The organism is Chelatococcus sp. KU-N122 (assembly GCF_055391085.1).
In genome coordinates this window covers 3,534,651-3,646,616 of record NZ_AP043981.1, presented here as the reverse complement: position 1 = coordinate 3,646,616, position 111,966 = coordinate 3,534,651, and the positions used below count along the sequence as shown (strand labels likewise).

Here is a 111,966-nt window from a genome sequence, read left to right as displayed (position 1 = left end):
GCGGTTGGCTTGGAACCCGGTCGCAAGGACGATCGCGTCGACCGGATGCGCCACGCCGTCGCCGTCGACGATCTCGCCTGCGGAGATGCTTGCCACCTCGGCGTTCACCAGCTCGACGTTCGCCCGCTTCAGCAGCTGGTACCAGTTGTTGTCGCGCAGCATCCGCTTGCCGTACGGAGGATAGGAGGGCGTCACCTTCTCGATCAGGTCCGGACGGTCGTGCAGCTCGCTGCGGATGTGCGCCATGAGCGTCTGCCGCATCTTCTCGTTTTCGGCGTTGAGCGAAACGCCCGGGCTTGCCCAATCCGGATCGACCTGCAGGGACGCATGCAGCACGTCGCCGGTGGCCCAGGACAGCAGATACCTGTGCCACTTGGCGTAGAAGGGAACATGGGCCATGGCCCATTTCATTCCCGCCGAAACGGGCAGCAGATAGTTCGGGTTGCGCGCCACCCAGCACGGAGAGCGCTGGAATATCAAAAGCTTCTCGACGCTGTCGACGATCGCAGGCCCCACTTGCATGCTGCTCGCGCCGGTGCCGACCAGCGCCACGCGCTTGCCGGACAGATCCAGCGTGTGATCCCACTCGGCCGTGTGGAAGACCGGCCCGGCGAAGCGCTCCATGCCGTCGATCGCCGGGATCTTGGGCCGGTTCAGCTGACCCACGGCGCAGATGAAGAACGTCGCCGTCTCGGTGCCGGCACCGTCCGGGCCGTCGGTGTCCAGCCGCCAGGATCGCGCCGTTTCGTCGTACGCGGCCCGCTTCACCTCCGTGCCGAACCGAATGTCGGCCATGATCCCGTATTTTTCCGCGCAGTGCCGAAGATAGGCCCATAGCTCGTCGCGCTTTGCGAAGTGGTGCGACCAATCGGGCTTGGGCTCGAAGGAGAACGAATAGTAATGGCTCGGCACGTCCACCCCCGCACCGGGATAGGAGTTCTCGAACCATGTGCCGCCCACGGCGCTGTTCTTCTCGTAGATGGCGAATGGAATGCCGGCTTCCTTCAGCTTGATCGCCATGCAGATGCCGGACATGCCGGCGCCGACAATGGCGACCGTATAGTCCTGTAAAATTCCCGCGCTCACAGTCGGAAAGTCCACGGATCGCGGGTCGCGGCCGCCACGCGCGAGTTCCTCCACCATCATCGGCACGTATTCGTCGGGAATGTCGCGTCCGATGCCGACGCTCATGATCGATTTGAGGCGCTCGCAGGAGATATGGCCATCCCAGGCGCGACCGCCGCGGGCATAGGCGTCGATCGTCGCCGCGAGGTTCCGGCTGATGCGGTGGCAGAGCTCCGGCGGAATGCTCTGCATGTAGCTCCAGCCGCCCGAGATGAAGGGCGCCGCCTCCGCCAGCAGCGTATCGTCACCGGAAAGCTGTGCGTGAACGAGCAGCTGAGGAACGATGTCCGCATCGGGCAGGACCTGCGCCAGCTCGTCGCGGCGGCCGGCCAGCTCGGCGAACTCCGCCGCGGTGATCGAGGCAAGCGAAATAGTCTGATCCGCAACGAGCATTTCGCCGATCCTATCCAATCGAGACCATCGGCACATGTGTATTATCGCTGCGCCTGTTGCCGCCGAAGATGACCTCGCCGCGATCGAGCAGCAAATAACGGTTTCTAATAAGCACATAACCGAGTCTGATGGGGCGCGGCCCGGCTCTCGGTCCGCGATATGGCGACATCAGCATTTATGATTTGCTGGCCACGACAGGCTCTCGATACTTGATGCCCTCGCGTCGCCACGGACAAGGAGCAACGAAAATGGATAACGCAGCCCGCATTGCGCCCGGCCGACTGGCCGGCCGCGTCGCCATCGTCACCGGCGCCGCCCAGGGGCTCGGTGAGAGCTTCGCGAAGGCGCTTGCGGCGGAGGGGGCGGCCGTCGTCGTCGGCGACCTGCTCGACGCAGAGCCGGTCGCCGCGGAGATCAATCGACGCGGCGGCCGAGCCTGCGCCGTGCGCCTCGACGTCACCGATCCGGCCTCGACCGAGGCCATCGCGCGCGAGGCCGTCTCCCGGTTCGGCGGCCTTCACATCCTCATCAACAACGCCGCGCTGTCCGGCACGCTGGCGCGCAAGCCGCTTCTCGAGATCGAGCCCGACGAGTGGGATCGGGTGATGGCGGTGAACACGAAGGGCGTCTTTCTCTGCACCAAGGCCGTCGTGCCGCAGATGAAGCAGCAGAACTACGGCAAGATCATCAACATCGCCTCGGGAACCGCCTTCAAGGGCTTTCCCTTCTTCCTCCACTACATCGCGTCGAAGGGCGCGATCCTGTCGATGACCAAGTCCATGGCGCGGGAGCTCGGGGATTTCGGCATACGGGTCAACGCCATCAGCCCCGGCCTGACGCTCAGCGAAAACATGAAATCCATGGGCGTCTGGACCCCGGAGCTGCGGCAGGCGAATGTCGACAGCAGGGCCATCAAGAAGGAGGCGGAGCCCGAGGACCTGCTGCCGCCCATGGTCTTCCTGGCCTCGGCCGACAGCGACTTCATTACCGGAGAGACGCTGGTCGTCGATGGCGGGTCGGTCATGCGCTGACCCCGCCCCGCTCCATCTGCGCTACGGCCGGCGCGCGGGCGCCGGCCTTACGCGCGATCGTCGAGGGGCAATTCAAGCGCGCCCCTTTTGCGCGCACCCGGGAGGAGCCTGGGCCCGCTCCGCTTGCCGTGCGGCCGGCGACGGTGCTCTGCCAGACGGCCCCGCAACGGCGACCGATCGTTCAGTTCTGGACGGCTTTCCCCAGAACGATGTCCGCGGTCTTCAGATCCTCGGGCGAGACGACGGCGTTCTTGCCGTTCTGGATCTGGGTGACGAGCAGGCGGCTGCGGTCGTTCTGCCCATTGGCCGCGAACTTGATCGGGCCATAGAAGGTCTCGAACGCCGTATCGCCCAGGGCCTTGCGCACCTCGTCGGCCTTGACGGTCCCCGCCTTCTCGATCGACTGGGCGAGAACCTCGCAGGCGGCGCTCGCCGCCGCCTCCAGGTAGGTCGGCTCCTTCTTGTACTTCGCCCGGAACTTCGCGGCGTAGTCCAAGGCCGACCCGAACATGAACTTGTCTTCGTATTTGGCGCCGCCGATCCACCAGGTGTTGGAGGTCACCCCCTCCGCCAGGGCCTTCAGATTGTCGGCATATTCGGCAAACACCGGCCCCGCCGTCATGGTGACGATCGGAGCGTCGAGCTTCAGCTCCGCCATCTGCCGCCGCGCCAGGATGAGCTCCTGAGTATAGCCATAGACGTAGATCCAGTCCGGCTTGGCGTATTTGATATCGGTCAGCGGGTTCATCAGGTCGGCCGCCCCCGGAGCGAACAGCCCGTCGTAGACGATCTCGTACCCGGCCTTGACCGCGGCCTGCTTCATGCTGGCCGCATTGGTCTTGGGGAACAGGCTATTCATCGCCAGGATGGCCATGCGCTTGCCGCCGGGCAGCGCCTGCTTGTAGAAGGCGGTCTCGGTGTCGACGATGATCTGGTTGGGCGACAGAATGCCGAACAGGTTCTTGAAGCCCTGGTCGAAGACGGATTCGGACGCGGCCGACCACGCGATCATCGGCACGCCGTAGCGCTCGGCGATCACCGCGGTTGCCTTGGTGTCGCCGGAGCCGTAGGGCCCGAGCAGGAACGAGACCTTGTCGTTGGTCACCAGGCGCTGGATCATTTGAACGGCGCGATTGGTCTCGCTCTGATAATCGTACTTGACTAGGCTGAACCGGTAGGTCTTGCCGTCCGCCTTCACGCCGCCGCGCTCGTCGATCGCATCGACGCACATCTGAAAGCCCTGCTCGGACTTTTCGCCAGCGTCGGCGAGGCTTCCGGTCAGCGACAGCGGCGCCCCGAGCTTGATGATCTCATCGGCCCGGGCGGCCGCAGACGTCATGCCCAGACTTGCGATCGTCAGCCAGCAGGCGGTCCAACACATCGATAGTCCATCTCTGCGGCTCATCTTTTGATCCCTCTAGCTTGGCATGATCTAACGATGCTTTCATGGGCGAGCGCAGAGCTACAATTCAAATATTCTGAAGGCGCTATCAGTTTGGGTGATTGCGTCGGCAGGTTGAAGGCAAAGCCTTTCGCACCTGCGGACGACGTGAAACCTGACCAGGCGCAGGGGGCGAGCCTCAGCGGCGGGCGGCGAGAGCCACGCCCTGGCCGAGCATCGAGCGGCGCCGGGACACGACGACGAGCTCTTCCTCCAGCATCTTGATGAAGCGCACGGCGGCGACGCTGAGCGGGCGGCGCTGATCGTAGACGAGATGGATGGTGAAGGGGATGGCCGGGTTCGCCACCGGATAGACGAAGAGGTCGTTGTACCATTCGTTGCCGACGGTGATGAAGGGGCAGAGCAGCGCCCAATCGGAGCTTCGCACCAGGCTGATCGCTCCGACCTGGCCATCGATCTCGACAATCGCTTTCGGCTTGATGACCCCGGCATCGACGTAGTTGCGTACGAAGCGCGCGAAGCTATGCTTGGACGACGGCAATATGAGATTGATGCCCTCGCGCTTCTCCAGGTCCACGGACGTAAAGTTGCGGCCGAACAGCGCCGTTCCAGTGAGAAGGACGGTTATGTCCTTGAAGATCGCGCGCTGGATGAAGCCCGTCTCCTTCGGCGGCGAGACGCCGAGCGCAAAATCGACGTCACCCGACGCCACCCCTTCGACCACGGTCCCGCTGTAGGCCTCCATCACCGATACGCCGACGTTGGGATAGCTCTCGAAATACCTGAGCAGGGTCGGAATGAGCACGCTGCTGCTCAGCGCAGGGGTCAACCCGATGCGGATCTTCCCCGAGGTCGGCGATATGTCCTTCGCGCCGATCAGCGCTTCCTTGGCGAGGGCGATATCGCGCGTGATCGACATGCAGTAGCCGTAGAGCTGCTCGCCCGCGGCGGTCGGCCTGACACCGGCCAGTTCGCGCTCGAACAGCTTGACGGCCAGCTCCTCTTCGAGGCGCTTGATCTGCATGCTCAGCGCAGGCTGAACCACGTTGGCCTTCCTTGCCGCCGCGCTGAAGCTGCCCTCCTCGTAGACCCAGGTGAAATAGGTAATCTGCTTCAGATCCAAATCCGTCCCCCGGCAGCGTAACCACCATTATGCAAGGCATGGACCATTTGGGAAATGGCTGTCACGTCGCCCCGGCAAACGATGGGGTCTCCCCCCAAAGTCGTGGTCCGCGACCGCGGCTGGGGGCGTGATAGCACCGACAAGGAGCGCTATACCCGTCTCAAGCCAAGCGCGACGACCAACGCGACTGACAACAAGGTGATGCTCGATCAGGAGGGCCCGCATGAGGAAGCGCAGCAGTGTGCATCGGAAGGAGCGGCGTGCGTCGCGCGAAGGGGCGCCGGTCCTGCTGGCGCTCGGCGTGCTGCTCGCCAGCGCGACCGCGTCGCTGGCGCAGATCTCCAACGACGTCGTCAGGATCGGCGTGCTGACCGATCTCTCCGGCCCCTACGCCGACCTCTCCGGGAAGGGCTCCGTGGTGGCGGCGGAGCTGGCGGCGGCCGATGCCGGCGGCAAGGTGCTCGGCAAGCCCATCGAGATCGTCTCGGCCGACCATCAGAACAAGCCGGACATCGCCTCGGCCGTCGCGCGCCGCTGGTACGACGTCGACGGCGTCGATGCGATCGTCGATCTGCCGGTCACCGCCGTCGCCTTTGCCGTCCAGACGGTGGCGCGCGAGAAGATGCGGACGGTGATGATCACCGCCGCCGCCACCTCGGACTTCACATCCAAGACCTGCTCTCCCGTGAGCACCCATTGGGCCGACGACACCCACACCCTGACCGCCGGCACGGCCCGGGCGGTGATGCAGCGCGGCGGGCGCTCCTGGTACTTCATCACCGTCGACCACGCCTTCGGCGCCGCCCTCCAGGCCGAGGCCACCAAGGTCATCGAGGCCGACGGCGGCCACGTGGTCGGCACGTCGCGGCATCCCATCGGCGCGGCCGACTATTCGTCCTTCATCGTGCAGGCCCGCGCCTCCGGAGCGGAGGTCGTGGCGCTGGCGAGCGTCGGCAACGACTTCATCACCGCCGTCAAGCAGGCGCACGAGTTCGGCCTGGGCACCGGCAACCCGACGTTGACCGGTTTCCTGACCTATATCACCGACATCAACGCGCTCGGCCTCGAGGTCGCGAAGAACCTGACGTTCACGTCGAGCTTCTATTGGGACCAGAGCGACGCCGCGCGCGCCTTCGCCCGCCGCTTCAAGGAGAAGGTCGGCACCATGCCGACCAAGGACCAGGCGGCCGTCTACGCCGCCGTGAGGCAGTTCCTGCGCGGCGTCGAGGCGGCCGGAACCGACGAGGCCGTCGCGGCCAACAAAGCCATGCGCGCCGCGCCCTTCGACTTCTTCGGCCGGCCCGCGTCGATCAGGGCCGACGGGCGCGTGCTGTTCGATGCGACGCTCTACCGGGTGAAGACGCCGGAGGAGAGCAAGGCGCCGTGGGACTACTACGAGGCCGTGCGGACGATCCCGCAGGCCGAGGCCTTCCTGCCGATGAACCCGGCCTGCGCCGCGCCATAGCGACGGGCGGAGCAGGGACCTCTCCTCGAGTCATCACCCTCCAAGTCTTTGTCTTGAGCATGATCTTGTCCAGGAACCGGTGTCCACTTTTGGGGATCATGCTCTAATCGCTCGCCGTCGACGGTGAGACCTGCGCGCCGAGCGGCGGATTGAGCAGTTCCTTCAGCTTGGCCAGGTCGGCGGGAGCGACGTCGGAGACGGCGGAATAGGCGATGCCGTCCCGGGTCCACGAGACGAAGTTGTAGCCCTGCCGCCGCGTCTCGGCGGCCGGCTGCTGCTTGTCGTCCGGCCACATGAAGACGTCGATCCAATGCAGGTTGCGCCGGTAGACAGCCACGGCCACGCGGCGGCCATCAACGTAGTCGACGCGCCCACCGACGAGCGGAAAGCCCTGCGCCGTCAAGTCGTTGGCGCTCGGTGCGAACTCGACCCGGCCGGCAAACCAGGGCTTCACCACGTGCTGGTTGGACGAGGCGACCTGGATCGGGCGCTCCTGCAGCAGAGCCCGCACATGAGCCGTCAGAAGATCGTGACCGACCGTCCGATCGGCCGCGGCCTGCTGCATGACGGCAAAGGTGGCGCCGGAGGACAGCACGCTCGCCACCGCCACGGCGGCCGCCAATCGCCAGCCCGCGCCGTGGCCGCCGCCGACGAGGCGCTCGGCCGGCGCCTCGTCGCGCAGGGCCCGCCGCACGCGGGCGACGAGCTCCGGGTCTGCCGTCTCGCTGCCCTCGGCCCGCAGCTCGTCGCCGATCCGACGCGTCGTCGCCGCAAGGGCCGCGCAGCTCAGGCACGACGCCAGGTGCTCGGCGACCTGCCGGTGCAGGTCGTCGGTCAGCTCACCGTCAAGGTGCTGCTCGACCAGAGCTCTCGCCGTTTCGCAATCCATTCCGTCACTCATCTCAAGAGCCATTGGAAATCCGCCCCGCATCGGAGCGTCGCGCCAGCTCCGTCCGCAGATGGGACCGGGCGCGCGCCAGCCTGGACATCACCGTGCCGACCGGCACGTTGGCGACGCCGGCGATCTCGCGATAGGACAACCCCTCGATCTCACGCATCACGAGGACCTCCCGGAACAGCGGCGGCAGCGCCTCAAGCGCCGCGACCACGAGCGAGCGCTCACCCTGGGCGATCAGCCGCTCCTCGGCGCTGGGCTCGTCCGACGCCGGCTCCGCCACGCCGCCGTGCCCGTCCCCGTGGAACGCGTCGTCGAGCGATACGACGTTCGAGCCCCGCGTGCGCTCGCTGATCCAACGATAGGCAACGTTGCGGACGATCTTCAGCAGCCACGGGCGAATATCGTCACCGCGAAAGCCGTCGTAGGAGCGGAACGCCCGCAGATAGGCATCCTGCACGATATCCTCGGCAGCGCTGCGGTCACGCACCAGCCAGCGGGCGAGCGTCAGGGCCGCGTCCATGTGGGGCAGCGCCTGGCGCTCGAAGGCGCGCACGCCCCTCATCGCGGGCGCCCGCTCCACAATCGTCCGACGGACCAGGGCCCGGGTCCATGCACCGCCAGCAGCAGGAAGCCGCCGCCGATGGCGAGGTCCTTCCACAGCTGCAGCATCTGCTCGGGATCGCGCGGCATCCAATGGAAGATCAGCGCGACGACGATGCAGAAGGCCGCGAGCGCCAGTGCCGCCCAGCGCGTCAGAAGGCCGGCCGCGACGGCGAGGCCGCCCCCGAGCTCGACGACGATGGCCCCTGCCACGAGCACGCCCGGCACCCCGAACGCCTCCATATAGGCCATCGTGCCGCTGATGTTGGTCAGCTTAGCCCAGCCCTCGATGATGAACAGGGCGGCCAGGAGCAAGCGGCCGGCGAGGGCCGCCGCGGCGGCCGCCTGCCCGCCGGCGAGCGCCGCGGATACGGACAGCCCGGCCGGCTGCGATCGAGGCGAAGGCGATGGTGATGTCTCGGTCATGGCGTGCCTCGCATCTGTCGCCGCCGCTCACGACTTGGCGGCGATGGCCTTTTCCAGGTCCTCGCGCTCCTCGCAGCCCGAGGGGCACAGCCGCTTGAGCACGGTGAGCTGCTCGTTGGCCTTGGCCAGATCGCCGCTGAGCACATAGAGCTCACCCAGGTATTCGCGAGCCGCCCGATGATCGGGATCGAAGTCGAGCGCCTTGTTATAGAAGGTGAGCGACGTCCTGTAGTCGCCGAGCTGGCGGGTGACGTAGCCCATCAGGTTGTAAACGTCGGCTTGCTCGACGCCGCTGTCGATCAGCTTGCCGAGCGCCGCCTTGGCGCCGCTCCAGTTCCGCGCGGCGATCATGGCGCGGGGCCCCGCGAGGTCCGGCGCATCTTTCGAGGTGAGCGTGTCGACGGCGAACGCCGGCGCCGTGAACAGGACGGCGAGCAACCCGGCGGCCAACGGCTTGAGATGGCGGTTCATGGCGATCTCCCCTGCTCAGACCTTGGCGGACACGTAGGCGTAGGTGTTGCCGTCCCTGCTGATGTAAGCCGGTCCGGGGAACGGGAAGTGGGCGCCGGTCATCATCACCCGGTCGGCCACCACCTGGTCCATGAGCCGGCGCCGCGACGCCTCGGCCAGGGGGCCGTCCTCGTCATAGGCGCCGTGCCATTCGGGATGGGGCACGACGAGTGCCGGCACGTAGCAGGTATCGTTGGAGAGCATCAGCCGATCGCTGCCGGAGGCGAGCAGGAAGGCGACGTGGCCGGGCGTGTGGCCCGGCGTGGAAACGATGCGCACGCCCGGCGCCACCTCGATCTCACCCTCGACCTGACGGATATTCGTCCAGCCGGGGAAGACGTCCTGGATGCGCTGGCCGAGCGCCTTGCGGGCCTCCGGCAGCTTGCCGACGCGGCCCGGCTCCAGCCACCATTTGTACTCGGGGGCGGTGACGATGATCTCGGCCTTGGGATAGACGGGGGCGCTGCTGCCCTTCTGCATCAGGCCGTAGATGTGGTCGGGGTGGAAGTGCGAGACCAGGATCGTGTCGATCCTCGCAGGGTCGATGCCGGCGGCGGCCATGTTGGCGGCGAGCTGCCCGGCGGTCGGCACCCATTGGGCGCCGGAGCCGGAGTCCACCATGATCAGGCGGTCGCCGATCTTCAGCACCGAAACGGTGAGCGGAATGGAAACGAAATCGACGGGCAGCCCCGCGGCGACCATGGCCTCGCGCACGTCGGCGACGGAGGCGTTCTTGATGAAGGCGGGGTCGTGCGGCTTCTCCCAGATGCCGTCGTAGACGGCCGTCACCTCGACCTCGCCCACCTTGTACTTGTGAAAGCCGGGCGACGGTGCCGGAGTTGCTTGCGCCTGCGCCTCGTCGATGAAGGCGAGCGGCTTGTCGAGGCCGAAAGCGGCGCTGGCGGCCGCGGCGGACAGAACGAGCGTGCGTCGGGACAGAAACATGGCGGCCCTCCGAGCCGTGGCGGATCGGGATGGCCGATCGGCGATGGGCCTCCCTATCGCGTTGACTCGGAAGACGACGGCTTTATTCCCGCCCGCAGCGCACGCCCGCCCATTTGAGCAGGAGCGAACGACGGTGAATCGACCGACATGAGGGCCCACCTGGCGGAGGCCTTGCGCTGGTCGACCGAGGCCGAGTTCACGGCCATGGACGCCGCGCTGGCCGCCCTCGCCATGGCCGCACCGGTGCTCGTGGGCGCCGTCACCGGCCATCTGCCGGCGGGATTGGTGGCGACGGTCGGCGCCATGGGCACCACCGCCACCGTCGAGGGCTCGGCGCGGGCCCGGCGGACGGCCGCCGTCATGGCCTTCGCGTCCGTCGTCGGGGGCGCGGCCGCCGCTTGTCTCATGGCCGGCGGGGGCGTGCTCGCTGCCACCGCCACGGTCGCGCTGGCCGCAACAGCGGCGCTGGTCGGCGGCCTCAGCCGTCCGCTGGCCATCGCCACGACGCGGTTCATTCTGTTCATGGTCCTGGTCGGCGCAACGGTGAGCACGGGCCATGCCGGCCCGACCGATCTGCTGCCGCTGGTCGCCGCGGGCGCCGCCTGGGGCGCGGCGAGCGGGCTCCTCGTCGGCGCCGGCCTGCGGCGATGGTCCGCTGTGCCGGAGGCGCCGATCGCAGAGGCGCCCGCCACACCCGCGGGGGCGGCGCGGATCGGCAGCTGGCGCCGCTCGCTCGGCCAGTTGTCCGGATGGCAGTATCCACTGCGGCTGGTCATCGGCCTGACCACCGCCGAGGCGCTCGGCGCCATCTGGCCTTCCCATCATCCCCATTGGCTGGCGATCACCGTCGTCATCCTGATCGAGCGCCAGCTCGAACGCGTCCCGCTCAGGACCACGCAGCGGGCGCTGGGCGCCGTCGTCGGCGTCGCGATCGCCGCCGTGCTGCTGGTGTATCAGCCGCCGGCCTGGGCGCTGGTCGCCTGCGTCGCCGTGCTTGCCGCGGCCAGGCCCCTGCTGCGGGCCCGCAATTACCTCGCCTATACGGCCGCGATGACGCCGCTGATCATGCTGATGCTGGACGCCGGCCACTCGCCCGGCGCGGCGACGCTGGCCGATCGCCTGGTGGCAACCTTTGCCGGCGCGGTCTTGGTGCTGGCGACGAACCGGATCGTCTCCAGGCTCGGCGCCGCCGCGCCTTGAGGCGCCCCGAGCCGCCTTGACCCCTCCTGGCGAAATAGTTACCCCTCGGTCACATAAACGCCGGCTGGCGACAACAACCGGAGGGGAGGCTCATGCACGTTACCGATCTGTTCTATATCGGTGCCCAGAACGCGCCCAACAGCGTCGCTCTCGCAGGAAACGGCGGCGAGTTCACCTACGCCGCGATGCGCACCATCGTGAACCGCCTCGCTCGCCAGATGCTGGCCGAGGGCTTCTCCGTCGGCACGCGCTTCGCCGTGTTCAGCCCCAATTGCGGACAGGCGCTGATCACCATGATCGGCGCGCTGCGGGCCGGCGCCGCCTGGTGCAACCTCAACCTGCGCAACGCCATCGACGACAACGTCCACATCCTGAGCGCCGGCGGCTGCGAGGTGCTGTTCTACCACTCGTCGGCGGCCGCCCAGGCGAAGGAGCTGAAGGCGCGGGTGCCGAGCCTCAAGCGCGTCGTCGCCATCGACCAGGCCGACGCGGAAGGGGTGTTCCTGGACGACTGGATCGCCGGGCAGCCCGACGAGCGCCCGGACTTCCGCGTGCCCGACGACGGCCTCGGCATGCAGGGCGCCACCGGCGGCACCACCGGCCGGCCCAAGCTGACGCAGGCCGACAACAAATGGCTGCTGATGTCGGTGCTGGCCTGGTCGACCTGCCTGCATTTCGATGCGCCGCCCGTCAACCTGGCAGTGACGCCGATCACCCACGCGGCGGGCATGGTGGCGATCGCCAACCTGCAGTTCTCCGGCAAGACGGTGATGCTCGGCGCGCCCGACCTCGATGCGGTGCTGCGCCTGATCGAGGAGCACCGGGTCACCACGCTGTTCCTGCCGCCGACCCTGATCTACGCCCTGCTGGCACACCCGAAGCTCGCCGCGACGGACCTGTCGTCGCTGCGCTACGTCATTTCGGCGGCCGCCCCCATCGCCCCCGACAAGATCGCGGAGGGTGTCGAGCGCATCGGCCCGGTGATGTGCCAATCCTATGGCCAGACCGAATGCGGCTTTCCGCTGACCTTCATCTCGCCGCAGGAAACGGCGGAGGCGGTGCGCGATCCGGCCAGGCGCCACCGGCTGCTGTCCTGCGGACGCCAGTGCCTGACGGTGGAGGCGATGGAGGTGATGAGCGACGACGGCCGGCTGCTGGCCACCGGCGAGGTCGGCGAGATCGTCATGCGCGGCCCCACCGCCATGGCGCGCTACCTCAACGACGCGGCCGCCACGGCGGAGATCCAGACCTTCGGCTGGCATCACACCGGCGACATCGGCTACCGCGACGCCGACGGCTTCTTCTTCATCACCGACCGCAAGCGCGACATGATCGTCTCCGGCGGCTTCAACATCTTCCCCTTCGAGATCGAGACGGTGCTGTTCGAGCACCCGGCGGTGCAGGACTGTGCCGTCATCGGCGTGCCGGACCCTAAGTGGGGCGAGGCGGTGAAGGGCGTGGTGCAGCTGAAGCCCGGCGCCAGTGCCAGCGCCGACGAACTCATCGCCTATTGCAAGGACAAGCTCGGCTCGCTGAAGGCGCCCAAGAGCATCGACTTCAGCGACAGCCTGCCGCGCAGCCCCGTGGGCAAGGTGCTGAAGCGCGAGATCCGCAAGCCGTACTGGGAGGGCCAGGAGCGGGGGGTGAACTGAAGGCGGCCAAGCCGTACCGCGCGAAGCGTGGAGCGCATGACCGGCGCAAGTCACCACTATGCGGGTTCAGCGTCCCGGAACGGAAAGGAGTCGAAGACGGCGGCGGCGAGCGCGGCGATCGTCACGAAATCGAAAGCACGTCCAAGCTTGGGAACCCAATAGCGGCCATGTGTTAGAGCGTTTCGCGATTGAGTAGAATCACCCAATCGCAAAGAAAGTCCCTGACTTTAAAAGATTATGATCATTTCGTAATACAGAATACGTGCGCGTCAGCCTGAGATTACCTCATCAATGGCACTACGGAAGGAGATAAAGCTGGGAGAACTAGACTCTTCGATTCGATAGTTTCGGCCGACTTCCTTAGCCAGCTCAACTTTTCGAAGGCCTTCCGAAAAGTAACCCGCCCGCCGAAGGATTCTTTCGAGCGCCTCCCATGTTCCTCCCGATATATCGTCGCATTTGCGGATACGCCGCCTGCTGCGGTATATTAAGCGGGACTCTAGGGTACGCTCTATGTACGGCGTCCCATTCTCCAAAGTACCAAGCTTCCAGTTCCTCAATAGCGATTCTATTCACAACATTCCAGCCCGGCCCGGCGGTGATGCTCCGCGTTCGAAGACCGGCGGTCTTGGCTGCAAGCTCCAGACGCGCTTTTAATTTAAAGCAATCGTCATCATCTCTGTCAACTATAACTATTACTCTTGCATTTTCCGGAAGCCATTTTGCATAGCTGCGAAGCTTCGCCTGCAGCTTTCCCATTAGATCAAGTTTTCCCTGATGAACATGGATATTGTATGTTGCGTTCGATCCAACCATATCCGGCAAAATTGCGTCGAGAAACGTTTCCATCGAAGGCTCCTCAACCAGAAACTCCAGATGGGGCGCGTCCATGCCTATGACCTGCCCAGCAGAGACGGACCGCCTTGGTTCCGCAATGGGTCGCCTAAGCCGAAATGACCTTCCATCCAGAGATTTCCCAGAAGGGCTCCTTCCGACATGAACTCGGCAACCCCCGGTATCTCGGACACGACCTTGACTTGTGTGTACCCATCCTCATCGCGGTAGAGAACTCTGACCTGCCTGGGCTTTAGCGCGTTAAGGAAAAAAGGCGAATGCGTTGTGACAAGAAGCTGCCCTCTCTCAGAGGCCTTGCTGCATTCTTCTGCCAAGCCAAATAAAAGACGTGGGTGCAAGAAATTTTCAGGCTCTTCAATCCCAATAAATGGCGGCGGAAATGGATCATATAACAGAACCAGGTAGGCCAGCATTTTGAGGGTTCCGTCAGACGCAAATCGAGCCAAGACGGGACTCTCAAAAGGCGCGTCTTTTATAGTAAGAAGAAGCCGTCCGTCAGGCATCGGCTCCGCCATCACCTTCTCAATACGAGGCACGCGAGAACTAAGAACCTGAAAAATACGACTCAACCGATCAGGATGCTGCTCACTAAGGAATTGTATGACATTGGCGAGATTATCGCCCGTACGAGAAAGCCGCTCTTGCGGCCCAGCTTCTGGCTGACCTCTTGTATTTTCAACAGAGAAATATGACACATACCAGCTAGTAATAAAGTCACGAAGAGCTGCGACACGCGGGTGCTCGGCGAACTGACCCAACGCATTCACGGCAATCAAGTCGGGGGCCTTCAGCGGGATATCGATGCGGGTATCCTCGCTGTCCGGCGCCTCCCCCCGAACAGCTCGTCCGATTCCTTCTTTATAGTCCAGGAACTTGAAGGGCTGGCCGTGGCTTCCACGCTTCCATCTCAACCACTCCTCGGCTACAACCGGCGATCCATTTCTCTCGTCTACCGCTAGATGGTATGTTATGACCGGAAATTTAGGCTCACTATACTTAATTTCAATTACGATAGGCCCATCGCTCCCGCGAGTCTTTAGCTCCTTGGCTCTGCCGCGACGGTCCCAGGCTCGGCGCAAGCCCGATTCGAAGCACTCAGAAAGGAATGCAAACACGTCAAATATCGTTGATTTACCACTCCCGTTCGGGCCGAGCAGCACGGTGAGAGGCGAAATATCCTTTAGCTCTATTTTTCGGAGTGCTCTAAAATTTTCAACACGCAAATAAGTAATGCGCGCGGACCTTCGCGGGCGATCGTCATCGCTAATTTCATTTTGTCGATGCACCATCTGTCGAGCTCTGCAAGCGCTGGTCGTCATCCTCAAACATGTGGAAGCGTATGTCGAGCATTGACAAAGAAAGCAAGCTATAGCTCTGCAATTTTCGATCGGGCTCACCACTCCGCCGCGATCGGCACGCCCTCGGTGATCTCGGCCAGCCGCGCCCGCGTCGACGGCGTGGTTCCCTCGGGCAAAGCGCCGAGCGCAAAAAAGCCGGTCTCGGCGATCTCGCGGTCAGGGGCGCGAGGCGCCGTCTGCTCGAAGGCACGCACGACATAGAGCACCACGTGGTCGCGCCGCGACGCCTTGCTGTTGAGGAACAGCCCGTGCAGGCGGGGCTCGCCGGTGAGCACGATGTTGCCCTCCTCCACGAGCTCGCGCTTGAGCGACGTCAGCACGTCCTCGCCGACCTCGACGCCGCCGCCGGGCATGTACCAGCCGCGCACATAGGTGTGGCGCACGAGGAAGACACGACCCTCCGCATCGAAGACGGCGCCGCGCACGCCGAGCGTCAGGCCGCGGGCAAAGCGAAAATACGTGTGCAGCGTCCGGCGGACGATGCGCTCGGCCAAGCGGTCTGACATCGGCACGATCACTCCCCGATGCAGCGCTATAGCACATGCCGAAGGCTTGGCAGGCGCTGTCCGCGCGGCGGTCGGCTGCTGCGGCAGGCCACACCTCCCCTTCCATACCCAGACGCAAAAGGACGCAGCCGCGGGCGCCTCGATTCTGTAGCGCATAAATTAGAATAATTCTAATTTATGCGCGTGTCGTGCCACCCCAGAGAAGTCGCCCCATGAAAGCCCTGTCCGAACTTACCGAGGCCGAGGTGCTGGCCCTGGCCATCGCCATGGAAGAGGAGGATTCCCGCATCTACATCGCGTTCGCGGACCGGCTGCGGCCCGACTACGCGGCGTCGGCGCAGGTCTTCGAGGACATGGCCGAGGTCGAGCGCAGCCACGCGCAGACGCTGCTCGACATGTTCCGCGCCAAGTTCGGCCAGCACCTGCCGCCGATCGGACGCCGGGACGTGCGCGGCTTCCTGCGCCGCCGGCCGTTCTGGTGGCGCAGCCTCCTCGGCCTTGACGCCGTGCGCCGCGAGGCCGAGGTGATGGAGCTGGAAGCCGTCAAGTTCTACGAGCGGGCGGCGGAAGCTGCCACGGACGGGTCGATCCGCGCGCTCTATCTCCGGCTGGCGGAGGTGGAGCGCACCCACGAGGCCAAGGCGGCGTCGCTCGGCACCGAGAATCTGACCGAGACGGCCGTGGCCCGCGAAGAGGGCGTGCGCAGGCGGCTCTTCGTCCTGCAATACGTGCAGCCGGGCCTGGCCGGCCTGATCGACGGCTCGGTATCGACGCTGGCGCCGGTGTTCGCGGCAGCCTTCGCCACCCACAACAACAACCAGACGTTCCTGGTCGGCCTCGCCGCGTCTATCGGCGCCGGCATCAGCATGGGCTTCACCGAGGCGCTGTCCGACGACGGCTCGATCACCGGGCGCGGCTCGCCCTGGCTGCGGGGCGTGGTCTGCGGCCTGATGACGGCCATAGGTGGGCTCGGCCACACCCTGCCGTATCTCGTGTCCGACAGCCTGCCCAACGCCTTCTTCATCGCCACGGCGATCGCGGCCGTGGTCGTCGCCATCGAACTGCTGGTGATCTCCTGGATCCGCACCCGCTATATGGATACACCCTTCCTGCGTGCGGCCTTCCAGGTCATCGTGGGCGGCGTCCTGGTGCTGATCGCCGGCATCTTCATCGGCAACGCCTGACGCGCGCCGCCGGTCCAACGACGGGTGGGAGTGGTTGGCGGCCGGATGATGTCATCCGACCGCCATCGCTCCAGCTTCAAGACGTTGGAGCACGTCTATCCGACCGGATGACCTCATCCGATCGGGGAATGCCCGAAAGCGCTTCGCGATCGGATGGAATCACGCAACCGCAGAAGAAGCGCTACCGATTCAAAGAGTTATGAGCATTTCCATGCCATTGGACGATCCCCTCCAATGGCGAAATGCTCTAGGACAGCCGGATGGTATCGATCGCCCACCTTTCCGACGCGCATCTCGGCCCGCTGCCGCGGCCGAGGCTCGTCGAGCTGGCCAGCAAGCGGCTCACCGGCTACGTCAACTGGCGGCGCGGCCGCCACATCACCCATGACATGGGGGTGCTCGGCGCTATCGTAGCCGATATCGCCGCCCACAAGCCCGACCACATCGCCTTCACCGGCGACGTCGCCAACATCGGGCTCGCCGCCGAATTTCCGGCCGCGCGCCGATTCCTGGAGCGTCTTGGGCCGCCCGCGACGGTGAGCTTCGTGCCGGGCAACCACGACAATTACGTGCGCAGCTCGGCCGCGCCGCTCTATCGGGCGCTGGGCCCGTGGATGGCCGGCGATGATGCCACCGCAACCGGCGAGGCGGCGTTTCCCTACCTGCGCCGACGCGACGGCATCGCCCTGATCGGCGCCAACTCGGCCGTGCCGACGCTGCCGTTCCTGGCCAGCGGCAGGCTCGGGCCGCGCCAGCTGGCTGAGCTCGCCGACCTGCTCGGCGATCTCAGGCGCGAGGGCCTGTGCCGCGTCGTCATGATCCATCATGCGCCTTATCGCACCGCCACCAGCCCGGCGCGTCAGTTGATCGATGCCGCGGCCTTCGAGCGTGTCCTCGCCCAGGCAGGGGCCGAGCTCATCCTGCACGGCCACAATCACCGCATCCAGCTCACGCATCTCGCCGGGCCCGAGCGGCCGGTGCCGGTGCTCGGCGCCCCGTCCGCCTCGGCCTACGCCGGCTCGCGCCAGCATCGGGCCGGCTATCACCTCGTCGACATCACGCCGGACGGCGCGCGCTCGTCGATCGTCGTCCGCAGCCGCGGACTCAAGCCCGGGGGGCAGATCGCCGACCTGACGGCGCTCGGCGAGATATCGACGGCGTAACGCCGCACTCAGACGCCCGCGCGCCGCCGCAGCAGGAGCACGATCGGCTGCTCGAACCGCCGATGGACCAGCAGCGCCGCAATCACCGCGGCGATGAGACCGACCGCGATGAAAACGGCGGCTGGAACCTGGGACGCCACGGCGGTCGCGGCCAGCACCTGGCTGACCAGCCGGATGGCGAAGGGGTGGACGAGGTAGAGGGCGTAGGATGCGTCGCCCAGCGTCGCCAGCGCCGTCTCGAAGCGCGGCGGCTTGTGCGGCGCGGGGCCGAACACCGTAGCCGCCACCAGCAGGGCGCCGGGGATGCCATAGCCGACGACGTTGCCGAAGGCGCCGAACGCGCCGGTCTGCGGCACGTCCGCGGACAGCACCACAAGGGCCATGACGCCGAGGCCCACGCGAACGGTCAGGGGCAGCCGCAAGCCGCGCGCGCGCAGCAGCCCGAGCCCCATGCCGAGCACGAACTCCAGCACGATCGGCTGCGTCCAATAGGCCAGCGGCTCCGGCAGCGGCGCCACCACGGTCCCCGCCGCAACCGCCAGCGCCAGGAATGCTGCCACCGCCGCCACGGCCAGATGGCGCGGCAGCGCGATCGCGGCGGCGAACAGCAGGTAGAACAGCATCTCGTAGTTCAGCGTCCAGCCGAGCGAATAGACCGGTTGCACGAGGCCGTCCGGCCGCGTGTAGGGGATGAACAGCAGCGAGGCGACGACCTGCCAGCCTTCCGGGTGCGGGCTGTTCAGCGCGCGCGGCGTCAGCAGCGCCACGGCCAGGAACAGCCCGGTCGCCGCCCAGTAGAGCGGCACGACGCGGATCAGCCGCCGGATCAGGAAGACCCGGGACGCGCCCGGGCGGGCGAACAGCCGGGCCGAGCTGTGCACCATGATGAAGCCGGAGATGACGAAGAAGACGTCGACGCCCGCAAGCCACGGCAGCGCGTGCGAGCCGCTGAACGACCGCCCGGCCTGCTCGGCGAGCAGCGCCGCTTCGTTCTGGACGTGGTGGACGGCGACAGCGAGGGCAGCCAGGGCGCGCAGCACCTGCAGGCCGAGCAGCGTCGGCTGTCCGCCGGGGGCAGTTGCTGCGGCACTGGACGATGGTGGAGAGGACAGCTCGGTCACGGCGTATTCGAACGGGGCCGGCGGCCCGGAGAGCCGCGCAATGGACTAGACGGCGGCGGCTGGCAAGGGCGCGCCGCCGTGACGAATTGCGGAACACCGGGCGCACGGCCCTCGTTTGCTGTGGAGAGCCAGGCGCCCGTCGCGCCGGCCAAGAGCGTCTCACGTCCCCTCCCCGGGCGACCCGCCGACCATGCGGCTCCGGCAGCGGCGGGCATGAGACCGACGACCCATCGACTCGATCCGGAGAAAACCCATGCCCCAGATCAATCAGGCACGCATTCTCATTTTGGCGACGCACGGCTTTGAGCAGGCGGAGCTGACGGTGCCCTTGCAGGAACTGAAGAAGAAGGGCGCGACGGTGAAGGTCGCCTCACCGGAGAAGGGCCCGATCCGGGCCTGGAACCACACCGACTGGGGCGAGAGCATGCCCGTCGACCTGACGCTGGACCAGGTCGATCCCGCCGCCTACGACGCCATCCTGCTGCCGGGCGGCCAGATCAACCCCGACCTGCTGCGCATCAACCCGGCGGCGCTGAAGCTCATTCGCTCCTTCCTCGACAGCGGCAAGACCGTCGCCGCGATCTGCCATGCGCCATGGCTGCTGGTGGAGCTCGATGCGGTCCGCGGCCGCAACGTGACGTCCTACATCTCGATCAGGACCGACGTCATCAATGCCGGCGGCAAGTGGGCCGACAAGGAGGTCGTCGTCGACGAGGGCATCATCACCAGCCGCAATCCCAAGGACCTGCCCGCCTTCGTCGCCAAGATCATCGAGGAAGTCCAGGAAGGCCGCCACCAGCGCCACGCCGCCTGAGCCGGATCGCCGCGCGGGCGATCGCTCTGTGTCCGCAGCGCCTACACCAGCTTGAGGTCGGCCGGCCGCACGTCGGCGAAGACGCGCTGCAGGCTGGAGCCATCGAGGCCGTAGAGGCGCTGGAACAGGCCGGCCAGCAGGGCGCGGTAGTCGGTCAGCACGGGATAGTCCCGGTTCTGGAACAGGTTTGCTTCGTCGAGCCGCACCTGCGGCCCGGCGATGCGGCCGCCACGGACACCGCCGCCGATCACCCAGTAGGCGCTGCCGTGGCCGTGATCGGTTCCGCGGTTGCCGTTCTCCCGAAAGGTCCGACCGAACTCGGAGAGGACCACCACGACGGTGTCGCTCCAGCCGGGACCGATCTCCTCGGCGAAGCCCGCCAGGCCGCGGCCGATCTCGCCCAGCCGATCGGCCAGGTATCCGGTCGCCGCCCCCTGGTTGACGTGGGTGTCCCAGCCGCCGACGTCGACGAAGCTGAGGTTGAACTGGTCGCGCATGAGGCGGCCGATGCGCCGGGCCGCCAGCTCGAAGCCACGCGGCGAGACCGCCCCTCGGTCGGCCTGGGCCTGATGCTCCGATATGGCGTGGTAGACCTCGTCGCGCACGCGAAAGCCCTCCGCGACGGCGCCTTCCAGCGGCGTGCCCTGGTACATGGCCGCGATCAGCGCCGCCTGACGGTCGTCGATACCGGGCTTGCCCACCTGGTTGATGGAGACGTTGGGCACGATCTCGACGCCGCGAAAGATCAACGGCATCTGGTCGGTGAAGGCGATCGGGCGCACGCGCGTCAGCTCTGCGGCCAGGCGCGCCATGAACCCGGACTGGTAATTGCGCGCGCCGTGCACGTTCTGGCCGAGCTCGATGGTGTCCTGGGTGCCGAAGTGGCTGCGGCTCAGATCGTCGGTCCCGGCGAACGGGACGAAGGCCGCCTGGCCCTTGGCGTAGAGCGGCAGGATGGTGTCGCGCAGGGCCGGATGCAGGCCCCAGTCGGCGTCGAGCGGCAGCGCCGCGGCGGGGTTGGCCGGGTCCGGCCTGGCGACCGCGAGCCGGGGACGCGACTGATAGTAGAAGTCGCTGCCGATCGGGATCACCACGTTGGCGGCATCGTAGGCGCCGCGCAGGAACACGACGAGCAGGCGGACGTCTGTCTTCGGCGCCGCCCAGGCCCGGCCAGCGACGGTGCCCGACCCGGCGACGCCGGCCAAGCCCGCGATCAGCGCGCGACGGCTCATCACGGAACGATCCATGATTCCCCCTTCCTCTTCAGCCCCGCCGGCCGAAGACAATCAGGATGTCCTCGCCTCTCCTCGCTCAATGCATGAACTCTGGAGATGCCAGGAACAGCGCGTTCCAGTCCTGAGGCGAGACGGCGCGGGCCAGCGCCCCCCGCGTCTGCTCGCCCAGCGTACCGGCCAGGACCGCGAAATAGAGCCGGTTCTGGAGCAGCGGAAAGGCGGGCTCGGCCGCGCTTTCCGGCGTCGGCTTGAACAGGCTGCCCGGTCCCGAGCCGATCTGCCGCGCGACTTCGAAGCGCGTCATCAGCTGGCCGGGCCCGGTCCAGGCCGCCGACGTCAGCGGATAGCCGTCGGGGGTGGAGCGCAGGAACACGCCCTCGCCCAGGCGTGTGAGCCAGCTCTGCACGCTGCCGGGGTTGAGGATGACGCGGGTGTCGTAGGCGAGCCGCAGCGCCGAGAAGACGAAGCGCATGGGGTCCTTGAAGCGGCCGCCGGCCGCGGCGGCGGCGAAGGCCGGCGTATGGAACAGCTCGTCGAGCACGGCAGCGATGTCGCCGTCGGTCCGTGTGAACGTGGCCGAGAGCCTCTGCAGCAGCGCCTCGGGCGGCGCGTCGCCGACGAAATAGGTGGCGAGCGCGCGGCTGACATTGCGGGCGGTAGCGGGATGGCGGCTCAGGATGTCCAGCGCCTCGTCCACCTCGGCCAGGCCGCGGCCCTGGATGGCGTGCCCCAGCAGCACCTTGGGGCCGTAGTCGTGCCGGGCCGGATTGAACTCGAACAGGCCGTCGCGGACGAGATCGCCCTGAAGCTGGGGCTTCAGCCGGGGCGGCTCGGGCCGACTGCTGATGCCGACGCCAGTCAGGATGCGCGCCAGCTGCTCGACGTCGGCCTGGGTATAGCCGGAGCCGGCGCCCATGGTGTGGCGCTCCATCAGCTCGCGGGCGTAGTTCTCGTTGACGTGGCCCACGGCGTTGTCGGCATTGTCGAGGTAGCGCAGCATCGCCGGATGCCGCAGCGTGGCCGCCAGAAGATCGCGGAAGCTGCCGAGCGCGTGCGGCCGCAGCGCGGTATCGACGTAGTCGCCGACCGTGGCGCGCAGGTTCGCCTTGCCGATGAAGACGTTGAAGCGGTTGAGCCAGAACCAGGTCATGCGCTCGCGCAGCTGCGCCGGCGCATAGAGCGCGTGCAGGATCATCTGGTTGGTGGCTGCCCGGCCGGCCTCGGACAACGCCGCCTGGTAGGCGACGCGCGCCGCCTCCTGCTGAGCCGGCTCGGCTTGCGCGCCGGCGGCCTTGGCCTGGGCGTCGAAGGCGGCGACCCGATCGAACAGGGAGCCTGCGGGCTGCAGCCTGGCGACTTCGGCCGCGACCGCCTCCGGCAAGGCTTCGCCGGCGCCGGGCCGCAACTGATCCCGCAGCCATGCCTCGCGGCCCATCGCCGCCAACCGGTCGAAGCTCGACGGGCTCGCGCCCCACGTCACCGCATCGAGGAGAGCCAGATCCTTGTGCGCCGCCGCGTCGTCGCGTGCCACCGCGACACCTGCGCCCGCTGCCAACGGGCCGACCAGGACGGCGGCGAGGATGAGGCGGCACCACCGCCACCGCTTGCAGTTCACCATACACAGGACCAGAACGAGGTCGACGCGGCGACCCTGGCGGCCAAACAGGGCCGCAGCATGACGGCGGGCAGGGAACGCCCGCTCAGCCGTCGACGATGGCCACCGCCCGGGTCCAACCGGCCGAGGCGGCCCGGATCTTCACGGGAAAGCACGACACGGTGAAGCCGGTCGATGGCAGCTGCTCCAGGCTGTGGAGCTTCTCCAGGTGGCAATAACCGATGTGGCGGCCCGCCTTGTGGCCTTCCCAGATCAGGCTCGCGTCACCGGTCTCGGCAAACTTGCGGGCGGTGTGAGAGAACGGCGCGTCCCAGCTCCAGCCATCGGTGCCGGTGACGCGCACGCCACGCTCGAGCAGGTACATGGTCGCCGCATAGCCCATGCCGCAGCCCGAATCGACGTAATCGGCCTCGCCGTAGCGCTCGCCGGCGCGCGTGTTGACCAGCACGATCTCGAGCGGCTTCAGCGCGTGGCCGATGCGCGCAAGCTCCGCCTCCACGTCGGCCGGGGTGGCCACGTAGCCGTCCGGCAGGTGGCGGAAATCGAGCTTCACGCCCGGCTGCAGGCACCAGTCGAGCGGCACCTCGTCGATGGTGATGGCGCGCTCGCCGCGGTTCATGGTGGAGTGGAAGTGGTAGGGGGCGTCGAGATGGGTGCCGTTGTGCGTGGAGATCTCGGCCCGCTCCACCGCCCAGCCCTCCCCGTCCGGCAGGTCCTCCGGCTTCAGACCCGGGAACAGCGAGGCGACCAGCGGCGCCGACTGCCGGTGATCGGTGTAGTGCAGCCTGGGCGTCTGGATCGGCGGATCGGCCGGGACGTCGTTCTCGAGGGGGACGGATATGTCGATCAGCCGCCGTGCCATGCGCTTGCCTCCCGTGCTGGAGCATTTCGCCAATGGATGGGGTCATCCAATGGCCCAGAAATGCTCCTAACGTTTTGAATCTGAGCCGCTTCTCTTGCGGTTGGGTGAGCCCACCCAACCGCCGAGCGCTCCTGTGCCGACGACAGCGCTGACGGGCGCCCGCTCGACGCCGATCATCGATCGGCGGCGCCACTGCCGGCAAGCCCGAGCCGCGCGGCACGCGCGGAGCTCTCGGACCCCGTTATGCAGCGCAGCGACTTGATGTTGCAGCTGCGATCACGGAGATGGAAGGATAAGCGGCCTTATGCCGATCGATCGCATGCGTGCAGGATATCCATGACCGTCAACATCCCCGAAGGCTTCATTCGGCTGCCCCAGGCCGGCGGGCCCTTCTTCGCCGTCAACGGCCCGCTCTACGCCAAGTACGACGCCGGACGCCTGCTCGTCGGCTTCCGCGTGGAGGAGCGCCACTGCAATCCTTTGCAGATGGCCCATGGGGGCATGCTCATGTCCTTCGCCGACATGCTGATGCCGATGAGCGCCAATTTCGCCGAGGGGCTGCACCAGTTCCTGCCGACGGTGGGCATGACCATGGACTTCGTCGGGCCGGCCCGCCTGGGCAGCTGGGTGGAGGGCACCACCGACATCCTGCGGGTGACCCGCAACCTGGTGTTCACCCAGGCCCTGGTCACCGCCGACGGCGAGGTGGTGATGCGCACCAGCGGCACCTTCAAGCGCGGCCAGCAGATGGAGGGCTTCAACCTGCGCAAGGTGCTGGGGCAGGAGCGCGAGCTGGCGGACGAAACGCTGGCCGAATAGACGCGGGCCTCAGCGGCCGATGTGCCGGGCCACTTCGCTGGCCAGGGCCTCGACCTCCAGCGCCCCGGTGCTGCCCGGCAGGGTCTCGCCGACCGCCCGCCCCTGCCCCATGCTGGCCGGGAAGGCGACGCGATTGCCCAGTTGCGCCTCCGCCACCAGGTGGCCGAGGCGGCCGACCTCCGCCAGCACCTGGGCGGTCAGGGCGGCACGGCGCACCACGCGGTTGGCGACGAGGATCGACCGGCTGCCCTCCTTGGCGATCATCGCCAGGGTCGGGTCGACCGCCCACAGATCGATATGCGTCGGCTGGATCGGCACCGCCACCAGGTCCGCCGCCTCAATGGCCGGCCGCGTCTCCAGGTCGGACTTGGGCGGCGTGTCGATCACCACCAGCTGATAGTCGCGGGCAAGGCTGCGGGCTTCGCGCCGGGCGCCCCAGCCGCTGGCCGTGCGGAAGACGAGGCCCGTCTTCGCCTCACCCAGCGTCTGCTCGCGCATCTCGAACCATTGCCCGAGGCTGCCCTGCGGATCGACGTCGAGCACCGCCACCGGCGCGTCGGGCCGGGTGAAGGCGATGGCCAGATGCGCCGCCAGCGTGGTCTTGCCGGAGCCGCCCTTCTGTTGCGACACGGTGATGATCTTGCCCGTCATGAACCGCTCCGCGGCAGGAGGTCGTCACCCGGGAGCTTAGAGCATGATCAGCGCCGATGGGGCACCGGTTTTGCGGCAGACGGGGCGCCACGGTGACGCAAAGATGGTCAGCGCGGCCGGCAGCGTTTGGACGGTTGCCGCAGCGGGCGCAGCGTTACCGACGACCCAGCGTCGGCGCTGGCCCGGGACATAGGCCGCGACGCGCGAGTTGCCGGCTCTAAGAATATTTGTGAAATTATCTTATCGCGCTATCTTCTCGTGAATAGGGGACGCCATGGCGACGATGACGATTTCTTTGCCCGATCCCATGAAGGATTGGATCGAAGCCCGGATCAAACAGGGGGACTATGCGAGCGTGAGCGACTACGTGCGCGATCTCGTGCGGCGCGACCGGGAGCGCCGGGCGCCTTCCCAGTTGACGCTCGACGACCTGCGTCGGATCGTCGATGAAGCACGCGCGAGCGGGACGAGCGACAAGTCGGTTGCCGACATCCTCGACGCGGCCAAGCTGAAGGCCAAGGCGAGCGGCTTGCTGAATGAGTGACTACGGCCTGACGAAACAGGCCGAAGCGGACCTCTTCGACATCTTCCTTTACGGCTATGAGCACTTCGGAGCGCAGGAGGCGGAAGCCTATGCCGCCGGGCTGGAGCGCACATTTCAGCTTTTAGCCGACAATCCCTTGATGGGGCGCCGAGCAGAGGCAATCGCCCCCGGGGTACGACGGCACGAGCACGGTGCTCACGTCGTTCTCTACGAGAAAGCTCACGGCGGCGTCCTCATTCTGGCGGTCATTCATGCCGGCAGCGTGAGGCAGCTCAGGATCACGAAATAGCCGGCATGGCGAACCATGCCGGCCCTTCTTGGCATTCAACGTTGCGGCGCGGCGGCCTCAGCCGGCCTGCTGAATCGCCGACAGCACCCAGGGGCCACGGTTGTCGCGGCGGAACGTCCACAGCTCCACCGCCTCGGTCGGGGCGTTCGGATCACCGCCCACGACGCGGCCGGTGGCGCGCTCGATGGTCGCATCCTTGATCGAGAAGCGCATGGCGACGGTGGCGTAGTCCGTCGGCCCTTCGCGCCAGGCCTCGGCCAGGTCGCCCTGCAGCAGCCGCGGCTCGGTCACGGTGTTGACCACGCCGCGGCGGGCATTCTCGGCCAGCTCCTCGCCCAGGTAGCCGAACATCTCCGGCGTGGTGATGCGGCGCAGGGCATTGGCGTCCTCGCGGCCGTAGGACGTCTGCAGCTCACCCAGCAGACGCTCGAAGGCGCCGTAGTCGTCAGGGCCGATGCCCACGGTGTCGCTGCGCGCCGGGGCAGGCCCGGGCTGTGCCGGGCCGGGGCGGCCCATACCGCCAAGACCCGTGCCGCCAAGACCCGTGCCGCCAAGACCCGCGCCGCCCAGGCCGCCGAGGCCGCTCAGGCCGGTGGGGCCCATGCCCTGGCGCATGTTGGGCCCAGCCCCTGCAAGGGCGGGCTCGGAGCGGCGTCGGAAGAAGCGTAGCGCCAGCATGACCAGGCCGACGATCAGGCCGACCTGCAGCAGCAGGCCCAGGAACGAGGCGATGCCGGCCAGACCGCCGAACAGGCCATGACCCGCGAGCAGGCCGAACAGGCCGGCGCCGAGCAGGCCGGCCATCAAGCCGGTGCCCAGGCCGAAGCGCGGACGCTGCGCCTGCTGGGCCGCACCCGCCATGCCGCCGCTCTGGACGCCGGGCTGGGTCTGCGAGCGCTGCATGGGCTGCACGCCGCTGGGCGCCGTTTGCGTGGACGGCGGAGCCGAATAGGTTTTGGAGCCGCGGCTGCCGAAGCTGCCGCCCGAGGACGGCCGGGCGTCGGCGACGCTGACGGCGAGACTGGCTGCCAGGGCGGACGCCAATACGATGCGGCCCGCACGAGACATGAAAGACGACATTTCAGGTTCCCCTCCCGCGGATCGGTGTCATGGTCCGGGACGGCCACCGAGCGACCCGGCGCCCCCGAATCGGAGGTGCCCTGTCGCAACCGGCGTATGCTGTCCAGACATGCTAGGTCCGCGCACCCATCATATGGGATGACTGCGGCCGGGCGGAAGGGGCCGGAGGCCGACGATCGACACGGTGCGCGCGGAGTTGCGGCCGGAATCTGCTCCCCGGCGCGGCCGATCACGCGCGCCGGCCGCTGTCCACAACACAATCGTGACAATCGCGGCTCAAGGCTTGCAATGCTGCGCTCGATCCCGTAATGGACGCGCCTTGATCACGCGGGCCCTGCGGCCCGCCGTTGGCGCCCGTAGCTCAGCTGGATAGAGCACCAGACTACGAATCTGGGGGTCAGAGGTTCGAATCCTTTCGGGCGCGCCATTCCTCAGCTCTCTCCGAGCTCAGGTTTCTACAGCCTCTCTTAAGAATGCTCATGACAGCTGGCCGTTCCAGGCGCCGATTGCGTCGGTGATCGCTGTTGGCTGACCGCCGGCCCCTTGTCGCACGGCCTCGACGCGTTCCCCCGGGTCAATTGTCGCCTTACCGTTACGCACCTTGAGGCAAAGTCGGCAGCCATGAGCAGGACCAAATCCTTTCCGGCGCGACGGCTCGACGACAAGGGGCGATGCTGCGAGCGCACGCCCAAGAAATTACTTCGCCCGATCAAACTGTTCTGCCCCCGCTGCTGCTGCGAGTTCGACGTGGACGGCGCGCAGCGCCCGAACTGGGCATGGGCCGAGACGAAGGCGGGCCGGTTCGTCCCCACGCAACCCCAGGCGGAGTACGCCATGCACGGCCGCCCGCTGCCGACGCATGGCATCGTCTCCCGCTTGCGGCTGACAATACGCGGCGTGCCGACCAGCAAGATGCGGGTGCCGTTCCAGCGCGGCGGCAGTCTTCCGGGTCCGCGCGCCGACGTGTGAGATCGAGGGGGGTGGAACGTCGCACCGACCGCGGTGGGCGTTGTGTCGTCGGCTACGGTGAGGCGGCTCGCCGGCTCGACGTCTGCGCGGCGTGCAGGATGTGATAGCGTCCGTCCTTGCGCGCCAGTAGCTCGGCGTGGCTGCCCTGCTCGACGATCCTTGCTCCCTCGACCACGAGGATCCGATCGGCATTGACGATGGTGGCGAGCCGGTGGGCGATGACCAGCGTCGTGCGCCCTTCCGCAAGTTCGGCAAGCGATTGCTGGATGGCGCGCTCGGTCTCCGTGTCGAGCGCCGAGGTCGCCTCGTCGAGGATCAGGATCGGCGGGTTCTTGAGGAAGATTCGGGCGATGGCGAGACGCTGCTTCTGCCCGCCCGAGAGCTTGACGCCTCGCTCGCCGATGATGGTGTCGAGCCCCGAGGGCAGGTCGGCGATCATCGAACCGAGGCGGGCGCGCCGCGCCGCCTCGACGATCTCGGCCTCGCCGGCATCGAGCCGACCATAGGCGATGTTCTCGCGGATCGTGCCGGCGAAGAGGAAGACGTCTTGCTGCACGATGCCGATCTGCCGACGCAGCGAAGCCAGCGTGAACTTGCGGATATCGATGCCGTCGATGGTGATCGCGCCCGAATCGACTTGGTAGAAGCGCGGCAGCAGCGAGAGCAGCGTGGTCTTGCCCGCCCCTGACGGGCCGACGATCGCGACGGTCTCGCCCGCCGCGATCGAGAGGTCGATCCCCGACAGCACCGGCCGCTGCCTCGAATAGCCGAAGCCGACCTTCTCGAAACGGATATCGCCCTTCAGCGCCGGCGCCTCGACAGCGTCGGGCGCATCCGCGATCTCGGGCTCGGTCGCCAGCAGCTCCCGGTAGCGGCGAAAGCCCGCGATGCCCTTCGGATAGGTCTCGATCACGGCGGCGATCTTGTCGAGCGGCCGATAGAATACGCCGAGCAGCAGCAGGAAGCCGACGAAGCCGCCGATGCTCAGGCTGCCCTGCACCACATACCAGGTGCCGGCCAGCATCACCGCGAGCTGGACGAGGCGCATGCCGAGATAGTTCAGCGCCTGGCTCGCCGCCATGATGCGGTAGGCTTCGAGCTTGGTCGTGCGGTAGCGGCTGTTGTCGCCGGCGAACAGGCGACGCTCATGGGCCTCGTTGGCGAAGGCCTGCACGACGCGCATGCCGCCGATATTCTCTTCCAGGCGGGCGTTGAAGGCGCCGACGCGGCCATACTGCGTCTGCCAGTTGCGCGTCATCCGGCCGCCGTAGCGAGCGACGACGAAGCCCGCCAGCGGCACGATCAGCGCGGTCAGCAGGGCGAGGTGCACATGCACGCTCAGCATCAGCACGAAGGCACCGAGGAAGGTCATCACGGCGATGAAGAGATCCTCCGGCCCGTGATGGGCGACCTCGCCGATCTCCTCAAGGTCCTTGGTGACGCGGGCGACGAGATGGCCGGTCTTCTGATTGTCGTAGAAGCGGAAGGAGAGCGTCTGGAGATGGTCGAAGGCGCGCCGGCGCATCTCGGTCTCGATATTGATTCCGAGGCGGTGGCCCCAATAGGTCACGATCGCCATCAGGCCGGTATTGAGCGCATAGATCGCCAGCAGCGCCGCCCCCGCCAGCATGATCAGCGGCCAGTCGCCGCGCGGCAGCAGCAGGTCGACAAAGGCCTTCATCGCCATCGGGAAGCCGAGCTCGAGCAGGCCCGACAGCACGGCGCAGCCGAAATCGACCAGGAACAGCGTCCGATGCGGACGGTAGTAGGCGAAGAACTCTTTCAGCATGGCACGCTCATAACAGGTTCGCGACCGTGTAGTGCAGGCTTGAACCTCTGGGTGCACATGCTCACCGGGACGGCCCGCGCCGCTGCGGCGCAGGACGGGGCCGAGGTCGTCGCCGGCGCCGGCAAGTGCTGACGTCCCGGCCGCCGATGGGTACACTGGTCGTGGCCGCCGCCGTGGCGGCGATAACACATCCAGGGAGAGACCGGTCAGCATGAGTACCCCCGCCGCCGAATCCATAGCCCGCCCTCCGGTTCAGCGTGCCGACTTCGGTCGCGTGTCGGTCTTCCTCGGAGAGAAGAACGGGAAATATCCCGACGGCAACCAGGTCATGGTGCGCGGCTCCGATACACTGACGGCCTTCGACACGCCGATCGCCGCCAACTACATCGGCCCCGAGTTCGACGCCGCCGAGCTGGTGATCATGAGCCACGTGCACGAGGACCACATGGCCGGCCTGCATCGCCTGCCGAACGCGGCCGTGCACGTGCACGAGGCCGACCTGCCGGCGGCGCGCACCTGGGAGGGGTTGGCCACAGCCTACGGCACCAACGAAGCCGCCCGGCCGCAGATGCTGGCCAAGTTCGAGCGTGAGTTCTTCTATGCGCCGCGGCCCGACGCCGTGGGCTACGTCGACGGCCAGGTCTGGGATCTGGGACACGGGCGGGTGCGGGCCTTCCACATGCCCGGCCACACCGCCGGTCACGCGGTGCTCCTGGTCGAGCCGGACGGCGTGGCCTTCATCGGCGACATCGACCTGAGCGGCTTCGGGCCCTACTATGGCGACGCGTCCTCGAGCCTCGCCGACTTCCGCCGGTCGATTGCGCGGCTGCCGGACATCCCGGCGCAGGTGTGGATCACCTTTCACCACCGCGGCGTGTACACCGACCGCGAACGCTTCCTGAACGATCTGGCCGCCTACGGCGCCAAGCTCGACGAGCGCGACCAGCGCCTGCTGGAGCTGTTGCGCGCGTCTCCCAAGACCCTCGAGCAGCTGGTCGAATGCCGCCTGCTGTACCCACAAGACTACAACGAACTATGGGTCGTCGACTGCGAGACCCGCAGCATCTCGCAGCACCTGGACGAGCTCGTCGCCGACGGGCGCGCGCGGGTGGACGAAGAGGGCGTGTACCGCCCCGGCTGATGCCAAGAGCATGTCCTGATCAGATGAACTCATCTGATCGGGTCGACATGCTCCAAGTCTTTATCATCCTCCAAGTCTTTTCATCTGGAGCGTTTCTCTCCGATCGGGTGGTTCCACCCGATCGGAGAGAAACGCTCTAATGGGCGCGCGCATAGGCAGTCATCGCCGCAACCAGATGATCGAACACGGCACGCATGCGCGGCATGCCGCGCAGATCCTCGTGCATGGTGATCCACGTCTCGAGCGCAAAGGCGAACTGGTCCGGCAGCAGGCGCACGAGGTTGGGATCGCGCCGGGCGAGGCCGACCTGGCAGATGCCGATCCCGGCGCCGGCGCGGATCAGGTTGAGTTGAGCGAGGTCGCTGTCGGTGCGGAAGGCGAACTGCTCGCGCGTCATCCGGAGGCCGAGGGCGCGCAGCGTGCGCACGCCGACGGTCTCGCGGTCATAGCCGACGATGGCGTGGCCTGCTGCAGCATCGAGGCTCCCGGGCGCGCCGTGGCGGGCCAGATAGTCCCGGTGCGCGTGCAGGCCGAGCACGACGTCGCCCACGCGTTTGGCCAGGAGCGCGGCCTGCTTCGGACGCGCCATCCGCACCGCGATGTCGGCTTCGCGGCGCAACAGATCGGCTGGCTGATTGGACGTGACGAGCTCGATCGAGAGCCCTGGATACCTGGCGCGGAGGTCGCGCAGCATCGCCGGCAGCACCTCGGCGCCGATCACGTCGCTGGCGGTGATGCGCACCGCGCCCTCGACGGCGGCGGCCGCGCCCGAGGCGACGCGTCTCAACGCGGCGGCCGCCGAGGCCATGGCCTGGGCATGCGGGCGGAGCGCGCCGGCGGCCTCGGTGGGCAGAAGCCCGCGCGGCGAGCGGGTGAAGAGCGGCGCGCCCAGGCTCGCTTCCAGCTGCTCGATATGGCGGGCCAGCGTGGGCTGGGTGAGGCCGAGCGCGCGGGCGGCACGCGACAGGCTGCCCTCATCGAGGACGGCGAGGAAGGAGCGATAGAGGTCCCAGGCGGGCTCGGCGGAGTTCATTGATTTCCGTATATCAAATGAATAGATTATCGCAATTTCGTTTAATTCGCCGCGGCGCCATCTTCGCCCCACACAATGGAGGCGAACATGAGCAACGGACGACTGGCCCTGGTGATCGGCGCGGCGGGCGGTGTCGGCTTCGCGACGGCACAGGCGCTGGCACGCCATGGCTGGCGCGTGCGCGCGATGACGCGACGGCCGGCGACCGGCCTGAGCGGCGCGGACTGGGTGCAAGGCGACGCGATGAACGCCGTCGACGTGGCAACGGCGGCGCGCGGCGCGGACCTCATCGTCCACGCGGTCAATCCGCCCGGCTATCGCGACTGGCCGAAGCTGGTGCTGCCGATGCTACGCAACACCATCGCCGCGGCCGAAGCGAGTGGCGCGCGGATCGTGTTTCCCGGCACGGTCTACAACTACGGGCCGGATGCGCTGCCGCTGCTGCGTGAGGACGCCCCGCAGACCCCCCTCACGCGCAAGGGGAAGATCCGTGTCGCCATGGAGGACGAGCTGGAGGCTGCGTGTGTGCGTGGCGTCCGCGTCCTGATCTTGCGTGCGGGCGATTTCTTCGGCCCGCACGCCGGCAACTCGTGGTTCTCGCAAGGTATGGTGAAGCCCGGCGCGCCGCTGCGCTCCGTCACCTACCCCGGCACGTTCGACATCCCCCATGCATGGGCCTACCTGCCGGATTTCGCCGAAACCGTTGCGCGCCTGCTCGATCGCGAGGACGACCTGGCGCCGTTCGCGCGCTACCATTTCGCGGGACATACGTTTCTGCGCGGCGTTGAAATGGCCGAACGGACGCGCGCCGCCGCAGGTCGGCCGGCGCTGCCGATCAGACGTTTTCCATGGGGAGCGCTGCTGGCCCTGTCGCCGTTCGTCCGGCTGTTCCGCGAGATGGCAGAGATGCGCTACCTGTGGCGCCAGGACGTCCGGCTCGACAATTCCAGGCTCGTCGCGTTTCTCGGCGCCGAGCCGCACACGCCGATCGACGCGGCGTTGCGCGCGACGCTCGATGCTCTCGGTTGCGTCGACACACCGGCGTTGCGCGGAAAACCCGTCCGAGTTGCGTCTTGAGCCGCTGCCGCGACGGGAATGACGCTGTTTTCAAGGCGTTTCGTTCAAAGAAACGTGAGGCGGCTACCAGGTTGCGAGAATTCTGGCATTCTAATGTCGCGCTAGTCTGCCTGCCACGGGGGTGCAGGTTGGGGGCACGGAGACCGGATATGGGCTACGTGGTATTGATCTATCGCAAACGCGGCCGGGAGCCGTCGGCGCTCGTGCGCGAGAGCCTGGCTGAAGCCGTCGATTTGGCCCAGCGGCTCGTCCGCAAGGGCAAGGCGGTGGCCGGCGTCGCGGGCATCGGTGGTGCCACCTTCGCGGGGACCGAGTTGGCGAGCCTCCTCCGGACGAACGGACCGCCGCGCCGATAGCTCGGCCTCCCGGCTCGAGCACACGCCCGTTCGGCGGCTACCGGCGCGCGCCGGTGGCCGCCAGCCCTATGCGAGCCCCTGTGAAATCGGCGCATGTGAAACCCGAACCCCGTTGGACAATGCATGAGTTCCGCCATCACCAACGACGCCACTCGCGTTCCCTCCGAAAGCTATCTCTCGGCGCTGTGCTGGCTCGTCGACGCCGGCGGCGAGAAGGCGACCAGCGACATTCCCCATGACCGTCTCGAGCCTCTGCTGCAGCTGTCGAGACGCAGGGGCAACAGCCAATTCGTCCGCGTTCGCCTCGGCTCCGGGTTCAGATCGGTCGTCTGCATCACCTCGGCAGGGCGGCAGTTGGCGCGCCGTCACGGACCAGCAGACCGGCGCACTGGATAGCCGGCAAAAAAAGAAAAGGCCGACACCGTCCTGGCGACGGCGCCGGCCTTATCGCAGCCCCACCCCCCGGCCGTTGATTGGGCGACCTTGGCCGATGACTGGAGCCGAGGCCATTAGAACGGGTCCAGGCCGAACCGACAATATCGCCTTTAGTCTGCGGTCGCCCTGGCCGCGACGCGGTGAAGGCGCACGGCCACCTCGACCTCCGATGGCCCGGTCTCGCCACACCGCGGGGGCCGAGCCCTGGCTGCTCCGGACGCCCGCCGACATCATGTCCCCGGGGTGCAATCCGCGTCGAGCCGGCGTAATCTGCCCTCTCTCCGGCGCCTTCATAGCGCCCGGGTCGGGGTGCAAGTCAAGTCGAGGTGCAAGTCATGGCTGAGTACATTCCAAGCCCTGTCGACTGGGCGCGAAAGCAAGTCGAGCTTTACGAGAGCAGCGGCGGCACTCAAGGCACGACGTTGCTGGACACCGGACTGCCGGTGATCATCGTGACCCACATCGGCAACAAGACCGGTGGGGTCCGCAAGACTCCCCTGATGCGCGTCAAGGACGGCCCGAGCTACGTCCTCGTGGGATCACGGGGCGGAGCACCGAAGGACCCGCAATGGGTGCACAACCTGCGCAGCAACGGCCAGGTCGAAATTCGCGACGAGACCGTCGTCCAGCCCATGCGCGTGCGCGAGGTCACGGACGACGCTGAACGCGCACGGCTCTGGGCCCTCTGCGTGGCGGCCTTTCCGCCCTATGCCGACTACCAGCAGCGCACCGAGCGGCAGATTCCCGTTTTCGTGGCGGAGCCGCTGGGCGCGACGACGTAAGCGGCGGGCCCCGGGGCAGCCGACGCCCGTACCACGCCGATCAGGCCGGGGCGGCCTGATCGCGCCCGCTGAGCAATCGCGTCAGCACGGCTGCCGGCATGGCCCGACCCAGGCGGGCCGCCTGCCCCGCCCACAGGTTGGTGAAGTCCGCCGAGCCGCGCATCTCCGCTTGCGCGCGTAGCGGCGCCAGGGCGGCGCCGGCGGTCGGGAAAGCCGGGGCCAGGTCCGACAGCGGCCCGACCTCCCGCACCAGGCGATTGACGATGCCGCGTGCCGGCCGGCCGGTGAAGACATTGGTGATGGCCGTCTCGGCTGCACCCGCTCCCACCAGGGCCTCGCGGTGGACCTGCGCGATCCGCGCCTCCGGCGTGAACAGGTAGGCGGTGCCGACCTGCACCGCCGACGCGCCCAGGGCAAATGCGGCGGCGACGCCGCGGACGTCGGCGATGCCGCCGGCGGCGATCACCGGCACGTCCACGGCATCGACCACCTGGGGGACGAGCGCCATGGTGCCCACCTGCGTCGCCATGTCCGCGGCCAGGAAATTGCCGCGATGGCCGCCGGCCTCGGCGCCCATGGCAATGACCGCGTCGACGCCACGCGCGGCGAGCCAGCGGGCTTCGGCGACGGTCGTCGCCGACGAGATGACCCGGGCGCCCGTGGCCTTCACCCGCTCGAGCAGCGCCGCCTCGGGCAGACCGAAATGAAAGCTGACCACCTGCGGCCTATAGGCCTCGACCACCGCGCAGAACGCCTCGTCGAAGGGAGCCCGCCCGGCGCCGGCAGGGACCCCGTCGGGGTCGAGGCCGAGCTCGCCGTAGTAGGGTGCGAGCCGCTTGCGCCAAGCCGCCTGCGCGGCGGCGTCGGCCGCCGGAACCGTGTGGCAGAAGAAGTTCACGTTGATCGGCCGGCGCGTGCCGGCGCGGACCGTGTCCAGCGCCGTCCGCAACTGCTCGGCCGAATATTGCGCCGCAGGCAGCGAGCCGAGGCCGCCGGCCTCGCTCACCGCGACGACCATTTCGGGCGTGGTCGCCCCCGCCATCGGCGCCTGAATGATCGGCAGCTCGACGCCGAAGAGGTCGAGAAGTCTGCGATCGCATGCTGTCATGGTGCGAGCCTCATGGAACCTCGACGCGCCGGCGGTCAGTCCGCCGGACGCGCGCCGCGGCGACGATAGTCGCATCGATGCGACCATCACCATTCCGAATTTCGAAACGCTGACTATCGCATTCGCGAAATTCATCCCGGTCCTGCGACGCCCTACATCGCCGACCAGAGCGGCCGGAGCGCGCCGTGCGTCAACGCAGGGGATCAGCCATGCATTCGTCCATGCCCATCGACATCGCCTTCCGCACCGCCGCCGTCGGCCCCGTCAGCGTCTTCTATCGTGAGGCCGGCGACCCGGCGAAGCCGACGCTGCTGCTTCTGCACGGCTTTCCGACCTCGTCCCACATGTTCCGCGATCTCATTCCGCGTCTGGCCGACAGCTATCACATCGTCGCGCCGGACCTGCCGGGCTTCGGCTTCACGACGGCGCCCGACCGCGACCAATTCGACTACACGTTCGACAACCTGGCCAAGGTGATCGGGCAGTTCACCGACGTCATCGGCCTTGCGCGCTACGCTCTCTACGTCTTCGACTACGGCGCGCCGGTCGGCTTCCGCTTGGCGCTATCGCGCCCGGAGCGGGTCACCGCCATCATCTCCCAGAACGGCAACGCCTACGAGGAGGGCCTGAGCGATGGCTGGGCGCCGATCCGCAAATACTGGCAGGAGCCGACGCAGGCGAATCGCGACGCGCTCCGCTCCCTGCTGACGCTCGAGGGCACGCGATGGCAGTACGTGCACGGGGTGGCCGACGAAGCCAGGGTCGCGCCGGAGGCCTACTGGCTCGACTACGCCCTGCTGTCGCGCCCCGGCCAGGACGAGATCCAGCTCGACCTCTTCGGCAACTACGCCTCGAACGTCGCGCTCTATCCCGCCTTCCAGAGCTATTTCGCCGCTCGCAAACCGCCGGTCCTGGCCGCATGGGGCAGGCATGACCCGTTCTTCCTGCCGCCCGGCGCCGAAGCGTTCAGGCGCGACAATCCCAACGCCGAGGTCCACCTCCTCGACACCGGTCATTTTGCGCTCGAGACGCACGCGCCGGATATCGCGGCGCTCATGCGGGCCTTCCTGGCACGGGTCTCGGCCGGCCGCTGAGGCTGAAGCGTCGCCCGGTCGGATGGCTGGCCGGAGCTGCTGCGCTGAAATCCGGCGCCCTTTTGCGCGGTCCGCCGCCGCGGCCAGAGCATTTGGCAATTGCAATAAAGTTATCCAATTGCAGAGAAATGCTCCCCCTTTTTTTGAATCCAGAGCGCTTCTTTTGCGACTGGGCGAATCCACGTAATCGCAAAGCGCTCCAGCGCGAACGAGAGTCGACCGCAGCTCACGGCCGGAACGCGGGGCGGGCCGTCGTCATATCCGGGTCGCCCTTCGCCGATATCCCGCGATGGAGTTGAAACCCTGTCCGTGGCGAAGCGTAGCAGTCCATGCGAGTCTTGTCAGAGCAAGTATCGTCCGAGCAAAATCCCGACATCCCTGGTGGTCGCCACCCATCGAACCGGACCGGCTTCGCCCTTGCGTGCTGGGCGTGCCTCAGCGGCATGCCCGCGTTGGCGTTGGATGCCAACGAGACCTGGCGCAGCTCGGAAGAGAGGCGCATCGCCACCGAGCCCCCGGCCATCGGCTCGCCCTTCGGCGCCGGTGGCGACCCTCAGACCTCGGTGGCCCAGCCGGACACCTCGGCCAAGCCCTCGGCGACCGTGACCAAGTCGATCGCCGAGAGCATGGGCGCGTTCGGCGACCCCGGCGGCTATCGGGCCCTCTTGCGGCGCTACGGCTTCGAATACAGCCTTACCTACATCGGCGAGATCCTGGGCAACACGACGGGCGGCATGCGCCGCGGCAGCATCTACGACGGCTTCCTCAATGCCGACCTCAACCTCGACCTCGAGAAGCTCGCCGGCTGGAAGGGCGGCACCGTCCACGCCACCTTCTACCAGATCCACGGCGCGGGCCTCTCGCGCAGCTATGTCGGCAACAGCCTCACCGTCAGCGGAATCGAGGCCCTGCCGTCGTCGCGGCTGTACGAGCTCTGGTTCGAGCAGCGCCTGTTCGATGACCAGCTGTCGCTGAGGGCGGGACAACTGGCGGCCGACACCGAGTTCGCCGTCAGCCAAACGGCCACGCTGTTCGTGAACTCGACCTTCGGCTGGCCCGGCCTCATGGGCATCGATCTGCCCAGCGGCGGGCCGGCCTATCCCCTCGCCACCCCCGGCGTGCGGGCCAAATACGTGCCCAACGAGAACCTCTCGTTCCAGGTCGGCCTCTTCGACGGCGACCCCGCCGGGCCCGACCGCCTCGGCCTCGAGCCCAATGCACAGCGGCGAAACCGCACGGGAACGAACTTTCGCACCACGGATCCAGGCCTTCTCATCGGCGAGATCTCGTATGCCTACAACATCGACGCGGGCGACAAGGGTGAGCCGGGCACCGTGACCGTGGGGGGCTGGCACCATTTCGGTCGCTTCGACCTCATGCGCAAGGACATGGGCGAGCCCCCGCCGTCCGCCGGCCCCGCCAACGGCATCACCCGCCGGCTGCGCGGCAACACGGGCATCTACGGCATCATCGACCAGACGATTTTTCGCGAGCCCGGCGACCCTAACGACGGCGCCAGCGTGTTCGCCCGCATCGCCGCCGCTCCAGGCAACCGCAATCTGGTCGACCTGTACGTCGATGCCGGCCTCGCCTACAAGGGGCTCCTGCCCGGCCGCTCGGACGACACGCTGGGCATCGCCGTCGCCCACGCGCGCATATCGGGGGACGCGCGTGAGGCGGATCGCGCCGACATCGTGTGCGGCGAGCGCGATTTCTCCCCCCGCACGGCCGAAACGATCGTGGAGGCGACGTATCAGCTCGTTCTCGGCCCGGGCATCTCGGTGCAACCCGACTTTCAGTACATCTTTCGGCCGGGCGGCGGCATTCCCAACCCACGCAACCCCGCCGCCGGCCGCATCAAGGACGCGGCCATCTTCGGCCTGCGCTACACGGTCCGCTATTAAGCCGGTGCGTGAGGTCGTCGCCCCCGGGGCAGGTGTCAGGCCGCGTGCCAGAGCGAGGCGAGCGGTCCGCCCGCCCCCGCCACCGGGTCGGATGAAGGGAACGGCAGGCTCGCCATGCGTGCCGTCATCTCCGGCGTCGGGGCCTCGCGGACGAGGTCCGGGCTCTGTCCCCGCGGATAGGCGCCAACGACGAGGAAATCGCTGCTCGCCTCCAGCCGGCAGTGACCGGTGCCGGTGGGCAGCAGCGCGACATCGCCGGCGCGGACCTCGACCTCGCGCCCATCCGGGCCGCCGAGCATCAGCCGCGCGCCACCCCCGGCGAAGCCGAGCACCTCATGCGCGGTCGAATGGTAATGGTGGAACGAATAGACGCCGTTGCGCCAGGCCGGCGGCCAGCCGTTGCGATCGAACAGAGCTTCGAACGCGGCTGCCGGGTCGGGACCCGCAATGGTGACGGCGTTGCGGTAGAGCAGGACCGGCAGGCGCGCGTTGTTCGGCATCCAGCCGCGAGGCCCGAGCTGGAGCACCTCCGGCTTCCCCGCCGCTCCGGCTCCGGCCGAAGCGGTGGAGGCGGCGCCGAGCAGGCTGACGCCCGCGAGCATGGCGTTGAAATGCCTTCGTGCCAGGTCCGTCATCGCGTTCCTCCTCAGCTCCAAAGCCCTCCGGCCGACGCCCGCCGACCTGAGCCGTCGAGGCAAGCCCATGGATCGGGCGGGCTCAGGCCGGGAAACGCGGAGCGTTCGCAGGCGATCCCGGAAGAGCCGGCGCCGCCTGGGACGGCTGCGCCGCCCCTCTCCGGTCAAGCCGGTGCGAGAGGATCGTCAGCCCCAGCGCAGCGACCGCCAGCGCCACCCCGATCCAGGGCAACGCATCGTAGCCCAAGCCGGCCGTGAGGCCGACCCCGCCGATCCAGGCGCCGATCGCGTTGCCGAAATTGAAGGCCCCCTGGTTGAGGGTCGAGGCGAGATTGGGGGCTCCGGCGGCCTCGTCGACCACCCGCGTCTGCAAAGGCGAGATCAGCGCGAAGGCGAGCACGCCCCAGACGAAGATGGTGACGGCCGTCGGCAGGGGCGCCACGCTGGTGAGCGTCAACGCCGCCAACACCGGTACGAGAAGGGCGAGGATGCCGATCACCGAGGGCATCAGCTTCCAGTCGGCGAGCCGCCCGCCCAGGACGTTGCCGATGGTCAGCCCCACGCCGAACAACAACAGCATCAGGGTGACGCCATGCTGGGAGACGCCAGTCACCTGCTCCAGGATCGGCGTGATGTAGGTGAACACGCTGAACAGGCTGGCCGACGTGACGACGCTGATCAGCATGGCGAGGATCACCTGGGTGCGGCCGAGGGAGCGCGCCTCGCGCACGAGATCCATCGGCGGCACCGGCAGTTCGCGCGGCAGCCACGCCTGGAGCGCCAGCGCGGCCAGGACCCCGATGGCGGCGACGGCGAAGAAGGTGTCGCGCCAGCCCAGCGCCTGCCCGAGCGCGGTGCCGAAGGGAACGCCGAGCACGTTGGCCAGGGTGAGGCCGGCGAACATCATGGCGATCGCCTGGGCCCTGCGGCGCGGCTCGACCAGGGCGGCGGCGACCACCGCGCCGAGACCGAAGAAGGCGCCATGGCAGAGCGCCGTCACGATGCGGGCCGCCATCAGCAGCGTATAGCCCGGGGCCAGCGCGCAGAGCAGGTTGCCCAGGATGAAGATGGCGACCAGCACGAGCAGCGCCCGCTTGCGCTGCATGCGCGCCGTGGCGACCGCGAGGATGGGCGAGCCGAAGGCGACGCTCAGCGCGTAGCCGGTCACCAGCAGGCCCGCCTGCGGGATCGTCACCGCTAGGTCCGCTGCCACGTTCGGTAGCAGCCCCATGATCACGAATTCGGTGGTGCCGATGCCGAAGGACGCGACCGCGAGCGCGAGCAGCGGAAGATGAGGCCGCGACAGGCCGCGGGAGGACGAAGCTCGAGTGGGCGTGGGCATCAGTCTCACCGGATGTCGCGGCGCCGACCGACGCGCGCGAACGCAGAGCCCTCAGCCCGGCCGCCCCGGCGGCGCCGGCAACCGGAGCACCGCGCGGAATTTATGCTGCGGCGCAGCATGTTCAAATGAATTGCCCGACTAAGGTCCAGTCGCCGATGGAATGATGGCGGCTTCGTCGCACGCCCCCGTCACGCGGGGCGGATCGCCTGCCCGGGGTGGACCTCGCGGACGATCGCCAGCCAGGCCTTGGCCGCCTGCGACAGATAGGCACCGCGGCGCCAGATCATGGCGATGTCCCAGTCCGTCTGCGGCTCGGCGAGCGGGATGCGGGCGACGCCGGGATTGGGCCGCTGCTGCGCGATCATGCGCGGCAGGAAGGCGACGCCGAGGCCGGCGGCGGCGAGCTCCACGACGAAATCGATCTGGCTGCTGCGGGCGGCCACGGTCGGCTCGAAGCCATGACGCCGGCACGCGCCGAGAATGATGCGGTTCAGCGCAAAGCCGGTCTCGAACAGGACGAAGGGCACATCCTCGAGATCGACGAGCGTGATCGACGTCCGTTGCGCCAGCACATGGCCCGACGGCAGCAGCGCCACCAGCGGCTCGCGCTGCACCTCCTGCCACTCGAACTCCTCCGAGACCGGGCGCAGCAGGGCTGCCAGATCGATCTCGCCGGCCCGCAGGATTTCCTCCAGCCGGTCGCCGCCATGCTCGACGAGGCGGATGTCGATGCCCGGATAGCGCTTCCTGTAGATGGCGAAGAGCGGCGCGAACAGCATGCTCGAGCCCACCGGCGGCAGGCCCAGCCTCAAGGTTCCCCGCCGCAGGCCCTGGAGATCCTCCAGCTCGACCAGGAGGTCGTCCCGCTGCGCCAGCATCTGGACGGCGCGGCGGTAGACGATCTCGCCGGCAACGGTGAGCGTGCTGCGGTGACCGATACGGTCGAGCAAGGGGACGCCGAGCTCGTCCTCGAGCTGCTTGACCGCCTTGCTGACCGTCGACTGCGTCGCGAACACCACCTTGGCAGCCTGGGAAAAGCCGCCCTGGCGCACGACCTCGACGAAGGCTCGCAGCGTTCGAAGCTCCATATTTATTCGATATCAGAATATTATTAAGTCAAACAAGTCATTTTGCGCATGCTGCGCTGCGACATATGTTTCGTGGCGGAGATCCCGATGACCACACGCCCGTTCACCGTTCGCCTTCGTCGCGGCATGCATCGCAGCCGTCTCGGCCAGATCGGCCTGATCACGGCCTTCTGGCTGGCCGGCGAGGCGCTCGTCCGGCTCCTCGCCTTGCCGGTCCCGGGCGGCATCGTCGGCATGGCGATCGTGCTGGCGCTGCTGGCAAGCCGCCGCCTGACGCCGATCAGCATGCGGCGCGGCGCGGAGTGGTTCCTGGCCGAGATGCTGCTGTTCTTCGTGCCCGCGGTGCTGGCGGTGATCGACCACCGCGAGCTCATCGGGCTGCTCGGCCTGAAGGTCCTGATCGTCATTCTCGCCGGGACGGCGGCGGTCATGGGCGTCACCGCGGTGACCGTCGACCTGGGCTACCGTTGGAGGCTGAGGCATGACCCTGCCCCTCCTCTCCGCCGCTGATCCGCTCGCCCAGGCGCTGTTCTGGTCGGCGCTGACGGTGGGGTTCTATCTGGCGTCCAAACGCCTCTACCGGCGTTGGCGGCGCTGGTGGCTGATGCCGCTCGCGGTGACGCCGGTGCTGCTGATCGCCGCCGTGCTCACCTGCCGCGCGAGCTACGGGGATTATATCCGCGGCACCGGCTGGCTCATGGCGCTGCTCGGCCCCGCAACCGTCGCCTTCGCGGTGCCGATCTACGAGCAGCGCGCCATGATCCGCCGCCACTGGCCGGTGCTCGCCGCCGGCATGCTGGCCGGCAGCGCCACCGCCATCCTGACGGGCTGGACGCTGGCGACGCTGCTCGGCCTCGACGGCCCGCTGCGGCTCAGCCTGCTGCCGCGCTCGATCAGCACGCCGTTCGCCATGGAGGTCTCGGGCGACATCGGCGGCGTGCCCGACCTCACCGCCGTGTTCGTGGCGCTGACCGGCGTGCTCGGCGCCGTGCTCGGCGAGGCGATGCTGACGTGGCTGCCGATCCGCTCGACGCTGGCGCGCGGCGCCCTCCTCGGCGTCGGCGCCCACGGCGCAGGCACGGCCAAGGCGCATGAGATCGGCCGCGAGGAGGGCTCGGTCGCCGGCCTCGTCATGGTGCTCGTGGGGTTGCTGAACGTGCTGCTGGCCCCGGCCCTCGCCGTCTGGCTGAGGTGAGCGGCCGCGGCGGCCACGGGCAGCTCGCCCCACGCGAGCTGTGTCAGGCCACCCGCTTGGACAAGCGGCCAAGCTCCCGCTCGACCAGATACCGGTAGGCGCCGTCCTGCCGCGTCAGCACGTCGGGCGGCCCATCCTGGACGAGCTTGCCACGCTCCAGCACCAGGATGCGATCGTAGTTGCGCAACGTGGAGATGCGGTGGGCGATGGCGATGACGGTTCGCCCGACCATCAGCCGCTCCAAGGCCTCGCGGATCGCCTCTTCCGACTCGCTGTCGAGGGCGGACGTGGCTTCGTCGAGGATCAGCAGCGGCGCGTCCTTGAGGAACGCCCGGGCGATGGCGATCCGTTGCCGCTGGCCGCCCGACAGCTTCACCCCGCGATCCCCGACGACGGTCAGCAGGCCCTGCGGCAAATTCTCGACGAACGGCTTGCAGCGCGCCGCCACGATGGCGTCCCAGATCTCCTTGTCGCTGGCGCTGGGCCTGCCGTAACGGATGTTGTCGAGAAGCGTGCGGTTGAGCAGCGCCGTATCCTGCGGCACGACGGTGATCGCCTCCCGCAGGCTCTGCTCGGTCGCATGGGCGATGTCGTGGCCATCGATGAGGATCCGCCCGCCCTGCACGTCGTAGAAGCGCTGCAAGAGCGCAACCAGCGTCGACTTGCCGCCGCCCGACGGCCCGACGACGCCGATGCGCTGGCCGGGCTTGATGTCCACGCTGAGGCCGTCGAAGACCTGCTTGCCGCTCGGATAGCAGAACGAGACGCGCTCGAACTTCACGCGGGCGCCGTTCGGCACCAGCGCGAAGGCGCGGGGGTGATCGCGCAGATCGTGCGGCGAGAGCAGGGTCAGCAGCGCCTCGGCCAAGCGCGCGAGGTGCTGGGTCGCATCGACCGAGGCGACGGCCAAGTCACGCGTGGCGCTCAGAACAGATATGCCGAGAGTGCAGACCAGCACGACGTCGCCGGCCGTCGCCCGCTTCTCGCGCCACAGCATGATGGCCCACGCCAGCAGCGCGCAGGTCATCACCACGACGATCACCGCGTGCGAGAGTCGCAGCTTTTCCAGGTAGAGCAGGCTGCGGCGGCGGGCCAGCAATTCCTGGAAAATCTTCCGGTCGAAGCGGCGATGCTCGCGGGCGATGCCGCCGAAGGCCCGCACCATCCCCATGTTGCCGATGACGTCGACCATCTCGCCGTCGACAGCGGCTGCCTTGTCCGCAAATGCGTGATGCAAGGGGCGGCCATTGGCCGCGATGCGGAACATGGCGATCATGACGCAGGCGGAAATGGCGACGAGCACCACGGCCATCTCGACGCTGACCGTGGCCAGCAGCGCGATCGCTCCAACGGTCGCCACGCAGGGCGGAAGCACGTTCCAGCAGAACAGGTTCTCGACCTGGAAGACCGCGTTCGAGGTCGCCGTGACGCGGCTGGTGAGCACGCCGGGCAGGCGATCGGCGAAATAGCCCGGCGCGTGGCCGGTCAGATGCCGGAACAGCTCCGATCTCAGGTCGCCGGTCACGCCGACAAAGGCGTAGCTCGAGACCCAGGTGGCGATCCGCCACAGAAAATTGTCGGCGGCGATGAACGCCACCAGCAGGGCGAAGGCCGGCCAGGGGCTCGGGCCGGTGGTCGGGTCGACCGACAGGGAATCGACCAGGAACTTGACGCCGTACTGGGTGCTCACCGAACACGCGACGGCCCCGAGAACAGCCGCAACGATCACCGTGTGAGAGATGGGGCGCCGTCTGATGTAGCGAAAAAAGAACGCTAAAGGACGATCCGCGTAGCGGCAGAGATCATATTGCACGGATGGAATTGCCTTCTCTCTGACACGGGCAAGGACACTGATCCGGCAGGGAACAAACTCATCCAATCAAATGTTGCATTGCGGGACAAGTCGGCTTCACATTCGGTGACGGAACCGCCGCCAGCAGGAGAATGATGACAGGATGAGGATCGCTCAAATAGCCCCGCTGACGGAAGCCGTGCCGCCGACCCTCTATGGCGGGACCGAACGGGTGGTGTCGTGGTTGACCGAGCAGCTCGTCGCCCTAGGTCAGGAGGTTACGCTTTTCGCCAGCGGCGACTCGGTCACGAGCGCGCGGCTGGAGGCCTTATGGCCGCGCTCGCTGCGCCTCGACGGCACCGTGCGCGATCCGAACGCGCTGCACATGTCCATGATCGAGCAGGTCTATCGTCGCGCGGGCGAATTCGACCTGATGCACTTCCATCTGGATTATTATCCCTTCTCGCTCATGTCGCGTCAGCCGACGCCGTTCGTCACCACGCTGCACGGTCGCCTCGACCTGCCCGAGCATCAGCCGGCCTTCGCGACCTTCGACACCGTGCCGGTGATCTCCATCTCCGATGCGCAGCGGCGGCCGGTGCCGTCGGCCAACTGGGCCGCGACCGTTCATCACGGCATGCCCGTCGATCTGCTGCGGCCCACGGCGGCACGGCCCGAGTACCTCGCCTTTCTCGGACGCATCTCGCCGGAAAAGCGCGTCGACCGCGCGATCCGCATCGCTCAGCTCAGCGGGCTGCCGCTCAAGATCGCCGCCAAGGTCGACCGCGCCGATCAGGACTATTTCGACGAGACCATCCGCCCGCTGCTCGCAACGCCGAACGTCGACTACATCGGCGAGATCGGCGACGACCGCAAATCGGAGTTCCTGAGCGGCGCCATCGCCCTGCTCGTCCCGATCGACTGGCCCGAGCCCTTCGGTCTGGTGATGATCGAGGCAATGGCCTGCGGCACCCCGGTGATCGCCTTCAACCGCGGCTCCGTTCCCGAGATCGTGGAGCACGGCGTTACCGGCTTCATCGTGGAAGACGTGGTGAGCGCCGCGGGCTCGGTGCGCAACCTGGGTGCGATCTCGCGCAGCGCCGTTCGCCGCCGGTTCGAGGAGCGCTTCACAGCCCAGCGCATGGGGCGCGATTACCTCGACGTCTACCGCAAGCTGATCGACGGCAAGCGCGTCAAGCCGCATCTCGTCAAGGCCTGAACGGTCCGCCGCAGCCACGGGGCGGCGCACCGCTACCAGACACAGGGAACGAAGCGGTAGCGCACGCGCCCGACGTAGGCGTCGTAGCCGGGCAAGCCCGCGCGCAAGGCCTGCTCCTCGTGCACGGCGCGCCACGCAACCGCGAGGATCAGGGCTGCGGCCACCGCCAGCCCCCACCAGGATCCGAGCAGCAGCGGCGTGCCGACGAGCAGGAACAGCACGCTGGTGTACATCGGGTGGCGCACGACGGCGTAGGGACCCGTATCGATCACCCGTTGCCCCTGCTGGAGCTTCACCACCGGCGCGGCAAAGGCGTTCTCGCGGAACGTCCACCACGTGCCGATGGCATTGATGACGATGAAGAGGCCGCCGAGCACCTGGAGCCACGGCGGCACTGCCGTGAAGCCGGTGCGGCCGGCGTCCCAGCCCATGAACGCCATCCAGCCACAGAACCCGAGCACGAAAAGCGCCAGCCAGACACGGTCCCAGGGCTTCTGATCGCGCTGGAGCGGCGAGGCCATGCGCTCGCGCAGCAGGCTCGGACTATGCCGCGCGAGCCAGAGAATCATCGCCACGCCGCCGCCCCCGAACAGCCCGATGAGGATCCAGCCGCCCGTATAGGCCAGCGTGCCGGCCGGCCACAGGATCAGGACAGCCATGAAGGCCGTCCAGGCCACGAGCTGGAGCAGGTAAGCGATCACGGGGACCTCCTCTGTGCGCATCGCAGGGCTGCGGCAACGCTCACAGGCCCGCCGGGGCCGATGATGCAGCGGGTCTGGCGAACCACCCCACGACGGTGAGCCAGAGACCGATCAGGATCAGCAGGCCGAAGCCGAGCCGCACCAACGCGACGGCTCCCTCCGATGCGACGACGGCGCGCTCGTAGAGCTGCGGCGCCGCCATGAGAAACAAGCCGCGCAGCGCCAGGGACCAGCCGAACAGAGAGATCATCACCGCCGCCACGCTGGACCAGTACTGGTGCAAGGCGATGATCAGCAGCCCACAGAACAGCAGCAGCGCGCCCGCGAACCACACCATCACCGGATTGTCGAAGAAGGCGGACGCGAGCGGACCCATGTCCGGCGCACGCACGGCAATGATGCCTGGTGCGAGAACGAGCCAGGGCCCGATGACGCGCGCGAAGGCTCGGGTGCGCGCAGCGGATTCCGACGTGGCAGCCATGGGAGGCTCTCTTCTGCACCATCGTTCGAGCAGCAAGCGCCGCGACGGAATCGGACCTGCCGTTCCATCGACCTGGCGCCCAGCTCGCCTCTGACGCCCTGTGGGTGCGTTGCTGGGGCCGTCAGTGACGTCGCGCGCGAATCGCGGCGGCGATCCGTCCGGCCTCGATGCCGATCTGGCGCAGTTGGCCGGTCGCGACGACGATGTAGCCGCAGAAGAACAGGCCCGCATGGCGCGTGGGTTGCCCACAGGCGAGCGGCATCCCGCCGTCGTCGACGACGTCGCGATGATCGGCCAGGAGATGTCGAACGCTCGGGCGGTATCCGGTCGCCAGGACGATGACGTCGAAGTGCGCGCTGGAGCCGTCGTCGAAATGCACGTCTGCGCCGGACGATCGCGCAACGCCGGGGCGGACGGCGATCAGGTGGCGCCGGATGCGATCGAGGGTGCCGACGTCCAGAACCGGGATCTTGCCGCTTCTCACCACCTGCGTCATCGGGCCGTCCGCCGGCCGATGCAGCCCGAGCTTCTCCGGATCGCCGATCACCAGGCGAAGCAGGGGCGCGTTGAGCGCGTCCACGAGAGCGGGCGGCAGCGGCCGCTGCAGGATGGCGAGCGTGACGACCGGAATGCCGAGAAGATCGCGCGGCACGACATTGACCGGTCCGCGTATGGACAGCGACACGTCCAGCCCCGCATCGCAAAGATCCAGGGCGATCTCCGCCCCGGAGTTGCCGCATCCGACGACGAGCACGCTGCCTTCGGAGCAAGATGCGGGGTTGGCGTATTCGCTGGAGTGGAGGATGCGACCGGGGAAGCTCTCCATGCCGCACCAGCCGGCACGCACCGCCTCTCCCGCCATTCCCGTGGCCAAGACCACGTTGTCGGCGCTGAACGTCCCGGACACGGTGTCGACAGCCCAGCCGCGCCCTTCCCTGATGCCCACGACGGACGACCCGAAGCGCGGGGCTATGCCGTGGTGCGCCGCATAGGCTTCCAGGTAGGCGATAAACTGATCCCGCGACGGATAGGTGGGGTAGCGGTCCGCCATCGCCAGCCCGGGCAAGCCGGAGTGGCGCTTGGGCGTGTGCAGGTGCAGGCGATCGTAGTGACGGCGCCACGAGGAGCCGACCTCCTTTGCCCGCTCCAGCACGATGACGGAGCCGCCGACACCCTGCAGGGCGCAGGCGCAAGCCAGGCCGGCAGGCCCGGCGCCGATGACGATCGTCTCCGCATCCGGCATGACCTGTTCCTCGGTCTTCGCCCGCCGGCGCAGACAGTTCATGCCTGTCGCACGCCGCGATCAACGCGGCGGTTCGCGGTTACGTTCCCGTCGGCAGACCGCCGGCCGATGGGACGGGCTTGGGCGCGCCGCCGCGGCGCCTCAGATGCCGGCCGCACCACTCGCTGAAGCGCTCCATGTAGAGATAGGTCACCGGCGTGGTGAACAGGGTCAGGGCCTGGGACACGATGAGGCCGCCGACGACGGCGATGCCGAGCGGCTGGCGCAGGTCGGCGCCCGCGCCGATGCCGAGCGCGATCGGCAGGGTGCCGAGCAGGGCCGCCAGCGTCGTCATCATGATGGGGCGAAAGCGCAGCACGGCCGCCTCGTAGATCGCCTCCTCCGGCCCCTTGTGCTCGGTGCGCCGGCGCTCGAGCGCGAAGTCGATCATCATGATGGCGTTCTTCTTGACGATGCCGATCAGCATGATGATGCCGATGATCGCCATCATCGTGAGGTCGAAGCCGAACAGGCGCAGGAAGAACAGGGCGCCGACGCTCGCCGAGGGCAGGCTGAGCAGGATCGTGAAGGGGTGCACGAAGCTCTCATAGAGGATGCCGAGCACCACGTAGACCGAGAACAAGGCCGCGACGATGAGCATGGGCTGCGTCGCCAGCGAGGTCTGGAACTCCTGCGCCGTGCCCTGGAACGAGCTCTGCAAGGTCGCGGGCTTGCCCACCTGCGCCTCCGCCGCCTGGATCCGGTCGACCGCCTCGCCGAGCGACACGCCGGGCCCCAGATTGAACGACAGGGTCACCGACGGGAACTGGCCCTGGTGGTTGACGGAGATCGTGGAGGGCACCGGCTCGAGCGCGGCGAACTGGCTCAGGGGGATGAGTCTGCTGCCGGCACCGTGCACGTAGATCCGCGTCAAGGCGGAGACGTCCTGCTGGTACTCCGGCGCCACCTCCAGCACCACGTGGTAGGTGTTCAGCGGCCTGTAGAGCTGGGTGATGAAGGGCTGCCCGAAGGCGTCGTACAGCGTCTGCTCGATCGCAACCACGTTGACACCGAGCCGGGCGGCCGTGTCCCGGTTGATGCGGATCATCAGCTGCGGGCTGCCCGACTGCTGGTCGCTCGCCAGGTCCTGGAGGCCGGGCACCGTGCGCAGCTTGTCGAGGATACGCGGCGCCCATTCGTTGAGCTCGTCCAGGTCCGTGTCCTGCAACGTGTACTGGTACTGGGTGCGGGCCAGACGGCCGCCGACCTGAATGTTCTGGATCGACTGGAGGAAGGTGACCACGCCGGGCACCCGGGCGAGCTGCGGACGCAGGCGGGCGATGATCTGGTCGGCCCGCGCGGTGCGCTCCGCCAGCGGCTTGAGCTGGATGAAGAAGCGGCCGGTGTTCATGCCCGAGCTCGAGCCGCCGCCGATCGAGGAGCCGAACGAAAGAACGTCGGGATCCTTGCCGATCACCGCGGCGACGGCCGCCTGCCGCTGTGCCATGCCCTCGAAGGAGATGTCCTGGTCGGCCTGGGTGAAGGCGAAGATGAGCCCCGTATCCTCCTGGGGGAAGAAGCCTTTCGGCGCCACGTAGAACATCCAGCCGGAGGCGGCGATCAGCAGCACGTTCAGGATCATGACCGGGCCGCGCCAGCGTAGCGACAGCTTCAGCCCGCGCTCGTAGCCGCCGATGAGCCGCTCGAACTGCCGCTCGCTCCAGGCGTAGACAGACCCGTGCCTGGCCCCTTTCGGATTGGCCAGCACCAGCGACGCCATCATCGGCGACAGGGTCAGCGCAATGAGCGCCGACAGCACCACGGCCACGGTGACGACGACGCCGAACTCCCGGAACAGCCGGCCGACCACGCCGCCCATGAACAGGAGCGGGATGAAGACGGCGATCAGCGAGACGGTGATCGATACGATGGTGAAGCCGATCTCGCGCGAGCCCGCGAGCGCCGCCTCGCGCCGGCCCAGGCCGTCCTCCATGTAGCGGAAGATATTCTCCAGCATGACGATGGCGTCGTCGACGACGAGGCCGACGGCCAGCGTCAGCCCCATCAGCGACAGGTTGTCGAGGCTGTAGCCGAACATGTACATGACGGCGAAGGTGCCGACGAGCGACAGCGGCACCGTCACGCTCGGGATGAGCGTCGCCCAGAAGCTCCGCAGGAACACGAAGATCACGACGACGACCAGCACGATGGTGCCGACGAGCGTCAGCTTCACGTCGGCGAAGCTCTCGCGGATCGACCGCGAACGGTCGCTGACCACCGTGAGCTCGACCGATGGTGGAATCGACTTCTGCAGCTCCGGCAGTTGCCCCACGATCTGATCGACGAGCTGAATCGTATTGGCGCCCGGCTGCCGCCAGATGCCGATCATCTCGCCGCGCTCGGCGCCGACCCAGCTGGCCTGCAAGGGCAGCTCGGAGCCTGCCGACACGCTGGCCACGTCGTCGAGCCGGACCGGCGCCCCGTTGCGGTAGGCGACGACCGCCCGCCCGATGTCGCGCGGCGCGAACAGCTGGCCATTGGTGCCGATCTGGTAGGATTGCCGCGGCCCCTGCAGCGTGCCCACCGGCAAGTTGGCGGTCGTGCCCGTGACCGCGCTGGTGATGTCGTCGAGACCGATGCTGCGGGCGGCGAGCGCGAGCGGGTTGACCTTGATGGTCGGCGCAAACTTCTGCTCGCCGAAGATCAACACCTGGCCGACGCCGGGAAGCGCCGAGATCTTCTGGGCGATGTTGAGGTCCGCATACTGGTCGAGGTCCGTCAGCGTCATCGCCGGCGAGGTCAGGCCGAGGATCAGCACCGGCTGGTCGGCCGGGTTGACCTTCCGGTAGGTCGGCGGCGTCGGCAGGTTCTTGGGCAGATAGCCCTGTGCCGCGTTGATGGCCGACTGCACGTCGCCGGCGGCGCCGTCGATGTCGCGCGTAAGGTCGAACTGCAGCGTGATCTGGGTGGAGCCGAGCACGCTGGTCGAGGTGATCTGATTGACGCCGGGGAGAGCCGCGAACTGCCGCTCCAGGGGCTGTGCCACGGACGAGGCCATCGTTTCCGGATCGGCGCCCGGCAGCGTCGCCGACACCGAGATGGTGGGAAAGTCGACGCGCGGCAGGGCGGCGACGGGCAGCAGCTCGTAGCCGATGACGCCGCCGACCAGCAGCGCCAGCATCACCAGGGTGGTGGCGATGGGGCGCTGGATGAAGGGCGCGGAGACGTTCATCGCGAGGCCATCGGCGACGGCGCGGCGTCGGTGACGGCGACCTTCACCCCGGCCTTGAGCCGGAACTGGCCGCCGGTGACGACGCGTTCGCCCGCCGCCAGGCCCGACCGGATCAACGCCAGATTGTTCTCCGTCTGGCCGACGACGACGTCGCGCTGCTCCACGATGCCGTCGGACCTGACGGCGTAGACGTAGCTGCCTTTCGGCCCGGTCTGGACGGCCGCCGCCGGCGCCGTGACGCCGTTCCTGACCTCGGCGACGACGAGGTGGGCGTTGACGAACTGGCCCGGCCAGAGCCGCTCGTCGGCATTGGCGAACTCCGCTTTCAGCTTGACCGTACCCGTGGTCTGGTCAACCTGGTTGTCGACGAGCCTGAGCGTGCCCTCCGCGATCTGGTTCTGGTCGGCGGCATCGAAGGCGAGGGTCTTCAGGGCCCCCTTCGCCATGGCGCCGCGGATCCGGCCGATATCCTGCTCCGGCGCCGTGAACAGCACATAGATCGGCTTGATCTGGGTGATGACGACCAGGGGCTGTGCGTCGTTGCCCTGGACCAGATTGCCGAGGTCGACCTGGCGAATGCCGGTCACCCCATCGATGGGAGAGCGGATCCCGGCGTATTCGACGTTCAGGCGCGCCGCGTCGATCTGGGCCTGATCGCTCGCGATCGTCGCCTCGTCCTGCGCGACGGTGGCCTGCTGGGTGGCATACTGCTGCTCGGGCGCGTAATTGCGCTTCAGCAGATCGGAATAGCGCACCAGATCCTTGCGGGCGTTCAACAGGTTGGCCTGGTCCTTGGCGAGCGTCGCATTGGCCTGGTCGAGGATGGCCTGGTAGGGCCGCGGGTCGATCTGGACCAGCAGGTCGCCGTGCCGGACCTCCTGCCCTTCACGGAAATTGATCTGTGTGATGTTGCCCTGCACCCGGCTCTTGACCGAGACGGTGTTGAAGGCGGTCACGCTGCCGAGGCCGCGCACGATGATGGGGACGTTCTGCGCCTCCGTCACCGCCGTCTGCACGGGAACGGCGGGCGGCGGCGTCATCGGCTGCGCAAGGCCGTGGGTGCCGTGCGAGGCAACATAGACACCCCAGCAGACCAAGCCGAGAGCGATACCCAGAGCGAGCTTTACGCCGGTGCGCATGGGCATCGCTCCCATTCTTCGTCGATGGCCGGGCCTCGAACCCGCCGGAACCCGACTGGGCGCGACACTGGGCGGCTTGGACCGGAGCTTCTACTTGAGAGAGCACGGGCTGAGGCAGACAGCCCTAAGACAGAGGCAGGCTTCATGAGCAAGCACACAATCGATGCTGATGCTACTGCCCGGATTTTGTTGATCTTGAGGCAGCTCGCCTCACCATCGTGGCGGCCGAATAGCGCAGGGAACTGGACGTCGACGGCTCGAATACCCGCATATACAACCATAGGTTGATATCATCATCTGTGAAAGCGTGCGGTGGCAAATAGCCGGATCGGCGCCGCGGCGCGTGGATTCGCCGCTGCGGCCACACGGAACCGCGCCCGGACCACGACCGATGGAACCTGTAGCCGTGCCGCAAATTAACCGTGTGGAGGAGGATCGTTGGATGAAACAGCTCTGCGTTATCGGGATGCTCGCGCTCGGCATGGTCGCTTGCAACCCATATAACCGGACGGACCGCACCATCGGCGGAGCCGCCATCGGCGCGGGCGCGGGTGCGCTCGTCGGTGGACTGGCGTCGGGCACGGCCGGCGGCGCCGTGGCCGGAGCCGCCATCGGCGGTGTCGGGGGCGCCATCGTCGGCAATGCCACGACGCCGAGACGCGGATACGTCTACGGATACTGATCGGGTGCGCGCGATCGCACCCCAAGACGGGCTCGGACGTTTCCCTAGAGCATTTCGCCATTGGATGACGATCATCCAATGGGAGAAATGCTCATAGCCTTTTTCATCTGGAGCGCTTCTCTTGCGATTGGGTGTGTCCACCCAATCGCGAAGCGCTCCAGAGCATGATCCTAAGAGGTGGACACTGGTTCTTGGATAAGACCATGCTCAAGACGAAGACTGAGAGCGGGATGATGATTACCAGATAAATCATCCCGCTCTTGTGTCCGAGACCAGGGTCGCCAGGACTCGGCGTGCCCGGCATCGACCTGGCGACGCCCCTGACAACCGTGCCGCCGTTGCCCGCAGATCCCCGGCGGCAGTCAGGGGACTCCTCGTCCTCACCGAGCCCCGTGCGGCAGAGCCGAGACTACCGGCCCCGGGGGGCCGGGACACGCTATCGCGCCAACCGCAGGCGCGACATCTCGTTGGGACGGAACACGTGGATAGAGTTGGAGGGCGTGCGCTCGGCAATGCTGATCACCGCCGGGTCGACCCCCATGGCGCGTGCGTAGTTGCGCATGGCGACGGTCAGTCCCTTGGGCGGCCTCGCCGCGCGCACCGGGCCCCGGTGCTGGCCTGGCCGTCCCATGAAGGCCCGGTGCACGCCCAGATGGCTCCCCGGCGGCGCGATACGGCGGCTGCCGCCCATCAGCGTGTACACGCAGGCGGAAAAGCAGATGCCGCTGATCAGCCCCTGCCGTCCGGCCCGGGCGACGGCGACCGACGCGCCGAGCTCGCGCAGCACCAGGCCGAACGTGAGCGATTCGATGACGACGCCGCCAGGCGAGTTGATCAGCACCAGGTTGCTCACCGGCCCGCGGTCCATGGCCTGGCGCGTGAAGGCGACGAAGTTGGCGGTGGTGCCGGGCGTGATCTCGCCGTCCCCCGCAATGATCGGCGGACAGCCCTGGCCGCAGCGCGGGTCCTGGAGTTGCACCAGGCGAAAGCTCATGGCCTGCGCCGGGCCGCTGCCCCACAGGAGGACGCTCGCCGCCACGATGAACGCACCTAGAGCGGCTGGAATCGATCGACGAAGCAAGGCGATGCCCCGGTTTGGCCGGCCGCCGCTGAGCGGCCCGACGGTGTGCGCAGCGTGCCATCTTAGCGCACACGCCCGTCAAGTATACGACAGCCGCGCCGACGCCGCAGCCGCGGCGGCCTCGTCGAGTGCCGAACGTTCACCCGTGCCGCTCGAATCCGCGGCAGACTTAGCGCCGAGCGGATCCCGGCGGGTGGTGCGATGTCGCGCCCGGCTGGCGCACGCTCATCCAGCCGCCCACGTCATCTGCTCCAGATGCAGACGCGTGCGCCGGATATGCGCGCCGAGCATCCGGCCGGCCTCCTCCGCATCCCGCCGCTTGATCGCCTCGATCATCAGGGTGTGCTCGGCGTCGCTGATCCAGCGCCCCTCGGCGCCGGTATTGGCAAGGTAGTTGCGCCGGTAGGGCTGGGTGATGTTCCAGAAGCGCTCCACCGTGGTCAGCAGCCGCGGCATCGGCGCCCGGCGCACGCTGAGCAGGTGGAACTCGCGGTCATACTGGATGTAGTCCTCGAGGTCCGGCGTCTCCCGGGCACGGGTGGCCAACGCGGACAGCTCGGCGATGTCCTGGTCCGACAGATGCGCGACGCTCTGCGCCAGGGCGAGCGGCTCGAGCCGCTCGCGCATCATGTAGACCTCGATGCACTCGGCCTTGTCGAGCTTGCTGATCCAGGCGCTGCTGTTGGGCACGAGGACCACAAGGCCCTCGTTCTCCAGGAGCCGCAGGGCCTCCCGCACCGGGATGCGGCTGGTGCCGAACTGCTCGGCCAGCCGGTCCTGCTGGATGCGGCTGCCCGGCTTCCAGTCGCCCCGCAAGATGCCCTGTCGAAGCTGCTCGGCGATCTGCACACCCAGCAGCCGTTCGTCCCGCCCGCTGCCCTTCGCCATGTCGGCCCGCCTCGCGCTCCCCCGCCTCGTGTCCGCTCGTCTCATTTACATGGATTGTATCCGATTTTTGCGGAAAGGCGACTTTCAGAACGATTATCCGGGCATTTTTTGGTAGTTTGGATAAAATCCTTGACATGACCGGACGAGGCTGGAACCTTCACGGCAAGCGCGGAACGCGCATACGACACCCGCCCGAACCGCCGTTCGTTCGAACGCGGCGGGCGAGGTCCCAAGGGATGAACGTGACCATGGCGGACACCGCACAGCAGCGGGGCGGCTACAAACCTTCGCAGGCGCTCGCCGTGATGGGCTTCGCCGTTCTGGCGGCGGCGATCTTCAGCGTCACGCTTCCCGGCTTCTTCACCCTCGGCAACGCCCTGGCGCTGGCGCGGGCCGTGTCGATCCTCGGCGTCCTGGCCCTCGGCATGGCGCTGGTCGTCATCGGCCGCGGCATCGACCTGTCGCAGATCGCGGCCCTGGCGGTCTCGGCCGCCGTGGCGGTGACGCTGATCAACGCCGGGGTATCGAGCGGCGTGGCCCTGCTGCTCGGCCTGGTGCTGGCCGTGGCGATCGGCGTGGTCAACGGCTTCCTGATCGCCGTCGTCGAGATCCCGGCCCTGTTCGCCACGCTGGCCATGGGGCTGTTCGTCGTCGGGCTCACCCGCGCGTTCGTGGTGCCGCACTATCAGGTGTTCCTGTCACCGGGGCACGACGAGTTCCTGGCGCTCGGGCGCAACCTCGCCGGCGGCATTCCGGTGCCCCTGCTGATCTTCGCCGGCTGCGCGATCGTCGTGCACGTCTTCCTGTCGCGCACGGTGCTCGGCCGCTTCATCTACGCGCACGGCGACAACATGGCGGCGGCGCGCCTGTCGGGCATCGGGGTGCGGCCGCTGACCATGCTGGAATACGCCCTGTCGGCCGCCATCGGCTACATCGGCGGGCTCATGATGGTGGCGTCGACGGCGCTCATGCACCTCCAGATCGCCGAATCCACCCTGATCTTCGACGTCATCCTCGTGGTCGTGCTCGGGGGCGTCAGCCTCGTGGGCGGCCGCGGCAACGTCTTCAGCGTCGTCGCCGGCACCCTGCTGATCGGCGTGCTGCTCAACGGCATGACCATCATGAACCTGGATACGCAGACCCAGGACATCATCAAGGGCATCGTGCTGCTCGCGGCCATCGGCATCGACAGCTACGTGCACCCGCGGGAGGAAGAGACCGCCAAGCAGGGCGACTAGATCTCATCCGCATGACCGCATTCCGAAAGTACAGCGCCAATAAAGTCTACGGGAGGGAGACCATGAGCAAAGGATCCATCTTCGCACGGTCGGCGGCCGCGGCGCTCGCCGCCGGGCTTCTCGCCGCCTCGGCCCTAGCGCCGGCCCAGGCGGCCGACCCGCGCGAGGAGCTGCACGCGAGCTTCGAGAAGGCGGTGAAAGGCAAGACCGTCGCCTGGGTGCCCGTCTGGCTCGGGGTGCTCGAATCCACCTGGACGCGGGTGATGAAGGCGCACTTCGACGACTACGGCATGAAGCTGATCGTCCGCGACCCCAACTTCAAGTCCGACGTCCAGCTGCAAGCGGTGAGCACGCTCATCAACGAGAAGCCGGACGTGCTCATCGTGCAGAACCCCACCGCCAACCTGCTGGCGCGCGAGCTGAAGCGGGCGATGGATGCCGGCATCTACGTGGTGCAGGTCAACATGGCGTCGAACACCCTGACCGACGCCTACGTCGGCGCCGACGTGCCGAAGCTCGGCCGCATGCTGGCCAACGACGTGGTCGCCGAGTGCGGCGGCGGCAAGGGCTCGGGCAAGGTAGCGATCCTGGAGGGCGAAGCCACCGCCGCCTATTCGCTCGACATGGCCAAGGCCGCGACGGAGGTGTTCAAGACCGATCCGACGATCAAGGTCGTCTCGTCGCAGCCGGCGAACTGGGACGCCAACAAGGCCGGCGACATCACCACGACCGTGCTGCAGCAGCACCCGGACCTGTGCGCCATCCTGAGCGTCTGGGGGCCGATGACGGCGGGCGCGGCGCAGGCGGTCAAGAACGCCGGCAAGCAGGGACAGGTGAAGATCTACGTCGCCAGCGACGGCCAGCCCGCCGACTGCGACCTGCTGGAGCAGGGCCTGTTCACCAAGAACCTGTCCTACCGGGCCGACACACAGGGCGAAGCCATCGTCAACGCCGTGCTCGGGCTGCTGCAGAACGGCGACAAGCCCGGCAGCAAGAAGCTCGCCTATTACACGACCAACTACTGGGTGAAGAGCAAGGACGACCGCGCCTATTGCTTCACCGTGCCCAAGGATTGAGGCCGATGTCCGCCGGCCGCGCGTCACCGCGGCCGGCGGACATGGCTCGTTCGATCGGGCTCGTGGCGCAAGCAACGGGACCGGTCTTTCCAAGCCCACGTCAGCCGCATCCGCCGGCGTGATTTCGGTCGGAACGGGAGCCTAGCCTTATGGAATCGGTACGGCGCCTCTGGTACCGCTACTCGCCGCAACTGTTCATCAGCGAGCTTCTGGAAAAGCGCTGGATGGAACCGATCGTTCCATTCGTGCTCATGTGCCTGGTCTTCCTGGCGTTCGTGCTGACCATTCCGGGCTACACGAACTGGCCCAACCTTCAGCAGTTGATGCGCAGCTTCCCGGAGCAGGCGCTGGTGGCGATGGCCATGGCGGTCGCCGTGCTCGCCGGCGGCATCGACCTCTCGGTCGGCGCCGTGTTCGCCATGGCCAACTTCCTGGCGCTCTACCTGCTGCAGATCCTCGGTCTGCCGTTCCCGGTGATGATCATCGGCGTGCTCGCCTTCGGCGCCCTCGTGGGCGCCATCAACGGCGGCCTGATCGCCTATGCCAAGACGCGGCCGTTCCTCACCACCATGGTGGTGCTGATCATCGTCCGCGCGTCCTACAACAAGCTCACCACCGCCTTCACCAGGGAGCTCGCCTCGTCGTCCGAGAGCAGCGACGCCTGGGACTTTCTGGGCATCGGCACGGTCTTCGGCATTCCGACCAACATGGCCTGCCTCATCGTCATCGGCCTCGCCGCGCACATCTACCTCACCCGCCTGCGGCCGGGGTTGCAGATCATGGCGGTGGGCTCGAGCCGCAAGGCGGCGCGCCACGCCGGCATCGACGTCAAGCGCTCGCTGTTCACCGCCTATGTGCTGGCGGGGCTGCTCACCTCCTTCGCCGGCATCCTCTATGCGGCCCGCCAGAACAGCTCCGGCACCGACACCGGGGTCGGCTGGGAGGTCAATGCGCTGGCCGCCGTGGTGCTCGGCGGCATCAGCCTGGCGGGCGGGCGTGGCACCATCGCCCGCGCCCTGATCGGCGCCGTCATCATCTTCCTCCTGATCAACGGCCTGGTGCAGCTCGGCACCCACGGCAGCCTGACCACGGCGACGATCGGCTTCCTGCTGATCGCGGCGGTGGCCTTCAACGTCAAATGGCAGAAGAACAAGGGCAAGGTGCTCCAGAAGATCTACGTCAGCCCCACGCTGGTGGAGTTCAAGCCGCCGCCGTCGATTGCCCGCGACGCCGGCACCGCCTTCGCCGAGAACGACCGGCTGCACGCGGCCGAGGCCATCGCCTACGAGCGCATCGAGGGCCCCGAGGACGTCATCCTCGACCGTCACGACAACCTCTACACGGTCAACCGCAACGGCTCGATCATCCGCTTCCTCGCCCCCGACTACGAAACGCGCGAGGAGTTCGCGCGCATCGGCGGCCGTCCCCTCGGCATGGCCATGGACCGGGACGAGAACCTGATCGTCTGCGTCGCCGGCATGGGCGTCTACGGCGTCCGGCCGGACCGCTCGGTGTTCAAGGTGACCGACGAGACCAACCGCTCGTGGCTCAGGCTGAAGGACGATTCCCGCCTCTACCTGGCCGACGATCTGGATATCGCGCCGGACGGCAAGATCTATTTCAGCGAAGCGACGATCCGCTACGATCTCGCCGACTGGGCGCTGGACGGCTTCGAAGGCCGCGGCAACGGGCGCCTCATCTGCCACGACCCGGCAACCGGCCAATCAAAGACGATCCTCAAGAACCTCGCCTTCCCCAACGGCGTCTGCCTCGCCCACGACGGCCGCTCGGTGCTGTGGGCCAGCACCTGGCTGTGCCGCATCCATCGGCTGTGGATCGCCGGCCCGAAGGCCGGCCAGAGCGAGATCCTCGTCGACAACCTGCCGGGCTACCCCGACAACATCAATCGGGCGTCGGACGGCACCTATTGGCTCGCCCTCGTCGGCATCCGCTCGCCGGTCTACGACATCGCCATGGCCGATCCGAGCTTCCGGGTCCGCATGGTCAAGCAGATTCCGCCCGACGAGTGGCTCTGCCCCGGCATCAACTACGGCTGCGTCGCCAAATTCGACGACAACGGCACGGTGCTGGAAACCCTGTGGGACCCGGGCGGCCACTCGCACCCCACCATCACCTCCATGCGTGAGCACAAGGGCTACCTCTATATCGGCGGCCTCGAGAACAACCGGATCGGACGGCTGCGGCTGGCCGATGCCGACCCCACGTGGACGAGCTGGGACTCCTATTGGGGTGACGGCCAGCCCAGGACACGCCGTGGCGCTGCGGTGCCGGCGCGGGAGGTGGCGTGATGGCGCTGCTGCGGGACCTCGTCGACGCCGTCCTGTTTCCTAACCGGCCTGTCCACGGCATCCCGGTGCTCGACGGGCCGCTGTCGCCCAATAGCCGCCTGGAGGAGGCGCGGACGCTGGGGGGGCCGATCACGGCGCCGGACGACCTGGCACTCGGGCCGGACGGCGCCCTCTACGTGTCGAGCGGCACCACCGTGCTGCGCTGCGAGGGACCGGATTTCGACAGCCGTCGCGTCTTCGCCGATCTGGGGCGGCCGGTCGGCGGCCTGGCCTGGACGCCGGACGGACGGCTGCTCGCCTGCGTGTCCGGGCGCGGCGTGCTGGCGCTGGCGCCGGACGGGCGCCCGGAGGCGACGCTCGACACCGCGGGTGGCGCGCCGCTGAGCTGCCCGACCGCCGTCACGGTGGCGAGCGACGGTACGGTCTTCGTCACCGACGGCTCGTGCCATAACGTTCCGGAGGACTGGCTGCGCGACCTGATGGGGGCGGCCCCGGCCAGCGGCCGTCTCATCGCTTGCAACGACCGCCTCGCCGACGCCCGCGTGCTGAGCCAGGGCCTGGCTTGGCCGAACGGCGTGGCACCGACTGCGGACGAGCGCGAGGTTCTGGTCACGGAAGCGTGGAGCCATTCCCTCGCAGCCGTGTCGCGCGACGGCCTCCGCCGCGTGCTGGTGCCGAACTTCGCCGGCTATCCGGCCCGCCTGAAGCGCGCCCCGGACGGCTTCTGGATCGCCTTCTTCGCCCTGCGCACGCAGCTCACCGAGTTCGTCCTGCGCGAGCCGCGCTTTCGCGCCAAGATGATGGCCGAGGTGCCCCCGAGTTATGGATCGGCCCGGCCCTGTCGTCGCCGTTCAACTACCGGGAGCCGACGCAGATCGGCCGCATCAAGAAGCTCGGCATCCAGAAGCCCTGGGCTCCGGCCCGGTCCTACGGCCTTGTCGCACGGCTGTCGCCGGACGGCGATCCCGTGGAGAGCTTCCACAGCCGGGTCGGCGGCCACACGCATGGCGTCACCGCCGTCTGTGCCGTCGGTGCGCGGGTGATCGCCTGCGCCAAGGGCCACGACAAGCTCGTCGAACTGACGGCCAAGGCGATCGGAGCCCACTGATGGACGCGCTCAGCCCCCAGGACAGCCCTTCCCCCCTCGTACGCATCGTCGCCGGCAGCAAGGTCTACGGCGGTGTGCACGCCATCGAGGCCGTCGACTTCGACCTGCGCCCCGGCGAGATCCATGCTTTGCTGGGCGAGAACGGCGCCGGCAAATCGACCCTGTGCAAGGTGATCTCCGGCGCCGTCGAGCTGACGTCGGGCGACTATCTCCTCGACGGCCGCAAGGCCGGCTTCTCCTCGCCGAGCGGGGCGCTCAAGGCCGGCGTCGCCATGGTCTACCAGGAGACCAGCCTGGTCCCGTCGATGACGGTGGCGCAGAACCTCCAGCTCGGCCGCGAGCCGTTCTACACGGTGTTCCGTAAGCTCAACATCAGCGCCCAGCAGTCCCAGCAATCGCTGAACTTCCACGTCGATCCGTTGGCGCTGGTCGAGACCCTCGGCACCGCCAAGCGCCAGATGGTCGAGATCGCCCGGGCGGCGCGCTACCAGGCGCGTGTCATGATCTTCGACGAGCCGACGGCCAGCCTCACGCCCGAGGAGATCCAGCACCTCTTCCACCTGCTGCGGCGGCTGCGCGACGAGGGCGTCGGCATCATCTTCATCTCGCACGCGCTGGAGGAGGCGCTGACCATCGCCGATCGGCTGACCGTGCTGCGCGACGGCAAGCTGGTCGCGACGGTGAAGGCCGGCGAGGTCGACCGCGAACAGCTGGTCCGCATGATGGTGGGCCGCGACGTGGCCGGCGGCTATGGCGTACCGCGCGCCTTCGGCGACGCCGAGGCGTCCGCAGTCAAACGCGAGAAGGTGCTCTCGGTCGAGAACGTGACCATGGGTGCGGTGGTCAAGAACATGTCGTTCTCGGTGTTCGCCGGCGAGATCGTCGGCATGGCGGGGCTCGTCGGCGCCGGCCGCACCGAAATCGCCCACATCATCTGCGGCGCCCGCAAGCGCAACTTCATTCGCGGCGGCATGATCTATTTCAAGGGCCGCCCGGTGCGCTACCGGGTGCCGAACCAGGCGATCAACGACGGCATCGTCTACATCACCGAGGACCGCAAGCAGGACGGCTTCTTCGAGACGATGACCGCGGACGAGAACATCTATCTCGGCCGGCTGGCCTCGCGCCTGGGCCGCCGCTGGTTCTATTCGCCGAGCGAGCGCAAGCGCACCGCCGATACCTGGATCAAGGCGCTCGGCATCTCGGCGCTGAAGCGGAGCCTCAAGATCATCGAGTACTCCGGCGGCAACCAGCAGAAGGTGGTGGTCGCCAAGTCCCTGGTGCAGGAGCCCTCGCTGGTCATCTTCGACGAGCCGACCCGTGGCGTCGACGTCGGCGCCATTCCGCAGATCCACGCGGCCATCCGGGAGGTCGCCCGGCAGGGCAAGGCGGTGATCGTGATCTCGTCCTACCTGCCGGAGGTGCTGGCCATCTCCGACCGCATCCTGGTCGCCCGCGGCGGCCGCATCGTCGAGGAGATGCCCGCCGCCGAGGCGACGGAAGCGCGCGTCATGTATGCCGCCATCCATTGATGGAGCGCGTGAAGCGAAAGCGATGGCTCGACCAGTCTTTCTGTAGAAATAAATTTTCTCTTCATGGGAAATATTTGAAATATTGTTCACTTGGCGCGCAGCTTACCATCGTCGTAGATAGGTGCTGCCGTCCCTCGGTGCCGCTCGCCTGAGGCATTTGCCGTCTCGAAACGATCAGGACCGCTCACCTCTCCGGCGCGGAGGGGGAGGTGCGTCCATGTCACTCGCTTCAGCCGCGCAGCCCGGCGCATCCGCACCTTCGAACACGAGCTGACGACGAGAGGCCAAATGAACATTCTGCGCAGAACCGCCTTGGCAGCCGGCGCGCTGCTCCTGGCCGGCGGGCTGATGTCCGGGGGCGCCCATGCGGACGACAAGATCGTGCGCATCGGCTTCCAGAAGTACGGCAACGTCATCCTGCTGAAGAGCAAGGGCAGCCTGGAGAAGAAGCTCGAGCCGCTCGGGTTTCGCGTCGAATGGAAGGAGTTCCCGTCCGGCCCGCCGATCATCGAGGCGCTCAACGTGGGCGCCATCGACTTCGGCCATGCGGGCGAAGCCCCGCCGATCTTCGGCCAGGCGGCCGGCGCGGGCTTCCTCTACGCCGGCTTCGAGCCGCCGGCGCCGCGCGGCGAAGCGATCCTCGTCAAGAAGGACTCGCCCATCACCTCCGTCGCCGACCTGCGCGGCAAGAAGGTCGCCTTCAACAAGGGCTCGAACGTCCACTACCTGCTCGTCAAGGCGCTGGAGAAGGCCGGCGTGAAGTACTCCGAGATCGAGCCGGCCTTCCTCGCACCCGCCGACGCCCGCGCCGCCTTCGAGCGCGGCTCGGTCGACGCCTGGGTGATCTGGGACCCGTTCCAGGCCGCCGCCGAGGTCGCCACCGGCGCGCGCACGCTGGCGGATGGTACCGGCATCGCCGCCAACCGCCAGTTCTACCTGGCCCGCCGGGCCTTCAACGACGCGAACCCCAAGGTCATCGACGCCGTCCTCGCGGCGATCGCGGAGATCGACGCCTGGGCAAAGGACAACGAGGATGCGGTGGCGGAGGAGCTCAGCCCCGGCACGGGCATCCCGGCCCCGGTGCTGAAGATCGCGCTCAAGCGCCAGACCTTCGGCATCAAGCCGCTCGACGACACCGTCGTCGCCGAGCAGCAGAAGATCGCCGACACCTTCCTTGCGCTGGGCCTGCTGCCCAAGCCGATCGACGTCTCGGCCGTGGTGAGGAAGCCGGGCAGCTGATCGCCGGATGCCTGCCGCCTCGGCGGCGGCAGGCATCCGACCGCTTCCGGATCTCTCGATCACCCCCGGGAACGGCACGATGGGCGCCTTGCGCCCATCAGGTCCGGTGCTTGCACCGTCAGTGCCCCGGCCTCACCCTTTTAGGTCCCAACTTTTAAGCAGCTTCCGCGCCGTTCCAAAATTTCCCAGGTGGTAAACAGACGCCTTGGCGGGTGAGAACGTAAAAGTCTCGAACTTCTCGGCGAGCATCTTCTTCAAATAGTCCTGCGAGGCGAGGCCGATGGTCACGTGCGGGTTGAACTTCCTGCCCGTTTCATTGGGCACGAAGCTCGCCACGTAGGCGATGGTCGGCTGATTGATCTCAGGGTCTTCCTTCGTCGTAACGAACGCTGATGCCGTACCCGTCTTCACGGTGAACGGGGCGACGGCGTCGACGAGTTTCTGTTGATAGCGAACAAGATCATCGGTGGGCTCGACAACGATCCCGGCAAGGCCAACATCCTTCCAGGGGATATAATAGTACTTGTACGCCTTCAGCTTCCAGGAGGCCGGCCTCTCTCCGGCCAGGACTTTATCAACCGCCGCGTAGACTTTGTCGAGGTCCGCCGTTCTGACATACCTCTGCAGAACCGAGATGTGCGGTTGATGCTCATCACCCAGAGCGAAGCCCTCGGGAAAGCTCTTGCGCAAACGCTCGTTGGCCGCCACCGCGTGCTGGATCATCGTCGCGTCGGGGTCGAGCAGGATGTCAATGGCGGTGACCGCGCCCGGCTCACCAGCGCCGACCGGCTGCGCATGACCCGGCAGCGCGACCAGCAGACCGATGCTCAGGGCGGCGAGACCCATGAAATGCCGATGCATGTTATCCTCCTGGCGTTCCTCGCTCTCCTTCGGCTCATTGGCCACATCGCTCGGAAAGAAAACGCGCCTCCCATCATCCTTGATGCCCCCGACCATAGGGGAGCGACGGCTGCAGCCGCTATGCAAGTCCGGCCGAACGGCCGATACCGAACGCCAAGTGGTAGCCCCGGCCGAGGGATATCGGCTTTGGGCAACTTCAGGCTGTCGCCGCTCACCGCACATTCATTGCAAACGAACTGAAGCTAAGCGGCTACGCTTTGGTCCATCGCAGCAAAAGGGAGGCTGACGGTCCAGCGGCGCACCTCGCCCCGCTTGTGGGGCTATCCGACTCAGCCATCTCGTCGGCGTCATGGCCGGGCTTGACGGCGAGGGAAATGCCCCACCTCCAGGCCGGCCGCGGACCGGCTGCATGTTGACGCGATGAAGGCCTATATATAGATCTTCAGTGAATCTCACCTGACGCCGCCACGGGCCGGCGTCTGATGAGACCCCGCGGCGTCGGACGAGACCCGCACAGGGTGGAGGCGAGCGGCGTGCCCGCCGCATTGCGGCAACAAAAGGAGGGAGACCATGAAGATCCAAGCCTGCGCGCTGGCGTTGCTGCTCGCCGCCGCGGTCCCCGCTGTGGCCGACCCGCTGCCGAACACGATACGGATCGGCGTCATCAACGACATGTCCGGGCCCTACGCGGCGGCCGATGGGGTCGGCGCGGTCACTGCGGCCCGCCTCGCCGTCGAGGACTTCGGCGGCAAGGTGCTCGGCCGCCCCGTGGAGATCGTGGCGGGCGACAACCAGACCAAGCCCGACCTTGCCGTCTCGATCGTCCGGCGCTGGGTCGATGAAGGCATCGCGGCGGTGGTCGACGGCGGATCTTCGGCCGCCTCGCTCGCGGCGCTCACCATTCTCAAGGACAACGACCGGCCTTTTCTCTTCACCTCGCAGAGCACGATGGCCTTCACCAACGAGGCCTGCTCACCCGTCAGCGTTCACTTCACCTACGACGCCTATTCTCTGGGGAAATCTCTCGTCGACGCGATGATGTCGCCGAAGACCGACAGCTGGTACTTCATCACCGCCAACTACGCGGGAGGAACGGCCGTCGAGGACTCGATGGGCGGCTTCATCAAGGCGGCCGGCGGCAAGGTCGTCGGCTCGAGCCGTCATCCCATCGGCGACGCCGACTTCTCATCTTTCCTGCTGCAGGCGCGCTCGTCGGGCGCAAAGGTAATCGTCGCCGCCAACTTCGTTCAGGACCTGGTCAACACGCTGAAGCAGGCCGGCGAGTTCGGCGTCGGCCGGGCGTCCTCGCAGCAGTTCGCCATCCCGTTGATCTTTCTCGGCGATATCAAGGCCATCGGCCCCTCGATACCACCGTTCGCGACGGGCATGTCGTTCTACTGGGACATGAGCGACAAGACCCGCGCCTTTGCCAAGCGCTTTGCCGACCGCATGAACGGGCAGTATCCGGAAGAGCCCCATGCGGGCGCCTATTCGGCCGTCCTGCATTATCTCAAGGCCCTGGAGGCCGCCGGAAACCTGAGTGGGGCGGCCGTGGTCGCCAGGATGAAGGAGATCCCCGTCAACGACTTCTGGAACAGCAACGTGGCGATCCGCGCCGACGGACGCGTGATGCACCCGTTCCATCTGGCCGAGCTGAAGGCGCCAGGTGAGCCCAAGGAGCCGTACGACTACCTGAAGATCGTCCGAACGATTGCGCCGGACGATGCGTTCCAGCCCTTGGCCATGAGCCGCTGTCCGCTGGTCAAGAAAGCCCCCTGACGGACGGCGCAGCAGGCGACGACAGCGCCTTCAGAAAATCGAGGATGTGCGTGTTGAGCTCATCCGGCGCCTCGCGCTGGAGCCAATGGCCGGCACCTTCGATGAAGTGCACGCCGCGGCAGTCGCCGTAACGCCGCACCGGATCGGCGTAGCGATCGAACCCCTGCATGAAGCGTGACGGCTCGCGCGTGCCGCCGACGAAGATCGCCGGCTGCTCGATCTTGCGATCCCGGTACTTGCGCATCTCTTCCCAGTCGAGGTCCTGGGCACGATAGCGGTTGAGCGGCCCGCGCAGGCCGTTCCGGCGAAAGCCGTCGGCGTATTCGGCGATGTCCGCGCGGCTCATCCAGGCCGGCAGCGGATCGGGCTCCGGCAGCCCGTCCAGGAGTGTCGTCGACCCGGCCGGCCGCACCAGCGCCTCCATGGGGTCCGCCAGCGTCGTGTCACCGGACAGGTTGAAATGCATGAGGCGGACGAAGCGCTTCAGATCGGCTTCGAATTCCGCCTCGGCGGCCCCGTCGTCACGCAGGAAGTACTGCTGGTAGAAGAGCTTCTCCGGGTAGAGCTCGGCATAAGCCACGGAGGGCTTCTTGTCGCTGAACGATGGTGGCGGCGAGGACAGGCCGACGACGGCGCGCACGACCTCGGGCCGCATGAGCGCGGTGGCGTAGACGATCGGCGCGCCCCAGTCGTGGCCGACCAGCACCGCCTGCCCGTCGTCGCTGAGCGCGCGGATGACCGCTGCGTTGTCGCCCGTCAGCGCGGCCATCGTGTAGGCGCTCACCTCGTCAGGGGCATCGGATCCGCCGTAGCCGCGGACGTCGAGCGCGGCCGCGGTGAAGCCTGCCGCGGCGACGGCGCTCATCTGCGGGCGCCACGAGATCCAGGCGTCCGGCCAGCCGTGGACCATCAGCACCAGCGGCCCTTGGCCTGCGACCGCGACCCGGATGCGGTTACCGTCCAGTCCCTCGACGACATGGAACGCGGGTGTCGCCATGGTCCTCACCTCCGTGCTCGCAGCGCCTGCGCGCTATCGCGGCCAGACATCGCCGACGCTCGTCGCGATCCAGCGCACGAGCTGGGCGTTGACCTCACGCGGCTTCTCCTGCGCGACCCAGTGGCCGGAATCGATCACGGCGAGGGACAGGTTGCGGCAGTAGGTTTTCATCGGCTCGGCCAGCCGCGACTGCAGGGATTCGCAGGTGATGTCGTAGCGCGCCGCGATGAACAGCGCAGGCATGTCGAGGTAACCGCCGTTTTCAGCGCGGGCCGCATAGGCCGCGTTCGCCACATCGTTCATGTAGTAGGAATCCGGGCCGAAGAAGCCGTTGCGCGCCAGCGCCTCGGCGTAGACCCGCAGGTCCTCCTCGCTAACCACCGCGTCGTCCCGCGGCAGGTCCGGCGGGACGGCCGCCCGCGAAACCATCCGTCGGTCTCGAAGATGTCGGCGTTCGGGCTGGGCTTGCCGAGCGCCTCGGCCTTGCCGCGGCGGAACAGCGCCTTGACCGTGTCGTAGGGGCTGGCGTCGAAGGTCGTGGTGACCTTGTCGAAATGCGCCCGGTAGAAATACATGTAGGCCCACTGCCCATACGGGAAGCGGTCAGCCGGATAGACGCTGCGATCGATGAGCGGCAGCAGCGCCTCGGCCCCGCGCTCGACTGTGCCGTAGGGCACAGAGAGGCTGGCGACGGCAGCGCAGCGATCGTGGTGGTGGCCGGCGATGTTCCACACGGTCGGGCTGCCCCAATCGTGCCCGACCCAGATCGCCCGTTCCGCGCCGAGCGCGTCGAGCAACCCGATCATGTCGGCGACGACCCGTTCCTGAGTGTAGGCGTCGTGCCTGCGATAGACCGTGGAGCGGCCGTAGCCGCGCATGTCCGGGGCGATCGCACGGAAGCCGAGGCTGGCGAAGCAGGGCAGTTGGTGGCGCCAGCTGAGCGACAGCTCCGGCCAGCCGTGCACGAAGATGACGAGCGGGCCGTCGACAGGGCCCGCAGCCAGGTAGAACACGGTGTGGTCGCCGACGGTAACGCTGTGCTCGGTGATCGTCGCGATCGACATGCCCCCTCCTCCGCCCGGCTTCCGGGCCGCCCGCGCCGCGCGCATCTCAGCGCTCAGCGCATGTGCTGCCCACCGTTGACGTCGAACACGGCGCCGGTGACGAAGCCGGCCGCTTCGGACGCGAGGTAGACCACCGCCGCGGCAATCTCCTCCGGGCGACCGATGCGGCCGACGGGAAGCGCCGCAGCCGCGGCGGCCTCCTCCTGCTCCGACAGCACCAGCCGCAGCATCTGCGTGTCGATCATGCCAGGAGCGATGGTGTTGGCGGTGACGCCGAGCGGACCGCCCTCCCGCGCCGCGGTCTTGGTCAGCGTCAACACCGCGCCCTTGGCGGCCGAATAGGCGGCGCTGCCGCGCACGCCGCCGACCTGGCCGGCGAGCGAGCTCACCGTGATGATGCGGCCGTGTGCGACGGGAGCGGCAGCGCGCCGGCGCAGCATCTCGCGGACGACGAGGAAGCAGCCGCGGGCATTGACCGCGAAGCTCCGCTCCCATTCGTCCAGGGAGGTATGCATCAGGCCGGTCCTGACGCCGTCGCGGGCGATGAGCAGCCCGGCGAAATTGGCGAGCACGGCAACCGGGCCCTCGGCGGTCTCGATGGCCGTGAAGAGATCGACGACCGAGGCTTCGTCCGTCACGTCGACCCGGAAGGATCGATGGCCGCGGCCCGGGAGCATCGCTGCCGTGTCGGCCGCCGCACCCTCATCCAGGTCGGCCACCGCGACCGTCAGGCCCTGCTGCGCCAGGGCGAGGCTCGACGCCCGGCCCAGGCCATTGCCGCCACCGATGATCAACGCCAGTCTGCCGGCCATCTCCTGGTCTCCCCGTCGTCGTTCGCGATCGCGTGCACCGCGGCGACGCTGGGGAATTCGGGCCATTCCCGGATGCCGACAGCCCATGCCCGGCGCGGTGCTTCGGCGCCACTGTTATTCCTAAAATCCCGTAAATAGTTTTATTGACAGCGTCAAGGCGCGACGCCGGCGACGCCAAGGAGCGGTGTCCTGCCAGCCTGTCCCGGGAACGGACGGGTCAAAGTTTGAGCCGGCACCGGGTTGCCCCTGTTGCTGCCGCGCCAGATTGACAGTCCCCGGCCGGCGCAACAGGATATTGGATCGGCTCCAGAATCCGGGCTGTGTGGCTGTCAGGTTCTGCAAAAGAGCGCGCTCCAGGCGCGCGAGTTGCGGCGCTTTCGGGCGGGAGCGAGCGTCTCGCCGGGCAGCGCTCAGGGGAGGCTCCGTGTGACGTCCGAAAGCGGCAGAGATCTCGTCGGGCAGTTGACCGGAATCGCGAGTGACATCTACGCGGCTCCCTCCCTGGACGTGGCCGTCGATGGGGTGCTGACCGCCGCGCAAATGGTCGAGCTGCCGCTTCCCACCCTGGTCGACAACATCCTGTTCGAGCGGCGCCAGGACTGGGTCTGCGCCGCGTTCGGCGTGCCGCCGGAGCTGGTCGACTGGTGGCACGCGGGGAAGGTCGGCCGGGTGCACCGGGACGTGCGCCACGGCCTGCATGAGCGCACGCCGTTCCGCAGCACGCTGCTGGACGGGGACGAGGCCGACCTGTCCGCGCTGGACCAGGCGCTGCGGACGGCGCACCACGCCTTCGGCATCTACTCGTTCATCGTCGTGCCGGTGCATCTGCCCGACGGTGGCACGTCCTTCATGGGCTGGACCAGCGCCGTGCCGGGGGCCGCAGCGTCGCGCACGGCCGAGGCGGCTCACCTCGGGCTGCAGGCCGTTTCCTACGCCTTCGTCGACGTGCTCGAGCGAACGCAGGACTCAGGAGAGATGCCGCACGGGCGACGGCCCGGGCTCAGCGCGCGCGAGCGCGACTGCGTGCGCCTGGTCGCCGACGGCTGCACCGTGAAGGAGGTGGCGCGGTCGTTGTCGCTGTCGCCCTTCACGGTCAGGGACTACCTGGGCAATGCCATGCGGCGGTTCGAGGCGCGCAACCTGCCGCAGCTGGTGTCGATCGCCTTCCGCCGCGGCGAGATCGGCTTCGAATGATCGCTCGCGACCACCCCTCATTTTGTAGGTATTGAGGGGCGCCCCTGGGCAATTGTATCGATCGGGCGACGCCTCCGGCACGCACCGGGGACGCGGAGGGAGGAGCGACCTTGCTGCATCATCTGGCGCACACGCCGTCGGATCCGGCCTGCACGCGCTGCCGTCACGCGCACCGTTTCCCCATCACCGGCGGGAGCCGCCCATGAGGATCCGGGCGGCGGTGGCGACGGGCGCCGGCGAGCCGTTCGAGATCCGCACGCTCGACCTGGACGAGCCGCGCGACGACGAGATCCTGGTCCGCATCGCCGGCGTGGGCGTCTGCCACACCGACCTCGTGTTCAGGGACGCGGGCGCCATTGCGCCCCCGGTGGTGCTCGGACATGAAGGCGCCGGCATCGTCGAACGGGTCGGCGCCAAGGTCGGCAAGGTGGCGCCGGGCGACCGCGTAGCCATCACCTTCCGCTCCTGCGGCGCCTGCCCGCGCTGCGACCGCGGCGACGCCGCCTACTGCCACACCATGCCCCAGCTCAACTACGCGGGCATGCGGCCGGACGGCTCGACGGCGCTGCGCTGCGAGGGCGTGACCGTCGGCAGCAACTTCTTCGGCCAATCCTCGTTTGCCACCCACGCGCTCACCTATGAGCGCAACGTGGTGAAGGTGCCCGACGATCTGCCTCTGGCGCTGGCCGGCCCGCTCGGCTGCGGCATCCAGACAGGGGCCGGCAGCATCATGCGGTCGCTCGCCTGCGAGCCGGGCTCGTCGCTGCTGATCGTCGGCGGCGGCCCGGTGGGCTTGAGCGCCGTGATGGGCGCCAAGATCCAGGGCTGCGGCACCGTCATCGTCGTCGAGCCGCATGCGGCCCGGCGGGCGCTCGCCTGCGAGCTCGGCGCAACCCATACCATCGACCCCGCCGCCGACACCGACCTTGCCGCGGCGGTCCGCGCCATCGTGCCGGCCGGCGTCGACTACGGCTTCGACACCACGGGTCTTCCCGCCGTGTATCCGGCTGTCATGGCCGCGCTCGCCCCCAAGGGCGTCCTCGGCCTGGTCGGCGTCGCCCCGCCCGGCACGCCGCTCCCGGGCGACATCAACACGACGATGACCTTCGGCCACACGATCAAGGGCATCATCGAGGGCGACAGCAATCCGGACGAGTTCCTGCCGCAGCTGATGGACCTGCACCGGCGCGGCCAGCTGCCGTTCGACCGGCTGATCACGACCTTTCCCTTCGAGCGGATCAACGAGGCGGTCGCGGCGCAGCACCGCGGCGAGTGCGTGAAGATCGTGCTGGTGATGGACGCCTGAAACGGGGACCACGACGATGGATGCTCATTCCGACTTCGCCATGACTTCCGACTTGGCCATGACTTCCGACTTCGCCATGACGATCGACGGCCACAGCGTGCGCTCGCCCGCGACGATCGCCGTCGTCAACCCGGCCACGGGCGAGGCCTTCGCGCACGCGCCCGACTGCACAGCGGCGCAGCTCGACGAGGCGGTCGCCTCGGCGCGCGCGGCGTTCAAGTTCTGGCGCCAGGTGCCGATCGAGGAGCGGCAGGCGCTGCTGCGCAAGGCCGGTGACGTGCTCGCCGCCCACGCCGACGAGCTGGCGCGCCTGTTCACCCGCGAGCAGGGCCGGCCCGTCGACGGCGCCAAGCAGGAGATCCAGGGCGCGGCCCAATGGCTCCATGCGGTCGCCGAGATGAGCCCGCCGGTCCAGGTCTCCGAGGATTCCGAGCAGCAGCTGATCGAGACGCGCTACGTGCCGCTCGGCGTCGTCTGCGCCATCGCGCCCTGGAACTTTCCGGTGGCGCTGGCGATCTGGAAGGTGGCGCCAGCGCTGCTGGCCGGCAACACCATGGTGCTGAAGCCCTCCCCGTTCACGCCGCTGTGCACCTTGAAGGTCGGCGAGCTGTTGCAGGAGGTCTTCCCGCCCGGCGTGCTCAACGTCATCTCCGGCGGCGACTCGCTCGGCCCGGCCATGACCGCCCATCCCGGCTTCGACAAGATCTCCTTCACCGGCTCCAGCGCCACGGGCAAGCGCGTCATGGAGAGCGCGGCCAAGGACCTGAAGCGCCTCACGCTGGAGCTCGGCGGCAACGACGCGGCGATCGTCCTGCCCGACGTCGATCTCGACGAGGTGGCCCAGAAGATCTTCTTCGGGGCGTTCTACAATACCGCCCAGATCTGCGTCGCGACCAAGCGCCTCTACGTGCACGAAGCGATCTACGACGGCCTGCGCGACCGGTTGGCGGCCATCGCCAAGGCGGTAAAAGTCGGCGACGGGACCGAGCAGGGCACGGTGCTCGGGCCGATCCAGAACCGGCGCCAGTACGAGCGTGTGATGAACCTGCTGGAGGATGCGCGCGCCAACCAGCTCACGCTCATCCAGGGCGCCGACATCCCGGGCAACGGCGGCTTCTTCGTCCCGGTCACCATCGTCGACAACCCGCCGGAATCGTCGCGCGTGGTGCAGGAGGAAGCCTTCGGCCCGATCCTGCCGATGCTTAAGTTCAGCAACGTCGACGAGGTCATCGAGCGCGCCAACGCCAGCGACTACGGCCTGGCCGGCGCCGTCTGGTCGAAGGATGTGGACCAGGCGGTCAGCATCGCGCGCCGCATCGAGACAGGCACGGTGTGGGTCAACCAGAACCTCAACCTGCGGCCCGACACCCCGTTCGGCGGCCGCAAGCAGAGCGGCTTCGGCGCCGAGAACGGCATGAAGGGCCTGCTCGAATACATGGCGCCGCAAGCGATCTACGTGGCGAAGACATAAGATCCTGGGCGGCCGTCGCGCCGCTTCAGCGTCATGGTCGGGCTTGACCCGACCATCCATCAATACAGCAAAAGCTCTGCTGCGACTTCGTCGCGGCCGACGCCACACGTCTCGCTTGGATGGATGGCCGGGCCAAGCCCGGCCATGACGACAGCGCACGGCCGATCGCGGCCGCAATCAAGGGAGGACATCATGCAGGAAGCCATTGTCGTGGCTGCGGATGCCGCGATTCCGGCCGAGATCACGGCGACGCTCATCGACCCGACCGCCTATGCCGACCAGCGGCTGCACGAGGCCTATCGCTGGCTCAGGGCCAACAACCCGCTGGGCTATGCCACGCCCGCAGGCTACGATCCCTTCTGGGTGGTGACCAAGCACGCGGACATCCTCAACGTCAGCCGGCAGAACGCGCTGTTCTGCAGCAGCCGGCGGCAGGTCATCCTGACCACGCAGGCCGCCGATAAGAAGATGCGGGACATCAACGGCGGCGATCACCGCATCATCAATTCGCTGGTGAGCATGGATGCGCCCGAGCATCCCAAGTACCGCATGCTAGCGCAGGCCTGGTTCCTGCCGCAGAACCTGCGCAAGCTCGAGGACCGCATCCGCCAGATCGCGCGCCGCTCGGTCGACCGGATGCTGGCCACCGGCGGGCGCTGCGACTTCGTGCGCGACGTGGCCCTGGGCTACCCGCTGCACGTGGTCATGAGCATCCTCGGCGTGCCGGAGGAGGACGAGCCGCGCATGCTCATGCTGACGCAGCAGCTCTTCGGGCCACAGGACCCGGACGCTGCCAGGCACGAGGGCGAGGCGGACGACCCGGCCCGCTGGGCCGACCAGCTGAACGCCATCTTTCAGGACTTCAACGCCTATTTCGCGCGGATCACCGCCGACCGGCTGGCGCAGCCGCGCGACGACGTGGCCACCCTGATCGCCCAGGCGCGGATCAACGGCGAGCCGATGGCCGACCGCGAGGCCATGAGCTACTACATCATCGTGGCCACCGCGGGCCACGACACGACCTCCTCGTCGACCGCCGGCGCCATGCTCGCCCTGTGCCAGGACCCGGAGGAGTTCGCCAAGGTCAAGGCCGACCACTCCTTGCTGCCGGGCTTCATCGACGAGGCGGTCCGCTGGACGACGCCGGTCAAGCACTTCGTGCGCTGCGCCACGGCGGACACGGAGCTGCGTGGCCGCAAGATCGCCGAGGGCGACCTCCTGATGCTGTGCTACGCCTCCGGCAACCGCGACGAGGAGGTCTTCGACGAGCCGTTCGTCTTCCGCGCGGACCGCAAGCCCAACAAGCAGCTGGCGTTCGGCTACGGCGCGCACCTGTGCCTGGGCCAGCATCTCGCCAAGATGGAGATGCGGATCCTGTTCGAGGAGCTGCTGCCGAGGCTGAAGTCGGTAGCGCTCGACGGCCCGCCGGCCTTTTCGGCGGCCACCTTCGTCAACGGCCCCAAGAGCGTGCCGATCCGCTTCGAGGCGGCGTGACGGGAGGCGCGCAACAGCCGGGTCAATCCCGGCGATCCATCCGGCACAAGCGTCAGATCACTGCGCGGCGCTGCGAGACATCCGGTTCATTGCCCGCTCAGGCTGGCCCATTTGCGAAGGGCGTCCTCGACAGTGGTGACGCCGGGAGCCGACAGCTGCCGCGACGGCATCGCCGAGAAGCGGGGCGCGGGTCCCGGCTGGAGCACGCCGTCCAAGTCCTGAAAGGTCTCTCGCACCTTCATATGCGGGTGAGCCGGCGCCTCATCCATCGCCAGGACCGGGGTCACGCAGGCGTCGGTATCCTCGAAGTGGGCCGACCATTCGTCTCGCGTGCGCCGCCTGAAACGGTCGCCGAATAGAGCCCGCAGCTCATCCCAATTGTTTTGATCCTCTCTGGCAGGAACCTCGAGTCTGTCGAGGCCGAGGCCGCGCAACAGCTCGTCATAGAACTTGGCCTCTATGGCACCGACGGCGACAAAGCGGCTGTCGGCGCACTCGTAGACATCGTAGAACGGGGCCCCACCGTCGAGCAGGTTCCGCGCCCGCCCTGGTCTGACTGCACCGGCGGCCAGCAGGCCGTATTGCTTGGTCAGCAAGGAGGCCACGCCGTCGATCATCGCCACGTCGAGAACCTGGCCCCTGCCGGTCGCCTTGGCGTCGAGCAACGCCGCGACCAAGCCGAACGCGAGGTAGAGGGCGCCCCCGCCATAGTCGCCGATGAGGTTGAGCGGCACGGTCGGCGGCTGCCCGCGCCGCCCGATCCGATCGAGAGCGCCGGAGAGCGCGATGTAGTTGATGTCGTGCCCCGCCCGTTGCGAGAGCGGGCCGCTCTGCCCCCATCCCGTCATCCGCGCGTACACGAGACGTTCGTTCAGCCCAAGGCAGACGGCCGGCCCCAGCCCCAACGACTCCATGACGCCGGGCCGGAAACCTTCGACGAGCGCATCGGCGGCGGCGATCAATCGAAGGGCCTGCTCGATGTCCCCTCCCCGCTTGAGGTTCAGCGTCACGGCGTTCCGGCCTCTCATCACCGGATCGGGAGCCGACGGCTCCTCTTCGGCGTCGGTCGGCCGTTGGATGCGTACGATATGGGCCCCCAGATCGGCCATGAGCATCGCCGCGAGAGGCCCCGGCCCCAAGCCGGCGAATTCGACCACTTTGATTGCATGCAGAGGCCCCATACCGTCATCCCGCTGAAGGCAGACCCAGATCTGCCGGACCATGACCGAGCGGGGCGGCGCCCCACGATAAACCGAGAGTTCGGACGATCAACCGGTCCTACAGGAGCGAAGCCACGCGGCCGCCGTCGATGACGATCGTCTGGCCGTTGATGTAGCCGGCGCGCTCCGAACAGAGGAACGAGCACAGCGCGCCGAGCTCCTCGGGCCGCCCGGCGCGGCCGGCCGGGACGTTGCCGAGCCGAAAATTCTGCACATCGCTCGTCGGGCGGCCGCTCGCCGATTTGCCGGCGTAGGCCCGCCGCACGGAGTCCCCGTCCGAATCCATGGTGCCGGTCGCGATCGTATTCACCGTGATCCCATGCTCACCGAGCTCGTTGGCCAGCGTCTTGCTGAGGCCGACCTGGGCCGGCCGGCCCAGATTGGCCAGCACGAGCGGATATTCCTTGTGCGGCTCCTTCACGCAGAGCGAGCCCAGCGTCACGATCCGGCCCCAGCAGCGCGCCGTCATGGTGGGCAGCACCTCGCGGACGCACCAGACGAAGCCCATGACCAGGATCTGGTAGGCGTGGACGAAATCGTCGTCGGTCGCCTCGTCGAAATAGGCATCGCGGGTGCCGCCGTTGTTATAGACGAGGATGTCGGCGCCCCCGTGGCTTTGCCTGACGTCGGCGAACAGCCGGGCGACGGACGGCTTGTCGGTGAGATCGGCCGCCAGCCCCACGGCGTCGAGGCCCTCCGCCCTGAAGGCAGCGGCAACCTGCTCGACCTTGTCGGCCGTGCGCGCGACCAGGATGACGCGCGCGCCTTCCCGCGCCAGCTCCTTGGCCACGCCCTTGCCCAGCCCCTGGCTCGAGCCGGTGACCACCGCGACCTTGCCCGCGATCCCCAGATCCATGGTCGGCCTCCCTCCGCTGTCCTTCCATCGCCATGCAGACTTAACCTGAATTTAGGCCAATAGGCAAAGATGACGATTGAAGGTCGGCCAGCGCGTCGCTTGCTGGGGCTCCGGCGACGAACCTTGACCGCAGGTTGCCCCATAAATAGGCTCTTTCGCCTCAGCGCCTGGCTGGGCATCGACCGGCACCACGCACCGGTGCCGCACGCCCGGGCGGGCCCAGGGAGAGCATTCGGCCATGACCAGCGGCGAAGCGACACGACGGTTGGACGGAGCCGTCGCTCTCATCACCGGAGCGACAGGAGGTATCGGCCGGGCCACGGCGGCACGCTTCATCGACGAAGGGGCACGGGTGGTGCTGGCCGACGTCGACGGCGAGGCGCTGACAAGCCTGGCCGCGACGCTCGGGCCGTCGGCCGCCTGGATCCGCACCGACGTGACCGACGAGGAGCAGAACCGGGCGGCCGTCGCCTTCGCGCTCGACCGCTGGGGCCGGCTCGACATCGGCGTGCTGAACGCCGGCATCGAAGGGCGGGTCGCACCTATCGATCAGCTGCCGCCAGCCGACTTCGACCGCGTCATCGACGTTAACGTGCGCGGCGTCTTCCTCGGCCTGGCGCAACTGCTCCCGGTCATGCGCCGGCAGACCGGCGGCGGCGCGATCACCATCACGTCGTCGACCGGGGGTGTGCGCGGCTCGATCGGGCTTGCCGCGTACACGGCGAGCAAGCATGCGGTGATCGGCCTGATGAAGAGCGCCGCGCTTGAAGGAGCGCCCCACAATATCCGGGTCAACACCGTCAACCCTGGCCCTGTAGAGACGCGCATGATGCGCGCGATCGAGGCCGGCGCGAGACCCGACGATCCCGCCGGCGCCAAGGCCAAGGTGCTCTCCGGCATCCCCTTGAAGCGCTATGGCCAGCCCGAAGAGATCGCCGCGCTGATCGCCTTCCTGAGCTCCAGCGAGGCGAGCTATTGCACGGGCGGCATCTACATGGCCGACGGCGGCACCATGGCCGGCGGCAGCCGCTGACCGGCAGCTGTCAGCCCACGCGGCGGCGCCGATCCTCCGCCGGCTCACCCGGATGGACGGCTACGCTCAGGCCAGGGGCCGTATGTTCTGGTTCATGCGGAAGAAATTCTTCGGATCGTACGTCGCCTTGATCTGCTGCAGCCGACGGTAGTTGGGGCCGTAGGCGGCGGCGACCGCATCGCCGGCCTCGTCATCGCCGAGATAGTTGACGTAACGGCCAGGAGCGAAGAAGGGCTGCATTCTCTCGTACGTCTCGCGCGCCCAGGCCACGCAGCGATCCGTTTCCGCCGGATCCATCCACTGCCCGAGGATGAGGAAATTGTACCCCTCCTGGCGATGTGGGAAGGCAGTGTCGCTCGCGCCGATCCGCGTGGCCGCGCCGTGGACGTGCTCGAGGAGAAGCTGGCCCATGGGTGTGGGGCAGCGGCCGAAGCAGTCGATCATCGTGTCGACCGCCGCATCACTCAACTCTGCGAGGAAGCTCGACTTCCAGTAGTTGAGGGCCCCCTTGGGGTAGCCCGCGTCGAGCATGCTGTTGAGCTGGCAGTAGCCCATGGGCCCGATGGCATCGAGGAGGGGCGAGCCGAGCTGCTTCAGCGGCCGCATGGCCTCCTCGGCGTCGGCCGGTGAGCCGCAGTGACACGTGACGAGAGCCGCCATCTTCGTGCCGGAGCCGTCGGGGGCATGGGCGAGGGTCGCAAACAGGGTGTGCTCGTCGGCGAGCACCCGGGTCTGGTCGCGATAGAGCTCAAGCAAGCGCCGCGCGCGATCGATCGAATGCACGATGACACCGCCCGTCACGGTCGGGCCCACCGGGTGCAGGTGATAGTCGAAGGCGGTGACGATACCGAAGTTTCCGCCTCCGCCGCGAACAGCCCAGAACAGATCAGGCAGCTCGTCGTTGCTGGCCCGCACGACCTTGCCCTCTGCCGTCACGAGCTCGACGGACCGAAGATTGTCGAGGGCGAGACCGTATTTGCCCATCAGCCAGCCGAGCCCGCCGCCGAGGGTGAGTCCGGCGATGCCGGTGCTGGAGACCACGCCGCCCGTCACCGCCAGGCCGCGCAGCTGCGTCTCCCGATTGAGCTCGGCCCAGGTGACGCCGCCTTGCGCATGCACCGAGCGAGCCGTGGGGTCGACGTGAATGCCCTTCATGGGGCTCAAGTCGACCATCACGCCGCCATCGATGCTCGCGCGGCCCGCCACGTTGTGCCCGCCGCCGCGCACCGCAACCTCGAGACCAAGCTTCTGCGTCAAGTTGATCGCGTCGACGACGTCGGCCACGCCGCGGCATCGGGCAACCAGTGCAGGCCGCTTGTCGACGAGGCCATTGTGGACCTTTCTCGCATCGTCGTAGCCGCCATCGGCAGGCTTCAGAAGCTGCCCCCCGAAGGTCGCAGCAAGCTCGGCGGCGGCGCTGGAAACGGCCTGTATCGACATGACGTGGCCTCCTCCTCGAGCATTTCGCCGTTGGCTGAGATCGTCCAATGGCGGAGAGATGCTCATGCCCAGTTTGGATCTGGAGCGCTTCTCTTGCGGGGGCGTCCGCCCAATCGCCAAGTGCTCCAGGCTTCGACATGTAATCTCTCCCACCTCGGCCCCGGCAGAGCAAACGGGAAAAATTCAGCCCAGGATGAACCAGTTTCATCTACACTGTCGGGCATGGAGAAGCTGCCGCCTCTGATCGAACTACGCGCCTTCGATGCCGCCGCGCGACATCTGAGCTTCAAGAAGGCGGCGGCGGAGCTCGGCGTGACGCCGACAGCGATCAGCCATCAAATCCGGCTGCTGGAGCACTATTGCGGCTGCGCTCTGTTTCGCCGCAGACCTCGCCCCCTATCGCTGACGGAAGCCGGAGTGCAGTTGTTCCCGGTCATCCGCGGCGGGTTCGAGGCGTTTGCGGCGGCCATCGGCGCCGTCAAGCGCGATGGTGACCTTCAGCCTGTGCGCGTGACGACGACCAACGCGTTCGCCAGCCGATGGCTTGTGCCCCGTTTGGCCGCCTGGACGACGCTGCATCCTGAAGCGCCGCTCGACGTCATCGGCACCGACAGCGTGCTGGATCTGCGGTCCGGCGACGGCGATGTCGCCATTCGCTATGCAACGAGCCGCGCCGTGCCGACGGACGGCATCGCCGAGGAGTTCCTGAGCGACACCTTTTGGCCCGTCTGCAATCCTCGGCTGCTTGCATCGGGGCGTCTCAAGCAACCCCTCGATCTCAAGAAGCACGTTCTCGTTCACTCCTATTGGGGCCCGAACGACCGCGATCCACCGACGTGGCATAAGTGGCTCGCGCTCGCCCAGCAGACTTGGCACCCGGTTCCCGACTTCAAGGAGCTACAGCACCTGAGCTTCCGGGAAGAGCTGCACGCGATCGAGGCGGTGATCGCCGGTCAAGGGGTCGGGATCTTCAGCGACGCGCTGGTGGCGAGGGAGCTCGCGACGGGATCTCTGGTCAAGGTTTTCGATCTGAGCCTGCGAGGCTATGGCTACTACCTGGTCCGCCGAGCCGGCCATCCCCGCGAAAAGACCATCAAAGCGTTCTCCGCGTGGGCAAAGACGGTCAGGTGACGCGCCTCCATAGATCCAATATTGGTATATCTTGCTTCATTCTCATCGTCGGGGATCGATGACGTGGGCCCCGAACCGCGGGTCATCAGCAAGCCGATTCGCTCAGCGAATAGGCACCGGCACCGTCTATGCCCGCGAGCTGACGGCCCTTGGCTTGCGCATCGTCGGCCCGACGATTAAGACTATAAATAGGATAATAACTCGCCTGGGCCAGCGCAAGCGAGCCCGCCGGGCCACGGGAGACGAGCTGCATGACGACCGTCGGAATCAACTGCATCTTCCAGAACGTGTTCGACGAGATGTCGGACGCGGACGCCTACCGGCGCGACCTCCACATCGCCGGCCTCGCCGAGCCGCTCGGCTTCGACAAGATCAGCGCCGTCGAGCATCATTTCAGCAACTACTCGATGGCGCCCGACAACGTGGCGTTCCTCGCCTGGCTCGCTGCCCAGACGAAGCGCCTGGAGCTGATGACCGGCGCGGTGATCCTGCCCTGGAACAATCCCTTGCGCGTCGTCGAGCGCATGATCCTGCTGGATCATCTGAGCCAGGGGCGCGCTCACTTCGGCATCGGCCGCGGCCTTGCCCGGCGCGAGTACGAGGCGTTCGGCGTCGACATGAACGAGGCGCGCGAGCGCTTCAACGAGGCGGCGAAGATGGTCATCGACGGCGTCGAGACCGGCATCGTCGAAGGCGACGGCCCGTTCTACAAGCAGAAGCGCACGGAGGTGCGGCCGCGGCCCTACCGCAGCTTCAAGGACCGCATCACCTGCGTGGCCATGTCGTCGGACACGGTACCGATCGCCGCCGGCCTTGGCGTGCGCATGACGGTCTTTGCGCAGAAGCCGTGGGCCGAGATGGTCGGCCACTTCGACACCTATCGCCGCCTGTTCCAGGAGTCCCAGGGACGGACGGCGCCGCCGCCGACCTGCACCGAGTTCATGTTCTGCGACGAGAGCGCCGAGCGGGCGGAGGAGATGGCGCTCAAGCACATCGGCAATTACTACGACATCATCATCGACCACTACGAGTTCAAGAGCGACCACTTCGAGAAGACCAAGGGCTACACCGCCTATGCCGAGGCCGCCAACAAGGCGCGCACGGCCGACCACGTCAAGGCGCGCGAAGAGTACGTGCGCGTGAACAACTTCGGCACGCCCAACCAGATCCTCGAGAACTACGAGCGACGGCGCAAGCTCATCGGCGACTTCGACATCCAGGTCAACGTCACCTACGGCGGCCTGAGCGCCGCCGAGGCCGAGCGCAACATGCGCCTCTACGCGACCAAGGTGCTGCCGGAGGTCAAGTCCTGGCGGAAGGCTGCCTAGCTCCTAGAGCATGATCCCAAAAAGCGGACAGCGGCCTTCGGATAAGATCATGCCAAGAAACAAAGACTTATAGCCGAGTGATGATTCAAATTAAAACCATCCGGCTCTAGAACAAGAAGGCGTGCGTGGATGAAATGCCTTGGCTATGCCGCCCACGACGCGGGCAGCCCGCTCGTTCCATTCCGGTTCGACCGGCGCGAGCTGCGGCCCGACGATGTGGCGATCGACATCCTCTATTGCGGTGTCTGTCATACGGATCTGCACCATGCCCGCAATGATTGGGGCCGAGCGATGTATCCCATCGTGCCGGGCCACGAGATCGTCGGCCGGGTGAGAGCCACCGGGCCGGATGTGACCCAATTCAAAACCGGGGATACGGTGGCTGTCGGCTGCCTCGTCGACAGCTGCATGGCGTGCGACACCTGTGAGGAGGGCGAGGAGCAATATTGCCGCCATGGCTCGACCCCCACCTACAACGGCCTCGATCGCACGACGCGGGCCGTCACCTACGGCGGCTATTCGCAGTCGATCGTGGTGCGCGAGGCCTTCGTGCTGCGGGTGCCGGCGGGGCTCGATATCGCGCGGGTGGCGCCGCTGCTGTGCGCCGGCATCACCACCTATTCACCGCTGAAGGCGTGGAATGTCGGGGCTGGCACACGGCTCGCCGTCGTGGGGCTCGGCGGTCTCGGCCATATGGGCGTCAAGCTGGCGGTCGGGCTCGGCGCGCAGGTCACCGTGATCACGACGTCCGAGACGAAGAAGACGGACGCCCTCGCGCTCGGCGCGCACAAGGTGCTGCTCTCGACCGTGCCGGACGAGATGGCTCGGGCGGCGGCGACGTTCGACTTCATCCTCGACACCATCCCTGTCGTGCATGACGTCTCGCCCTATCTGAAGCTGCTCGACATCGACGGCGCGCTGGTCATGGTCGGCGCCATCGACATGATGCCGACCTTCCATTCCGGCCTGCTGCTGCGCGGCCGCAAGCGCCTGTCCGGCTCGGTGATCGGCGGCATCCTGCAGACACAGGAACTGCTCGATCTCTGCGCGCAAAAATCGATCATGCCCGAATGCGAAGCCATTCGCATGGACGGCATCAACGAGGCGTTCGAGCGGATGCAGCGGTCGGACGTCAAATACCGCTTCGTCATCGATATGAGTACGTTGGACGGACAGGCAGAAGCCTGACGTCGATCAACGTCGGAGCGTCAGTTCATCCGCTCCGGCGCGCGGCCCGCTATCGCCGTTCAGATGGTCTCACCCGACGGGCACGGCCGCTCTCGCCAGCGCGAAGCTGGCCAGCCGCTCGATGGCTTCTCGCCCTTCCGGGAGCAGCTTGGCGAAGAACGGCCAGATGTGGATCATCTCGGGCCATGGGTCGAGTTCGATGTCGACGCCGGCCGCGCGGGCGCGATCAGCCAGGCGCAGAGCGTCGTCGCGCAACGCTTCGGCCAGCCCCACCTGGATGAACAGCGGCGGCAGCCCGCCGAGCTCGGCGTGGAGCGGCGAGACCAGCGGATGTCCGGGATCGCCGGCAGCGCCGACGTAGCGCTGCACAGAAGCGGCCGCACCGCGCCGCTGGACAAGCGGATCGAGGCCGGCATTTTCATCCAGCGAAGCGCCCGACAGGGTCAGATCGGTCCATGGCGAGATCAGCAGTGCCCCGGCCGGCATTGGCAACCCGGCGTCGCGCGCCGCGACCAGCAGCGCGAGCGCCAGGCCGCCCCCGGCCGAGTCGCCGGCCACCAGCAGGCGCGCCGGAGGCACGCCGAGGTCCAGCAGCGTGCGATAGACGAGGAGCGCGTCATCAAGCGCCGCCGGGAACGGATGCTCCGGCGCCAGCCGATAGTCGGGAGCGACCATGAAGGCGACGGCGGCCCGGCCCAAGCGGCCGAGGAGGTCGCGATGGGTGCGGGGCGAACCCACGGTGTAGCCACCACCGTGCAGGAAGAGGATCGTCCGGCCGGGGTCGCGGGCGCCTGCCTTGATCCCCTCGCAGCTCACGCCGCCGAGCACCATGGGCGTGATGCCGACGTCGTCATCGAGCGGCAGCAAGGTGTCGGCCAGCCGCTCGAAGCCGGCCCGGCGGGCCTCGATGGCGAGATCGACGTCCGGCTGCGGCGTGCCCAGCGCGGTCAGGAGCGACGCGAACTCACGGCTTGCCATGGAGCTCTCCTCGACTAGAACTCGGTCTTGTCGCCGCCCTTGAGGCCGAGGATGGCGCGGGCTTCGTCGGGCGATGCGACCTCGAGGCCCAGGCCCTCGAGGAGCTCGCGCACGCGCCTGACCTGGGCCGCGTTGGAGGGGGCGAGCTGGCCGGGGCCGAGCCAGAGCGAGTCCTCCAGGCCGACGCGGACGTTGCCGCCCATGACGGCGGCCTGGGCGGCGATCGCCATCTGGTGGCGTCCGGCGCCGAGCACCGACCAGCGATAGTCGGCGCCGAACAACCGGTCCGCCGTGCGCTTCATGTGCATCACGTCCTCGGCATGGGGGCCGATGCCGCCGAGGATGCCGAAGACGCTCTGGATGAAGAACGGCGGCTTGACGATGCCCCGGTCGGCGAAATGGCGCAGCGTGTAGAGGTGGCCGATGTCGTAGCACTCGATCTCGAAGCGGGTGCCGTTCTCGGCGCAGGTCGTCAGGATGTGCTCGATGTCCTCGAAGGTATTGCGGAAGATCCGCCCGCGCGAGCCTTCCAGGTAGTCGCGCTCCCAGGGGTGCTTGAACTCCTTGAAGCGCTCGAGCATCGGATAGAGCCCGAAGTTCATGCTGCCCATGTTGAGGCTCGCGACCTCGGGCTTGAAGCGCGCCGCCGGCTGCAGCCGCTCCTCGATGGTCATGGTCGTCGAGCCGCCGGTGGTGATGTTGACGACGCAGTTCGAGCGCTGCTTGATCACCTTGAGGAACGGGGAGAAGGCGTCGGTGCTCTGGTCCGGCATGCCGTTGGCCGGATCGCGGGCGTGGAGGTGCACAATGGCCGCCCCCGCCTCGGCGGCGCCGACCGCAGCGTCGGCGATCTCCTCGGCCGTGACCGGCAGATGGGGCGACATGGACGGGGTGTGGATCGACCCCGTCACGGCGCAGGTGATGATGACCTTGTGCTTTGCGCGATCCGCCATTCCGCTCTCCCGTGCCCAGAGCATTTCATCATTGGATGGGATCATCCAATGACGAAATGCTCATAACCTTTTGAATCTGGAGCGCTTCCCTTGCGATTGGGTGTTTCCGCCCAATCGCGAAGCGCTCTAGGCTGCCGCAGACGTGAGGTCCGCAAAACGGCGCTGGTGGTAGTCCCCGTTGCCGAACAGCGTGTCGAGCGCCATGAGCCGCTTCAGGTAGTGGCCGGGGCTCATGGCGTCGGTCATCCCCATGCCGCCATGCAGCTGCACCGCCTGCTGCCCGACGAAGCGGCCCGACCGGCTCATCTGCACCTTCGCGGCAGCCGCCGCCCTCGCCCGCTCCAGACCGCCCTCGCGCAGGGCCAGCGCCGCATAGAGGGCAAGCGAACGCGTGTTCTCGATCTCCACCTTCATGTTCACCAGCCGGTGCTGCACCACCTGGAAATCGGCGAGCGCATTGCCGAACTGCTTGCGAACCCGCGTGTAGTCCGCGGTCGCCTGGAAGGCGGCCTCCATCGTGCCGACCGCCTCGGCCGCAAGGTAGGCCAGTGCGCCGTCGACGACCGCGTCGACATGGGCCATAGCGCCCTCGGGATCGCCCAGGACGGCAAGGACCGGCGCCGCGGTGAACGTGATATCCGCGCCGCGACGGCTGTCGATGGTCCTGTAGCTCGCCAGGTCGACGCCCTCGCCCTTCGGGTCGACGACGAACAGGCCGAGCCCCGGCCGTTCGTGCACGCCGCCCGAACGGCGTGCCAGAACGATGAGCAGGTCGGCGTGGGGCGCGTCGAGCACCATGATCTTGCGCCCGCTCAGCCGGTAGCCGTCCACGCCTGTCGACGCCTTGCAGGCCGCGTGGTGCATGACGAAGTGCGAATCCGCCTCCGCGAACGCGAAGGCCCATTTCCGACTGCCCGCGACGATGCCGGGTAACCATTCGGATTTCTGCGCCTCGCTCCCGGCTTGCGCGATCAAGCCGGCCCCAAGCACCGCCGTGGAGAAGAAGGGCTCGACGACCAGCGCGTGCCCGAACCGTTCGCCCAGCAGCATCAGGTCGGCCCCGTCGCCGCCGATGCCGCCGTAGGCTTCCGGCACCGTGAGCCCAAGCCAGCCCATGTCCGCGAATGCCTGCCAGTTGTCCGCCGACAGTCCCGGCTCGCTCTGGGTCAGCGCGCGCCAGCGCTCCATCGGATAGTGCTCGCGCAGCCAGCCCTCGATGCTCTGGTCGAGGATCACCTGCTCTTCGGATAATTCCAGGTTCATGATCGACACCTGCCCGTAACCGCTACTTGAGGAGGATCTTCGCGAGAATGTTGCGCTGGATCTCGTTCGTGCCGCCGTAGATCGTTGCCGCACGACGGAACAGGAAATCCTCCATGCGTCCGTCGGCGTAAGCCGGCGCGTAAGGCGATTGGCCGGAGCCGTCGTTGCCGTGCTCATAGGGCAAGCCGAGGTAGCCCAGCGCATCGACCGTGAGCTCCGTGACCGCCTGCAGGATCTCGGTGCCCCTGATCTTGAGGATGCTCGCCTGCGCGGTTACATCGCGCCCAGCGCTCTGGGCCGACAAGCCGCGCAGCAGCATGTATTCGAGGGACAGCAGCTGGATTTCCAATCCGGCCAGGCTGGTCCTGAACGCGTCATCCTCGATCAGCGGCGCGCCGAAGGCCGATTTGCGCTGCGCGATCTCCTTCAGCCGCTGCAGGCGCCGCTTCGTCGGTCCGAGCTCGACGATGCCGAACCGCTCGTTGCCGAGCAGGAACTTCGCATAGGTCCAGCCCTTGTTCTCCTCGCCGACGCGATTGGCCTTGGGGACGCGGACGTTCTCAAAGAAGACTTCGTTGAGCTCGTGGCCGCCGTCGATGGAGATGATCGGGTTGACCGTGATCCCCGGCGTCGTCATGTCGATGAGGACAAAGGAGATGCCCTCCTGCTGACGGGCGGCCTGATCAGTCCGCACCAGGCAGAACATGCGGTCCGCCCGGTGCGAGCTGCTCGTCCAGATCTTGCTGCCGTTGATGACGTAGTGGTCGCCGTCGCTGTCGGCCCTGGTGCGGAGGGAGGCGAGATCGGAGCCGGAGCCCGGCTCCGAATAGCCCTGGCACCAGAAGTCCTCCATCGACAGGATGCGGGGCAGGTAGAAGTCCTTCTGCTCGGCCGAGCCGAAGGTATAGATCACCGGCCCGACCATGCTGATGCCGAACGGCGACAACGGTGGCGCATCGGCCGCCGCGGTCTCCGCGTCGAAGATGTGGCGTTGGATCGGCGTCCAGCCGGGGCCGCCGTGCTCCTTCGGCCAGCCCGGCGCCGACCAGCCGCGCCGATGCAGGATCTTGTGCCAGGCGACGATGTCGTCCTTGGACAGGTGCGTCATGGCCCGCGCCCGCGCGGCGAGGTCCTTGGGGAGGTTTTCGGCAATAAAGCTGCGGACCTCGTCGCGAAAGGCGATCTCGTCCGGCGTATAGTGGATATCCATGGAGCGTTTCTTTCAGCGGATGGATGGCCGGGTCAAGCCCGGCCATGACGGGGGCCGCGGAAGCTTTTACTCTCAACGTCATGGCCGGGCTTGACCCGGCCATCCATCGACTTAAAAACTCACGCCATCATCATGACTCATACTGCCACAATGTGTGTGCAGCACCGCTAATCCTTGTAGTCGATCGCGTCCTTGCTGACGGGGATGAACTTGCCGCCCTTCAGCTCGGTCAGGAACGACGAGCGGGTGCCCTGGTGGTTCGTCGCGCTGTAGTTCTGCACGGGCCCGCCGAACATGTCGTGATAGTCCTTGATGCTCTCCATGGCGGCGATGAACTTGTCCACCGTCAGGTCCTTGCCAGCCTTCTCCAGCCCGATGCGGATCAGGTCGATCGCCACCTGGCCGTTGATGGCGGACGTGCTGACGTCGCTGCCGGTCCGCTTCTTGTACTCGTCGATCCATTTCTGCACCGGCGGAGGCGCCTCGTCGCGAAGAGGGACGAGAGCCGACGTGGTCGCGTAGTATCCATCCATGCCCGGGGCGGCGGCAACGACCGGGTCGTAGCCGGGCGAGTTGGCCACGACGTCGACGTCCGACCATCCGAGCTTTCGAATTGATGTATAGGCCAATATGGCGTCGCGAACCAGCGAGCCGAGCATGATGACCTCGCACTTCGCCGCCCGCAGCTTCAGGATATGGGCTGTGAAGTCCGTATCGGTCGGCCGATATCCTGCGGCTTCGACGACTGGAATGCCCGACGCCGCCGCCTGGTCCTTCACCCCGTCCAGCGTTTCCTTGCCGAAGTCGGTGTCCTGGTAGAGCGCGCAAACGTTTTTCTTGCCTTTGGTCCGCACCATCCAGACGATGGCGGCACGAGTCTGGTCGTAGTAGCCCGATGTCGCCGCAAACTTCAGCCGATCGAACGGCTCCCACATCTGCCGTGCTTGCGAGGCCGGAAACATGTTCGGGATGTTGGCCTTGAACTGCTCCGGGAAGATCGCGAGGTTCATCGGCGTGCCGATGTTGGCGACCATGAGGAAGACCTTGTCGCGGCTGATCAGCTTGTTGGCCGCCTGCACGGCGCGCGGCACCTGGTATTGAGCGTCCTCCGCGATAAGGCGCAGCTTGCGGCCGTGTATCCCGCCGGCCGCGTTGATCTCGTCGATCCCCATTTGCAGGGTCGCGGTCTCGGCAACGCCGGCGAACGCCGCCGGGCCGCTCAGCGAGGTGACCGAGCCGAGCAGGATCTCGTTGTCGGTGACACCGCGAACCGGCGACTGGGCGTGCACCGGCGCGGCGATGATGCAAGCCGCAACAGCGACGCCGAAGGCCTTGACGAACATGACACTCCCCTCCCTTTTTGCTGTAAGCACACGAGACGCCGGCGGGCGCGCCACGCCCGGCACGGCGGCATGTCCGGCGCTCGTGCGGCCAGCGGATGCGATGGCCGCACGAGCGCGTCCGCTCAGAGAAAACCTGCGTTCTTCAGGCGCTGGTCGATGTAGCCGGCCGGCCCGGCGGTGCTGGGCACGACGGCGTCGAGGCCGTAGATGTCGGCGAAGCGCTCGGCGAACATCTCCACGGTGATCGGCTGCTTGGGATCGAACTGCACGCCCGCCGTCTCGAAATAGTGCAGGCGGCCGAATCCGCCGGCGGCGGCCGTGATGATCGTGCCGGTCACGTTGCAGGCCTCGCTGGCGAGCCAGGCGACCGCCGGCGACACGTTCTCCGGACCCATGAAGGCGGAGATGGCGTCGCCGACGAGCCCTTCCGTCATCCGCGTGTTGGCGCCCGGCGAGACCGCGTTGATGAGGACATTGTTCTTTTGCCCCTCGATGGCGAGGGCATTCATGAAGCCCACCAGGCCGAGCTTTGCGGCCGCGTAGTTGGCCTGGCCGAAGTTGCCACTGGTGCCCGCCACCGATGTCGTCACGACGACGCGGCCGTACTTCTGCTCGGCCATGAGCGGCCAGGCGGCCTTGGTGCAATAGGCCGTGCCGAAGAGGTGAACCTTCAGCACCTTTTCGAAATCGGCGAGGTCCATCTTGGCGAAGCTCTTGTCGCGCAGGATGCCGGCGTTGTTGACCAGGATGTCGAGCCGCCCGAAGCGCTTGAGCGCCGTGTCGACGATGCCGGCGCCGCCCTCCGGCGTCTCCACCGAGTCGTAGTTCGCCGCGGCCTCGCCCCCCGCCGCCTTGATCTCGGCGACCACGCGGTCGGCGGCCGACTGGTCGCCGCCGACGCCGTTGACCGCTCCGCCGAGGTCGTTGACGACCACTTTCGCGCCCTGCTGCGCGAGCAGCAGCGCGTGCGCGCGGCCGAGGCCAGCGCCTGCTCCCGTGACGATGGCCACACGGCCGTCCAAACGTGTTGTCATGAGCTCAAGTCTCCTGTCTACCGGCGCGTCCGGCGCGCCTGTGATTCAGTTCGCACTCGGCGCGTCGCCGGGCTGCGTCATCCACGGCGTCATGGTCGGGCGCGACCCGCGCCATGACGCAACACGAACCTCTCCCTCAAGATCCCCACGCGACGCCATCAGCCGGCGGCCTCCCGGTACATCTCGTCGATCAGCTCCCGGTACTTGTCGTTGACGTATTTGCGCTTCAATTTCATCGTCGGCGTCAACTCGTCGTCCTCCGCCGTCAGTAACTGGTCGATCAACCTGAATTTCTTGATCGTCTCGACGCGCGCGAAATTGCGATTGACCTTCTCGATTTCGTCCGACACCAGGTCCTGTACGGCCTGGGCGCGGCAGAGCGAGGCGAAATTGGTGAAGGACACGCCGTTGTCCTGGGCGAACTGGGCGACATTGTCCTGGTCGATCATGATGAGGCAGGACAGGAACTTGCGCCGGTCGCCGATCACCACCGCATCGGAGATGTAGGGGCTGAACTTCAGCTGATTCTCGATCTCCGAAGGGGTGATGTTCTTGCCCCCGGCGGTGATGATGATGTCCTTCAGGCGATCGACGACACGGATCCAGCCGTCGGCGTCGATTACGCCTACGTCGCCCGTATGCAGCCAGCCGTCGACGACGGTCTCCGCGGTCTTCGCGGGCTGATTGAGATAGCCGGCAAATATGTTGGGTCCGCGAGCCAGGATCTCCCCTGCCGGGCCGAGCTTCACCTCGACGTTGGGGACGCATTTGCCGACCGTGCCGAGCTTGGCGGAGCCGGGCGGCGTGCAGGTGATCATGCCCGCGCTCTCGGTCTGGCCGTAGGCCTCGCGCATGTCCAGGCCGAGCGCCATGTACCATCTGATGACGTCCGGCGCGATCGGCGCCGCCCCGGTGACCAGATAGCGGCAGCGGCTGATGCCGATGGAGCGCCGCACGTTCTCCAGGGCGAGGCGGCTCGCCACGGCGTAGGCGGCCCGGAGCGCCAGCGGCGGCCGCATGCCCGCCGCGCGGCGCTCCACCAGCCTGTGGCCCAGAGCGATGGCGGCCTGGTACAGCAGCCGGCCCGGCAGCGTCGCCTCCTTCATGCGCAGGACGACGCCGGAGTGGAACTTCTCCCACACGCGCGGCACGGCGAAGAGGATGGTGGGCTGCACCTCCTGCAAATTGGCCGCCATCGTCTCGCCGCTCTCGACGAAGTTGACGACGGCCCCGGTCTTCAGCGGGAAGAACGACGAGTACGAGCGCTCGGCGATGTGGCTCAGCGGCAGAAAGCTCAGCAGCGAGTCGCTGCTCGACTGGCGCAGCAGCTGCGTCTCGTTCTCGATCTTGAAGACGATGTTGCGATGGGTCAGCACCGCGCCCTTCGGCGGGCCCGTCGTGCCGGACGTGTAGATGAGGACCGCCATGTCCTCGGGCCGCGTCTTCTCCGTTTCCCTGTCCCAGAAGGCCGGATGCTCGCGCCCATACTGCTCGCCGCGCGCGAGAAGCTCGGCGAAGCTGATCACCATCGGGTCGCTGAAATGATGGAGGCCCTTCATGTCGATGACGACGATGGCGCGCAGCGCCGGGCAGCGGTCGCGCACCTCGAGGACCTTGTCGAGCTGCTCCTCGTTCTCGACGATGCAGGCGACGGAGCGGCTGTCGTCGAGAATGTAGGCGATCTGCTTGGGGCTGTCGGTGGTGTAGATGCCGTTGCAGACCGCGCCGATGCCGTGAACGCCGAATTCGGCATAGAGCCACTCCGGCGTGCCCTCGGAGATGATGGAGACGACCTCGCCGCGGCCGACGCCCAATGAGGCGAGACCGAGCCCGGCGTGGCGGGCGCGTTCGCCATACTGGCGCCAGGTCACGCCACGCCAGATGCCGAACTCCTTCTTGCGCATGGCGATGGCGTCGCCGCGCTGGCGCGTGCACGCCGCGAACAGTCGCGGCAGGGTCTCCACCTCGATGATCGCGCGGATCCGCGGATCGATCCCATCCCAGGCCGGGACGTGCGGCGCCCGCGCGTCGGGCACGTCCAGAGCTGCCTGCGTCGCAATGGTCATTTGCTCACCTGTCGGCGGTCTTGGGTCATCAGCGCCAGGTCTTGCGCCGCTTCCAGCGCCGCCCCTGCCGCACGCCGTCGTCCTTCATCCCCAAGTAGAATTCCTTGATGTCGTCCTTCCTGATCAGGTTCTCGCAGGTGTCTTCCATGACGATGCGCCCGAGCTCCAGGACGAAGCCGTAGTGGCAGGTGGCGAGTGCCGTGCCGGCGTTCTGCTCGACGACGAGAATGGTCAGCCCGGTTTCACCGTTGAGGCGCTTGATCAGCTCGAAGATCTCGCCGACGAGCCGCGGCGACAGGCCGAGCGACGGCTCGTCGAGCAGCAGCAGCCGCGGCCGGCTCATCAAGGCGCGGCCGATCGCCAGCATCTGCTGCTCGCCCCCGGACATCGAGCCGGCGATGCGCTGGCTCAGGTCCTTGAGCCGGGGGATATAGGCGTAGACCATGTCCAGATCGCCCGGCACGGCGGCCCGGTCGCTGCGGGCATAAGCGCCCATCAGCAGGTTCTGGCGGACGGTGAGATAGGGAAACGTCTCGCGGCCCTCGGGCACGTGGGCGATGCCCGACCGGGCGACCCGATCCGGATCCTGGCCCTGGATCTCCCGGCCCTCGAAGACGACGGTGCCCTTGAGCGGATCCATGACGCCGGAGATGGTCTTGAGGATCGTCGTCTTGCCGGCGCCGTTGGCCCCCAGCACCGCCACGATCGAGCCCTCGTGCACGTCGAGCGAGACGCCGCGGATCGCCCGGATCGGCCCGTAGAACGTCTCGATATTGGACAGCCGAAGCAGCGGCTCGCGCATGGCTCAGCCCCCCAGATAGGCTTTGACGACCTGCGGGTCGCTCTTGACGGCGCTGGGCGTGCCGCTGGCGATCACCTGGCCGTAGTTCAGCGCGAGCACGTGGTCGGACACCTTGCTGACCAGCCCCATGTCGTGCTCGACCATCAGCACCGTGATGCCGAGGATGTCGCGGATATCCTGGATCCAGAACACGAGGTCGTCGGTCTCCTCCGGGTTCAGGCCGGACGAGGGCTCGTCGAGCAGCAGCAGGCGCGGCTCGGTGCACAGCGCCCGGCCGAGCTCGACGATCTTGCGCACGCCGTAGGACAGGCCGGAGATCAGCGTGTCGCGGTGGGGCTGCAGGTCGAGGAACTCGATGACCTGCTCCACCGCCTCCCGGTGCGCGATCTCGCGCCGGCGCACGCCCGGGAGGAACATGAGCTCCGCCAGCACGTTGCCGGCAGCATGGGCGTGGCGGCCGAGCAGCAGGTTCTGGAGCACCGTCGCATTCTCGAACAGTTCGATGTTCTGGAAGGTGCGCGCGATGCCGAGCCTGGCGATGTCGTGGGCCGGCGCCGTGGTGATGTCCTGCCCCTCGAAGACGAGGCGGCCGGCGGTGGGATCGTAGATCCGGCTGATCAGGTTGAACACCGTCGTCTTGCCGGCGCCGTTCGGCCCGATCAGCGTGAACACGCTGCGCTGCGGCACCTGGAAGCTGATCCCGTCGACGGCCTTGATGCCGCCGAAGTGGAGCGCAAGGTCCTTGGCCTCGAGCGCGATCACCGGAAGCGCTCCGACTTGGTGAAGCTCTTCTGCTTCTTGAATGTGGCCACGCGGTACATGGGGAACTGCGAGAAGAAGAGCCTGATCTTGCGCCAGCGCCCTTCGATGCCGTGCGGCTCGAACAGGATGAAGCCGATCAGGATCAGGCCGAACAGCCCCGGCTCCAGCCCCGGCTGGCGCGCGATGGTCTGGGGCAGGTAGTCGCGCAGCAGCGCGATGATCGACGGCAGAGCCCCGACGAAGATGGCGCCGAAGATGGCGCCGCGGAACGAGCCCAGCCCGCCCACCACGACCATCAGCAGCAGCTGGATCGACAGCAGGATGCCGAAGGCGTCCGGTGCCAGATAGCCGATCTTGTGGGCGAAGAGGGCGCCGGCAAAGCCGGTCAGACCGGCCGACAGGGCAAACGAGATGGTCTTGTAGCGGGCGAGCTTGACGCCCATCGACTGGGCGGCGACCTCGCTGTCGCGCAGCGCGATCAGCGCCCGCCCGGTCGGCGCCCGCATGATGTTGTTGGCGATGAGCAGCGCCAGCAGCAGGGCCGCGAGCGAAAGGTAGTAGAAGAGCGGATACTCGACGATCGACAGCCCGAAGATGGTTGGCTGCGGCACGGCAAAGCCGGAGAAGCCGCCGGTCACGCTGTCCCAGTGAACGAACACGTATTCGACGATGAAATTGAAGGCGAGGGTCGCCATGGCAAGGTAGATGCCGACCAGCCGCAGTGCCGGAAAGCCGATGGCGGCGCCCACGGCCGCCGTCACCAGGCTCGCGGCCGGCGCCGCGACGAAGAACGGCACGCCGCGCTGCAGCAGGACCGCATAGGCATAGGCGCCGATGCCGAGAAAGGCGCCGTGGCAGAGCGATACCTGTCCGGTATAGCCGGTGAGCAGCATCAGCCCGACGGCGGCGATCGACAGAATGAAGACGTAGGCGAGTTCGCCCAGCCAGAATTGCTCGAGCACCAGCGGCGCCGCGCACAGCCCGAGCAGCAGCAGCAGGTACCAGTTGCGCTGCGGCGCATCGACGAACAGGTCGATGTCCTGGTCATAGCGCGTCTTGAACTGATATCGCATGGCGTCACACCCGCTTTCTGCCGGCTGCTCCGAAGAGCCCCTGCGGCCTGACGAACAGGACGAGCAGAAGGACCACGTAGGCGGCGATGTCCTTGAAGCCGTCCATCAGGTAGACGCCGGAGAACTGCTCGATCAGCCCGATGGCGATGCCGCCGACCAGGGCGCCGGGGATCGAGCCGAAGCCGCCGAGCACCGCGGCGGCGAATGCCTTGAGGCCGAGGAAGCCGATCGACGTGTCGATCAGCGTCAGCGGCGCCAGCAGGATGCCGGCGACCGCGGCCACGCCGCCGGAGATGGCCCAGATCAGCGCGAAGATGCGCTTGACGGGGATGCCCATGTAGTAGGCGGCCAACTGGTTCTGCGAAGCGGCCTGCATGGCCACACCGACCGAGGTGTACTGGAAGAGGGCGAACAGCAGCGCGCACAGGATCGCCGTGCCCGCGACGATCGACAGGCTGACGTCGGGCACCGGTGCACCGCCGATACTGGTGGTTCCATCGGTGAACGGCGTCGAGAAGGCGAGCGGGTTGGCGCCCCAGATCATCGACGCGACGGCCCGGAACACGAAGCCCAGGCCGATGGTGAGCATGACCACGGCAAACTGCGGCTGGCCGATCACGCGCCGCAGCACGAACGCATCCAGCCCGTAGCTGAGCACGGCCATGATCAGGACGGCACCAAGCAGCGCCACCCAATAGTTCATGCCCAGGCTGACGATCAGAAAGTAACCGACGAAGGCGCCGAGCATCATGAGATCGCCCTGCGCGAAGTTCACCATCTCCGTTGCCTTGTAGATCAGCACGAAACCCAGCGCGACGAGCGCATAGATGCACCCCTCGGCCAGTCCGCTCATGAAGATCTGTATGACTTGCGTCATCCCTGGTCACGTCTCCCTTACGCTGCGTCTTTTTGGAGGGCCAGGGTGCCTCGGCCTTGCAGCGTCCAGGCAGAGACAACCATGAGGCCTAAGGTGCGGTCAATAGGTTTTCATAATTAAAACGGCTGGTCGGTTTTATACCAAACCCGAGCCATCCGCGAGTGGGCTCCGCCCGTCCTGTAAGATCTTGTTCTGAAAGCGCAAAGCAGCTGGACCGCCCCCCACCCCTACCCCTCCCCGCCACTTCGTGGGAGGGAGGAGCCTCATTTTCAAGCGTGGGAAAGTGGGGCCGGCGGCCAACCGAACGGCCTCCCCCTTGTGGGGAGGCTGTCCCGTGCGAAGCGGAAGGGACTGGTGGGGGTGGGGCCCAACCGCCTCAACGACGGCAGAACCTGCCCCGTCGAGATGTGTGCGTGCGAATAGCTGCCGCCAGTGAGCCGATACTGCCCCGCCGCCCGATCGAGAAGCGGTCCCGACGCCCGGCCTCAGCCCGGGGACGTCGGTCGGAACATCGGCACGGCGATGCCGTCCACGTCCCGAAAGACGACATCGACAGGCTGGCCGATGGCGATACTGTCGAGCGGGGTGTCGACGATGTTGGTCAGCAGCGTCGGGCCCTCCGCCAGCGTGACGAAGGCGATGGCGTAGGGCTCCGCGCCCCGGCGTGTCACGCTGAACGAATAGACGGTGCCGCGTCCCTCGGCTTCGACCCACTCGGTGTCGGCGCTCAAGCAGAACGGGCAGTGGGGGCGTGGATAGTGGTGAAGCTCGCCGCAGGCCTTGCAGCGCTTCAGCAGCAGCTTGCCGTTGGTCGAGCGCCAGTAGGGAGCCGCCTGGGCCTCCGGACGGACCGCATCCATGATCAGACCCTTTCCAGGATGAGCGTGGCGCTGCCGTGGCGTCCGGCGAGGTAGCCGCCGGTGCCGTTGGCGAGGGCCAGGTCGCAGTTCGGTACCTGCACGGCGGGATGAGCTTCACCGCGCAGCTGGCGGACCGCCTCGATCACCTTGGTCATGCCGCCGCGGTTGGCCGGATGGTTGCTGCACAGGCCGCCGCCGTCGGTGTTGAACGGCAGCTTGCCGACGCCGGAGATCAGATTGCCGTCGCTGACGAAGCGCCCGCCGGCGCCGCGCGCGCAGAAGCCGAGATCTTCCAGCTGCATCAGCACGGTGATGGTGAAGCTGTCGTAGATCGAGACGTACTTGATGTCCCGGGGGGTGACCGCAGCCTCAGCGAAGGCGGCGCGCCCGGACCAGATCGTGCCGGAGTAGGTCAGGTCGACCTTGCCGCCGTCGGAGTGCTTGACCGCGGTGCCCGCGCCTCTGACTTTGACCAGCGGCCGCTTCAGGCGGCGCGCGATCTCCGGCGCCACCACGACCAGCGCGCCGCCGCCGTCGGTGACGACGCAGCAGTCGAGACGATGCAGCGGATCGGCGATGATCGGCGAGCCCACCACGTCGGCCACGGTCACCACCTCGCGCAGCAGCGCATGCGGATTGTGCTGGGCGTGATGGGAGGCGGCGACCTTGATCCAGGCGAGCTGCTCGCTGGTGGTGCCGAACTCATGCATGTGGCGCTGCGCCACCATGCCGTACAGGTTGACGATGGTCGACCTGAACGGCGTCTCGTAGGGCACGTCCGGCACCCCCGGATCGGTCAGGTACGAGATCTCGGCGGGCGACTGGGGCTCGCTTCGCGGCCGGCCCGCCAGCGTGATGAGCGCCACCGAGCACTTGCCCATCGCGATGGCCTGTGCCGCGTGGTCGACGGCGACGATGTAGGACGAGCCGCCGGTGTTCGTCGTATCCACATGCCGGGCGCGCAGGCCGAGATACTCCGCCATGTTCAGCGGCCCGAGCCCGGGCGAATCGCCGGAGCAGAAGAAGCCGTCGACATCAGCGACGGACAAGCCCGCGTCGTCGAGGGCGCCCCTGGCGACCTCGGCGTGGAGCTCGGCCGTCGTCTTGTCGGACGCCTTGCGCGTCGGATGCTCGTAGGCACCCGCGATATAAGCCTTGCCGTTGATAGTCACGCGATGGTCTCCGGATCGGCACAGGCGGAACACGTCCCGCCAACAACGGCCAGTCAATCGAAGTAGAGGAAGACGATCTCTGCGATCAGTGCCGGCTTCGACGATCCCTCCAGCTCGATCGTCGCCTCCGTGGCGATGCGCAGCCCGCCCGAGACCGCCTCGGCGCTCTTGACGGTCTCGCTCAGGCGGATGCGCGCTCCGGAGGGCACCGGCGCCAGGAAGCGCAGACGATTGATGCCGTAGTTCAGGATCCGCGATGCCTTTACGGTGTAGATAGTGGGCTGCAGGACACCGAGCAGCGACAGCAGCAGATAGCCATGGGCGATCGTCGTGCCGCCCGGCGACTCCCGCCTGGCGCGCTCGACGTCGACGTGGATCCATTGCCGATCGCCCGTCGCATCCGCGAAGCGGTCGATCATCTCCTGGGTGACGGCGGTCCAATCGCCGGGACCGATGGCCTCCCCCGCCCGGCTCGCGAGCGCCGCCGGGCTGTCGAATGCGATCATGCTGGCTGTCCTTCCGCTGCCGCCGGGCAAGCCCCCGTGGGACACCGCCGGGCTGAGCCGCCGCTGCTGAAACATGCGGGTCCGGGCCGGGCGACGCGGCGGCTCGCCGCCGTCGCGCGCCACGCCGGCGGGCGCGGCGTCACCCGACTAAACCTATTAATGCGACTATCAGCTATGTTATCGACGCGCAAGCACCGTCGTGACCCGCAGCGCGGCCGACGGCTCGGCCCGGACAACGGCGGCGCGGGCGTCCGGACGGCGCGCGCCCCGCCCCCACAAAAGCATGCCCCGACCAGATGGGCTCACCTGATCGGGACATGCGCCGACGCGTCGGGACTGGGATCGGGGGACGTCCTTGCGATGGGGGGTGTCACCCGCGACGCGCATCAGGCCGGGTTGGCAGGCCCCTGCCCCGGCAGCATGGCCAGGATCTCGGGGCTGATGTTCGCGGTGCCCTTTTCCTGAATGTGCTGGACGACGCGGCTGCCGACCGCCTGGACCTGCTCGGCGAGCAGCGCGGCATGATTGTCGCGCGCCCACTCGAGCGAGGCCTGGCGATTGGTGTTGAGCTCCTGGAAGCGCGGGAAGACGTAGCGCGCCATCAGCTCGTAGGAGCGCTTGGTCTGCTCGAACGGCGCCCAATTGTGGGCGAGCTGGAGGAAGGCGCCGAAGCCGCCGGACTGCCGCTCGAGCCGCTCGATCTGGGCGATCGCGTCGTCCGGCGTGCCGATCACCGCTAGCCCCGAGGCGATCAGCGCGTCGACCGGGTCACCCTCCATGGGGGCGAGCGGCAGCGCCGCCACCTCGCGGAAATAGTAGATCCACTTGTCGAGGCCGAAGCGGACGTTCTGGCGCGCCTGCTCACGCGTCTCCGCGATATGCACGGGCCCGACCAGGCGCCAGCCCGACCGGTCGACCGTCTGGCCGTGGCTCTTGGCCATCTCCTCGCAGATCGCCCAGTTGGACGCGAGCGCATTGAAGCCGCCGACCGACGTGGCCCCGATCGACAGCAGGCCGAGGCCCTGCCGCCCGGCCGCGCGCGCGCCCGTCGGGGAGACCTGGCTTGCCACCGCGATCTCGACCGACGGCCTGGAGTACGGCGTCAGCTGCAGGCGCGCCTCCTCCAGCGTGAACCAGTCGGTCTTGCGCGTCACCGTCTCGCCGCGCAGCAGGGCGACGATCACCTCCAGCGCCTCGTCCATCATGTCGCGCTGCTGGGCGACCTTGATCCCCATCATGTGGGCGTCCGACGGCAGGGCGCCGGGGCCGGCCCCGAACATGACGCGGCCGCGGGTGATATGGTCGAGCTGATTGATCCGGTCGGCCAGCATCAGCGGATGGTGGTACGGCAGCGAGGAGACGCCGGTGCCGAGGCGGATCCGCCTGGTCCGCTCCGCCACGGTCGCGATGAACAGCTCAGGGCTGGCGATGAGCTCGTAGCCGGCCGAGTGGTGCTCGCCGATCCAGGCTTCGTCGTAGCCCAGCTGGTCCATCCATTGGACCAGCTCCAGGTCCCGCTCGATGGCGAGCGTCGGGTTTTCATCGAGCGGATGGAACGGGGCGATGAACGCGCCAAAACGAAGCTTGGTCCCAGCCATGAAACGTCGTCCTCCTTGCCTAATGGGCTCAGGATCTCGTGTCCTGCATCGGCGAAACTAGTCTATCGTGACTAGTCGATCTAGCCTAGAGCGTGTCGCTGGTGGATGGGCCCATCCGATGACGAAATGCGTTAGGCGAAGCGGAGGAGGAGTGCCCATGCGAACGCGAGCGGATCCGGCGTCGGCGGTGGTCCGGCATCGTCCCCTGACCGGTCGGGGCGCCCACACGCGCCTGCGGCTGCTGCAAGCCGCCACCCAGTGCCTGAGCACCCGCGGTTACGGGGCGACGACGACCCAGGCGGTCGCCGAGCTGGCCGCCGTCAGCCGTGGCTCCATGCTGCATCAGTTCCAGACCCGGCTCGACATGATGGAGGCGACCGCGCGCTACGCCATGGAGCAGATGGTGGACGCCGGACGGGCCCGCTTCGATGCCCTGGCGACGCCGGCGCTCGGTCTGATCCAGCTTCCCGACGTGCTCTGGGAGCTGCAGCGCGAGCCGCCGGCCCTCGCCCTGACCGAGATATTGCTGGCAGCCCGGTGGGAGCCCGGCCTGGCCGAGCGCCTCGAGCCGGTCGCCGCCCACGTCGAGGAGGTCATCGATGCCGATCTCGCGCAGATGGCGACGGGAGCCGGGATTGGTGACCACGCGCGCCTGCTGGTCCACAGCCGCCTGATGATCGCCGCCGTCCGCGGCCTGGCCATCGAGCTCATGTTCAACCGCAATCGGCGCATGATCCTCAAGGCGGCCGAAGCCCTGCGCGAGGATCATGTGCGCTTCATCGAGACGTTGCTGCCCGCGGACGGCGATCGGAACCAGCGCGCGATGCCGGCGCGGAAGGGACGTCAACGCCGCCGCTGAGAGGACAGGAGCGGCGCCCGTTCCGCACCCCGCAGCTCGGCCTGCGGCCACGGCAGGGCATGGCGCGCTGGGCGGCGACGCCGCGCACCCCAAGACGCAGCAAGCCACCGGCGCGCCGTCAAGGTGGCTAGTCCGGCGTCAAAATTTATAGTACGCATTTTAGGACTATATTGCGGCGCTCAGCGCGCGAGGCTGCGCCCGGTCCCCCTCCGAACGCACAACCACGGCCAGTCCCCATGAACCGACAGATCGTCCTTGCCAGCCGGCCCGAGGGGCTGCCCACGCCGGACAATTTTGCCCTGGTCTCGGGCGAGATCCCCGATCCCGGCGCCGGCGAGTTCCTGCTCGAGCACCATTATCTCGGCCTGGCGCCCGCCGCCCGCATCCGCATGGGCGCCTCCCGCTCCTATGCGCCGCCGCTGCCGATCGGCGGCGTCATCTACGGCCAGGCGGTCGGCCGCGTGCGGGCGTCGCGCCATCCGGCCTTCCGGGAAGGCGACCTCGTGGTCTCCACCGATGCCGGCTGGCAGGAGTACTCCGTTTCCGACGGGGCGCGCGCCAGCCGGATCGACGCTTCGGTCGCGCCGGAGCAGGTCTGGCTCGGCGCGCTCGGCGTCTCCGGCATGACGGCCTATGTCGGCCTGCTCGACATCGGGGCGCCGAAGGCGTCCGACACCGTGGTGGTGTCGGCTGCGGCGGGCGCGGTCGGGTCGGCGGTGGGGCAGATCGCCGGGATCAAGGGCTGCCGGGTCGTCGGCATCGCCGGCGGCGCCACCAAGTGCCGCTACGTGACGGAGGAGCTCGGCTTCGACGCCAGCGTCGACTATCGCGCCGCCGACTTCGCGCGGCAGCTCGCCGACGTTTGCTCCGCCGGCATCGACCTCTACTTCGACAACGTGGGCGGTGCGGTGCGCGACGCCGTCTGGCCGCTGATGAACGACTTCGGCCGCGTGGTGGTGTGCGGGCTCATCTCCGAGTACGGCGCCACGGCGCCGGTCGCCGGGCCCGGCTGGTTTGCCCTCCTGACCAAACGGCTGAGCGTGCGCGGCTTCCTGCTGCGCGACCACGAGGCGCGGCACGCCGACGCCGTCGCCGACATGAGCCGCTGGTATCGGGAAGGCCGGATCAGGGGCCGCGAGCAGATCGTGGACGGGCTCGAACAGACCCCCGCGGCCTTCATCCGCATGCTGCAAGGCGGCAATCTCGGCAAGACCCTCGTCAAGCTGAAGGCGCCCTGATGGCCCTGCGCCGGCGGGATCCGACCGCCGTCCGCGCTCCGTAGCGGCTTCTCCTGCGCAATCGAAGAGAAGTCCTATTGACACATCTACAGCCCTTCCATACCGTTTTCTGAGCCGCGCCCGGACGGGCGGCGGCACGACAAGCCGCCCCTCGGCGCTGAAGGGGCTCATCGCGGGGGGAGATACGGAGGGAAGCGCCTGTCGGACAACGCCGGGCGTGGCCGACCAGTCAGGTCGTGCCGTTTCCAGATGGTCCGGTCGCCGCCGTCCGACGTCCAGCCTGCTCCGCGTTCGATTCACCCCACTTGCAGCGTAGATGGTCCGGACGCCGGCTCCGGAGCACGGGAGAAACGTGACGATGGCGCTTCCAAAGCTTCTCGAGGGCCGGCTCAGCCTGCCGGTGATCGCATCGCCGCTGTTCATCGTGTCCGGCCCCGAGCTCGTCATCGCCCAGTGCAAGGCCGGCATCGTCGGCTCGTTTCCGGCCTTGAACGCCCGCCCGGCCGACCAGCTCGATGTCTGGATCCGTCGCATCAAGGAGGAGCTTGGCGCCTACGCCGCCGCCAACCCGGACAAGCCCGTCGCCCCCTTCGCGGTCAACCAGATCGCGCACAAGTCCAATGTCCGCCTGATGGCCGACGTCGAGGTGTGCCTGAAGCACGAGGTGCCGATCATCATCACTTCGCTCAGGGCACCGCGTGAGGTGGTCGAGGCGGTGCACGCGTACGGCGGCATCGTGCTGCACGACGTCATCAACATCCGTCACGCCCGAAAGGCCATCGACGAGGGTGTCGACGGCCTGATTACCGTCTGCGCCGGCGCGGGCGGCCATGCGGGCACCTTGAGCCCGTTCGCGCTGGTGCGCGAATTGCGCACGTTCTACTCCGGGACGATCGCCCTCTCCGGGGCGATTGCCGACGGCTACGCGCTGCTGGCGGCGCTCGCGATGGGCGCGGACATGGGCTACGTGGGCTCCCGCTTCATCGCCACCGCCGAGGCCAATGCCAAGCCCGAATACAAGCAGATGGTGATCGATTCCAGCTGCACCGACGTGGTTTACTCGGCCTTCTTCAGCGGCGTCCACGGCAATTACCTGGCCGGCAGCATCGCCAAGGCCGGCCTCGACCCGCTCAACCTGCCGCCCGGCAAGCGCGAGACCATGGACTTCAGCTCCGGCGACAGTCCCGAAGCGAAGCTCTGGAAGGACATCTGGGCCTGCGGCCAGGGCATCGGCGCCATCGACGATGCGCCGCCCGTCGCCGAGCTGATCGATCGCCTGAAGAGCGAATTCGCCGATGCCAAGCGACGCCTGGCAGCGATCGCCGCGTGACGGGCTGGTGCAGATGAGGGCGCCGGCGCGGCTTCAGCCCGCCGGCTTTGACGAGGCCGATGCAAGATGAGTGAGCTGAAGAGCCGTCACCTCTTCACTGCCAGCATGGAGACGACACCGCAGGTGGTCGGCTCGGTGCCCATGGGCTTCTATCGCCGGGCGGGCATCCTCACGGGCGGCACCTTCGCGGGCGACCGGCTGCGCGGACGGGTGCTGCCCGGCGGCGGCGACTGGCTGATCCAGCGACCGGACGGGGCACTGCATCTCGACGTCAGGTGCATGCTGGAGACCGACAGGGGCGAGGTCATCTACATGACCTACACCGGGCGCCGCACCACGTCGCCCGAGGTCGCAGCGCGCCTGGCGCGAGGAGAGCCGGTGGCCGCGGACGACATGTATTTCCGTACCGCCGTGCAGTTCGAGACGGCCGCCCCCGGCCTGCTCTGGCTGAACGATGTCATCGCGGTCGGCGTCGGCAGGCGGCCACCGGTCGGTCCCGTCTATGAGGTGTTCGAGATCCTCTAGAGCATTTCGCCATTGGATGGACCCATCCAATGGCAGAGAAATGCTCATAGTCTTTTGAAACTGGAGCGTTTTCTCGCGATTGGGTGGGTTCCACCCAATCGCAAAGCGCTCCAGAGCCGGAGCATGCACTCGGGCAGGCCGGGACTAAACGGACCGGCCGGCCGGTATTTCTTTGGGAGGAGATGACGGTGAACGACGTCAGCAACGATGCGCGGCTGTCCTTGCGCCTCGCGAGGTCGGTGGGCGACTTGCCGCGCGTGCATGCTCGAACGACACCCGACAAGCCCGCGATGATCTTCGAGGATCGGGTGACCAGCTATGCGGCCCTGGACCGCCGCACGAGCCAGGTCGCCAACGGCCTGATCGCCGCGGGCATCCGTGATCAATCGCGGATCGCCTTCCTCGCCAAGAACAGCGACCGTTTCTACGATGTCTATTTCGGCGCGGCGAAGGCCAACAACGTCACCGTTGCCGTGAACTGGCGGCTGGCGCCACCCGAGATCGCCTACATCATCAACCATTCGCAAGCCAAGGTCCTGGTCATCGGCGCCGAATACCTTCCGCTGCTGGAGGAGATCGCCGACGACCTCACCGGCGTGGAGCTGATCCTGACGATCGGCGCAAACGGGGCGCAGCACCCGGATTTCGATGCCTGGCAGGCCGGCCAGCCCGATGCCGACCCGTGCCTCGCCCATGACGCCGACATGACCGTGATGCAGCTCTATACCTCCGGCACCACCGGATTGCCGAAGGGCGTGGAGCTGACCAATGGCAACGTCGTCAGCGCGCTCGAGGTCGGGTTGACGGGCGCGCTGGGGCCGTGGGGGCCGACGACGTCGTCCTGATACCGCTGCCGCTGTTCCACGTCGGCGGCGCCCATTTCGGCACCAACGCGTTCTTCCACGGCGCCTGCAACGTCATCCTGCGCGAGACCAGCGCCGACCTGATCCTCGACGCCTTCCGCCGCTTCCCGATCACCCGCGCCGGCTTCGTGCCGTCGGTCCTGCTGCTCTGCCTGCAGCATCCCGACTGCCCGGCGACCGACTTCGGCCCACTCCACACCATTACCTACGGCGGCTCGCCGATCCCGTTCGACCTGCTGCGGCAAGCGATCGACGTGTTCAAATGCGGCTTCGTGCACATGTACGGGATGACCGAGAGCACCTCGCTGGCGACGGTGTTGCGGCCGGAGGAGCATGATCTCGGCAACCTGACCCGCCTGCGCTCGGTCGGCCGCGCCCTGCCCGGCCTGGCAGTGCAGGTCGTCGACGCCGACGGCACGGAAGCCGCGCCGGGGCAGGTCGGCGAGATCGTCATTCGCGGGCCCTGTGTCACCAAGGGCTACTGGCGTCAGCCCGACGCCACCGCCAACACCATCCGGACCGGCTGGCTCCATACGGGCGACGCCGGCTACACGGACGCGGACGGCTACCTCTACGTCTACGACCGCGTGAAGGACATGATCGTCTCCGGCGGCGAGAACGTCTATCCCGCCGAGGTCGAGAGCGCGATCTTCGGTCATCCCGCTGTCGCCGACGTCGCCGTGATCGGCGTGCCCGACGACCGGTGGGGCGAGGCAGTCAAGGCGGTGGTCGTGCTGGCGCCCGGCGCCGATGCCAGCGCCCAGAGCATCATGGACTTCGCGCGCCAGCGCATCGCCGGCTTCAAGTGCCCCAAGTCGGTCGATTTCATCGACGCCCTGCCGCGCAATCCCGCCGGCAAGATCCTCAAGCGGCTCCTGCGCGAGCCCTACTGGGCCGGCTACGATCGCCAAGTGAATTGAGCTCGAGTTAAGCTCGAATTGATCTCGCACGCCTGGCAATGGCATGGGAAGCGTCGCACGAGCGGACGGGAATGACATGACGGAAGCCCCCCTGCTGTTCCAACCGCTGCAATTGCGGTCGGTGCGGGCCAAGAACAGGATCGCAGTGTCGCCCATGTGCCAGTATTCGGCCACGGACGGCGTCGGCGACGACTGGCATGTGCAGCATCTGGGGGCGCGGGCCGCCGGCGGCGCCGGCATCGTCTTCGTGGAGGCCACCCACGTGTCGGCGGTCGGCCGCATCACGCACGGCTGCCTGGGACTGTGGAACGCCGAGCAACAGGCGCTGCTGCGCCGCGTGGTGAACATCATCGAGCGGTGCGACGCCGTTCCGGCCATCCAGATCGCCCACGCCGGCCGCAAGGCGAGCGCGGAGATCCCGTGGCTGACGACGGGACCGATGCGGCGCGAAGGCCCGCCCATCCCGCGCGACCGCGGCGGTTGGCAGCCCGTCGCGCCGAGCGCGATCCCATTTTACGACGGCGGCGCCCCGCCGCACGCCCTGTCGGCGGACGAGGTCCGGCAGGTGGTGGCCCAATTCGCGACGACGGCGCGCCTCGCCCGCGATGCCGGCTTCAAGGTGCTGGAGGTGCACGCCGCGCACGGCTACCTCCTGCATTCCTTTCTCTCGCCGCTGTCCAATGCGCGCGAGGACGCCTACGGCGGCTCACGCACCCGGCGCTGGCAGGCCCTGATAGAGGTGCTCGATGCCGTCCGCGTCGAGTGGCCGGCCGACCTGCCGCTGTTCGTCCGCCTGTCCTGCTCGGAGTATGTCGAGGGCGGCGTGACTCTGGCGGATACGATCGAGCTCGCGCGCGCCCTCGCCGCGCGCGGCGACGTCGATCTGATCGACTGCTCCAGTGGTGGCGGCAGCCCGCACCAGCAGCTGCCGCAGCTCTATCCCGGCTACCAGGCGGAGTTCGCGCGCCGCATCCGCGCTGACGCGGCGATCGCAACCGGAGCCGTCGGGCTGATCCAGGGGGCGGAGCTCGCCAACGCCCTGGTGTCCGGCGGTTCGGCCGATCTCGTCCTGGTCGGACGGGCGATCCTCGCCGATCCGGCGTGGCCGTTGCGGGCGGCCAAGGCGCTGGGAGTTGAGATCGAGCGGCCGCGCCCCTACCAAAGAGCCATCGTGGTTTGAGCGCCCCACTCCCGTCGTTTCCGCCCTGCGAGGTTGTTGAGAGCATGACTCACGAGGACAAGCTCAAGATCATGAGGTCGGCGGCCTACGCCCGCGCGCTGGGACTGGACTTCGTCTCCTGGGGCGGCGGGCAGGCCGAGCTGCGCCTGCCGCTGCGCGGCCGCATCCTGGCCGATGCGGACGCCGACCGGATCGACCAGCGGGCCCTGATCGGGCTGCTCGACGACCTTTCGGGATACGCCGTCGCCTCGACGATCGCGCCCGAGATGGGCATGTCGACCGTGAGCCTGCACATCGACTTTCTGCGGTCCGTGCCGCCGGGCGACATCGTCGGCCAAACCCGCTGCGAGGGCATCTTCAACGACATCGTCCTCGTCCGCGGCACCGCGACGAGCCCCACGGCCGGGCTGGTCGCGACATCGACGGCGTGGTTTCACGTCGGCGCCTACCCCGGCCAATCCACCTCGGCGGTGATGGGCGAGGCGCACGACCGCGCCCAACGCAGCGATGCGTGGCCAGACGGCCCCTACTCCGCCTTGCTGGGCGCCCGCCGGCAGGGCGACGACTGGGTGGTGCCGCCGACGCCGCATCTGCTCGGCGGCAACGACAATCCGGCCGTGCACGGCGGCGCCGTCGGCGCCCTGCTCGCCACCGCCTGCGGCGGCCGGCTCGCCGACGAGGGCCGCGCCGACATGCATATGGCGAGCCTCTCCATCCGCTATCTGCGCGCCGTCCGTTCCGAGCTGCGGGCCACGGCGAGCGTCAGCCGGGTCGGCGGACGCATCGCCTTCATCGACGCGGCGATCCGCGCCGACGACGGCGCCGCGCTGATCGCCACGGCCCAGTCGGTCTGGGCCCGGCCGCCGCGGGAGCAGGCGACGAGCTTCGGCGGGGAGCCGGTGCAAGCGAGCCGGCCGAGCCCGGCCCCGGTGCCATAGACCGCGACGATTGGAGCACGAGCAGTCGTTGCCGCCCCCTAGACGGCGGACCGTCCGCCTACGCCTCCTCCGTGACCACCTCGAAGCGCGCCAGCTGGGACGGCCCGAAGCTGGTCGACAGCGCCACGTCGGTGGCGTCCCGGCCCGTCGCCATGAGGATGCGGCCGATGCGCGGCGTATTGTGGCGCGCATCGAAGGTGTACCAATGGCCGCCCAGGTAGGCTTCGAACCAGGCGCTGAAGTCCATCGGATAGGGAACCGGCGGGATGCCGATGTCGCCGAGATACCCGGTGCAGTAGCGCGCCGGGATGTTCACCGAGCGGCACAGGGTGACTGCCAGGTGTGCGAAGTCCCGGCACACGCCGATCCCCTCGACGTAGCCGCCGTGCGCCGTCCGTAGCGGATCGGCCTTCTGGTAGTCGAAGGTGATGTGGTCATGCACGAAGTCGCAGATCGCCTGCACCCGCGCCCATCCCGGCGGCGTCGAGCCGAACTGCGACCAGGCGAAGTCGCCGAGCCGGTCGGTGTCGCAATAGCGGCTGCCGAGCAGGAACACGAGGACGTCGTCGGGCAGATCGCCGATCTCATGCTGCGCGGCGTCGGGGGCGACGACATCCGGCTGGCCGTGGTCGTAGATGTCGAACGCTGTCGAGATCGTCGTCAGCCCGGCAGGCGCCACGATGCGCGTGCAGGCGTTGCCGAAGCCATCGACATAGGCGCGCGCCTCGATCGGCGGATCGAACGTCAGCGCCTGCTGGCTCAGCAGGTCGACCCGGCGGGAGGGGTGGACGTTGAGCGCAAGCAACATCGGTGTCGGCTGGGGACATTCATAGCCGATGGTGAATCCCGCCCGTATTTTCATCAGCGCCCTCAGCCCTCCTGCGGCTATCCCTCAGGCGGGAAAGCTAGGGGCGAACGCCCGCGCGCGCCGGCGGTTCCACCGCTCCGCCCTCGATCAGGTCCCAGTTGGTCAGCGGCGGCTCCGTCGTCACGTTGACCTGCACGGACATGCCGACGAAATCCTCGGCCCGGCCCTCGTAGCTGCCGCTGAGCGGGATCGCCTGCCGCGGATCGCGGGCCACGGCAACGCGGATCAGGTCGCGATTGCCGACGATGCCGTTGGTCGGATCGAACTCCACCCAGCCTGCCCCGGGAAGGTAGACCTGACACCAGGCGTGGGTGGCGCCGCCGCCGAGCGTGGTCGAGCCGTCCCGCTCGGCGACGTAGATGTAGCCGGAGACGAAGCGCGCGGCCAAGCCGAGCGCGCGGGCCGCCTCCACCATGAGCAGAGCGAAATCGCGGCAGGTGCCGCGTTTCAGGAGCAAGGTCAGGCCAGGGGGCTGCGTGCCGGTCTCGTTGCGGCGCGCGTAGGCAAAACCCTCGTGGATGGCGTAGCACATCGTCATCAGCAGCCTGCCGGTGTCGGTCGAATGGCCGACGCTGAGGAACTGTCGCGCCCACCGCCCCACCTCGTCGTTCTGATCGGGGTAATGCCGCGCGATCGTGCTGGCGAGATCCGGCAATTCCTCCTCGTCGTAGGCGAACGGATAGGTCAGCGCTGCCTTGTCGATCTGGAAGTCGGGGACGTCCTGGGGCGTATGGTCCAGCCGGATGAGCGACTGGAACTTGAGCTCGCTGGCGCGGGTGGCGAAACGGACGAGCGCGACGCAATTGCCGAAGACGTCGTGGATCCAGCGCACATGGTCGGGCTCCGGCGTCACGACCAGGTGCTCGCTGAGCAGCTTCTGATCGTAGCTGTCGCGGGGACGGTACATGAGCCGGTGATCGCCGAAGGCGACCGGGCGCACGTACTGATAGGTCGTCGTGTGCCTGACGGAATAGATGGTCATGACGCTGTGGGTTAGTCCTCCCGCCCCTGCGCTCCAAGCTGATTGGCGAGGCTACAATCGGCGGGCAGCCGGCGCTAGTGTGGTGGATCTGAAGTTCCTGCTCCCCACATGGCATCAATGTTCAGGACCTTCAGATCCATTAAACCACACTCGAATCATAGAGTTGCTAGTGTGGCTTAGGAATCCGAAATTCGCTCCGAGCGATGCCCCGAGGTGGTGCGAATTTCGGATTCGCCACACTAGCCAGCTCATGAACTCATGAGCGGATCCGGCGCGGCGCTTCAGTTTGGGTTCGAGCTCTTTCGACCCGACGCAGCTTCAAGAAGCGCCAGAAGCTCGGTACGGCCGTCACGTCCCATAAAGCCGAGAAGAACCGCAGCCGCCGCAGCGCGGGAGCGCTGGCTCAACATTTGGTCCGAAAGCTCGCCCGCCGTCCAGAACGACAGCACGCCGCGAAAGGCCACGGCGAGCTGATCGGGAAGCACAGCGATCGCCAGGGAACGTGTCGCGGGGGCTAGTCCGGCCGCCGCGCCGAGCGCCTCCGCCCAATAGGCGCTCGAGTGCGAGGACACGCTGCCGGGTTCGCCGTTTGGTGCGCTGATCGCAGCCATGACGGCGCGATTCACGGCGGGTGCGCTGAGCATGACCGCCGCCGCAATATCGACCGCCACGAGGACACGCCCTGCCGCAGCGCCAGGAAGTATCGCCTGGGCAAGCCGGCCGCGCATGGTGTCGATGCGGCGTGCCGACAGCGCAAGCATGATCGCAGCCTTGCTGCCGAATTGGTTGAAGGGCGTCGCGAAGCTCATCCCTGCCTCTTCGGCAAGTTCGCGCATCGAAAAGGCAGCGCTGCCCTGCCGGAGCAGGCGCTCGGCCGCATCCAGAACGCGCTCGCGGGTGGTTTGCCTGGGCTGTTCGAGCCCTGCCTTGTCACGGGCCATTCGGATTTATATCTTGATATAATCCGTAAGCCAACCGCCAAGCGAGATCCTCATGGCTCAGCCAAAAATCTTCCTCATCACCGGCGTCAGCTCCGGACTTGGACGGGCCTTCGCCGCAGCGGCTCTGGCCGACGGCCATCGCGTGATCGGCACCGTGCGCCGCCCGGCCGACGCCCAGAGCTTTGGCGCGTCGGAGCGCGCGTTTCCGCTCCTGCTGGATGTCACGAACTATGCGGCCCTCCCGGAGGCTGTTAGCGCCGCCGAACGGGACGTCGGACCGGTCGACGTGCTGGTCAACAATGCCGGCTATGGGCACGAAGGCGTTCTCGAAGAATCGTCCATGGACGACCTTCAGCGTCAGTTCGCGGCCAACGTCTTCGGCCCCGTCGCCATGATCAAGGCCGTGCTGCCAGGCATGCGCGCGCGGCGGCGCGGCCACATCGTCAACGTCACCTCCATGGGTGGCTTCATCACCATGCCGGGCATCAGCTTCTATTGCGGCAGCAAATTCGCGCTCGAAGGTATCTCGGAGTCCCTCAGCAAGGAGGTGGCCTCCTTCGGTATCCACGTCACCGCGCTGGCCCCTGGCCAGTTCCGCACCGACTGGGCGGGGCGTTCGATGGATCGTACGGCGCGCAGCATCGGCGACTACGACGCGGTCATGGACCCGATACGGGCGGCACGGCAGGCCAAGAGCGGGAACCAACCCGGAGACCCCGACAAGGCGGCGCAAGCCCTGCTTCGGCTGGTCGAAGCGGAGAAGCCGCCGACGCGCCTGTTCCTCGGCGAGGATGCGCTTGGCCTCGTGGTGCAGAAGCTCGACCAGATGAAGACGGAGATGATGGCCTGGGATGCCCTCTCGCGCTCGACGAACTTCGCACCATGATCGGACAGGCGCCAGCGCGTCGAGCCAAGGGCGTTACGAGAGCTCTGACTTTGCGTCGTCCGTCATCGCGCCGCGGCCCCAAGACCGGCATCCGCTCTTGGGCCCCTTGCGCGAGCGCTCTTAGGCCCCTTGCGCGAGCGCTCTTGGCCCCGTGCACGAGCGGGCGACGAGAGCGTGGCTCAGCCCAGCCGTTCGCGCCCGTGCGCTGCGGCGAAGTCGAGTGTGGGGCCGACGGGCACGATGCCCGTTGGATTTATGCTGCGGTGGCTTTCGTAATAGTGCCGCTTGATGTGCTCGAAGTTCACCGTCGCGGCCACGTCCGGCGTCTGGAACAGGTCACACGCGTAGCCTGAGAGGTGGGGGTAGTCGACGATGCGGCGGATGTTGCACTTGAAGTGGCCGACATAGACGGCGTCGAAGCGCACCAGCGTGGTGAACAGCCGGATATCCGCCTCCGTCAGGCGGCTGCCCAACAGGTAGCGCTGGTTGGCCAGCCGCGCATCGAGCCAGTCCAGGGTGGCGAACAGCGGCGCCACCGCCTCCTCGTAGGCCGCTTGCGTGGTCGCGAAGCCGGCCTTGTAGACGCCGTTGTTGACGGTGTCGTAGACGCGCGCGTTGATCGCATCGATCTCCTCGCGCAGCGGCGCCGGATAATAGTCCCCGGCCCGGGCGCCAAGGCCGTCGAAGGCCGCGTTGAGCATCCGGATGATCTCGGCCGACTCGTTGTTGACGATGGTCTGCTGCTGCTTGTCCCAAAGCACCGGCACCGTCACGCGCCCGGTATAGTCGGGAGCGGCGGCCGCATAGACCTGATGCAGGTAGGCGGCGCCGTTGAGGCTGTCGGGGACGACGCCCGGCCCGTCCGCGAAGGTCCAGCCCTTGTCGAGCATGCGCCAGTGGACCACCGACACGGAGATCATGTTCTCGAGCCCCTTCAGGGCCCGCACGATCAGGGTGCGATGCGCCCACGGGCAGGCCAGGCTGACGTAGAGGTGGTAGCGCCCCGCCTCGG

Annotated in this window: 105 protein-coding genes and 1 tRNA gene (2 of these 106 running past the window's edge); 47 read left to right on the top strand and 59 right to left on the bottom strand. The window is 67.6% G+C overall.

Features of this window, described 5'->3' with window-relative positions; translation table 11 throughout:
- Positions 1-1,635, bottom strand: the 5' portion of a protein-coding gene (locus tag ACZ5PO_RS16295) for a flavin-containing monooxygenase (protein ID WP_464195265.1). The gene continues 480 nt to the left of window position 1, outside the view; the window shows 1,635 of its 2,115 coding nt (coding positions 1-1,635); its start codon is at positions 1,633-1,635; its stop codon lies beyond the left edge, outside the window.
- A 131-nt stretch (positions 1,636-1,766) separates the two neighbouring features.
- Between ACZ5PO_RS16295 and ACZ5PO_RS16290 the strand changes: the two genes are divergently transcribed.
- Positions 1,767-2,549, top strand: a complete 783-nt coding sequence (locus ACZ5PO_RS16290) for an SDR family NAD(P)-dependent oxidoreductase (RefSeq protein WP_464195263.1) — start codon at positions 1,767-1,769, stop codon at positions 2,547-2,549.
- A gap of 181 nt (positions 2,550-2,730) precedes the next feature.
- Here the strand turns inward: ACZ5PO_RS16290 and ACZ5PO_RS16285 are convergent, their stop codons facing one another.
- A complete protein-coding gene (locus ACZ5PO_RS16285) occupies positions 2,731-3,888 on the bottom strand; it encodes an amino acid ABC transporter substrate-binding protein (RefSeq protein WP_464195262.1) in 1,158 nt (385 codons plus the stop codon).
- Positions 3,889-4,129: 241 nt separating this feature from the next.
- Positions 4,130-5,074, bottom strand: a complete 945-nt coding sequence (locus ACZ5PO_RS16280; protein WP_464195260.1) for a LysR family transcriptional regulator — start codon at positions 5,072-5,074, stop codon at positions 4,130-4,132.
- A gap of 223 nt (positions 5,075-5,297) precedes the next feature.
- On the opposite strand from ACZ5PO_RS16280, the gene ACZ5PO_RS16275 reads away from it, so the two are divergent.
- On the top strand, positions 5,298-6,539 hold the full coding sequence (locus tag ACZ5PO_RS16275) for an ABC transporter substrate-binding protein (RefSeq protein ID WP_464195258.1): 1,242 nt from the start codon (positions 5,298-5,300) through the stop codon (positions 6,537-6,539).
- 103 nt (positions 6,540-6,642) lie between these two features.
- Here the strand turns inward: ACZ5PO_RS16275 and ACZ5PO_RS16270 are convergent, their stop codons facing one another.
- From ACZ5PO_RS16270 to ACZ5PO_RS16250, 5 genes are read right to left on the bottom strand one after another with little or no spacing between them, the layout of a single operon-like run.
- On the bottom strand, positions 6,643-7,428 hold the full coding sequence (locus ACZ5PO_RS16270) for an anti-sigma factor family protein (protein WP_464195256.1): 786 nt from the start codon (positions 7,426-7,428) through the stop codon (positions 6,643-6,645).
- Positions 7,429-7,441: 13 nt separating this feature from the next.
- Positions 7,442-7,999: a sigma-70 family RNA polymerase sigma factor gene (locus tag ACZ5PO_RS16265; protein ID WP_464195254.1), complete on the bottom strand. Its 558-nt coding sequence runs from the start codon at positions 7,997-7,999 to the stop codon at positions 7,442-7,444.
- Entirely contained in the window at positions 7,996-8,463 is a 468-nt protein-coding gene (locus ACZ5PO_RS16260; RefSeq protein ID WP_464195252.1) for a DoxX family protein, read from the bottom strand. Before ACZ5PO_RS16260 ends, ACZ5PO_RS16265 begins: the two co-directional genes overlap by 4 nt.
- 27 nt (positions 8,464-8,490) lie before the next feature.
- On the bottom strand, positions 8,491-8,934 hold the full coding sequence (locus ACZ5PO_RS16255; protein WP_464195250.1) for a tetratricopeptide repeat protein: 444 nt from the start codon (positions 8,932-8,934) through the stop codon (positions 8,491-8,493).
- A gap of 15 nt (positions 8,935-8,949) precedes the next feature.
- A complete protein-coding gene (locus ACZ5PO_RS16250) occupies positions 8,950-9,918 on the bottom strand; it encodes an MBL fold metallo-hydrolase (protein ID WP_464195248.1) in 969 nt (322 codons plus the stop codon).
- Between the two features lie 147 nt (positions 9,919-10,065).
- Here ACZ5PO_RS16250 and ACZ5PO_RS16245 point away from each other — a divergent pair, with 147 nt between their 5' ends.
- Positions 10,066-11,118, top strand: coding sequence for an FUSC family protein (locus ACZ5PO_RS16245; RefSeq protein WP_464195246.1), 1,053 nt, complete (start codon positions 10,066-10,068; stop codon positions 11,116-11,118).
- 92 nt (positions 11,119-11,210) lie between these two features.
- On the top strand, positions 11,211-12,770 hold the full coding sequence (locus ACZ5PO_RS16240; protein WP_464195244.1) for an AMP-binding protein: 1,560 nt from the start codon (positions 11,211-11,213) through the stop codon (positions 12,768-12,770).
- Positions 12,771-13,139: 369 nt separating this feature from the next.
- Here the strand turns inward: ACZ5PO_RS16240 and ACZ5PO_RS16235 are convergent, their stop codons facing one another.
- From ACZ5PO_RS16235 to ACZ5PO_RS16225, 3 genes are all read right to left on the bottom strand, one after another.
- Positions 13,140-13,661 carry a DUF4276 family protein gene (locus tag ACZ5PO_RS16235; protein ID WP_464195242.1) on the bottom strand — a complete coding sequence of 174 codons (522 nt, stop codon included), beginning with the start codon at positions 13,659-13,661 and terminating at the stop codon, positions 13,140-13,142.
- 2 nt (positions 13,662-13,663) lie between these two features.
- Positions 13,664-14,914 (bottom strand): AAA family ATPase, encoded by a 1,251-nt coding sequence (locus ACZ5PO_RS16230; RefSeq protein WP_464195240.1) that lies wholly within the window; start codon positions 14,912-14,914, stop codon positions 13,664-13,666.
- Positions 14,915-15,018: 104 nt separating this feature from the next.
- A complete protein-coding gene (locus ACZ5PO_RS16225; protein WP_464195238.1) occupies positions 15,019-15,489 on the bottom strand; it encodes an NUDIX domain-containing protein in 471 nt (156 codons plus the stop codon).
- A gap of 212 nt (positions 15,490-15,701) precedes the next feature.
- Between ACZ5PO_RS16225 and mbfA the strand changes: the two genes are divergently transcribed.
- Together mbfA and ACZ5PO_RS16215 are read left to right on the top strand one after the other, a co-directional pair.
- Positions 15,702-16,673, top strand: a complete 972-nt coding sequence (mbfA, locus tag ACZ5PO_RS16220; protein ID WP_464195236.1) for an iron exporter MbfA — start codon at positions 15,702-15,704, stop codon at positions 16,671-16,673.
- 260 nt (positions 16,674-16,933) lie between these two features.
- Positions 16,934-17,836, top strand: coding sequence for a metallophosphoesterase family protein (locus tag ACZ5PO_RS16215; protein WP_464195234.1), 903 nt, complete (start codon positions 16,934-16,936; stop codon positions 17,834-17,836).
- Between the two features lie 8 nt (positions 17,837-17,844).
- Here the strand turns inward: ACZ5PO_RS16215 and ACZ5PO_RS16210 are convergent, their stop codons facing one another.
- Positions 17,845-18,957 (bottom strand): acyltransferase family protein, encoded by a 1,113-nt coding sequence (locus ACZ5PO_RS16210; RefSeq protein WP_464195232.1) that lies wholly within the window; start codon positions 18,955-18,957, stop codon positions 17,845-17,847.
- A 253-nt stretch (positions 18,958-19,210) separates the two neighbouring features.
- Here ACZ5PO_RS16210 and ACZ5PO_RS16205 point away from each other — a divergent pair, with 253 nt between their 5' ends.
- Entirely contained in the window at positions 19,211-19,771 is a 561-nt protein-coding gene (locus ACZ5PO_RS16205) for a type 1 glutamine amidotransferase domain-containing protein (RefSeq protein WP_464195230.1), read from the top strand.
- Positions 19,772-19,812: 41 nt separating this feature from the next.
- Here the strand turns inward: ACZ5PO_RS16205 and ACZ5PO_RS16200 are convergent, their stop codons facing one another.
- The 3 genes from ACZ5PO_RS16200 to ACZ5PO_RS16190 all read right to left on the bottom strand — a co-directional run bounded on the left by ACZ5PO_RS16200 (position 19,813) and on the right by ACZ5PO_RS16190 (position 23,483).
- On the bottom strand, positions 19,813-21,003 hold the full coding sequence (locus tag ACZ5PO_RS16200; RefSeq protein WP_464196864.1) for a DUF1501 domain-containing protein: 1,191 nt from the start codon (positions 21,001-21,003) through the stop codon (positions 19,813-19,815).
- Positions 21,004-21,082: 79 nt separating this feature from the next.
- Positions 21,083-22,624, bottom strand: coding sequence for a DUF1800 domain-containing protein (locus ACZ5PO_RS16195; protein ID WP_464195228.1), 1,542 nt, complete (start codon positions 22,622-22,624; stop codon positions 21,083-21,085).
- A gap of 82 nt (positions 22,625-22,706) precedes the next feature.
- Entirely contained in the window at positions 22,707-23,483 is a 777-nt protein-coding gene (locus ACZ5PO_RS16190; RefSeq protein ID WP_464195226.1) for a cyclase family protein, read from the bottom strand.
- 336 nt (positions 23,484-23,819) lie between these two features.
- Between ACZ5PO_RS16190 and ACZ5PO_RS16185 the strand changes: the two genes are divergently transcribed.
- Positions 23,820-24,302: a PaaI family thioesterase gene (locus ACZ5PO_RS16185; protein ID WP_464195224.1), complete on the top strand. Its 483-nt coding sequence runs from the start codon at positions 23,820-23,822 to the stop codon at positions 24,300-24,302.
- A gap of 9 nt (positions 24,303-24,311) precedes the next feature.
- Here the strand turns inward: ACZ5PO_RS16185 and parA are convergent, their stop codons facing one another.
- The gene (gene parA / locus ACZ5PO_RS16180; RefSeq protein WP_464195222.1) at positions 24,312-24,953 is read right to left on the bottom strand and encodes a ParA family partition ATPase; all 642 of its coding nucleotides are present in this window, start codon (positions 24,951-24,953) and stop codon (positions 24,312-24,314) included.
- A gap of 274 nt (positions 24,954-25,227) precedes the next feature.
- Here parA and ACZ5PO_RS16175 point away from each other — a divergent pair, with 274 nt between their 5' ends.
- Positions 25,228-25,497, top strand: coding sequence for a type II toxin-antitoxin system ParD family antitoxin (locus tag ACZ5PO_RS16175; protein WP_464195220.1), 270 nt, complete (start codon positions 25,228-25,230; stop codon positions 25,495-25,497).
- Positions 25,490-25,786 carry a type II toxin-antitoxin system RelE/ParE family toxin gene (locus ACZ5PO_RS16170; protein WP_464195218.1) on the top strand — a complete coding sequence of 99 codons (297 nt, stop codon included), beginning with the start codon at positions 25,490-25,492 and terminating at the stop codon, positions 25,784-25,786. Before ACZ5PO_RS16175 ends, ACZ5PO_RS16170 begins: the two co-directional genes overlap by 8 nt.
- A 57-nt stretch (positions 25,787-25,843) precedes the next feature.
- Here ACZ5PO_RS16170 and ACZ5PO_RS16165 read toward each other — a convergent pair whose 3' ends face one another.
- On the bottom strand, positions 25,844-26,866 hold the full coding sequence (locus ACZ5PO_RS16165; protein WP_464195216.1) for a Tim44 domain-containing protein: 1,023 nt from the start codon (positions 26,864-26,866) through the stop codon (positions 25,844-25,846).
- A gap of 350 nt (positions 26,867-27,216) precedes the next feature.
- On the opposite strand from ACZ5PO_RS16165, the gene ACZ5PO_RS16160 reads away from it, so the two are divergent.
- A tRNA-Arg gene (locus ACZ5PO_RS16160) sits at positions 27,217-27,293 on the top strand.
- A 194-nt stretch (positions 27,294-27,487) separates the two neighbouring features.
- A complete protein-coding gene (locus ACZ5PO_RS16155) occupies positions 27,488-27,835 on the top strand; it encodes a hypothetical protein (protein WP_464195214.1) in 348 nt (115 codons plus the stop codon).
- Between the two features lie 52 nt (positions 27,836-27,887).
- On the opposite strand, the gene ACZ5PO_RS16150 is transcribed toward ACZ5PO_RS16155, so the two are convergent.
- The gene (locus ACZ5PO_RS16150; protein ID WP_464195212.1) at positions 27,888-29,624 is read right to left on the bottom strand and encodes an ABC transporter ATP-binding protein; all 1,737 of its coding nucleotides are present in this window, start codon (positions 29,622-29,624) and stop codon (positions 27,888-27,890) included.
- 211 nt (positions 29,625-29,835) lie between these two features.
- Here ACZ5PO_RS16150 and ACZ5PO_RS16145 point away from each other — a divergent pair, with 211 nt between their 5' ends.
- Positions 29,836-30,765 (top strand): MBL fold metallo-hydrolase, encoded by a 930-nt coding sequence (locus tag ACZ5PO_RS16145; RefSeq protein ID WP_464195210.1) that lies wholly within the window; start codon positions 29,836-29,838, stop codon positions 30,763-30,765.
- A gap of 136 nt (positions 30,766-30,901) precedes the next feature.
- Here ACZ5PO_RS16145 and ACZ5PO_RS16140 read toward each other — a convergent pair whose 3' ends face one another.
- Positions 30,902-31,798 carry a LysR family transcriptional regulator gene (locus ACZ5PO_RS16140; RefSeq protein WP_464195208.1) on the bottom strand — a complete coding sequence of 299 codons (897 nt, stop codon included), beginning with the start codon at positions 31,796-31,798 and terminating at the stop codon, positions 30,902-30,904.
- Between the two features lie 87 nt (positions 31,799-31,885).
- Here ACZ5PO_RS16140 and ACZ5PO_RS16135 point away from each other — a divergent pair, with 87 nt between their 5' ends.
- From ACZ5PO_RS16135 to ACZ5PO_RS16120, 4 genes are all read left to right on the top strand, one after another.
- Positions 31,886-32,875, top strand: a complete 990-nt coding sequence (locus tag ACZ5PO_RS16135) for an NAD-dependent epimerase/dehydratase family protein (protein WP_464195206.1) — start codon at positions 31,886-31,888, stop codon at positions 32,873-32,875.
- Between the two features lie 149 nt (positions 32,876-33,024).
- Positions 33,025-33,231: a hypothetical protein gene (locus ACZ5PO_RS16130; protein ID WP_464195204.1), complete on the top strand. Its 207-nt coding sequence runs from the start codon at positions 33,025-33,027 to the stop codon at positions 33,229-33,231.
- Between the two features lie 123 nt (positions 33,232-33,354).
- On the top strand, positions 33,355-33,627 hold the full coding sequence (locus ACZ5PO_RS16125; protein WP_464195202.1) for a hypothetical protein: 273 nt from the start codon (positions 33,355-33,357) through the stop codon (positions 33,625-33,627).
- A 374-nt stretch (positions 33,628-34,001) separates the two neighbouring features.
- Entirely contained in the window at positions 34,002-34,448 is a 447-nt protein-coding gene (locus ACZ5PO_RS16120; protein WP_464195200.1) for a nitroreductase family deazaflavin-dependent oxidoreductase, read from the top strand.
- A gap of 40 nt (positions 34,449-34,488) precedes the next feature.
- Here ACZ5PO_RS16120 and ACZ5PO_RS16115 read toward each other — a convergent pair whose 3' ends face one another.
- Positions 34,489-35,556, bottom strand: coding sequence for an NAD(P)H-dependent flavin oxidoreductase (locus ACZ5PO_RS16115; RefSeq protein WP_464195198.1), 1,068 nt, complete (start codon positions 35,554-35,556; stop codon positions 34,489-34,491).
- 209 nt (positions 35,557-35,765) lie between these two features.
- Here ACZ5PO_RS16115 and ACZ5PO_RS16110 point away from each other — a divergent pair, with 209 nt between their 5' ends.
- Positions 35,766-36,650 carry an alpha/beta fold hydrolase gene (locus tag ACZ5PO_RS16110; RefSeq protein WP_464195196.1) on the top strand — a complete coding sequence of 295 codons (885 nt, stop codon included), beginning with the start codon at positions 35,766-35,768 and terminating at the stop codon, positions 36,648-36,650.
- A 443-nt stretch (positions 36,651-37,093) separates the two neighbouring features.
- Positions 37,094-38,554: a carbohydrate porin gene (locus tag ACZ5PO_RS16105; protein ID WP_464195194.1), complete on the top strand. Its 1,461-nt coding sequence runs from the start codon at positions 37,094-37,096 to the stop codon at positions 38,552-38,554.
- Between the two features lie 35 nt (positions 38,555-38,589).
- Here ACZ5PO_RS16105 and ACZ5PO_RS16100 read toward each other — a convergent pair whose 3' ends face one another.
- From ACZ5PO_RS16100 to ACZ5PO_RS16090, 3 genes are all read right to left on the bottom strand, one after another.
- A complete protein-coding gene (locus ACZ5PO_RS16100) occupies positions 38,590-39,054 on the bottom strand; it encodes a cupin (RefSeq protein WP_464196862.1) in 465 nt (154 codons plus the stop codon).
- Positions 39,055-39,271: 217 nt separating this feature from the next.
- The gene (locus ACZ5PO_RS16095) at positions 39,272-40,531 is read right to left on the bottom strand and encodes an MFS transporter (RefSeq protein ID WP_464195192.1); all 1,260 of its coding nucleotides are present in this window, start codon (positions 40,529-40,531) and stop codon (positions 39,272-39,274) included.
- 188 nt (positions 40,532-40,719) lie between these two features.
- On the bottom strand, positions 40,720-41,619 hold the full coding sequence (locus tag ACZ5PO_RS16090) for a LysR family transcriptional regulator (protein ID WP_464195190.1): 900 nt from the start codon (positions 41,617-41,619) through the stop codon (positions 40,720-40,722).
- 87 nt (positions 41,620-41,706) lie between these two features.
- Between ACZ5PO_RS16090 and ACZ5PO_RS16085 the strand changes: the two genes are divergently transcribed.
- Positions 41,707-42,129 carry a CidA/LrgA family protein gene (locus tag ACZ5PO_RS16085; protein ID WP_464195188.1) on the top strand — a complete coding sequence of 141 codons (423 nt, stop codon included), beginning with the start codon at positions 41,707-41,709 and terminating at the stop codon, positions 42,127-42,129.
- A complete protein-coding gene (locus ACZ5PO_RS16080; protein ID WP_464195186.1) occupies positions 42,101-42,814 on the top strand; it encodes an LrgB family protein in 714 nt (237 codons plus the stop codon). The genes ACZ5PO_RS16085 and ACZ5PO_RS16080 overlap by 29 nt, the downstream gene beginning before the upstream one ends.
- A gap of 43 nt (positions 42,815-42,857) precedes the next feature.
- On the opposite strand, the gene ACZ5PO_RS16075 is transcribed toward ACZ5PO_RS16080, so the two are convergent.
- Positions 42,858-44,627: an ABC transporter ATP-binding protein gene (locus ACZ5PO_RS16075; protein ID WP_464195184.1), complete on the bottom strand. Its 1,770-nt coding sequence runs from the start codon at positions 44,625-44,627 to the stop codon at positions 42,858-42,860.
- 142 nt (positions 44,628-44,769) lie between these two features.
- On the opposite strand from ACZ5PO_RS16075, the gene ACZ5PO_RS16070 reads away from it, so the two are divergent.
- Positions 44,770-45,825, top strand: coding sequence for a glycosyltransferase family 4 protein (locus ACZ5PO_RS16070; protein WP_464195182.1), 1,056 nt, complete (start codon positions 44,770-44,772; stop codon positions 45,823-45,825).
- Between the two features lie 32 nt (positions 45,826-45,857).
- Here the strand turns inward: ACZ5PO_RS16070 and ACZ5PO_RS16065 are convergent, their stop codons facing one another.
- The 5 genes from ACZ5PO_RS16065 to ACZ5PO_RS16045 form a co-directional block, all read right to left on the bottom strand.
- Complete coding sequence (locus tag ACZ5PO_RS16065) at positions 45,858-46,526, bottom strand: methyltransferase family protein (RefSeq protein WP_464195180.1); 669 nt, start codon at positions 46,524-46,526, stop codon at positions 45,858-45,860.
- A 40-nt stretch (positions 46,527-46,566) separates the two neighbouring features.
- Complete coding sequence (locus ACZ5PO_RS16060; RefSeq protein WP_464195178.1) at positions 46,567-47,007, bottom strand: hypothetical protein; 441 nt, start codon at positions 47,005-47,007, stop codon at positions 46,567-46,569.
- Between the two features lie 121 nt (positions 47,008-47,128).
- The gene (locus ACZ5PO_RS16055) at positions 47,129-48,292 is read right to left on the bottom strand and encodes a flavin-containing monooxygenase (RefSeq protein ID WP_464195176.1); all 1,164 of its coding nucleotides are present in this window, start codon (positions 48,290-48,292) and stop codon (positions 47,129-47,131) included.
- Between the two features lie 37 nt (positions 48,293-48,329).
- The gene (locus ACZ5PO_RS16050; RefSeq protein ID WP_464195174.1) at positions 48,330-51,461 is read right to left on the bottom strand and encodes an efflux RND transporter permease subunit; all 3,132 of its coding nucleotides are present in this window, start codon (positions 51,459-51,461) and stop codon (positions 48,330-48,332) included.
- Positions 51,458-52,600, bottom strand: a complete 1,143-nt coding sequence (locus ACZ5PO_RS16045) for an efflux RND transporter periplasmic adaptor subunit (protein WP_464195172.1) — start codon at positions 52,598-52,600, stop codon at positions 51,458-51,460. The genes ACZ5PO_RS16050 and ACZ5PO_RS16045 overlap by 4 nt, the downstream gene beginning before the upstream one ends.
- Before the next feature lie 391 nt (positions 52,601-52,991).
- On the opposite strand from ACZ5PO_RS16045, the gene ACZ5PO_RS16040 reads away from it, so the two are divergent.
- Positions 52,992-53,282: a glycine zipper domain-containing protein gene (locus tag ACZ5PO_RS16040; protein ID WP_464195170.1), complete on the top strand. Its 291-nt coding sequence runs from the start codon at positions 52,992-52,994 to the stop codon at positions 53,280-53,282.
- A 436-nt stretch (positions 53,283-53,718) separates the two neighbouring features.
- Here ACZ5PO_RS16040 and ACZ5PO_RS16035 read toward each other — a convergent pair whose 3' ends face one another.
- Both ACZ5PO_RS16035 and ACZ5PO_RS16030 read right to left on the bottom strand, forming a co-directional pair.
- Positions 53,719-54,321: a COG3904 family protein gene (locus ACZ5PO_RS16035; RefSeq protein WP_464195168.1), complete on the bottom strand. Its 603-nt coding sequence runs from the start codon at positions 54,319-54,321 to the stop codon at positions 53,719-53,721.
- 267 nt (positions 54,322-54,588) lie between these two features.
- Positions 54,589-55,251 carry a GntR family transcriptional regulator gene (locus tag ACZ5PO_RS16030; RefSeq protein ID WP_464195166.1) on the bottom strand — a complete coding sequence of 221 codons (663 nt, stop codon included), beginning with the start codon at positions 55,249-55,251 and terminating at the stop codon, positions 54,589-54,591.
- Between the two features lie 248 nt (positions 55,252-55,499).
- On the opposite strand from ACZ5PO_RS16030, the gene ACZ5PO_RS16025 reads away from it, so the two are divergent.
- The 6 genes from ACZ5PO_RS16025 (at position 55,500) to ACZ5PO_RS16000 (ending at position 63,753) form a co-directional block, all read left to right on the top strand.
- Positions 55,500-56,489, top strand: coding sequence for an ABC transporter permease (locus tag ACZ5PO_RS16025; RefSeq protein WP_464195164.1), 990 nt, complete (start codon positions 55,500-55,502; stop codon positions 56,487-56,489).
- 62 nt (positions 56,490-56,551) lie between these two features.
- Entirely contained in the window at positions 56,552-57,565 is a 1,014-nt protein-coding gene (locus ACZ5PO_RS16020) for a sugar ABC transporter substrate-binding protein (protein ID WP_464195162.1), read from the top strand.
- 149 nt (positions 57,566-57,714) lie between these two features.
- Positions 57,715-59,874: an ABC transporter permease gene (locus ACZ5PO_RS16015; RefSeq protein ID WP_464195160.1), complete on the top strand. Its 2,160-nt coding sequence runs from the start codon at positions 57,715-57,717 to the stop codon at positions 59,872-59,874.
- The gene (locus ACZ5PO_RS16010; protein ID WP_464195158.1) at positions 59,874-60,917 is read left to right on the top strand and encodes a hypothetical protein; all 1,044 of its coding nucleotides are present in this window, start codon (positions 59,874-59,876) and stop codon (positions 60,915-60,917) included. The genes ACZ5PO_RS16015 and ACZ5PO_RS16010 overlap by 1 nt, the downstream gene beginning before the upstream one ends.
- Positions 60,918-60,981: 64 nt before the next feature.
- Positions 60,982-62,514: a sugar ABC transporter ATP-binding protein gene (locus ACZ5PO_RS16005; protein WP_464195156.1), complete on the top strand. Its 1,533-nt coding sequence runs from the start codon at positions 60,982-60,984 to the stop codon at positions 62,512-62,514.
- Positions 62,515-62,802: 288 nt separating this feature from the next.
- A complete protein-coding gene (locus ACZ5PO_RS16000) occupies positions 62,803-63,753 on the top strand; it encodes a sulfonate ABC transporter substrate-binding protein (RefSeq protein WP_464195154.1) in 951 nt (316 codons plus the stop codon).
- Positions 63,754-63,885: 132 nt separating this feature from the next.
- Here ACZ5PO_RS16000 and ACZ5PO_RS15995 read toward each other — a convergent pair whose 3' ends face one another.
- Complete coding sequence (locus ACZ5PO_RS15995) at positions 63,886-64,614, bottom strand: hypothetical protein (protein WP_464195152.1); 729 nt, start codon at positions 64,612-64,614, stop codon at positions 63,886-63,888.
- Between the two features lie 570 nt (positions 64,615-65,184).
- On the opposite strand from ACZ5PO_RS15995, the gene ACZ5PO_RS15990 reads away from it, so the two are divergent.
- A complete protein-coding gene (locus ACZ5PO_RS15990) occupies positions 65,185-66,393 on the top strand; it encodes an ABC transporter substrate-binding protein (RefSeq protein ID WP_464195150.1) in 1,209 nt (402 codons plus the stop codon).
- On the opposite strand, the gene ACZ5PO_RS15985 is transcribed toward ACZ5PO_RS15990, so the two are convergent.
- From ACZ5PO_RS15985 to ACZ5PO_RS15970, 4 genes are read right to left on the bottom strand one after another with little or no spacing between them, the layout of a single operon-like run.
- The gene (locus ACZ5PO_RS15985) at positions 66,377-67,390 is read right to left on the bottom strand and encodes an alpha/beta fold hydrolase (RefSeq protein ID WP_464195148.1); all 1,014 of its coding nucleotides are present in this window, start codon (positions 67,388-67,390) and stop codon (positions 66,377-66,379) included. The two genes, ACZ5PO_RS15990 and ACZ5PO_RS15985, sit on opposite strands and share 17 nt — an antisense overlap.
- Positions 67,391-67,423: 33 nt before the next feature.
- Positions 67,424-67,693, bottom strand: a complete 270-nt coding sequence (locus ACZ5PO_RS15980) for an alpha/beta fold hydrolase (protein WP_464195146.1) — start codon at positions 67,691-67,693, stop codon at positions 67,424-67,426.
- Positions 67,690-68,454 carry an alpha/beta fold hydrolase gene (locus ACZ5PO_RS15975; protein ID WP_464195144.1) on the bottom strand — a complete coding sequence of 255 codons (765 nt, stop codon included), beginning with the start codon at positions 68,452-68,454 and terminating at the stop codon, positions 67,690-67,692. Before ACZ5PO_RS15975 ends, ACZ5PO_RS15980 begins: the two co-directional genes overlap by 4 nt.
- Before the next feature lie 53 nt (positions 68,455-68,507).
- Positions 68,508-69,266, bottom strand: coding sequence for an SDR family oxidoreductase (locus ACZ5PO_RS15970; protein WP_464195142.1), 759 nt, complete (start codon positions 69,264-69,266; stop codon positions 68,508-68,510).
- A gap of 426 nt (positions 69,267-69,692) precedes the next feature.
- Between ACZ5PO_RS15970 and ACZ5PO_RS15965 the strand changes: the two genes are divergently transcribed.
- From ACZ5PO_RS15965 to ACZ5PO_RS15950, 4 genes are all read left to right on the top strand, one after another.
- Positions 69,693-70,460: a helix-turn-helix transcriptional regulator gene (locus ACZ5PO_RS15965; protein ID WP_464195140.1), complete on the top strand. Its 768-nt coding sequence runs from the start codon at positions 69,693-69,695 to the stop codon at positions 70,458-70,460.
- 202 nt (positions 70,461-70,662) lie between these two features.
- Positions 70,663-71,766, top strand: coding sequence for an NAD(P)-dependent alcohol dehydrogenase (locus ACZ5PO_RS15960; RefSeq protein ID WP_464195138.1), 1,104 nt, complete (start codon positions 70,663-70,665; stop codon positions 71,764-71,766).
- A gap of 16 nt (positions 71,767-71,782) precedes the next feature.
- Positions 71,783-73,237 (top strand): aldehyde dehydrogenase family protein, encoded by a 1,455-nt coding sequence (locus ACZ5PO_RS15955; protein ID WP_464195136.1) that lies wholly within the window; start codon positions 71,783-71,785, stop codon positions 73,235-73,237.
- Positions 73,238-73,429: 192 nt separating this feature from the next.
- Complete coding sequence (locus tag ACZ5PO_RS15950) at positions 73,430-74,731, top strand: cytochrome P450 (protein ID WP_464195134.1); 1,302 nt, start codon at positions 73,430-73,432, stop codon at positions 74,729-74,731.
- An 86-nt stretch (positions 74,732-74,817) separates the two neighbouring features.
- On the opposite strand, the gene ACZ5PO_RS15945 is transcribed toward ACZ5PO_RS15950, so the two are convergent.
- Both ACZ5PO_RS15945 and ACZ5PO_RS15940 read right to left on the bottom strand, forming a co-directional pair.
- Positions 74,818-75,954 (bottom strand): CaiB/BaiF CoA transferase family protein, encoded by a 1,137-nt coding sequence (locus tag ACZ5PO_RS15945; protein WP_464195132.1) that lies wholly within the window; start codon positions 75,952-75,954, stop codon positions 74,818-74,820.
- Between the two features lie 55 nt (positions 75,955-76,009).
- On the bottom strand, positions 76,010-76,807 hold the full coding sequence (locus ACZ5PO_RS15940) for an SDR family oxidoreductase (RefSeq protein ID WP_464195131.1): 798 nt from the start codon (positions 76,805-76,807) through the stop codon (positions 76,010-76,012).
- A 238-nt stretch (positions 76,808-77,045) separates the two neighbouring features.
- Between ACZ5PO_RS15940 and ACZ5PO_RS15935 the strand changes: the two genes are divergently transcribed.
- Positions 77,046-77,840: an SDR family NAD(P)-dependent oxidoreductase gene (locus ACZ5PO_RS15935; protein WP_464195129.1), complete on the top strand. Its 795-nt coding sequence runs from the start codon at positions 77,046-77,048 to the stop codon at positions 77,838-77,840.
- Positions 77,841-77,906: 66 nt separating this feature from the next.
- On the opposite strand, the gene ACZ5PO_RS15930 is transcribed toward ACZ5PO_RS15935, so the two are convergent.
- Entirely contained in the window at positions 77,907-79,280 is a 1,374-nt protein-coding gene (locus ACZ5PO_RS15930) for an FAD-binding oxidoreductase (RefSeq protein ID WP_464195127.1), read from the bottom strand.
- A gap of 222 nt (positions 79,281-79,502) precedes the next feature.
- Between ACZ5PO_RS15930 and ACZ5PO_RS15925 the strand changes: the two genes are divergently transcribed.
- Positions 79,503-80,411 (top strand): LysR substrate-binding domain-containing protein, encoded by a 909-nt coding sequence (locus ACZ5PO_RS15925; RefSeq protein WP_464195125.1) that lies wholly within the window; start codon positions 79,503-79,505, stop codon positions 80,409-80,411.
- Positions 80,412-80,496: 85 nt separating this feature from the next.
- Here ACZ5PO_RS15925 and ACZ5PO_RS15920 read toward each other — a convergent pair whose 3' ends face one another.
- On the bottom strand, positions 80,497-80,664 hold the full coding sequence (locus ACZ5PO_RS15920; protein WP_464195123.1) for a hypothetical protein: 168 nt from the start codon (positions 80,662-80,664) through the stop codon (positions 80,497-80,499).
- Between ACZ5PO_RS15920 and ACZ5PO_RS15915 the strand changes: the two genes are divergently transcribed.
- Both ACZ5PO_RS15915 and ACZ5PO_RS15910 read left to right on the top strand, forming a co-directional pair.
- A complete protein-coding gene (locus ACZ5PO_RS15915) occupies positions 80,663-81,739 on the top strand; it encodes an LLM class flavin-dependent oxidoreductase (RefSeq protein ID WP_464195121.1) in 1,077 nt (358 codons plus the stop codon). The genes ACZ5PO_RS15920 and ACZ5PO_RS15915 overlap by 2 nt on opposite strands.
- A gap of 129 nt (positions 81,740-81,868) precedes the next feature.
- Entirely contained in the window at positions 81,869-82,927 is a 1,059-nt protein-coding gene (locus tag ACZ5PO_RS15910) for an NAD(P)-dependent alcohol dehydrogenase (RefSeq protein WP_464195119.1), read from the top strand.
- A 69-nt stretch (positions 82,928-82,996) separates the two neighbouring features.
- Here ACZ5PO_RS15910 and ACZ5PO_RS15905 read toward each other — a convergent pair whose 3' ends face one another.
- From ACZ5PO_RS15905 to ACZ5PO_RS15835, 15 genes are all read right to left on the bottom strand, one after another.
- Positions 82,997-83,905, bottom strand: a complete 909-nt coding sequence (locus ACZ5PO_RS15905; protein WP_464195117.1) for an alpha/beta hydrolase — start codon at positions 83,903-83,905, stop codon at positions 82,997-82,999.
- Between the two features lie 14 nt (positions 83,906-83,919).
- Positions 83,920-84,858 (bottom strand): 3,5-dioxohexanoate:acetyl-CoA acetone transferase, encoded by a 939-nt coding sequence (gene kce, locus ACZ5PO_RS15900; protein WP_464195115.1) that lies wholly within the window; start codon positions 84,856-84,858, stop codon positions 83,920-83,922.
- A 126-nt stretch (positions 84,859-84,984) separates the two neighbouring features.
- Positions 84,985-86,121: an acyl-CoA dehydrogenase family protein gene (locus tag ACZ5PO_RS15895; RefSeq protein WP_464195113.1), complete on the bottom strand. Its 1,137-nt coding sequence runs from the start codon at positions 86,119-86,121 to the stop codon at positions 84,985-84,987.
- A 22-nt stretch (positions 86,122-86,143) separates the two neighbouring features.
- Entirely contained in the window at positions 86,144-87,331 is a 1,188-nt protein-coding gene (locus tag ACZ5PO_RS15890; protein ID WP_464195111.1) for an acyl-CoA dehydrogenase family protein, read from the bottom strand.
- Between the two features lie 167 nt (positions 87,332-87,498).
- A complete protein-coding gene (locus ACZ5PO_RS15885) occupies positions 87,499-88,674 on the bottom strand; it encodes an ABC transporter substrate-binding protein (protein WP_464195109.1) in 1,176 nt (391 codons plus the stop codon).
- 122 nt (positions 88,675-88,796) lie between these two features.
- Positions 88,797-89,708 carry an SDR family oxidoreductase gene (locus ACZ5PO_RS15880; RefSeq protein ID WP_464195107.1) on the bottom strand — a complete coding sequence of 304 codons (912 nt, stop codon included), beginning with the start codon at positions 89,706-89,708 and terminating at the stop codon, positions 88,797-88,799.
- 158 nt (positions 89,709-89,866) lie between these two features.
- Positions 89,867-91,774 carry an AMP-dependent synthetase/ligase gene (locus tag ACZ5PO_RS15875; RefSeq protein WP_464195105.1) on the bottom strand — a complete coding sequence of 636 codons (1,908 nt, stop codon included), beginning with the start codon at positions 91,772-91,774 and terminating at the stop codon, positions 89,867-89,869.
- A 28-nt stretch (positions 91,775-91,802) separates the two neighbouring features.
- Positions 91,803-92,576, bottom strand: coding sequence for an ABC transporter ATP-binding protein (locus ACZ5PO_RS15870; protein ID WP_464195103.1), 774 nt, complete (start codon positions 92,574-92,576; stop codon positions 91,803-91,805).
- A 3-nt stretch (positions 92,577-92,579) separates the two neighbouring features.
- Positions 92,580-93,338, bottom strand: coding sequence for an ABC transporter ATP-binding protein (locus ACZ5PO_RS15865; RefSeq protein ID WP_464195101.1), 759 nt, complete (start codon positions 93,336-93,338; stop codon positions 92,580-92,582).
- Entirely contained in the window at positions 93,335-94,411 is a 1,077-nt protein-coding gene (locus ACZ5PO_RS15860) for a branched-chain amino acid ABC transporter permease (RefSeq protein WP_464195099.1), read from the bottom strand. Before ACZ5PO_RS15860 ends, ACZ5PO_RS15865 begins: the two co-directional genes overlap by 4 nt.
- Before the next feature lie 4 nt (positions 94,412-94,415).
- The gene (locus ACZ5PO_RS15855) at positions 94,416-95,288 is read right to left on the bottom strand and encodes a branched-chain amino acid ABC transporter permease (protein WP_464195097.1); all 873 of its coding nucleotides are present in this window, start codon (positions 95,286-95,288) and stop codon (positions 94,416-94,418) included.
- Positions 95,289-95,773: 485 nt separating this feature from the next.
- The gene (locus ACZ5PO_RS15850) at positions 95,774-96,148 is read right to left on the bottom strand and encodes a Zn-ribbon domain-containing OB-fold protein (protein WP_464195095.1); all 375 of its coding nucleotides are present in this window, start codon (positions 96,146-96,148) and stop codon (positions 95,774-95,776) included.
- Between the two features lie 2 nt (positions 96,149-96,150).
- Complete coding sequence (locus ACZ5PO_RS15845; RefSeq protein WP_464195093.1) at positions 96,151-97,320, bottom strand: thiolase domain-containing protein; 1,170 nt, start codon at positions 97,318-97,320, stop codon at positions 96,151-96,153.
- Positions 97,321-97,373: 53 nt separating this feature from the next.
- On the bottom strand, positions 97,374-97,826 hold the full coding sequence (locus ACZ5PO_RS15840) for a MaoC family dehydratase (protein ID WP_464195091.1): 453 nt from the start codon (positions 97,824-97,826) through the stop codon (positions 97,374-97,376).
- Positions 97,827-98,212: 386 nt separating this feature from the next.
- Positions 98,213-99,424 carry an LLM class flavin-dependent oxidoreductase gene (locus tag ACZ5PO_RS15835; RefSeq protein ID WP_464195089.1) on the bottom strand — a complete coding sequence of 404 codons (1,212 nt, stop codon included), beginning with the start codon at positions 99,422-99,424 and terminating at the stop codon, positions 98,213-98,215.
- Between the two features lie 157 nt (positions 99,425-99,581).
- On the opposite strand from ACZ5PO_RS15835, the gene ACZ5PO_RS15830 reads away from it, so the two are divergent.
- The 8 genes from ACZ5PO_RS15830 (at position 99,582) to ACZ5PO_RS15795 (ending at position 107,277) form a co-directional block, all read left to right on the top strand.
- Positions 99,582-100,283 carry a TetR family transcriptional regulator gene (locus tag ACZ5PO_RS15830; protein ID WP_464195087.1) on the top strand — a complete coding sequence of 234 codons (702 nt, stop codon included), beginning with the start codon at positions 99,582-99,584 and terminating at the stop codon, positions 100,281-100,283.
- Between the two features lie 236 nt (positions 100,284-100,519).
- Positions 100,520-101,521 (top strand): NADP-dependent oxidoreductase, encoded by a 1,002-nt coding sequence (locus tag ACZ5PO_RS15825; protein WP_464195085.1) that lies wholly within the window; start codon positions 100,520-100,522, stop codon positions 101,519-101,521.
- A 358-nt stretch (positions 101,522-101,879) separates the two neighbouring features.
- Complete coding sequence (locus tag ACZ5PO_RS15820) at positions 101,880-102,851, top strand: NAD(P)H-dependent flavin oxidoreductase (protein ID WP_464195083.1); 972 nt, start codon at positions 101,880-101,882, stop codon at positions 102,849-102,851.
- A 66-nt stretch (positions 102,852-102,917) separates the two neighbouring features.
- Complete coding sequence (locus ACZ5PO_RS15815; protein WP_464195081.1) at positions 102,918-103,376, top strand: DUF3237 domain-containing protein; 459 nt, start codon at positions 102,918-102,920, stop codon at positions 103,374-103,376.
- 188 nt (positions 103,377-103,564) lie between these two features.
- Positions 103,565-104,221 carry an AMP-binding protein gene (locus ACZ5PO_RS15810; protein WP_464195079.1) on the top strand — a complete coding sequence of 219 codons (657 nt, stop codon included), beginning with the start codon at positions 103,565-103,567 and terminating at the stop codon, positions 104,219-104,221.
- On the top strand, positions 104,197-105,159 hold the full coding sequence (locus ACZ5PO_RS15805; RefSeq protein ID WP_464195077.1) for an AMP-binding protein: 963 nt from the start codon (positions 104,197-104,199) through the stop codon (positions 105,157-105,159). The genes ACZ5PO_RS15810 and ACZ5PO_RS15805 overlap by 25 nt, the downstream gene beginning before the upstream one ends.
- A gap of 76 nt (positions 105,160-105,235) precedes the next feature.
- Complete coding sequence (locus ACZ5PO_RS15800; protein ID WP_464195075.1) at positions 105,236-106,339, top strand: NADH:flavin oxidoreductase/NADH oxidase; 1,104 nt, start codon at positions 105,236-105,238, stop codon at positions 106,337-106,339.
- Positions 106,340-106,383: 44 nt separating this feature from the next.
- A complete protein-coding gene (locus ACZ5PO_RS15795) occupies positions 106,384-107,277 on the top strand; it encodes a hotdog domain-containing protein (RefSeq protein WP_464195072.1) in 894 nt (297 codons plus the stop codon).
- A 58-nt stretch (positions 107,278-107,335) separates the two neighbouring features.
- Here ACZ5PO_RS15795 and ACZ5PO_RS15790 read toward each other — a convergent pair whose 3' ends face one another.
- The 3 genes from ACZ5PO_RS15790 to ACZ5PO_RS15780 all read right to left on the bottom strand — a co-directional run bounded on the left by ACZ5PO_RS15790 (position 107,336) and on the right by ACZ5PO_RS15780 (position 110,068).
- On the bottom strand, positions 107,336-108,139 hold the full coding sequence (locus ACZ5PO_RS15790) for a transglutaminase-like domain-containing protein (RefSeq protein ID WP_464195071.1): 804 nt from the start codon (positions 108,137-108,139) through the stop codon (positions 107,336-107,338).
- A 43-nt stretch (positions 108,140-108,182) separates the two neighbouring features.
- The gene (locus ACZ5PO_RS15785) at positions 108,183-109,127 is read right to left on the bottom strand and encodes a transglutaminase family protein (RefSeq protein WP_464195070.1); all 945 of its coding nucleotides are present in this window, start codon (positions 109,125-109,127) and stop codon (positions 108,183-108,185) included.
- A gap of 281 nt (positions 109,128-109,408) precedes the next feature.
- Complete coding sequence (locus ACZ5PO_RS15780; protein WP_464195068.1) at positions 109,409-110,068, bottom strand: TetR/AcrR family transcriptional regulator; 660 nt, start codon at positions 110,066-110,068, stop codon at positions 109,409-109,411.
- 52 nt (positions 110,069-110,120) lie between these two features.
- Here ACZ5PO_RS15780 and ACZ5PO_RS15775 point away from each other — a divergent pair, with 52 nt between their 5' ends.
- The gene (locus tag ACZ5PO_RS15775; protein ID WP_464195066.1) at positions 110,121-110,954 is read left to right on the top strand and encodes an oxidoreductase; all 834 of its coding nucleotides are present in this window, start codon (positions 110,121-110,123) and stop codon (positions 110,952-110,954) included.
- 179 nt (positions 110,955-111,133) lie between these two features.
- Here ACZ5PO_RS15775 and ACZ5PO_RS15770 read toward each other — a convergent pair whose 3' ends face one another.
- Positions 111,134-111,966, bottom strand: the 3' portion of a protein-coding gene (locus ACZ5PO_RS15770; RefSeq protein ID WP_464195064.1) for a glutathione S-transferase family protein. 148 nt of this gene lie beyond the right edge of the window; 833 of the gene's 981 nt are visible here — the last part of the coding sequence; the start codon falls outside the window, past its right edge; it ends in the stop codon at positions 111,134-111,136.

Coding starts and splice junctions, on each gene's coding strand:
- ACZ5PO_RS16250 (WP_464195248.1), bottom strand. CDS start 9,918: ATGTTTCTGTCCCGACGCACGCTCGTTCTGTCCGCCGCGGCCGCCAGC.
- ACZ5PO_RS16015 (WP_464195160.1), top strand. CDS start 57,715: ATGGAATCGGTACGGCGCCTCTGGTACCGCTACTCGCCGCAACTGTTC.
- parA (WP_464195222.1), bottom strand. CDS start 24,953: ATGACGGGCAAGATCATCACCGTGTCGCAACAGAAGGGCGGCTCCGGC.
- ACZ5PO_RS16140 (WP_464195208.1), bottom strand. CDS start 31,798: ATGAACTCCGCCGAGCCCGCCTGGGACCTCTATCGCTCCTTCCTCGCC.
- ACZ5PO_RS15860 (WP_464195099.1), bottom strand. CDS start 94,411: ATGCGATATCAGTTCAAGACGCGCTATGACCAGGACATCGACCTGTTC.
- ACZ5PO_RS15925 (WP_464195125.1), top strand. CDS start 79,503: ATGGAGAAGCTGCCGCCTCTGATCGAACTACGCGCCTTCGATGCCGCC.
- ACZ5PO_RS16085 (WP_464195188.1), top strand. CDS start 41,707: ATGACCACACGCCCGTTCACCGTTCGCCTTCGTCGCGGCATGCATCGC.
- mbfA (WP_464195236.1), top strand. CDS start 15,702: ATGAAAGCCCTGTCCGAACTTACCGAGGCCGAGGTGCTGGCCCTGGCC.
- ACZ5PO_RS15825 (WP_464195085.1), top strand. CDS start 100,520: ATGAACCGACAGATCGTCCTTGCCAGCCGGCCCGAGGGGCTGCCCACG.
- ACZ5PO_RS15780 (WP_464195068.1), bottom strand. CDS start 110,068: ATGGCCCGTGACAAGGCAGGGCTCGAACAGCCCAGGCAAACCACCCGC.
- ACZ5PO_RS16110 (WP_464195196.1), top strand. CDS start 35,766: ATGCATTCGTCCATGCCCATCGACATCGCCTTCCGCACCGCCGCCGTC.
- ACZ5PO_RS16100 (WP_464196862.1), bottom strand. CDS start 39,054: ATGCCGAACAACGCGCGCCTGCCGGTCCTGCTCTACCGCAACGCCGTC.
- ACZ5PO_RS15935 (WP_464195129.1), top strand. CDS start 77,046: ATGACCAGCGGCGAAGCGACACGACGGTTGGACGGAGCCGTCGCTCTC.
- ACZ5PO_RS16215 (WP_464195234.1), top strand. CDS start 16,934: ATGGTATCGATCGCCCACCTTTCCGACGCGCATCTCGGCCCGCTGCCG.
- ACZ5PO_RS15870 (WP_464195103.1), bottom strand. CDS start 92,576: ATGCGCGAGCCGCTGCTTCGGCTGTCCAATATCGAGACGTTCTACGGG.
- ACZ5PO_RS15880 (WP_464195107.1), bottom strand. CDS start 89,708: ATGACAACACGTTTGGACGGCCGTGTGGCCATCGTCACGGGAGCAGGC.
- ACZ5PO_RS16275 (WP_464195258.1), top strand. CDS start 5,298: ATGAGGAAGCGCAGCAGTGTGCATCGGAAGGAGCGGCGTGCGTCGCGC.
- ACZ5PO_RS16095 (WP_464195192.1), bottom strand. CDS start 40,531: ATGCCCACGCCCACTCGAGCTTCGTCCTCCCGCGGCCTGTCGCGGCCT.
- ACZ5PO_RS15895 (WP_464195113.1), bottom strand. CDS start 86,121: ATGAACCTGGAATTATCCGAAGAGCAGGTGATCCTCGACCAGAGCATC.
- ACZ5PO_RS15835 (WP_464195089.1), bottom strand. CDS start 99,424: ATGGCTGGGACCAAGCTTCGTTTTGGCGCGTTCATCGCCCCGTTCCAT.
- ACZ5PO_RS16025 (WP_464195164.1), top strand. CDS start 55,500: ATGGCGGACACCGCACAGCAGCGGGGCGGCTACAAACCTTCGCAGGCG.
- ACZ5PO_RS15920 (WP_464195123.1), bottom strand. CDS start 80,664: ATGCAGCTCGTCTCCCGTGGCCCGGCGGGCTCGCTTGCGCTGGCCCAG.
- ACZ5PO_RS15980 (WP_464195146.1), bottom strand. CDS start 67,693: ATGAACGATGTGGCGAACGCGGCCTATGCGGCCCGCGCTGAAAACGGC.
- ACZ5PO_RS16090 (WP_464195190.1), bottom strand. CDS start 41,619: ATGGAGCTTCGAACGCTGCGAGCCTTCGTCGAGGTCGTGCGCCAGGGC.
- ACZ5PO_RS16165 (WP_464195216.1), bottom strand. CDS start 26,866: ATGTCGTCTTTCATGTCTCGTGCGGGCCGCATCGTATTGGCGTCCGCC.
- ACZ5PO_RS16045 (WP_464195172.1), bottom strand. CDS start 52,600: ATGCGCACCGGCGTAAAGCTCGCTCTGGGTATCGCTCTCGGCTTGGTC.
- ACZ5PO_RS15985 (WP_464195148.1), bottom strand. CDS start 67,390: ATGGCGACACCCGCGTTCCATGTCGTCGAGGGACTGGACGGTAACCGC.
- ACZ5PO_RS15790 (WP_464195071.1), bottom strand. CDS start 108,139: ATGAAAATACGGGCGGGATTCACCATCGGCTATGAATGTCCCCAGCCG.
- ACZ5PO_RS16245 (WP_464195246.1), top strand. CDS start 10,066: ATGAGGGCCCACCTGGCGGAGGCCTTGCGCTGGTCGACCGAGGCCGAG.
- ACZ5PO_RS15855 (WP_464195097.1), bottom strand. CDS start 95,288: ATGACGCAAGTCATACAGATCTTCATGAGCGGACTGGCCGAGGGGTGC.
- ACZ5PO_RS16240 (WP_464195244.1), top strand. CDS start 11,211: ATGCACGTTACCGATCTGTTCTATATCGGTGCCCAGAACGCGCCCAAC.
- ACZ5PO_RS16205 (WP_464195230.1), top strand. CDS start 19,211: ATGCCCCAGATCAATCAGGCACGCATTCTCATTTTGGCGACGCACGGC.
- ACZ5PO_RS15815 (WP_464195081.1), top strand. CDS start 102,918: ATGAGTGAGCTGAAGAGCCGTCACCTCTTCACTGCCAGCATGGAGACG.
- ACZ5PO_RS16175 (WP_464195220.1), top strand. CDS start 25,228: ATGGCGACGATGACGATTTCTTTGCCCGATCCCATGAAGGATTGGATC.
- ACZ5PO_RS16145 (WP_464195210.1), top strand. CDS start 29,836: ATGAGTACCCCCGCCGCCGAATCCATAGCCCGCCCTCCGGTTCAGCGT.
- ACZ5PO_RS15890 (WP_464195111.1), bottom strand. CDS start 87,331: ATGGATATCCACTATACGCCGGACGAGATCGCCTTTCGCGACGAGGTC.
- kce (WP_464195115.1), bottom strand. CDS start 84,858: ATGGCGGATCGCGCAAAGCACAAGGTCATCATCACCTGCGCCGTGACG.
- ACZ5PO_RS16195 (WP_464195228.1), bottom strand. CDS start 22,624: ATGGTGAACTGCAAGCGGTGGCGGTGGTGCCGCCTCATCCTCGCCGCC.
- ACZ5PO_RS16135 (WP_464195206.1), top strand. CDS start 31,886: ATGAGCAACGGACGACTGGCCCTGGTGATCGGCGCGGCGGGCGGTGTC.
- ACZ5PO_RS16010 (WP_464195158.1), top strand. CDS start 59,874: ATGGCGCTGCTGCGGGACCTCGTCGACGCCGTCCTGTTTCCTAACCGG.
- ACZ5PO_RS15955 (WP_464195136.1), top strand. CDS start 71,783: ATGGATGCTCATTCCGACTTCGCCATGACTTCCGACTTGGCCATGACT.
- ACZ5PO_RS16000 (WP_464195154.1), top strand. CDS start 62,803: ATGAACATTCTGCGCAGAACCGCCTTGGCAGCCGGCGCGCTGCTCCTG.
- ACZ5PO_RS15775 (WP_464195066.1), top strand. CDS start 110,121: ATGGCTCAGCCAAAAATCTTCCTCATCACCGGCGTCAGCTCCGGACTT.
- ACZ5PO_RS16185 (WP_464195224.1), top strand. CDS start 23,820: ATGACCGTCAACATCCCCGAAGGCTTCATTCGGCTGCCCCAGGCCGGC.
- ACZ5PO_RS16060 (WP_464195178.1), bottom strand. CDS start 47,007: ATGGCTGCCACGTCGGAATCCGCTGCGCGCACCCGAGCCTTCGCGCGC.
- ACZ5PO_RS16070 (WP_464195182.1), top strand. CDS start 44,770: ATGAGGATCGCTCAAATAGCCCCGCTGACGGAAGCCGTGCCGCCGACC.
- ACZ5PO_RS16040 (WP_464195170.1), top strand. CDS start 52,992: ATGGAACCTGTAGCCGTGCCGCAAATTAACCGTGTGGAGGAGGATCGT.
- ACZ5PO_RS16255 (WP_464195250.1), bottom strand. CDS start 8,934: ATGAACCGCCATCTCAAGCCGTTGGCCGCCGGGTTGCTCGCCGTCCTG.
- ACZ5PO_RS15970 (WP_464195142.1), bottom strand. CDS start 69,266: ATGGCCGGCAGACTGGCGTTGATCATCGGTGGCGGCAATGGCCTGGGC.
- ACZ5PO_RS15950 (WP_464195134.1), top strand. CDS start 73,430: ATGCAGGAAGCCATTGTCGTGGCTGCGGATGCCGCGATTCCGGCCGAG.
- ACZ5PO_RS16170 (WP_464195218.1), top strand. CDS start 25,490: ATGAGTGACTACGGCCTGACGAAACAGGCCGAAGCGGACCTCTTCGAC.
- ACZ5PO_RS15905 (WP_464195117.1), bottom strand. CDS start 83,905: ATGGCAAGCCGTGAGTTCGCGTCGCTCCTGACCGCGCTGGGCACGCCG.
- ACZ5PO_RS15830 (WP_464195087.1), top strand. CDS start 99,582: ATGCGAACGCGAGCGGATCCGGCGTCGGCGGTGGTCCGGCATCGTCCC.
- ACZ5PO_RS15990 (WP_464195150.1), top strand. CDS start 65,185: ATGAAGATCCAAGCCTGCGCGCTGGCGTTGCTGCTCGCCGCCGCGGTC.
- ACZ5PO_RS15930 (WP_464195127.1), bottom strand. CDS start 79,280: ATGTCGATACAGGCCGTTTCCAGCGCCGCCGCCGAGCTTGCTGCGACC.
- ACZ5PO_RS16235 (WP_464195242.1), bottom strand. CDS start 13,661: ATGGACGCGCCCCATCTGGAGTTTCTGGTTGAGGAGCCTTCGATGGAA.
- ACZ5PO_RS15960 (WP_464195138.1), top strand. CDS start 70,663: ATGAGGATCCGGGCGGCGGTGGCGACGGGCGCCGGCGAGCCGTTCGAG.
- ACZ5PO_RS16230 (WP_464195240.1), bottom strand. CDS start 14,914: ATGGTGCATCGACAAAATGAAATTAGCGATGACGATCGCCCGCGAAGG.
- ACZ5PO_RS15820 (WP_464195083.1), top strand. CDS start 101,880: ATGGCGCTTCCAAAGCTTCTCGAGGGCCGGCTCAGCCTGCCGGTGATC.
- ACZ5PO_RS16265 (WP_464195254.1), bottom strand. CDS start 7,999: ATGAGGGGCGTGCGCGCCTTCGAGCGCCAGGCGCTGCCCCACATGGAC.
- ACZ5PO_RS16055 (WP_464195176.1), bottom strand. CDS start 48,292: ATGAACTGTCTGCGCCGGCGGGCGAAGACCGAGGAACAGGTCATGCCG.
- ACZ5PO_RS15850 (WP_464195095.1), bottom strand. CDS start 96,148: ATGGATGCGGTCCGTCCGGAGGCCCAGGCGGCTCCCTACTGGCGCTCG.
- ACZ5PO_RS16050 (WP_464195174.1), bottom strand. CDS start 51,461: ATGAACGTCTCCGCGCCCTTCATCCAGCGCCCCATCGCCACCACCCTG.
- ACZ5PO_RS16225 (WP_464195238.1), bottom strand. CDS start 15,489: ATGTCAGACCGCTTGGCCGAGCGCATCGTCCGCCGGACGCTGCACACG.
- ACZ5PO_RS16030 (WP_464195166.1), bottom strand. CDS start 55,251: ATGGCGAAGGGCAGCGGGCGGGACGAACGGCTGCTGGGTGTGCAGATC.
- ACZ5PO_RS16285 (WP_464195262.1), bottom strand. CDS start 3,888: ATGACGTCTGCGGCCGCCCGGGCCGATGAGATCATCAAGCTCGGGGCG.
- ACZ5PO_RS16130 (WP_464195204.1), top strand. CDS start 33,025: ATGGGCTACGTGGTATTGATCTATCGCAAACGCGGCCGGGAGCCGTCG.
- ACZ5PO_RS15995 (WP_464195152.1), bottom strand. CDS start 64,614: ATGCATCGGCATTTCATGGGTCTCGCCGCCCTGAGCATCGGTCTGCTG.
- ACZ5PO_RS15975 (WP_464195144.1), bottom strand. CDS start 68,454: ATGTCGATCGCGACGATCACCGAGCACAGCGTTACCGTCGGCGACCAC.
- ACZ5PO_RS16020 (WP_464195162.1), top strand. CDS start 56,552: ATGAGCAAAGGATCCATCTTCGCACGGTCGGCGGCCGCGGCGCTCGCC.
- ACZ5PO_RS16120 (WP_464195200.1), top strand. CDS start 34,002: ATGGCTGAGTACATTCCAAGCCCTGTCGACTGGGCGCGAAAGCAAGTC.
- ACZ5PO_RS15875 (WP_464195105.1), bottom strand. CDS start 91,774: ATGACCATTGCGACGCAGGCAGCTCTGGACGTGCCCGACGCGCGGGCG.
- ACZ5PO_RS16105 (WP_464195194.1), top strand. CDS start 37,094: ATGCCCGCGTTGGCGTTGGATGCCAACGAGACCTGGCGCAGCTCGGAA.
- ACZ5PO_RS16005 (WP_464195156.1), top strand. CDS start 60,982: ATGGACGCGCTCAGCCCCCAGGACAGCCCTTCCCCCCTCGTACGCATC.
- ACZ5PO_RS15800 (WP_464195075.1), top strand. CDS start 105,236: ATGACGGAAGCCCCCCTGCTGTTCCAACCGCTGCAATTGCGGTCGGTG.
- ACZ5PO_RS16125 (WP_464195202.1), top strand. CDS start 33,355: ATGAGTTCCGCCATCACCAACGACGCCACTCGCGTTCCCTCCGAAAGC.
- ACZ5PO_RS16150 (WP_464195212.1), bottom strand. CDS start 29,624: ATGCTGAAAGAGTTCTTCGCCTACTACCGTCCGCATCGGACGCTGTTC.
- ACZ5PO_RS15785 (WP_464195070.1), bottom strand. CDS start 109,127: ATGACCATCTATTCCGTCAGGCACACGACGACCTATCAGTACGTGCGC.
- ACZ5PO_RS15940 (WP_464195131.1), bottom strand. CDS start 76,807: ATGGATCTGGGGATCGCGGGCAAGGTCGCGGTGGTCACCGGCTCGAGC.
- ACZ5PO_RS15840 (WP_464195091.1), bottom strand. CDS start 97,826: ATGATCGCATTCGACAGCCCGGCGGCGCTCGCGAGCCGGGCGGGGGAG.
- ACZ5PO_RS16115 (WP_464195198.1), bottom strand. CDS start 35,556: ATGACAGCATGCGATCGCAGACTTCTCGACCTCTTCGGCGTCGAGCTG.
- ACZ5PO_RS16260 (WP_464195252.1), bottom strand. CDS start 8,463: ATGACCGAGACATCACCATCGCCTTCGCCTCGATCGCAGCCGGCCGGG.
- ACZ5PO_RS16080 (WP_464195186.1), top strand. CDS start 42,101: ATGACCCTGCCCCTCCTCTCCGCCGCTGATCCGCTCGCCCAGGCGCTG.
- ACZ5PO_RS16190 (WP_464195226.1), bottom strand. CDS start 23,483: ATGGCACGGCGGCTGATCGACATATCCGTCCCCCTCGAGAACGACGTC.
- ACZ5PO_RS16290 (WP_464195263.1), top strand. CDS start 1,767: ATGGATAACGCAGCCCGCATTGCGCCCGGCCGACTGGCCGGCCGCGTC.
- ACZ5PO_RS16270 (WP_464195256.1), bottom strand. CDS start 7,428: ATGGATTGCGAAACGGCGAGAGCTCTGGTCGAGCAGCACCTTGACGGT.
- ACZ5PO_RS16200 (WP_464196864.1), bottom strand. CDS start 21,003: ATGAGCCGTCGCGCGCTGATCGCGGGCTTGGCCGGCGTCGCCGGGTCG.
- ACZ5PO_RS15885 (WP_464195109.1), bottom strand. CDS start 88,674: ATGTTCGTCAAGGCCTTCGGCGTCGCTGTTGCGGCTTGCATCATCGCC.
- ACZ5PO_RS16155 (WP_464195214.1), top strand. CDS start 27,488: ATGAGCAGGACCAAATCCTTTCCGGCGCGACGGCTCGACGACAAGGGG.
- ACZ5PO_RS15915 (WP_464195121.1), top strand. CDS start 80,663: ATGACGACCGTCGGAATCAACTGCATCTTCCAGAACGTGTTCGACGAG.
- ACZ5PO_RS15945 (WP_464195132.1), bottom strand. CDS start 75,954: ATGGTCCGGCAGATCTGGGTCTGCCTTCAGCGGGATGACGGTATGGGG.
- ACZ5PO_RS15910 (WP_464195119.1), top strand. CDS start 81,869: ATGAAATGCCTTGGCTATGCCGCCCACGACGCGGGCAGCCCGCTCGTT.
- ACZ5PO_RS15795 (WP_464195072.1), top strand. CDS start 106,384: ATGACTCACGAGGACAAGCTCAAGATCATGAGGTCGGCGGCCTACGCC.